The organism is Streptomyces sp. NPDC088785 (assembly GCF_044750685.1).
In the GTDB taxonomy this organism is placed as follows: domain Bacteria; phylum Actinomycetota; class Actinomycetes; order Streptomycetales; family Streptomycetaceae; genus Streptomyces.
This window is the reverse complement of the sequence record NZ_JBIVKH010000001.1, coordinates 56939-170937: the sequence shown is the minus strand read 5'-3', so window position 1 is coordinate 170937 and position 113999 is coordinate 56939. Positions and strand designations below refer to the sequence as shown.

At 71.2% G+C, this 113999-nt stretch carries 106 protein-coding genes, 1 tRNA gene and 2 pseudogenes (2 of these 109 running past the window's edge); 63 read left to right on the top strand and 46 right to left on the bottom strand.

The features are described from left to right. On the bottom strand, positions 1-42 hold the 5' end (the start) of the coding sequence (locus ACIP5K_RS00780) for a GntR family transcriptional regulator (RefSeq protein WP_401403551.1). 723 nt of this gene lie to the left of the window's left edge; the window shows 42 of its 765 coding nt (coding positions 1-42); its start codon is at positions 40-42; its stop codon lies off the left edge, out of view. A 427-nt stretch (positions 43-469) separates the two neighbouring features. Between ACIP5K_RS00780 and ACIP5K_RS00775 the strand changes: the two genes are divergently transcribed. The 4 genes from ACIP5K_RS00775 (at position 470) to ACIP5K_RS00760 (ending at position 5294) form a co-directional block, all read left to right on the top strand. Further along, entirely contained in the window at positions 470-1750 is a 1281-nt protein-coding gene (locus ACIP5K_RS00775) for an extracellular solute-binding protein (RefSeq protein ID WP_401403549.1), read from the top strand. A 137-nt stretch (positions 1751-1887) separates the two neighbouring features. Next, positions 1888-2880, top strand: a complete 993-nt coding sequence (locus ACIP5K_RS00770; RefSeq protein WP_401403546.1) for a carbohydrate ABC transporter permease — start codon at positions 1888-1890, stop codon at positions 2878-2880. Between the two features lie 68 nt (positions 2881-2948). Further along, a complete protein-coding gene (locus tag ACIP5K_RS00765; protein ID WP_401405205.1) occupies positions 2949-3791 on the top strand; it encodes a carbohydrate ABC transporter permease in 843 nt (280 codons plus the stop codon). Between the two features lie 9 nt (positions 3792-3800). Next, on the top strand, positions 3801-5294 hold the full coding sequence (locus ACIP5K_RS00760) for a glycoside hydrolase family 3 protein (protein ID WP_401403543.1): 1494 nt from the start codon (positions 3801-3803) through the stop codon (positions 5292-5294). Between the two features lie 195 nt (positions 5295-5489). Here ACIP5K_RS00760 and nagB read toward each other — a convergent pair whose 3' ends face one another. Next, complete coding sequence (gene nagB, locus ACIP5K_RS00755) at positions 5490-6275, bottom strand: glucosamine-6-phosphate deaminase (protein WP_401403541.1); 786 nt, start codon at positions 6273-6275, stop codon at positions 5490-5492. 830 nt (positions 6276-7105) lie between these two features. Here nagB and ACIP5K_RS00750 point away from each other — a divergent pair. The 3 genes from ACIP5K_RS00750 (at position 7106) to ACIP5K_RS00740 (ending at position 10898) form a co-directional block, all read left to right on the top strand. After that, on the top strand, positions 7106-8176 hold the full coding sequence (locus ACIP5K_RS00750) for an SIS domain-containing protein (protein WP_401403539.1): 1071 nt from the start codon (positions 7106-7108) through the stop codon (positions 8174-8176). A gap of 244 nt (positions 8177-8420) precedes the next feature. Then, a complete protein-coding gene (locus ACIP5K_RS00745) occupies positions 8421-9017 on the top strand; it encodes a TetR/AcrR family transcriptional regulator (protein WP_401403536.1) in 597 nt (198 codons plus the stop codon). Positions 9018-9431: 414 nt separating this feature from the next. Continuing rightward, complete coding sequence (locus ACIP5K_RS00740) at positions 9432-10898, top strand: sensor histidine kinase (RefSeq protein WP_401405203.1); 1467 nt, start codon at positions 9432-9434, stop codon at positions 10896-10898. Positions 10899-11108: 210 nt separating this feature from the next. On the opposite strand, the gene ACIP5K_RS00735 is transcribed toward ACIP5K_RS00740, so the two are convergent. Beyond that, the gene (locus ACIP5K_RS00735; protein ID WP_016639615.1) at positions 11109-11366 is read right to left on the bottom strand and encodes a WhiB family transcriptional regulator; all 258 of its coding nucleotides are present in this window, start codon (positions 11364-11366) and stop codon (positions 11109-11111) included. A gap of 319 nt (positions 11367-11685) precedes the next feature. Further along, complete coding sequence (locus tag ACIP5K_RS00730; RefSeq protein ID WP_401403534.1) at positions 11686-12654, bottom strand: diacylglycerol/lipid kinase family protein; 969 nt, start codon at positions 12652-12654, stop codon at positions 11686-11688. A 92-nt stretch (positions 12655-12746) separates the two neighbouring features. Here ACIP5K_RS00730 and ACIP5K_RS00725 point away from each other — a divergent pair, with 92 nt between their 5' ends. Beyond that, positions 12747-13199: a hypothetical protein gene (locus ACIP5K_RS00725; protein ID WP_401403531.1), complete on the top strand. Its 453-nt coding sequence runs from the start codon at positions 12747-12749 to the stop codon at positions 13197-13199. Between the two features lie 89 nt (positions 13200-13288). On the opposite strand, the gene ACIP5K_RS00720 is transcribed toward ACIP5K_RS00725, so the two are convergent. The 3 genes from ACIP5K_RS00720 to ACIP5K_RS00710 all read right to left on the bottom strand — a co-directional run bounded on the left by ACIP5K_RS00720 (position 13289) and on the right by ACIP5K_RS00710 (position 15250). After that, positions 13289-14323 (bottom strand): RNA polymerase sigma factor SigF, encoded by a 1035-nt coding sequence (locus ACIP5K_RS00720; protein WP_401403529.1) that lies wholly within the window; start codon positions 14321-14323, stop codon positions 13289-13291. Beyond that, positions 14320-14733 (bottom strand): anti-sigma regulatory factor, encoded by a 414-nt coding sequence (locus ACIP5K_RS00715; protein WP_207827272.1) that lies wholly within the window; start codon positions 14731-14733, stop codon positions 14320-14322. The genes ACIP5K_RS00720 and ACIP5K_RS00715 overlap by 4 nt, the downstream gene beginning before the upstream one ends. A gap of 256 nt (positions 14734-14989) precedes the next feature. Further along, the gene (locus ACIP5K_RS00710) at positions 14990-15250 is read right to left on the bottom strand and encodes a UBP-type zinc finger domain-containing protein (RefSeq protein WP_401403526.1); all 261 of its coding nucleotides are present in this window, start codon (positions 15248-15250) and stop codon (positions 14990-14992) included. 51 nt (positions 15251-15301) lie between these two features. On the opposite strand from ACIP5K_RS00710, the gene ACIP5K_RS00705 reads away from it, so the two are divergent. Further along, positions 15302-16900 carry a Na+/H+ antiporter gene (locus ACIP5K_RS00705; protein ID WP_401403524.1) on the top strand — a complete coding sequence of 533 codons (1599 nt, stop codon included), beginning with the start codon at positions 15302-15304 and terminating at the stop codon, positions 16898-16900. Positions 16901-16906: 6 nt separating this feature from the next. Here the strand turns inward: ACIP5K_RS00705 and ACIP5K_RS00700 are convergent, their stop codons facing one another. From ACIP5K_RS00700 to ACIP5K_RS00690, 3 genes are all read right to left on the bottom strand, one after another. Next, positions 16907-17824, bottom strand: coding sequence for a 1-aminocyclopropane-1-carboxylate deaminase/D-cysteine desulfhydrase (locus tag ACIP5K_RS00700; protein WP_401403521.1), 918 nt, complete (start codon positions 17822-17824; stop codon positions 16907-16909). A gap of 24 nt (positions 17825-17848) precedes the next feature. Further along, on the bottom strand, positions 17849-18439 hold the full coding sequence (locus ACIP5K_RS00695; protein ID WP_401403518.1) for an N-acetylmuramoyl-L-alanine amidase: 591 nt from the start codon (positions 18437-18439) through the stop codon (positions 17849-17851). Between the two features lie 144 nt (positions 18440-18583). Continuing rightward, the gene (locus ACIP5K_RS00690; protein ID WP_401403515.1) at positions 18584-18817 is read right to left on the bottom strand and encodes a hypothetical protein; all 234 of its coding nucleotides are present in this window, start codon (positions 18815-18817) and stop codon (positions 18584-18586) included. A 230-nt stretch (positions 18818-19047) separates the two neighbouring features. Here ACIP5K_RS00690 and ACIP5K_RS00685 point away from each other — a divergent pair, with 230 nt between their 5' ends. The 3 genes from ACIP5K_RS00685 (at position 19048) to ACIP5K_RS00675 (ending at position 22782) form a co-directional block, all read left to right on the top strand. Next, positions 19048-20460 carry a family 2B encapsulin nanocompartment shell protein gene (locus tag ACIP5K_RS00685; protein WP_401403512.1) on the top strand — a complete coding sequence of 471 codons (1413 nt, stop codon included), beginning with the start codon at positions 19048-19050 and terminating at the stop codon, positions 20458-20460. Between the two features lie 82 nt (positions 20461-20542). Then, entirely contained in the window at positions 20543-21613 is a 1071-nt protein-coding gene (locus ACIP5K_RS00680) for a family 2 encapsulin nanocompartment cargo protein polyprenyl transferase (protein WP_401403509.1), read from the top strand. Between the two features lie 560 nt (positions 21614-22173). Next, positions 22174-22782 (top strand): GNAT family N-acetyltransferase, encoded by a 609-nt coding sequence (locus ACIP5K_RS00675; RefSeq protein WP_401403507.1) that lies wholly within the window; start codon positions 22174-22176, stop codon positions 22780-22782. 25 nt (positions 22783-22807) lie between these two features. Here the strand turns inward: ACIP5K_RS00675 and ACIP5K_RS00670 are convergent, their stop codons facing one another. Then, positions 22808-23398 carry a TetR/AcrR family transcriptional regulator gene (locus ACIP5K_RS00670; protein WP_401403504.1) on the bottom strand — a complete coding sequence of 197 codons (591 nt, stop codon included), beginning with the start codon at positions 23396-23398 and terminating at the stop codon, positions 22808-22810. A gap of 203 nt (positions 23399-23601) precedes the next feature. Here ACIP5K_RS00670 and ACIP5K_RS00665 point away from each other — a divergent pair, with 203 nt between their 5' ends. The 3 genes and pseudogenes from ACIP5K_RS00665 to ACIP5K_RS00655 all read left to right on the top strand — a co-directional run bounded on the left by ACIP5K_RS00665 (position 23602) and on the right by ACIP5K_RS00655 (position 25112). Then, entirely contained in the window at positions 23602-24189 is a 588-nt protein-coding gene (locus ACIP5K_RS00665; RefSeq protein ID WP_401403502.1) for a dihydrofolate reductase family protein, read from the top strand. Between the two features lie 26 nt (positions 24190-24215). After that, positions 24216-24536, top strand: a pseudogene (locus tag ACIP5K_RS00660) (DUF952 domain-containing protein); the annotation flags it as partial. A 33-nt stretch (positions 24537-24569) separates the two neighbouring features. Further along, positions 24570-25112 (top strand): sugar O-acetyltransferase, encoded by a 543-nt coding sequence (locus ACIP5K_RS00655; RefSeq protein ID WP_401405201.1) that lies wholly within the window; start codon positions 24570-24572, stop codon positions 25110-25112. 126 nt (positions 25113-25238) lie between these two features. On the opposite strand, the gene sodN is transcribed toward ACIP5K_RS00655, so the two are convergent. Further along, a complete protein-coding gene (gene sodN / locus ACIP5K_RS00650; protein ID WP_324772391.1) occupies positions 25239-25634 on the bottom strand; it encodes a superoxide dismutase, Ni in 396 nt (131 codons plus the stop codon). Positions 25635-25788: 154 nt separating this feature from the next. On the opposite strand from sodN, the gene sodX reads away from it, so the two are divergent. After that, the gene (gene sodX / locus ACIP5K_RS00645) at positions 25789-26256 is read left to right on the top strand and encodes a nickel-type superoxide dismutase maturation protease (RefSeq protein WP_401403499.1); all 468 of its coding nucleotides are present in this window, start codon (positions 25789-25791) and stop codon (positions 26254-26256) included. Here sodX and ACIP5K_RS00640 read toward each other — a convergent pair. Continuing rightward, on the bottom strand, positions 26139-26789 hold the full coding sequence (locus ACIP5K_RS00640; RefSeq protein WP_401403496.1) for a CGNR zinc finger domain-containing protein: 651 nt from the start codon (positions 26787-26789) through the stop codon (positions 26139-26141). The genes sodX and ACIP5K_RS00640 overlap by 118 nt on opposite strands. Before the next feature lie 111 nt (positions 26790-26900). Between ACIP5K_RS00640 and ACIP5K_RS00635 the strand changes: the two genes are divergently transcribed. Continuing rightward, complete coding sequence (locus ACIP5K_RS00635; RefSeq protein ID WP_401403493.1) at positions 26901-27659, top strand: class I SAM-dependent methyltransferase; 759 nt, start codon at positions 26901-26903, stop codon at positions 27657-27659. A gap of 139 nt (positions 27660-27798) precedes the next feature. Here ACIP5K_RS00635 and ACIP5K_RS00630 read toward each other — a convergent pair whose 3' ends face one another. The 3 genes from ACIP5K_RS00630 to ACIP5K_RS00620 are packed head-to-tail and all read right to left on the bottom strand — an operon-like array spanning position 27799 to position 30516. Further along, the gene (locus tag ACIP5K_RS00630) at positions 27799-28560 is read right to left on the bottom strand and encodes an amino acid ABC transporter ATP-binding protein (RefSeq protein WP_401403490.1); all 762 of its coding nucleotides are present in this window, start codon (positions 28558-28560) and stop codon (positions 27799-27801) included. 3 nt (positions 28561-28563) lie between these two features. Then, complete coding sequence (locus ACIP5K_RS00625; RefSeq protein WP_401403487.1) at positions 28564-29499, bottom strand: amino acid ABC transporter permease; 936 nt, start codon at positions 29497-29499, stop codon at positions 28564-28566. 42 nt (positions 29500-29541) lie between these two features. After that, on the bottom strand, positions 29542-30516 hold the full coding sequence (locus tag ACIP5K_RS00620; protein WP_401403484.1) for an ABC transporter substrate-binding protein: 975 nt from the start codon (positions 30514-30516) through the stop codon (positions 29542-29544). A 567-nt stretch (positions 30517-31083) separates the two neighbouring features. Between ACIP5K_RS00620 and ACIP5K_RS00615 the strand changes: the two genes are divergently transcribed. The 4 genes from ACIP5K_RS00615 (at position 31084) to ACIP5K_RS00600 (ending at position 34308) form a co-directional block, all read left to right on the top strand. After that, entirely contained in the window at positions 31084-32298 is a 1215-nt protein-coding gene (locus tag ACIP5K_RS00615) for an NADP-dependent malic enzyme (protein WP_401403481.1), read from the top strand. 155 nt (positions 32299-32453) lie between these two features. Continuing rightward, complete coding sequence (locus tag ACIP5K_RS00610) at positions 32454-33416, top strand: zinc-binding dehydrogenase (protein WP_401403479.1); 963 nt, start codon at positions 32454-32456, stop codon at positions 33414-33416. Between the two features lie 125 nt (positions 33417-33541). Continuing rightward, entirely contained in the window at positions 33542-33751 is a 210-nt protein-coding gene (locus ACIP5K_RS00605) for a helix-turn-helix domain-containing protein (RefSeq protein WP_111666484.1), read from the top strand. After that, on the top strand, positions 33751-34308 hold the full coding sequence (locus ACIP5K_RS00600) for a Clp protease N-terminal domain-containing protein (protein WP_401405199.1): 558 nt from the start codon (positions 33751-33753) through the stop codon (positions 34306-34308). The genes ACIP5K_RS00605 and ACIP5K_RS00600 overlap by 1 nt, the downstream gene beginning before the upstream one ends. A gap of 223 nt (positions 34309-34531) precedes the next feature. Here the strand turns inward: ACIP5K_RS00600 and ACIP5K_RS00595 are convergent, their stop codons facing one another. After that, positions 34532-35575, bottom strand: coding sequence for a helix-turn-helix transcriptional regulator (locus tag ACIP5K_RS00595; RefSeq protein WP_401403476.1), 1044 nt, complete (start codon positions 35573-35575; stop codon positions 34532-34534). A 1-nt stretch (position 35576) separates the two neighbouring features. After that, complete coding sequence (locus ACIP5K_RS00590; protein ID WP_401403473.1) at positions 35577-36452, bottom strand: DUF4097 family beta strand repeat-containing protein; 876 nt, start codon at positions 36450-36452, stop codon at positions 35577-35579. 215 nt (positions 36453-36667) lie between these two features. On the opposite strand from ACIP5K_RS00590, the gene ACIP5K_RS00585 reads away from it, so the two are divergent. Beyond that, on the top strand, positions 36668-37483 hold the full coding sequence (locus ACIP5K_RS00585) for a hypothetical protein (RefSeq protein WP_401403470.1): 816 nt from the start codon (positions 36668-36670) through the stop codon (positions 37481-37483). A gap of 16 nt (positions 37484-37499) precedes the next feature. On the opposite strand, the gene ACIP5K_RS00580 is transcribed toward ACIP5K_RS00585, so the two are convergent. The 5 genes from ACIP5K_RS00580 to ACIP5K_RS00560 all read right to left on the bottom strand — a co-directional run bounded on the left by ACIP5K_RS00580 (position 37500) and on the right by ACIP5K_RS00560 (position 44517). Further along, positions 37500-37685 carry a DUF6104 family protein gene (locus ACIP5K_RS00580; RefSeq protein ID WP_010061466.1) on the bottom strand — a complete coding sequence of 62 codons (186 nt, stop codon included), beginning with the start codon at positions 37683-37685 and terminating at the stop codon, positions 37500-37502. A gap of 126 nt (positions 37686-37811) precedes the next feature. Then, positions 37812-41615, bottom strand: a complete 3804-nt coding sequence (locus ACIP5K_RS00575; protein ID WP_401403466.1) for a multifunctional oxoglutarate decarboxylase/oxoglutarate dehydrogenase thiamine pyrophosphate-binding subunit/dihydrolipoyllysine-residue succinyltransferase subunit — start codon at positions 41613-41615, stop codon at positions 37812-37814. Positions 41616-41854: 239 nt separating this feature from the next. Beyond that, the gene (locus ACIP5K_RS00570) at positions 41855-43003 is read right to left on the bottom strand and encodes an ATP-binding protein (protein WP_401403463.1); all 1149 of its coding nucleotides are present in this window, start codon (positions 43001-43003) and stop codon (positions 41855-41857) included. After that, positions 43000-43737: a response regulator transcription factor gene (locus ACIP5K_RS00565; RefSeq protein WP_361539866.1), complete on the bottom strand. Its 738-nt coding sequence runs from the start codon at positions 43735-43737 to the stop codon at positions 43000-43002. Before ACIP5K_RS00565 ends, ACIP5K_RS00570 begins: the two co-directional genes overlap by 4 nt. Before the next feature lie 93 nt (positions 43738-43830). After that, positions 43831-44517 (bottom strand): spermidine synthase, encoded by a 687-nt coding sequence (locus ACIP5K_RS00560; RefSeq protein ID WP_401403460.1) that lies wholly within the window; start codon positions 44515-44517, stop codon positions 43831-43833. A 165-nt stretch (positions 44518-44682) separates the two neighbouring features. Between ACIP5K_RS00560 and ACIP5K_RS00555 the strand changes: the two genes are divergently transcribed. Then, positions 44683-45471 (top strand): rhomboid-like protein, encoded by a 789-nt coding sequence (locus ACIP5K_RS00555; RefSeq protein ID WP_401403458.1) that lies wholly within the window; start codon positions 44683-44685, stop codon positions 45469-45471. Here the strand turns inward: ACIP5K_RS00555 and ACIP5K_RS00550 are convergent. Next, positions 45413-46093 carry a GNAT family N-acetyltransferase gene (locus tag ACIP5K_RS00550; RefSeq protein WP_401403455.1) on the bottom strand — a complete coding sequence of 227 codons (681 nt, stop codon included), beginning with the start codon at positions 46091-46093 and terminating at the stop codon, positions 45413-45415. The two genes, ACIP5K_RS00555 and ACIP5K_RS00550, sit on opposite strands and share 59 nt — an antisense overlap. A 163-nt stretch (positions 46094-46256) precedes the next feature. On the opposite strand from ACIP5K_RS00550, the gene lon reads away from it, so the two are divergent. After that, positions 46257-48659: an endopeptidase La gene (gene lon / locus ACIP5K_RS00545; protein ID WP_401403452.1), complete on the top strand. Its 2403-nt coding sequence runs from the start codon at positions 46257-46259 to the stop codon at positions 48657-48659. A 72-nt stretch (positions 48660-48731) separates the two neighbouring features. Here lon and ACIP5K_RS00540 read toward each other — a convergent pair whose 3' ends face one another. Further along, entirely contained in the window at positions 48732-49556 is an 825-nt protein-coding gene (locus ACIP5K_RS00540) for a lysozyme (RefSeq protein WP_401403451.1), read from the bottom strand. Positions 49557-49830: 274 nt separating this feature from the next. Between ACIP5K_RS00540 and ACIP5K_RS00535 the strand changes: the two genes are divergently transcribed. Beyond that, a complete protein-coding gene (locus ACIP5K_RS00535; protein ID WP_401405197.1) occupies positions 49831-50337 on the top strand; it encodes a MarR family winged helix-turn-helix transcriptional regulator in 507 nt (168 codons plus the stop codon). Positions 50338-50432: 95 nt separating this feature from the next. Here ACIP5K_RS00535 and ACIP5K_RS00530 read toward each other — a convergent pair. After that, positions 50433-51218 (bottom strand): annotated as a pseudogene (locus ACIP5K_RS00530) (protein phosphatase 2C domain-containing protein); the annotation flags it as partial. 730 nt (positions 51219-51948) lie between these two features. On the opposite strand from ACIP5K_RS00530, the gene ACIP5K_RS00525 reads away from it, so the two are divergent. From ACIP5K_RS00525 to ACIP5K_RS00505, 5 genes are read left to right on the top strand one after another with little or no spacing between them, the layout of a single operon-like run. Further along, positions 51949-54738, top strand: a complete 2790-nt coding sequence (locus tag ACIP5K_RS00525; RefSeq protein ID WP_401403448.1) for a nitrate- and nitrite sensing domain-containing protein — start codon at positions 51949-51951, stop codon at positions 54736-54738. Next, on the top strand, positions 54735-55226 hold the full coding sequence (locus tag ACIP5K_RS00520; protein ID WP_401403445.1) for a roadblock/LC7 domain-containing protein: 492 nt from the start codon (positions 54735-54737) through the stop codon (positions 55224-55226). The genes ACIP5K_RS00525 and ACIP5K_RS00520 overlap by 4 nt, the downstream gene beginning before the upstream one ends. Further along, complete coding sequence (locus tag ACIP5K_RS00515; RefSeq protein WP_401403443.1) at positions 55223-55639, top strand: DUF742 domain-containing protein; 417 nt, start codon at positions 55223-55225, stop codon at positions 55637-55639. Before ACIP5K_RS00520 ends, ACIP5K_RS00515 begins: the two co-directional genes overlap by 4 nt. After that, complete coding sequence (locus ACIP5K_RS00510; protein WP_401403441.1) at positions 55620-56237, top strand: GTP-binding protein; 618 nt, start codon at positions 55620-55622, stop codon at positions 56235-56237. Before ACIP5K_RS00515 ends, ACIP5K_RS00510 begins: the two co-directional genes overlap by 20 nt. A gap of 29 nt (positions 56238-56266) precedes the next feature. Then, positions 56267-57523, top strand: coding sequence for a styrene monooxygenase/indole monooxygenase family protein (locus ACIP5K_RS00505; RefSeq protein WP_401403438.1), 1257 nt, complete (start codon positions 56267-56269; stop codon positions 57521-57523). Positions 57524-57593: 70 nt separating this feature from the next. On the opposite strand, the gene ACIP5K_RS00500 is transcribed toward ACIP5K_RS00505, so the two are convergent. The 4 genes from ACIP5K_RS00500 to ACIP5K_RS00485 all read right to left on the bottom strand — a co-directional run bounded on the left by ACIP5K_RS00500 (position 57594) and on the right by ACIP5K_RS00485 (position 60914). Continuing rightward, positions 57594-58733, bottom strand: a complete 1140-nt coding sequence (locus ACIP5K_RS00500) for an NlpC/P60 family protein (protein WP_401403435.1) — start codon at positions 58731-58733, stop codon at positions 57594-57596. Between the two features lie 138 nt (positions 58734-58871). After that, the gene (locus ACIP5K_RS00495) at positions 58872-59168 is read right to left on the bottom strand and encodes a hypothetical protein (RefSeq protein ID WP_401403433.1); all 297 of its coding nucleotides are present in this window, start codon (positions 59166-59168) and stop codon (positions 58872-58874) included. A 28-nt stretch (positions 59169-59196) separates the two neighbouring features. Then, positions 59197-59922 (bottom strand): TetR/AcrR family transcriptional regulator, encoded by a 726-nt coding sequence (locus ACIP5K_RS00490; RefSeq protein WP_401403430.1) that lies wholly within the window; start codon positions 59920-59922, stop codon positions 59197-59199. A 53-nt stretch (positions 59923-59975) separates the two neighbouring features. Then, the gene (locus ACIP5K_RS00485) at positions 59976-60914 is read right to left on the bottom strand and encodes a diiron oxygenase (protein WP_401403428.1); all 939 of its coding nucleotides are present in this window, start codon (positions 60912-60914) and stop codon (positions 59976-59978) included. Between the two features lie 164 nt (positions 60915-61078). Here ACIP5K_RS00485 and ACIP5K_RS00480 point away from each other — a divergent pair, with 164 nt between their 5' ends. After that, positions 61079-62185 carry a ferritin-like domain-containing protein gene (locus tag ACIP5K_RS00480; protein WP_401403425.1) on the top strand — a complete coding sequence of 369 codons (1107 nt, stop codon included), beginning with the start codon at positions 61079-61081 and terminating at the stop codon, positions 62183-62185. Positions 62186-62300: 115 nt separating this feature from the next. Then, the gene (locus tag ACIP5K_RS00475; protein WP_401403422.1) at positions 62301-63140 is read left to right on the top strand and encodes a hypothetical protein; all 840 of its coding nucleotides are present in this window, start codon (positions 62301-62303) and stop codon (positions 63138-63140) included. Between the two features lie 10 nt (positions 63141-63150). On the opposite strand, the gene ACIP5K_RS00470 is transcribed toward ACIP5K_RS00475, so the two are convergent. The 5 genes from ACIP5K_RS00470 to ACIP5K_RS00450 form a co-directional block, all read right to left on the bottom strand. Continuing rightward, positions 63151-64623: a peptidoglycan D,D-transpeptidase FtsI family protein gene (locus ACIP5K_RS00470; protein ID WP_401403419.1), complete on the bottom strand. Its 1473-nt coding sequence runs from the start codon at positions 64621-64623 to the stop codon at positions 63151-63153. After that, positions 64620-66005: an FtsW/RodA/SpoVE family cell cycle protein gene (locus ACIP5K_RS00465; RefSeq protein ID WP_401403416.1), complete on the bottom strand. Its 1386-nt coding sequence runs from the start codon at positions 66003-66005 to the stop codon at positions 64620-64622. Before ACIP5K_RS00465 ends, ACIP5K_RS00470 begins: the two co-directional genes overlap by 4 nt. Positions 66006-66045: 40 nt before the next feature. Continuing rightward, positions 66046-66405, bottom strand: a complete 360-nt coding sequence (locus ACIP5K_RS00460; RefSeq protein ID WP_401403413.1) for an SH3 domain-containing protein — start codon at positions 66403-66405, stop codon at positions 66046-66048. Positions 66406-66544: 139 nt separating this feature from the next. Beyond that, positions 66545-67960: an ATP-binding protein gene (locus ACIP5K_RS00455; protein ID WP_401403411.1), complete on the bottom strand. Its 1416-nt coding sequence runs from the start codon at positions 67958-67960 to the stop codon at positions 66545-66547. Next, complete coding sequence (locus ACIP5K_RS00450) at positions 67957-68718, bottom strand: hypothetical protein (RefSeq protein ID WP_401403408.1); 762 nt, start codon at positions 68716-68718, stop codon at positions 67957-67959. Before ACIP5K_RS00450 ends, ACIP5K_RS00455 begins: the two co-directional genes overlap by 4 nt. 344 nt (positions 68719-69062) lie before the next feature. Between ACIP5K_RS00450 and ACIP5K_RS00445 the strand changes: the two genes are divergently transcribed. Further along, entirely contained in the window at positions 69063-69842 is a 780-nt protein-coding gene (locus tag ACIP5K_RS00445; protein WP_401403406.1) for a nuclease-related domain-containing protein, read from the top strand. 472 nt (positions 69843-70314) lie between these two features. Here the strand turns inward: ACIP5K_RS00445 and ACIP5K_RS00440 are convergent, their stop codons facing one another. Beyond that, on the bottom strand, positions 70315-71220 hold the full coding sequence (locus tag ACIP5K_RS00440) for an ATP-dependent DNA ligase (RefSeq protein ID WP_401403403.1): 906 nt from the start codon (positions 71218-71220) through the stop codon (positions 70315-70317). After that, positions 71217-72104: a non-homologous end-joining DNA ligase gene (gene ligD / locus ACIP5K_RS00435; RefSeq protein WP_401403400.1), complete on the bottom strand. Its 888-nt coding sequence runs from the start codon at positions 72102-72104 to the stop codon at positions 71217-71219. Before ligD ends, ACIP5K_RS00440 begins: the two co-directional genes overlap by 4 nt. A 69-nt stretch (positions 72105-72173) precedes the next feature. On the opposite strand from ligD, the gene ACIP5K_RS00430 reads away from it, so the two are divergent. Then, on the top strand, positions 72174-73262 hold the full coding sequence (locus ACIP5K_RS00430; RefSeq protein ID WP_401403397.1) for a Ku protein: 1089 nt from the start codon (positions 72174-72176) through the stop codon (positions 73260-73262). A gap of 186 nt (positions 73263-73448) precedes the next feature. Here ACIP5K_RS00430 and ACIP5K_RS00425 read toward each other — a convergent pair whose 3' ends face one another. Together ACIP5K_RS00425 and ACIP5K_RS00420 are read right to left on the bottom strand one after the other, a co-directional pair. Continuing rightward, a complete protein-coding gene (locus ACIP5K_RS00425; protein WP_401403394.1) occupies positions 73449-74624 on the bottom strand; it encodes an acyltransferase family protein in 1176 nt (391 codons plus the stop codon). 140 nt (positions 74625-74764) lie between these two features. Further along, positions 74765-75232, bottom strand: a complete 468-nt coding sequence (locus ACIP5K_RS00420) for a helix-turn-helix domain-containing protein (protein ID WP_401403391.1) — start codon at positions 75230-75232, stop codon at positions 74765-74767. A gap of 208 nt (positions 75233-75440) precedes the next feature. Between ACIP5K_RS00420 and ACIP5K_RS00415 the strand changes: the two genes are divergently transcribed. Both ACIP5K_RS00415 and ACIP5K_RS00410 read left to right on the top strand, forming a co-directional pair. Further along, complete coding sequence (locus ACIP5K_RS00415; RefSeq protein WP_401403388.1) at positions 75441-76838, top strand: pentapeptide repeat-containing protein; 1398 nt, start codon at positions 75441-75443, stop codon at positions 76836-76838. Between the two features lie 225 nt (positions 76839-77063). Beyond that, positions 77064-79217, top strand: a complete 2154-nt coding sequence (locus tag ACIP5K_RS00410; RefSeq protein ID WP_401403386.1) for an ATP-binding protein — start codon at positions 77064-77066, stop codon at positions 79215-79217. Positions 79218-79397: 180 nt separating this feature from the next. Here ACIP5K_RS00410 and ACIP5K_RS00405 read toward each other — a convergent pair whose 3' ends face one another. The 3 genes from ACIP5K_RS00405 to ACIP5K_RS00395 form a co-directional block, all read right to left on the bottom strand. Beyond that, the gene (locus ACIP5K_RS00405; RefSeq protein WP_401403383.1) at positions 79398-80048 is read right to left on the bottom strand and encodes an MAE_28990/MAE_18760 family HEPN-like nuclease; all 651 of its coding nucleotides are present in this window, start codon (positions 80046-80048) and stop codon (positions 79398-79400) included. Beyond that, a complete protein-coding gene (locus ACIP5K_RS00400) occupies positions 80049-81215 on the bottom strand; it encodes a DUF262 domain-containing protein (RefSeq protein WP_401403380.1) in 1167 nt (388 codons plus the stop codon). It lies immediately after the preceding gene. Positions 81216-81840: 625 nt separating this feature from the next. After that, positions 81841-81912 (bottom strand) — tRNA-Arg (locus ACIP5K_RS00395). A 172-nt stretch (positions 81913-82084) separates the two neighbouring features. Between ACIP5K_RS00395 and ACIP5K_RS00390 the strand changes: the two genes are divergently transcribed. From ACIP5K_RS00390 to ACIP5K_RS00270, 25 genes are all read left to right on the top strand, one after another. Continuing rightward, positions 82085-82600: a response regulator gene (locus ACIP5K_RS00390; RefSeq protein WP_401403377.1), complete on the top strand. Its 516-nt coding sequence runs from the start codon at positions 82085-82087 to the stop codon at positions 82598-82600. 191 nt (positions 82601-82791) lie between these two features. Next, a complete protein-coding gene (gene nrtL / locus ACIP5K_RS00385; RefSeq protein ID WP_401403374.1) occupies positions 82792-84012 on the top strand; it encodes an ArgS-related anticodon-binding protein NrtL in 1221 nt (406 codons plus the stop codon). A 28-nt stretch (positions 84013-84040) separates the two neighbouring features. Further along, positions 84041-85432, top strand: coding sequence for a diaminopimelate decarboxylase (gene lysA / locus ACIP5K_RS00380; protein ID WP_401403371.1), 1392 nt, complete (start codon positions 84041-84043; stop codon positions 85430-85432). A 123-nt stretch (positions 85433-85555) separates the two neighbouring features. Then, a complete protein-coding gene (locus tag ACIP5K_RS00375) occupies positions 85556-86848 on the top strand; it encodes a homoserine dehydrogenase (protein WP_401403369.1) in 1293 nt (430 codons plus the stop codon). Between the two features lie 14 nt (positions 86849-86862). After that, complete coding sequence (gene thrC / locus ACIP5K_RS00370; protein ID WP_401405195.1) at positions 86863-87921, top strand: threonine synthase; 1059 nt, start codon at positions 86863-86865, stop codon at positions 87919-87921. Between the two features lie 282 nt (positions 87922-88203). Continuing rightward, entirely contained in the window at positions 88204-89121 is a 918-nt protein-coding gene (thrB, locus tag ACIP5K_RS00365) for a homoserine kinase (RefSeq protein WP_401403366.1), read from the top strand. A gap of 397 nt (positions 89122-89518) precedes the next feature. Further along, positions 89519-91591, top strand: coding sequence for a transcription termination factor Rho (gene rho / locus ACIP5K_RS00360; protein WP_401403363.1), 2073 nt, complete (start codon positions 89519-89521; stop codon positions 91589-91591). 294 nt (positions 91592-91885) lie between these two features. After that, on the top strand, positions 91886-92986 hold the full coding sequence (locus tag ACIP5K_RS00355) for an LCP family protein (RefSeq protein WP_401403360.1): 1101 nt from the start codon (positions 91886-91888) through the stop codon (positions 92984-92986). A 143-nt stretch (positions 92987-93129) separates the two neighbouring features. Further along, positions 93130-93351 carry a 50S ribosomal protein L31 gene (rpmE, locus tag ACIP5K_RS00350; RefSeq protein ID WP_401403358.1) on the top strand — a complete coding sequence of 74 codons (222 nt, stop codon included), beginning with the start codon at positions 93130-93132 and terminating at the stop codon, positions 93349-93351. Positions 93352-93459: 108 nt separating this feature from the next. Next, a complete protein-coding gene (gene prfA / locus ACIP5K_RS00345) occupies positions 93460-94536 on the top strand; it encodes a peptide chain release factor 1 (protein WP_401403355.1) in 1077 nt (358 codons plus the stop codon). 75 nt (positions 94537-94611) lie between these two features. Next, a complete protein-coding gene (gene prmC, locus ACIP5K_RS00340; protein WP_401403353.1) occupies positions 94612-95451 on the top strand; it encodes a peptide chain release factor N(5)-glutamine methyltransferase in 840 nt (279 codons plus the stop codon). Positions 95452-95489: 38 nt separating this feature from the next. Continuing rightward, positions 95490-96137, top strand: coding sequence for an L-threonylcarbamoyladenylate synthase (locus tag ACIP5K_RS00335; protein ID WP_401403350.1), 648 nt, complete (start codon positions 95490-95492; stop codon positions 96135-96137). Continuing rightward, positions 96134-96805, top strand: coding sequence for a protein-tyrosine-phosphatase (locus ACIP5K_RS00330; RefSeq protein ID WP_401403347.1), 672 nt, complete (start codon positions 96134-96136; stop codon positions 96803-96805). Before ACIP5K_RS00335 ends, ACIP5K_RS00330 begins: the two co-directional genes overlap by 4 nt. 92 nt (positions 96806-96897) lie before the next feature. Continuing rightward, positions 96898-98133, top strand: coding sequence for a serine hydroxymethyltransferase (glyA, locus tag ACIP5K_RS00325; protein ID WP_401403345.1), 1236 nt, complete (start codon positions 96898-96900; stop codon positions 98131-98133). A gap of 147 nt (positions 98134-98280) precedes the next feature. Next, positions 98281-99654: an MraY family glycosyltransferase gene (locus tag ACIP5K_RS00320; RefSeq protein ID WP_401403343.1), complete on the top strand. Its 1374-nt coding sequence runs from the start codon at positions 98281-98283 to the stop codon at positions 99652-99654. A 261-nt stretch (positions 99655-99915) separates the two neighbouring features. Further along, positions 99916-100359 (top strand): hypothetical protein, encoded by a 444-nt coding sequence (locus ACIP5K_RS00315; RefSeq protein ID WP_401403340.1) that lies wholly within the window; start codon positions 99916-99918, stop codon positions 100357-100359. Positions 100360-100584: 225 nt separating this feature from the next. Then, entirely contained in the window at positions 100585-101406 is an 822-nt protein-coding gene (atpB, locus tag ACIP5K_RS00310) for a F0F1 ATP synthase subunit A (protein ID WP_401403339.1), read from the top strand. Between the two features lie 78 nt (positions 101407-101484). Beyond that, complete coding sequence (locus ACIP5K_RS00305; protein ID WP_401403336.1) at positions 101485-101736, top strand: F0F1 ATP synthase subunit C; 252 nt, start codon at positions 101485-101487, stop codon at positions 101734-101736. A gap of 40 nt (positions 101737-101776) precedes the next feature. Next, positions 101777-102322 carry a F0F1 ATP synthase subunit B gene (locus ACIP5K_RS00300; protein WP_401403333.1) on the top strand — a complete coding sequence of 182 codons (546 nt, stop codon included), beginning with the start codon at positions 101777-101779 and terminating at the stop codon, positions 102320-102322. Further along, a complete protein-coding gene (locus tag ACIP5K_RS00295; protein ID WP_401403330.1) occupies positions 102319-103140 on the top strand; it encodes a F0F1 ATP synthase subunit delta in 822 nt (273 codons plus the stop codon). The genes ACIP5K_RS00300 and ACIP5K_RS00295 overlap by 4 nt, the downstream gene beginning before the upstream one ends. A gap of 113 nt (positions 103141-103253) precedes the next feature. Beyond that, positions 103254-104846, top strand: a complete 1593-nt coding sequence (gene atpA / locus ACIP5K_RS00290; RefSeq protein ID WP_401403327.1) for a F0F1 ATP synthase subunit alpha — start codon at positions 103254-103256, stop codon at positions 104844-104846. Positions 104847-104866: 20 nt separating this feature from the next. Further along, positions 104867-105784 carry a F0F1 ATP synthase subunit gamma gene (locus ACIP5K_RS00285; protein ID WP_401403324.1) on the top strand — a complete coding sequence of 306 codons (918 nt, stop codon included), beginning with the start codon at positions 104867-104869 and terminating at the stop codon, positions 105782-105784. Then, positions 105784-107220, top strand: a complete 1437-nt coding sequence (gene atpD, locus ACIP5K_RS00280; protein ID WP_401403321.1) for a F0F1 ATP synthase subunit beta — start codon at positions 105784-105786, stop codon at positions 107218-107220. The genes ACIP5K_RS00285 and atpD overlap by 1 nt, the downstream gene beginning before the upstream one ends. A gap of 115 nt (positions 107221-107335) precedes the next feature. Then, positions 107336-107710, top strand: a complete 375-nt coding sequence (locus tag ACIP5K_RS00275) for a F0F1 ATP synthase subunit epsilon (protein WP_401403318.1) — start codon at positions 107336-107338, stop codon at positions 107708-107710. A 158-nt stretch (positions 107711-107868) separates the two neighbouring features. Next, positions 107869-108324: a DUF2550 domain-containing protein gene (locus ACIP5K_RS00270; protein WP_401403315.1), complete on the top strand. Its 456-nt coding sequence runs from the start codon at positions 107869-107871 to the stop codon at positions 108322-108324. Between the two features lie 73 nt (positions 108325-108397). On the opposite strand, the gene ACIP5K_RS00265 is transcribed toward ACIP5K_RS00270, so the two are convergent. The 3 genes from ACIP5K_RS00265 to ACIP5K_RS00255 all read right to left on the bottom strand — a co-directional run bounded on the left by ACIP5K_RS00265 (position 108398) and on the right by ACIP5K_RS00255 (position 112262). Further along, positions 108398-110272, bottom strand: coding sequence for a glycosyl hydrolase family 18 protein (locus tag ACIP5K_RS00265; RefSeq protein WP_401403312.1), 1875 nt, complete (start codon positions 110270-110272; stop codon positions 108398-108400). Positions 110273-110442: 170 nt separating this feature from the next. Continuing rightward, positions 110443-111078 carry a response regulator gene (locus tag ACIP5K_RS00260; protein WP_401403309.1) on the bottom strand — a complete coding sequence of 212 codons (636 nt, stop codon included), beginning with the start codon at positions 111076-111078 and terminating at the stop codon, positions 110443-110445. Further along, the gene (locus ACIP5K_RS00255) at positions 111075-112262 is read right to left on the bottom strand and encodes a sensor histidine kinase (RefSeq protein WP_401403306.1); all 1188 of its coding nucleotides are present in this window, start codon (positions 112260-112262) and stop codon (positions 111075-111077) included. Before ACIP5K_RS00255 ends, ACIP5K_RS00260 begins: the two co-directional genes overlap by 4 nt. Before the next feature lie 163 nt (positions 112263-112425). On the opposite strand from ACIP5K_RS00255, the gene ACIP5K_RS00250 reads away from it, so the two are divergent. Next, positions 112426-112986 (top strand): hypothetical protein, encoded by a 561-nt coding sequence (locus ACIP5K_RS00250; protein ID WP_401403304.1) that lies wholly within the window; start codon positions 112426-112428, stop codon positions 112984-112986. On the opposite strand, the gene ACIP5K_RS00245 is transcribed toward ACIP5K_RS00250, so the two are convergent. Continuing rightward, positions 112983-113555 carry a cob(I)yrinic acid a,c-diamide adenosyltransferase gene (locus ACIP5K_RS00245; RefSeq protein WP_401403301.1) on the bottom strand — a complete coding sequence of 191 codons (573 nt, stop codon included), beginning with the start codon at positions 113553-113555 and terminating at the stop codon, positions 112983-112985. The genes ACIP5K_RS00250 and ACIP5K_RS00245 overlap by 4 nt on opposite strands. Before the next feature lie 353 nt (positions 113556-113908). Between ACIP5K_RS00245 and ACIP5K_RS00240 the strand changes: the two genes are divergently transcribed. Then, positions 113909-113999, top strand: partial view of a 3-hydroxyacyl-CoA dehydrogenase family protein gene (locus tag ACIP5K_RS00240; protein ID WP_401403298.1) — the start only. Its footprint extends 761 nt past the window's final position; only the first 91 of its 852 coding nucleotides appear in the window; it begins with the start codon at positions 113909-113911; its stop codon lies beyond the right edge, outside the window.

Here is a 113999-nt window from a genome sequence, read left to right as displayed (position 1 = left end):
CGCCCCGCTCTCGTTCTCCGCACTGCTGACGTCGGTGCTCATGCTCCGCTGCTCCGCCTTCCCGGCTCCGGTGCCGATGCGACCGACGTCCACGCGCATCGGCCACGGCCCCACGATTCTCATCGTGGCACGGCTCGCGGGGTGGGACCCCCCGTGAGGCCCCGCACGCTCCGTGATCCCTCCTTATACCGTTCGCTGACCGCCTGGTCTAGTCCACATCGCCGATTGGTGGGAGCGTTCCCGGGCAAGTGGTGCGCCGCGGGCTCAACCCCCCTGCCATGTCGGGTCGGTGTCGTTCCGATAACGGACGCACGGACCTTTCTCGGCCACCCTTGACACGCCTATTGGTCTGGGCCAAGCTCCGCTTACTGGTCTACACCATTAACGACCAGGTCCCAGTCCCACGAGCACTACTCGTCGTATGCGTCGCTGTGGGTGGGGGGTTGCTGGCATCCCTGAGGAGGGTGGCGTGAAGCGCAAGCTGATAGCGGCGATCGGTATCGCGGGCATCATGGTCTCGGTCGCTGCGTGTGGCGACAGTGACAAGAAGTCCGACAACGCGGGGGGCGACGCCAAGGAGCTGACCGTCTGGCTGACGGTCGACGCCCAGAACAACTGGCCGGACCTGGTCAAGGCCGCCGACGCGGCGATCAAGAAGAAGCACCCCGGCATCAAGATCAACCACGAGTACTACGGCTGGCCGGACAAGCCCGCCAAGCTCGACGCCGTCCTCGCCACCGACAAGGTGCCGGACGTGGTCGAGATGGGCAACACCGAGATGCTCAGCTACATGGTCAAGGGCGCGCTCGCCCCGGTCGACCCCACCAAGTTCGAGAACTCGGACCAGTGGCTCGACGGACTCAAGGCCTCGGTCACCTACGACGGCAAGACCTACGGTGTCCCCTACTACGCCGGTGGCCGCGTGGCGACCTGGCGCAAGGACATCGCCAAGGCGTCGGGCATCAAGACCGCCCCGAAGACGTACGACGAGCTGACCGCCGCCCTGGACAAGGTCCAGAAGAAGCAGGGCGACAAGTTCAACGCCTGGTACCAGCCGACCCGTGACTGGTACGCGGCCATGTCCTTCGTCTACGACGCCGGCGGCTCCATCGCCAAGGAGGACGGCGGCAAGTGGGTCGCCAACCTGTCCTCGGCCGAGTCCCAGAAGGGCCTCACCGAGTTCAAGAACGTCATCGACAAGTACATGCACGGTGACAAGACCAAGGACGAGTCCGACCGCTACATCGTGTACGGGCAGGGCAAGTCGGACCTGATCTTCGGTGCGGCCTGGGAGGGCGCGACCTCCGCCGACCCGAAGAACGACAAGACCGGCAAGCTCAAGGACAACCTCGAGAACTTCGTGATGCCGGGACCGTCCGGCAAGGCGATGCCCGTCTTCCTCGGCGGTTCGGACCTCGCCGTCCCGGTGAAGTCCGACGCGCAGGCCGTGGCCGGCGAGTGGATCAACGCCTTCACCGGCGCCAAGGGCCAGGCCGGCCTGATGGCCAAGGGCAACCTGCCCAACAACAAGAAGGACCTGGCCACCATGAAGGCCGATCCGAAGACCGAGGTCCCGGCCACCGCGGCCGAGGCCAACTGGTTCGTCCCGATGGCCCCGGGCTGGGGTGCGGTCGAGAAGGCCCAGGTCCTGCAGACGATGCTGCAGGAGATCGGCACCGGCAAGAAGTCCGTCGCGCAGGCCGCGAAGGACGCCGACGCCAAGATCGACAAGGTCATCAACACCAAGTGACCTGACGCGGGGCCCCGTCGACTGCCAGTCGGCGACGGGGCCCCGCCGCTCGTACCCCTGTACGCCCGCACGCCGGGCGTACCCACGGCTGAGCCCGACCTATCGCACCGCCTGAGGGACCGCTGAGGAGCGCGCGGATGAGTGCCGCAGACACGACCACTGCCAAGATGCCGCCGCCGCGGCAATCGCCGCCGCCGGGCGGGGGAGGCGCGTCCCCGCAGGGGCCACGCAGAAAGCGCTCGGGCGGCGCGGCCACCCCGTGGGCGCTGCTCGCCCCCTGTCTGCTGATCCTCGTCCTGGTCCTCGGCTACCCGCTGGTCCGGCTGGTCACACTCTCCTTCCAGAAGTTCGGCCAGGCCCAGCTCTGGGGCTTCCAGGACGCCGAGTCGGTCGGCTTCGACAACTTCACCGCGATCCTCGGCGACAGCCAGTTCTGGCAGGTCGTCGTCCGCACCATCGTCTTCGCCGGCGGATCCGTCATCTTCACGATGGTCATCGGCATGCTGATCGCCCTGCTCCAGCAGCGCGTCTCCGGCTGGGTGAAGACCCTCATCAACATCGCGCTCGTGGCGAGCTGGGGCATGCCCATCATCGTCGCCACCACCGTCTTCAAGTGGCTCTTCGACTCCGACTACGGCATCTTCAACGCGCTGCTGAGCAAGCTGCCGGGCGTCGACATGGTCGGCCACAACTGGTTCGCCAGCGGCCCGCAGGGCCTCGCCGTCATCATGCTCCTGGTCGTCTGGGGCGCCGTGCCCTTCGTGGTCATCACGCTCAGCGCGGGCCTCACCCAGGTGCCCAAGGAGATGGAGGAGGCCGCGCGCCTCGACGGGGCCGGCGCCTGGGGCGTCTTCCGCTTCGTCACCCTGCCGATCCTCAAGCCGATCATCGTGATGCTCACGACCCTCTCGGTGATCTGGGACATGGGCGTCTTCCCGCAGGTCTTCGTGATGCGCAACGGCCACCCCGAGGACGAGTTCCAGCTGCTCACCACCTACTCCTACGACCGGGCGTTCCAGGTCAACGACTACGCCCAGGGCTCCGCGATCGCCCTCATCACGGTGATCCTGCTGCTCGGCGTCGTCGCCGTCTACATGCGCCAGATGCTCAAGATCGGAGAGGTCGAGTGAGCACCACCACCGCCCCTGTGAAGCCGGGGAAGCCGGACAGGCCGGGCAAGCCCGGGAAGGCAGCCCCGGTGACGATCACCGCCGACAGCGGCCGCCGCAAGTCCAAGGCCGGCTGGAACGTCGTCGGCCTGCTCGTCTTCCTCGTCGCCGGCTTCCCGGTCTACTGGATGCTCAACACGGCGTTCAAGCCCGCCAAGGACGCCATCGACCCGGACCCGAGCCTGTTCCCGACCGGGTTCACCCTCGACAACTTCAAGCGCGCGCTCGACATCGCGGACTTCTGGGGCCCGGTCGGCCGCAGCCTCGTCGTCTCGCTCGTCGTGGTCGTCATCGGCATCGTCATCGGCATGCTGGCGGCGCTCGCCATCTCCCGGTTCGCCTTCCGCGGCCGCAAGATCGTGATCGTCGGCATCCTCGCGGTGCAGATGGTGCCGCTCGTCGCCATGATCATCCCGGTCTTCCTGCTCCTGAACGACCTCGACCAGTACGACAAGCTCTCCGGTCTGGTCATCACCTACCTGACGTTCGTACTGCCGTTCACGGTCTGGACCCTGCGCGGCTTCATCGTCAACATCCCCAAGGAGCTGGAGGAGGCCGCCCAGGTCGACGGGTGCACCCGCACCGGCGCCTTCGTCCGCGTCGTCTTCCCGCTGCTCGCCCCCGGCATGGTCGCCACCTCGGTCTACGCCTTCATCCAGGCGTGGAACGAGTACCTGTACGCCCTGATGCTGATGAGCCAGAAGCACCAGACGGCCACGGTCTGGCTCGGCAACTTCACCACCAAGCACGGTACGGAGTACGCCCCGATGATGGCCGGATCCACGATGATGGCCGTGCCGATCGTGGTTCTGTTCCTCTTCGTCCAGCGCAAGATGGCCGCGGGTCTCACCGCCGGCGCCGTGAAGGGATAACGCCACCTGATGACGACACTCGCACACGGTACGGACACCCTGACGCGGGACGCTCTGACGGTCCTGCAACCCGGCTTCCCCGGCACCACCGCGCCCGACTGGCTGCTGCGCCGGGTCGGCGAGGGGCTGGCGTCGGTGGGCCTGTTCGGCCGCAACATCGACTCTCCCGAACAGCTGGCCGCCCTGACCGCGCAACTGCGGTCCGAGCGGGACGACATCCTCGTCGCCATCGACGAGGAGGGCGGCGACGTCACCCGCCTTGAGGTGCACACCGGCTCGTCCTTCCCCGGCAACCACGCCCTCGGCGCGGTCGACGACGTCGAGCTGACCCGGGCCGTCGCCCTCGAACTCGGCCGCCGGCTCGCCGAATGCGGCGTCAACCTCAACTGGGCGCCGTCCGCCGACGTCAACGCCAACGCGGGCAACCCGGTCATCGGCGTCCGCTCCTTCGGCGCCGGCACCGACCTCGTCGCCCGGCACACCGCCGCGTACGTGGCGGGCCTCCAGTCCGCGGGCGTCGCCGCCTGCACCAAGCACTTCCCCGGCCACGGCGACACGGCGGTGGACTCGCACCACGACCTGCCGCGCATCGACGTCGGCCTCGACGTGCTGCACGCCCGCGACCTCGCCCCGTTCCGCGCGGCGATCGCGGCGGGCTCGCGCGCCGTGATGAGCGCCCACATCCTGGTCCCGGCGCTCGACCCCGAGCGTCCGGCAACGTTGTCCCGCCGCATCCTCACCGGCCTGCTCCGCGAGGAACTCGGCTACGACGGCCTCATCGTCACCGACGGCATGGAGATGCAGGCCATCTCCGCCACCTACGGCATCGAGCGCGGCAGCGTCCTCGCCATCGCCGCGGGCGCCGACGCGATCTGCGTGGGCGGCGGGCTCGCCGACGAGGAGACGGTGGTGCAGCTCAGCGACGCGCTGGTCGCGGCCGTGCGCTCCGGCGAGCTGCCCGAGGAGCGGCTCGCCGACGCCGCCGCCCGGGTCCGCGCCCTCGCCTCCTGGACCTCGGGCGCCGGGCGCACCGCGCGGGACGCGGCAGGCGACCCCGAGATCGGCCTGGTCGCGGCCCGGCGCGCCCTCACGGTGACCCGGTCCGAGCGGTACGTGCCGCCGGTCGCCGGGGCCCCCGTCCACGTCGCGGCGTTCTCCCCGGTCGCCAACATCGCCGTCGGCGACGAGACCCCCTGGGGCGTCGCCGCCGACCTCGAACGGCTGCTGCCCGGCACCACCACCGGCTCCTACACCGGCGCCGACGCGGGCGCCGAGGCGCTCGCCGAGGCGGGAGAACGGCGCGTCGTCGCCGTCGTCCGCGACGAGCACCGGCACGACTGGATGGCCGCCGCCGTCGACGCGCTGCTCGCGGCGCGGCCCGACACGGTCGTCGTCGAGATGGGCGTGCCCCAGGCCACCCCGCGCGGCGCCCTGCACATCGCCACGCACGGCGCGGCCCGCGTCTGCGGGACGGCTGCCGCCGAGGCGATCGTGAGCAATTAGCCCAGCCGTCGCGCTGAGCGTTGAACGCTGGGTGCTGGGTGCTGGGTGCTGGGTGCTGGGTGCTGGGTGCTGGGTGCTGGGCGGGGGGCGCCGGGTACTCAGCGCCCCGGCGGTCACTCGACCACGAGACGAAACGCGAGAACGGTGCCGGCCCCCGCCAGGGGACCGGCACCGTTCTCCTGTTCCAGGCGGAACCTAGATGCCCTGCCACTGCGGCTTGTTGGCGTAGGTGTGCCGGAAGTAGTCCGCGAGCTTCAGCTTGGACGCGGCGGCCTCGTCCACGACGACGGTCGCGTGCGGGTGCAGCTGGAGCGCCGAGGCGGGCACCACCGAGGCGACCGGGCCCTCGACGGTGGCGGCGACCGCGTCGGCCTTGCCCTCACCGGTCGCGAGCAGCACCAGGTGACGGGCCTCCAGGATGGTCCCGATGCCCTGCGTGATGACGTGCCTCGGCACCTGCGCGAGGTCGCCGTCGAAGAACCGCGCGTTGTCCGCGATGGTCTGCTCGGTCAGCGTCTTGATCCGGGTCCGCGACGCGATCGACGAACACGGCTCGTTGAACCCGATGTGCCCGTCGGTCCCGATCCCCAGCAGTTGCAGATCGACACCCCCGGCCTCGGCCAGCGCCTTGTCGTACGCCTCGCAGGCCGCCTGCACGTCGTCGGCGCTGCCGTCGGGCCCGATGAAGGAGCTCTCGCCGAGTCCGAGCGGCTGCACGACCTCGCGCAGCACCGTCGCCCGGTAGGACTCGGGGTGCCCGGTCGGCAGCCCCACGTACTCGTCGAGCTGGGCGATGCGCGCCCGGGACGCGTCGACCTCGCCGCCGCTCACCTTCGCCGTCAGCGCCTGATAGATGGGCAGCGGGGTCGAGCCGGTGGCCACACCGAGCAACGCGTCGGGCTTGCGCCGCAGCAGCTGGGCCATGGCCTCGGCGATCAGCTCGCCACCTGCCTTGGCGTCCGGAACGATCACAACTTCCACGAAGGGCCTGCCGTTCTGGTCAGAGGAGACTGGGAGAACCGGAGTTCATGTGGTATAGACCAATCTAGCAGAGTGGAGCCCCGCTGGTCAGGCCCTCCACGGACCCACTGCCCATGCTCGGCGCTGCGCCGGGGCTCGGCACCTCGAAGAGGTCCGTCCCGCCCGCCCGGGGCCCTCGCCGACCGGCACTACCCGGCAGGTCCCGCCTTCACTTTCGGCCTTTTCGGCCTTTTCGGCCTGGCGGTATTGGGGGAGTCTCGGCGGCACGGGGGTTGGCTGGGTGCTGGGGTCGGCGGGGCACTGAGGGCGGCTGGGTGCTGGGGTCGGCTGGGTGTCCCGGGTTCAGAGGGGGCTCTCTGGGGTCGGCTGGGTATTGGGGGCGGCGGGGCACTGAGGGTGGCTGGGTGCTGGGGTCGGCCGGGTACTGGGGTCGGCTGGGTGTCCCGGGTTCAGCGGGGGCTCTCTGGGGTCAGTGGGGGGCGTCGGGTTCGGCGAGGGCTCATGGGTCCAGCGCCAGGTTCAGCGGGGCCTCACCGGGTCCAGTGGGGCGTCCCACGTAGCCGGGCGGGGTCGGGAGCCGGGGCTCGGCCGAGCGGCGCCTGCCGCGGGCTCAGCCGGGCGGCACCGGCCGCGGGGCTCAGCGGGGCGGCGCCGGTCGCGGGGCTCAGCGGGGCGGCGCCGGTCGCGGGGCCTCAGTCAGGGCGCACCGGGGGCCCGGGAGCCGGGCATGGCGCGGCGGCACCCGTCGCGGGGCTCGACTGGGCGTCACCGGTCGCGGGCGGCCACAGTGGAAGGGTCCGGCCGCGTCGACCCCACCGGAGGTGACCCGCATGACCGCCACATCTGAGCCCGAGCAGGAACGGCCCGGCCGGATCATGGACCGGGAGATCCGCGAGCAGCCCGACGTCCTGCGCCGCCTCCTCGACACCGGAGCCGCGCGCATCCGGGACGTGGCCGGCCAGGTCGCCGCCCGCGCTCCCCGCTTCGTCCTCCTCACGGCCCGCGGCTCGTCGGACAACGCCGCTCTCTACGCCAAATACCTCCTGGAGATCCGTCTCGGCCTGCCCTGCGGTCTCGCCTCCATGTCCACCACGACGGCCTACGGCGCCCGGCCCGATCTGCGCGACGTCCTCGTCATCACGGTCAGCCAGTCCGGCGGCTCACCCGACCTCGTGGCCTCGACGAAGGCGGCCCGCGAGGCCGGTGCGATCACCCTGGCCGTGACCAACAACCCGGACTCCGCGCTCGCCGCCGTCTCCGAGCACCACATCGACGTCATGGCCGGTCCCGAGAAGGCGCTGCCGGCGACGAAGACGTACACCGCGTCCCTGCTGGCGCTCTACCTCTTCGTGGAGGGGCTGCGCGGCGCCGACGGCTCGGCGGAGGCGGCCGTCCTGCCCGACCTCGCCGCCGAGCTGCTCACCCGGCAGGAGGAGGTCCGCACCCTCGCCTCCCGCTACCGCTTCGCCGAGCGCATGGTGATCACCTCGCGTGGCTACGGCTATCCGACGGCCAAGGAAGCGGCCCTCAAGCTGATGGAGACCAGTTACATCCCCGCCCTCTCCTACTCCGGGGCCGATCTCCTGCACGGCCCGCTCGCCATGGTCGACAACATCTCCCCGGTCATCGCCGTGGTCACCGACGGCAGGGGCGGGCTCGCCCTCCAGCCCGTCCTCGACCGGCTGCGCGGCCGCGGCGCCGATCTGATGGTCGTCGGCCCCGAGGCCCAGGTCGCCCAGGCGTCCGCCGGTTTCGTGCTGCCCACCTCCGGGGTGGCGGAGGAGGTGCAGCCGGTCCTGGAGATCCTGCCGCTGCAACTGCTCGCGTACGAGGTGACGATCGCCCGTGGCCAGGACCCGGACGCCCCGCGCGCCCTCGCCAAGGTCACCGAGACCCGATAGCCGGCTCCGGCCCCGTCCGGCCCGACGGTCCCCACCCGAGCCTCCGCCCCCACCCGCACCTCCATACCCACCGACAGCTCAGCCCCCACCCACATCTCAGCCCCCATCAACACCACCGGCCTCCCCCGTCTGTCGTCCGCCTCGGTCATCGGTCGCCTGCCGCGATTCTGTATCGATCGCTCGTGAAATGACCGTAGCGCAGCCCCTGGTCCCTTTTCTAGTGGGCGCTATAGAATTCACCCTCATGGCGACCAAGCAGCGCGGGCGGCCCCGTTCCTTCGACCGGGAGACCGCTCTGGAGAAGGCCGTGCACGCCTTCTGGGAGCACGGCTACGAGGCGACCTCCGTCTCCGACCTGACCCGGGAGATGGGGATCGGAGCCCCGAGCCTCTATGCCGCGTTCGGCGACAAGCGCACCTTGTTCGAGGAGGTCGTGCGGGTCTACGGCACCACGCACGGGGCCGGCCCCGGCCGCGCCCTCGCCGAGGAGCCGACCGCCCGCGGCGCGGTCGAGCGGCTGCTGCGCGAGGCGGCCGGGGCGTTCACCGACCCCGCGCTCCCGCCCGGCTGCCTGCTCGTCCACGCCGCGACGAACTGCACCACCCCCGAGGTGGAGCACGCCCTGCGCGCACGGCGGGAGGCCGGTGTCGGCGCGCTCGCCGACCGGCTGCGCCAGGGCGTGGCCGCGGGGGAGCTGCCCGGGGACACGGACACCACCGCCCTCGCCCGCTGCGTCGCCGCCGTCTTCCAGGGCATGTCCCAGCAGGCCCGCGACGGTGCGAGCCGGACCGAGCTGGAGGCCGTCGCCGCGCTGGCGATGGCCGTCTGGCCCGGGAATTGAACCCAAGCGTTCCGGCACCCGTGGTGAAGGACGTACGTTGGAGTCATCGGGGACGCGCGGACCGCAGACGGGCCGGGCGGGCCCGGGGTGGGCCGCCGGAGAAGTCGTAGGAAGAGACGACAACAATCCTCCGCCGATGCATGGACATCGGAGAATGGTCTAGTCCACAATGCGTACGGAGACTTCCGCCCTCCCCGCACAGGAGGACGGACAGAGGACCCGCCGCTCTCTGCCCTGACTGCGTCGGCTCCTCGATCGGCACCGGGAACCGCACACCCGGAAGCCGATGCACCTGAAGGGCTGCGGTGCCAGGGAAAGGGTTGAGGGTCCCGACCCCCGGCGCCGCGGCCCGTCGGTCTTTCCGGGCCGTTCGGGGCCCCTGCGGTCGGCGGGTACGCTCGCCTGGTGCCCTCCATGAACGATCTCGTACGCCAGCACACCGCCCTCGGTGACTCCGACCTCGAGTGGCTGCACCTGCTGGTCTCGGAGTGGCAGCTGCTCTCCGACCTCTCCTTCGCCGACCTCGTGCTGTGGGTGCCCACCCACGACGGCACCCGGTACGTCTCCGTCGCGCAGATGCGCCCCAACACCGGCCCCACGTCCTATCAGGACGACATGGTCGGCCACCTGGTGCCGCGCGGCCGCCGGCCGATGCTGGACGCCGCGCTCGACGAGGGCCGCATCGTGCGCGAGGGCGATCCCGAGTGGCGCGAGGAGGTCCCGGTCCGGGTCGAGTCCATCCCGGTGCGCCGGGAGGGGCGGGTGCTCGGGGTCATCGCCCGCAACACCAACCTGCTGACGGTGCGCACCCCCTCCCGGCTGGAGCTGACCTATCTCCAGTCGGCGTCCGACCTCGCCCAGATGATCGCTGCCGGATCGTTTCCGTTCCCGGGGCAGCAGGTCGACATGGACGCGTCCCCGCGCGTCGGGGACGGCCTGATCCGGCTCGACGCCGACGGTGTCGTCCAGTACGCCTCGCCCAACGCCCTCTCCGCGTACCACCGGTTGGGCTTCCAGGCCGATCTGGTCGGCCACCACCTCGGCAGCACGACCGCCGAACTCGCCCCGTCCCGCGGCCCGGTGGACGAGGCGCTGGCCAAGGTCGCCAGCGGCTGGGCGCCCCGCGAGTTCGAGATCGAGGGGGAGGAGGGCTCGATCCAGCTGCGGGCGATCCCGCTCAAGCCCAAGGGCACCCGCATCGGCTCGCTGGTCCTCCTGCGCGACGTCACCGAACTGCGCCGCCGCGAACGCGAGTTGATCACCAAGGACGCCACCATCCGGGAGATCCACCACCGGGTGAAGAACAATCTCCAGACGGTCGCCGCGCTGCTGCGCCTCCAGGCCCGGCGCATCGAGTCGGACCGGGGGCGCGAGGCGCTCGAAGAGGCGGTCCGGCGCGTGGGCTCCATCGCGATCGTGCACGAGACGCTGTCCCAGAACCTGGACGAGCGTGTGGAGTTCGACGAGATCGCCGACCGGGTGCTCGCGATGGTCGCGGAGATCTCGCCGGGGCAGGTGACCGGCCGGCGCACCGGCCGGTTCGGCATCCTCGACGCGGAGGTCGCGACGCCGCTGTCCATGGTCCTGACCGAGATCCTCCAGAACGCGCTGGAGCACGGCTACCGCCAGGGCGACACCGGCACCGTCGAGGTCTCGGCGGTGCGCGGCGGCACCAGCAAGGACAGCCGGCTCCTGATCACCGTCCAGGACGACGGCGTCGGCCTGCCCGAGAACTTCGACCCGAAGCGGGCCGGCAACCTGGGTCTCCAGATCGTGCGCACCCTGGTGGAGGGCGAGTTGGGCGGGACGTTCGACATGGTGCCCGCGCCCGAGCGCGGCACCCAGGTCATCCTCGACATCCCGGTCCGCTCGCACAAATAACTCGCACAAAATAACCGGCACGCACCACGGTCGCACACAGCAGAGAGCCCCGGACCGGGATACGGTCCGGGGCTCCATACTCGCGTGCTCGGGTCATGTCCCGGGCTGAGCCTGGGGGAGCATCGGGGGTACTGCGCGCTGCGGCTCGGGGGCGGGAGATGCGTACTCGCTGTACGCGCCGCCGGGCTCAGGCTCGTGAGGGGTGGGGAATCAGGCGGATGCCTGACGGGCCCGGTTGCGAGCGGCGCGGCGCTTCATCGCGCGGCGCTCGTCCTCGCTGAGGCCACCCCAGACGCCGGAGTCCTGGCCGGACTCGAGCGCCCACTGCAGGCACTGCTCCATGACGGGGCAGCGACGGCAGACGGCCTTGGCTTCCTCGATCTGCAGCAGCGCAGGACCGGTGTTGCCGATGGGGAAGAAGAGCTCGGGGTCTTCCTCGCGGCAAACGGCGTTGTGACGCCAGTCCATGGCTGCTACCTCTCCTTGGTATTACGTGCAGGTTGCTTGTGAATGTGAACGCTTTCACGAATCCCTCAACAAGTGAAGGGCCGAACGTCACATACGCGACGGTGGTCCGTTGTTTTGAGGAGGGGATTCGGGCTCTCTGTGGGGCCGATGTTGCGGGCCGTCCCGAGCGCCATGTAGAGATTCGCAAACCTCGGCGGCGGATACAACCCCTTCAGGAAAGTTTTTTTTGATTCCTCGGTGTCGGCTAGGTCACAGCCGTACTTCCATGGGGTGGATCCCAGCCCAAACGTTCGAGATAAAGGACTTTGGGCCCTTCCACTCACACAATCACACGCAGTGCACGGCGTACGCCTGTGAACGCCACGCTCGTCCGCAGCCCCAGGTGGTCGCCGTCCATCTGAAGGGGCAGAGGCACCTTCGAATGCAAGGTGAAGTCCGTGAGGTCGTGAAGCGTGACCGCGTTCTTCCCGTGGGGGCCGCGTTCGGGCGTCGACATCAGCAGCTGGGTGCCGTAGCGGGTCACCGCCGGGGTCGACAGCTTCTTGAGTCCGAGCACGTCAAGGCCGGTGTCGAAGGACGCCTTGGGCGTCGGATAGAGCGGCCGGTTGCCGAGGAACGACCATGGCGAGGTGTTGCTGACTATGGAGACGACGAGATCGGTGACCGGGTCCTCGCCCGGCTGTTCGAGCGTGATGGTGCCGTGTCGCCGGTCCTGTTCGCCGAGGAACTGACGCACCACCTGTCGCACATACAGGGCGTGTGTCGAACGCTTGCCCCGTTCTCGCTGCTGCTCGACCCGGCCGACCACGCCCGCGTCGAAACCGAGGCCCGCGCTGAAGGTGAACCAGCGCGACGGCACGGCTTCGTCCTCCGTGCCGGGCGTGCCCTCGGCGAGCCCCAGGCCCACCGTGCGCCGCCGGCCCTCCCGCAGGGCGTCCAGGAGCTGCCCGGTGGCCTCCACGGGTTCGTTCGGCAGTCCCAGGGCGCGGGCGAAGACGTTCGTGGAGCCGCCGGGCACCACCGCGAGGCCCGGCAGCCGGTCGAGGTCGGGGCCCTCGTGCAGCAGCCCGTTCACCACCTCGTTGACCGTGCCGTCGCCGCCGAGGGCGACGACCAGCTCGATGTCCTTGCTCTCCGCGGCCTGTCGGGCGAGGTCGCGGGCGTGGCCGCGGTACTCGGTGGTGACGGCCTCCAGCTTCATCTCGCTCGCCAAGGCGTGGATCAGCACATCGCGCGTGCGCGCGCTGGTGGTGGTTGCCGCCGGGTTGACCACGAGAAGTGCACGCATGCAAGGCAGGGTACCTAGCGCCCTTGATCGGGCCCAGACCGAGGTGGGAGTCGGGTAAGAACGCCGTCGTGGGCGGGGGCTACTCTGCAAAGGTGACCTCAGAGCAGAATCCCGCCCCCGAGACCTCCGCGGACGAAGGCCCCCGCCCCGGCCGGCTGACCGTCGCCGCCGCCCTGGCCGGACTCGAAGGAGCCGCGCTCGTCGCGGGCGGTGGCTACCTGCTGGTCGCCGGGCTCGCCGGCCATCCCGACAACCCCGAGCAGGCGGTCACCGCCGGTATCACGCTGCTCGTGCTCGCGCTGCTCCCGCTGCTCGCCGCGCGCGGTCTGCTGGCCCGCAAGAGCTGGAGCCGCGGGCCCGCGATCATCACGCAGATCATGGCCCTGCCCGTCGCCTACACGCTGCTCCAGGCCGACAGTGCGGCGATCCCCGGCGGCATCGTCCTCGGCGTCGTCGCCGTCGTGGCCCTGGTGATGCTCGTCCACCGCGACACCACCCGCGCGCTCGGCATCCGCACGCCGGGCAGCACCCGGGAATCCGAGTAGTTCTTTTGCTCCACACAGAGAGGCGCCCGGTGCGGACATCGCACCGGGCGCCTCTCTCTGTGTTCAGAGCAATGCGGAGCGAAACGCGCTCACTCCTCCACGAGGAGCTTCTCCCGCAGTTGTGCGAGCGTTCGCGCGAGGAGACGCGATACGTGCATCTGAGAGATGCCGACCTCCTGGGCGATCTGCGACTGCGTCATGTTCCCGAAGAAACGCAGCAGCAGAATGCGCTTCTCCCGCGGCGGCAGGTCCTCCAGAAGAGGCTTGAGGGATTCGCGGTATTCGACGCCCTCCAGCGCCTCGTCCTCGGCGCCCAGGGTGTCGGCGACGGCCGGCGACTCGTCGTCCGTGTCGGGGACGTCCAGGGACAGCGTGGAGTACGCGTTCGCCGACTCCAGGCCCTCCAGGACCTCCTCCTCGGAGATGGCCAGCTTCTCCGCCAGCTCATGGACCGTGGGGGAGCGGCCGTGCAGCTGGGACAGCTCGGCCGTCGCCGTCGTCAGGGACAGCCGCAGCTCCTGGAGGCGGCGCGGGACGCGCACCGCCCAGCCCTTGTCACGGAAGTGCCGCTTGATCTCGCCGACGACGGTCGGGGTCGCGTACGTGGAGAACTCCACGCCGCGCTCCGGGTCGAAGCGGTCCACCGACTTGATCAGGCCGATCGTCGCGACCTGCGTGAGGTCGTCCAGCGGCTCCCCGCGGTTGCGGAAACGGCGCGCCAGGTGCTCGACCAGCGGCAGATGCATGCGCACGAGCTGATTGCGCAGCTCGGCGTATTCCGAACTGCTGTCCTTCAGGGTGCGCAACTCGATGAACATCGCGCGTGCACCACTGCGGTCCTGCGGATCGCGCCGGCCGTGCTGCTGGCCGTGTCGCTCGTGGTCGCTCATCAATCCCGCCCGTCGCGCGTCCGATCCCCCTGGGCCCCCGCGAACGTCGGCCCCGGTGGTCGGTGCTGCCTGCTGTGGCGCCTTCGTCGCCGGGTCCGCTCGGTCTTCCGGATGTGGCCTGGCCTGCTGTTCGGGAATGGCGGTGGTCAGCCGTCCCGTCCCGCCCGAGCCGCCGGCCGGGAGATCCCGTGTGCCGCGTTTGTCGTCCCGCACCGGACCTTCCCCGTTCATCACGCCGGGCCGGGGCCCGCGCCACGCTTCTTGTAGAGGCTGATCGACACGGTGTTGTCCTCGGCCACCGAGGAGTCGACCTGGCCGGCGAGGGCCGAGAGCACCGTCCAGGCGAAAGTGTCGCGCTCAGGGGCCCGGCCGTCGGTGGTCGGCGCGGAGACCGTCACCTCCAGGGAGTCGTCGACGAGGCGGAACACACAGCTCAGAACGGAACCGGCGACGGCCTGCTGAAGCAGGATCGCGCAGGCCTCGTCGACCGCGATGCGCAGGTCCTCGATCTCGTCCAGAGTGAAGTCCAGACGCGCCGCGAGGCCGGCCGTGGCCGTCCGCAGCACCGACAGGTAGGCACCCGCAGCCGGCAGCCGGACTTCCACGAAGTCCTGATTCCCGGGCTCACCTGCAAACTGGGACACCCTCACCTCCAAGGTGGTACAAGCACTTTCGGGCTCCGGAGGTGTCGTCCCCCGGGTGACACGCCACATATATCTGCGGTGACGCTACCGCGCGCCCGACTTTCCTGTCCCGGGGACCCCCGGCCCATTGCTGTCACTCATAGTAAGCACACGAGTACGGACAGTGGCTAGAGGGTGTGCGGGCCCAATTGGAAAGAGGGGGCGCCGGTTTGACGTACCCAGGTGCCCGCCGATCGAATCCCGATGGCGCCGGGGATCAGACGAGAGCGGTGTCCACGAAGCACCAGCGCCAGCTCTCACCAGGCTCGAAGGTGCGCATCACCGGGTGACCGGTCTCCTTGAAGTGCTCCGTGCCGTGCTTGTAGGGCGAGGAGTCGCAGCAGCCGACATGGCCGCAGACCAGACACAGCCGCAGTTGCACAGGGTGACTGCCGACGGCCAGACACTCCAGGCAGGTGTCGCTCAGAGGAGCCGGCTCGGGGTGCGGCAGCGTGTCGACATGCGAGCACTCGTTCATGATGGCCAGGTTACGACGGGTGGCGTGATCACGTGCGGCGAAAGGCGGGGCATGGACGTATTGCCGCTGGTAGGACTGGTCGCGGTGAGCGCCGCGGTCGCGGGGGCGGCGCGCAGGACACCGGTTCCGGCGCCCCTCCTGCTGGTCGCCGTCGGACTGGCGGCCTCCTACGTGCCGGGGGTCCCCGCCTACGCGCTCGACCCGCACATCGTGCTGCCGCTGATCCTGCCGCCGCTGCTGCACACCGCGGCCCTGGAGAGCTCGTACCTCGACCTGCGGGCCAACATCAGGCCCGTGGCGCTGCTGTCCGTGGGGTACGTCCTGTTCGCCACGGTGGCCGTCGGCTGGCTCGCGTACGAGCTGATCCCCGACCTGCCGCTGACCGCCGCGCTCGTCCTGGGAGCGGTGATCGCACCGCCCGACGCCGTGGCGGCCACGGCCATCGCCCGGCGGGTGGGGCTGCCCGCGCGGATCACCACGATCCTCCAGGGCGAGTCCCTGGTGAACGACGCGACCGCGATCACCGCCTACAAGGTGGCGCTCGCCGCCGCCGTCGGCGAGGGGGCCAGCTGGGCGGGCGGCATCCGGGAGTTCCTGGTGGCGGCCGTCGGCGGTGTGGGCGTGGGGCTGCTGCTCATGGTGCCGCTGCACTGGCTGCGCACGCACCTGAAGGAAGCCGTGTTGCAGAACACGCTCTCCCTGCTCATCCCCTTCGTGGCGTACGCCGCCGCCGAGCAGGTCGGGGCGTCCGGGGTGCTCGCCGTCGTGACCGTCGCGCTCTATCTGGGGCACCGCTCCTGGCAGGTCGACTTCGAGACGCGGCTCCAGGAGGCGGCCGTGTGGAAGGTCGTCGCCTTCATCCTGGAGTCGTCGGTCTTCGCGCTCATCGGCCTGCAACTGCGCGTGGTCCTCGGCGGCCTCGGCGAGTACAGCGTCGCGCAGGCCGTCTGGTACGCGATCGGGGTGTTCCTCCTCGTGGTCGTGGTGCGCTTCGTGTGGTCGTACCCCGCGACCTACCTGCCGTGGTGGCTCTTCCCGCGCGCGCGGGAGCGCGAGGGCGACGTGGACTGGCGCAAACCGCTGATCGTGAGCTGGGCCGGGATGCGCGGCGTGGTGTCGCTGGCCATCGCGTTCTCGATCCCGCTCGTGACGGAGAGCGGGGAGGCGTTCCCCGCGCGCAACCTGGTGCTCTTCCTGACGTTCACGACGGTCATCGGCACCCTGGTCGTACAGGGGCTCTCGCTGCCCCCGCTCATCAAGGCGCTGAAACTGCCCGGGCGGGACGTGCAGGCCGAGACGCTGGTCGAGGCGCAGGCGCAGAACACCGCCTCGACGGCCGCGGAGGAGCGGGTGGACGACCTGATGCGCGACGAGCGCAACCGGCTCCCACAGGCCCTCCAGGACCGTCTGCGCACCGTCCTGGAGCGGCGCCGCAACTCCGTCTGGGAGCGGCTCGGCCATTCCGACCCGGTGACCGGGGAGTCCGCCGACGACACCTACCGGCGGATCGCGCGGGAGGCGATCGCGGCCGAGCGAGAGGTGTTCGTACGGCTGCGCGACGAGCGGCGCATCGACGACGAGATGATGCGGACGCTGCTGCGCAGGCTCGACCTAGAGGAAGCCGCCGCCTACCGGGAGGTCGACGAGTGAAGCGGGCTAGGGCTCGGGCGTGCCGGTGACGACCGCCGCGACCGTCGTGCCCGGGGCGAACGCGCCCCGGCGGGTGAGCGTGACGAGCGCGTGCAGCATCTTGGCGACGTACAGATGCTCCACGGGGAGCCCGTGCCGCTGGCCGAAGTCCTCGGCGAACACCCGCAAGGTGTCGGGCACGCGCGCGTAGCCGCCGCAATGGAAGTCGTCCACCACCTGCCAGTCACCGCGCACACCGCCGAACGCGGCCTCTTGCAGCGCGCGGACCTCGGCGGTCAGGAAGCCGCCCTTGAGGACCGCGACACCGAGGGCGCGCTGGCCGGGGGCGAGGCCGGCGGCCAGGCCCGCCAGGGTGCCGCCGGTGCCGCAGGGGAGCGCGACGACGTCCGCGAGGCCGCGCAGTTCACGGCCCAGGTCCGCGCAGCCCCGGACGGCGAGGGTGTTGCTGCCGCCCTCGGGGACCACATGGGCGTCCCGCGCGTCGGCCGCGCCGAGGAGCGCGGCGAGCGTGTCCGGCTCGGCCTTGCACCGGTATGTCGACCTGTCGACGAAATGCAGTCGCATGCCGTCCGCGGCGCAGCGGGCCAGCGACGGGTTGAGGGGGCGGCCGGCCAGCTCGTCGCCGCGGACGATGCCGGTCGTCCGGACGCCGAGGAGGCGCCCCGCCGCGGCCGTGGCCCGCAGGTGGTTCGAGTAGGCGCCGCCGAACGTGACCAGGGGGCGGCCGGCCGCCGCCGCCAGGTTCGGATCGAGTTTGCGCCACTTGTTGCCGATCAGATCCGGGTGGATCAGGTCGTCGCGCTTGAGGAGGACGCGCACGCCGTGAGCGGTGAAACGGTCGTCGTCGATCTCCGTCAGCGGTGACGGCAGACGGGGACTCGGATCGACCGGGAGCGGGCGGGGCACCCGGCCATTGTCGGACATGTGTCCGGGTGCCTGCCGCCGCGGCTATTTCAGTCGGTCCCGGACACGCCCGCGCAGCCAGGACATGGTGAAGCCCTTCGGGTCGATCTTCCCGGGCTGCCACTCCAGGTGGCCGATGACGGACCGCTCCGTCCAGCCGTGGTGCCGGCAGACGGCCGCGGCCGCCTTCTCGATGGCCGCCAGCTGGGCCGCCGGCCACGGGTCCTCGCCGTCGCCGAGGTTCTCGCACTCGAAACCGTAGAAGCGGCTGTTGCCGTCGGTGTTCGCCTCGTTGTCGTGCGGCAGGGCCTTCTCCGCGATCACCGCGCGCAGCACGTCGTCGTCACCGAGCCCCGCGTGGTTCGCCCGGCCGTAGCCGACCAGGTGGACGTGGCCGTCCTTGGTGATCACGCCGTGGCACAGCGGGCCCGGCAGGTCCGGATGCCCGTCGCGGCAGATCCGGACCGTCGCCGCGCTGCCCCGGGTGACGGTGTGGTGGATCATCACCCCGTTCACCGGGCCCCAGGCACCCTTGTGGTTGCGGTTGTGATGCCGCCAGTCGCCGACTTCGACCACGGTCAGGCCTTCGCCCTTCAGCGCGGCCAGGAAACTGGCCGCCGACATGGGTGGGGACATGGCCGACTCCTTCGCGGGGACGACGGCCGCCTCCCGCGAGCCGTCTCGTACCGCTGCTTGTACCCGCAACAACCGCACGCGGCCTACTCGTTCGTATCGCGTGCGAGCCGATCCGGACAGCGGCACCCCGCTCGGGGCACGCGGTCAGCCGTGCAGGAACCCGTCCCCGTTCGTCGCGATGTGCGCCTCCAGCGCACGCAGCGCCGCCTGCGTGGACTCGGGGGAGCCGGTGCCCGAGCGCTCCGCGTAGTACGCCGCACCCAGCTTCTTCAGCAGATCGCCGCCCGCTCGCTGTGCCTGCACCTCGTCCAGCTTCTGCTTGCCCTGCGTCAGCCCGCGCTGCGCCTGCTCCTTGGCCTTGTCCAGGAAGCCCGCCATGGTGGTCACCTCTTCTGTCGGAGTTCTTTGGGTAGCCGTTCCCCGCACAACGCGCGCCGGGATCTTCGAGTTCCGGAAATCGGCGGTACGGAGCAACGCGGCGTGCGAAAAACACCGCCCATGCCCCGTGTCGGGCCGGTCCATTCCCCCTCATTCGTGTAATGGCGCCGCCACTCACCGTGATGGAAGGCTCTCCCTCGCAGGTCGGTTCTTGATCGGGAGGCATAGCGATGTCGGTAGGCGAAGAGGTCCGTGCGGACCAGGCGGGCTCGGGGGGACAGAAGAGCCTCGGCACATCCGCCGCGCGGAATCTGGCCACCACCACCAAGTCCGCCCCGCAGATGCAGGAGATCAGCTCCCGCTGGCTGCTGAGGACACTGCCGTGGGTGGACGTCCAGGGCGGTACGTACCGGGTCAACCGCAGGTTGAGCTATTCGGTGGGTGACGGGCGGATCACCTTCGTGAAGACGGGGGACGACGTCCGGGTCATTCCCGCCGAGCTGGGAGAGCTGCCCGCGCTGCGCGACTTCGAGGACGCCGACGTCCTCGGTGAGCTGGCCCAGCGCTGCGCACAGCGGGAGTTCGCGGCCGGCGACGTGCTCGCCTCGTTCGGCAGCCAGGCGGACGAGGTGTTCCTGCTCGCGCACGGGCGGGTGGAGAAGATCGGCACGGGGCCGTACGGGGACGACGCGGTGCTCGGCGTCCTCGCCGACGGCGCCTACTTCGGCGAGCAGGCCCTGCTCGACGACGAGGGCATCTGGGAGTACACGGCACGCGCGGCCACCGCGTGCACCGTCCTCGTCCTGCCGCGCCGCGACCTGGAGCAGGTCGCCGAGCGGTCGGACACCCTGCGCGACCATCTCCAGCAACTGCGCTCCCTTCCGGAGCAGCGGGCCAACACCTACGGAGAGAAGGAGATCGACCTCTCAGCCGGCCACGTCGGCGAAGCCGTCCTGCCGGGCACGTTCGTCGACTACGAGTCGGCGCCGCGCGAGTACGAACTGAGCGTCGCCCAGACCGTTCTGCGCATCCACACGCGCGTGGCCGATCTCTACAACCAGCCCATGAACCAGACGGAGCACCAGCTCCGCCTGACCGTCGAGGCACTGAAGGAGCGCCAGGAGTACGAGCTGGTCAACAACCGGGAGTTCGGCCTCCTCAACAACTGCGAGTACGACCAGCGGCTCCAGCCGCACGACGGCGCGCCCACCCCGGACGACATGGACGAGCTGCTCAGCAGGCGCCGCGGCTCCAAGGTCCTCCTGGCGCATCCCAAGGCGATCGCCGCGTTCGGCCGGGAGTGCAACAGGCGGGGGCTGGTCCCGGAGAGCATCGACGTCGGCGGGCACCGCATCCCGACCTGGCGCGGGGTGCCGATCTACCCGTGCGGAAAGATCCCGATCAGTGACGCGCGGACCACGTCCATCATCTGTATGCGTACCGGAGTGGAGGAGCAGGGAGTCATCGGGCTGCGGCAGTCCGGCATCCCCGACGAGATCGAGCCGAGCCTGTCCGTGCGGTTCATGGGCATCAGCGAGCAGGCGATCATCTCCTACCTGGTGACCACGTACTACTCGGCGGCGGTCCTGGTGCCCGACGCGCTGGGGGTCCTGGAGAACGTCGAGATCGGCCGGTGGCGGTGACGAGCCGCATCCGGTACGCCGTGTCCCCGCCCCTCCGGGCGGGTGCACCGCGGGACCTCGCGACCGGCCTCCGGGGGTGCCCGTGACCCAGACGACGGAGGCGACGAACACGGTGCAGCCGCCCGAGGGCCAGGAAGCGGCGACGATCCTCGCGCAGGCCAGGGCGGCGGTCGACCCCGCGCTGCGGCGGGCCGTCGAGGCCCTGCCGGGGTCCATACGCCGGGTCGCCCGCTACCACTTCGGGTGGGAGCACGCCGACGGCACCCCGGCGGTGGGGCACGCGGGCAAGGCGGTGCGCCCGGCCCTGGTGCTCGCCGCGGCGCGGGCCCTCGGCGGGCGCACCGAGCAGGTGGTGCCGGCCGCGGCCGCCGTGGAGCTGACGCACAACTTCTCGCTGCTGCACGACGACGTTATGGACCGCGACGCCACCCGAAGACATCGGCCCACCGCGTGGGCGGTGTTCGGCGACGCGGACGCGATCCTCACGGGTGACGCGTTGCAGGCCCAGGCGCAGCTGCTGCTCGTCGAGGGCGGGCATCCGGTGGCGACCGCCGCGATGGGCCGGCTCGCCTCGTGCGTGGTGGAGCTGTGCGCGGGGCAGGCCGCCGATGTCGCCCTGGAGCGGCGGGACCCGGCGGAGACCAGCCTGCCGGAGACCCTGGCCATGGCGGAGGCCAAGACCGGGGCGCTGCTCGGCTGCGCCTGTGCGCTCGGTGGGCTGTACGCGGGAGCGGGGGAGGAGGAGGTCGCGGCGCTGGACGCGTTCGGGCGGGCGGCCGGACTCGCCTTCCAGTTGATCGACGACGTCATCGGGATCTGGGGCGACCCGGCCCGTACCGGGAAGCCCGCCGGTGCCGATCTGGTCGTCCGCAAGAAGTCCCTGCCGGTCGTCGCGGCGCTGGCCTCCGGTGGGCCCGCCGCGGAGGAGCTGGCCGCGCGGTACGGGCCGCCGGGGCCCGGGCCGGAGAGTCCGGCCGACATCGAGGCGATCGCGCTCGCCGTCGAGCGGGCCGGCGGGCGGGACTGGGCGCAGGCCCAGGCCGCCGATCAGATGGCACGGGCCGTGGCCGAGTTGCAGCGGGCGGTTCCGGCGCCGGAGGTGGCGGGAGGGTTGTTGTCGCTGGCTGAGTTCGTCACGCGGCGCGAACGGTAGCGCTCCGCTGGGAGGGGGAGGGGGTGAGATTTCGGCGGCCTGCCGTGGGGTGGGCCGCCGTTCGCCGTGGTGCGGGAGGCTTCGGCTAGGGGGTGCCGGTCGCCTGTGGCGCGGAGTGCGCAGTTCCCCGCGTTTCCGGTGGGGCCCCGCGCCTCTGGTTGGCCCCGTGCCCCGGTGGGGCGGGGGGAGTGGGGTGTCTTGTGTGGTGGGGCGGGTGGCGGTGCGTGGTGGCTGGGCGCGCAGTTCCCCGCGCCCCTGCGGGGCTCGTGGTGGGCGGTGTGCAGTTCCCCTGCGGCCCTGCGGGGCCGTGGTGGGCAGTGCGCAGCCCTCCCCCCGCGCCCCTGCGGGGCCGTAGTAGGCGGTGCGCAGTTCCCCGCGCCTCCGGTGGGCCCCGTGCCCCAGTGGGGCCCCGCGCCTCCGTTGTCGCCCCGCGCCCCGGTGGACCCCGCGCCCCGATGGGCCCCGCCTCCCGATGGGGGCTCGCTCTCGGTGGTCGGTGGGGGCCATTTAAGGTGTCAACAGACAATAGTGGGGCCTGAGTTGGAGTGGGGGCGGTTGGTGTGGGTGTGGGGATTCGGCGGGCCGGGGAGCGGGATCGGGACTACATCGTGGGGCTGCTCGATCGCGCGTTCATGGACGATCCGGTGAGCAGCTGGGTGTTTCCCGGTGCCGAGTACCGGCGGGTGCGGCATGCCGGGCTCATGGGGGCGTTCACCGATGCGACGCTCGCCGAGGGGGGCGGCGGGTATGTCGATCTGCTGGAGGACGGTTCGGCCGTCGCGCTGTGGATGGACGTGCCGGACCAGCCGCACGACGAGGATGACGAGGACGGTCCCACCCAGGTGCGGGAGGCCGTCGACCCGGACAACGCGCGGATCGAGACGATCGCCCGTCTCACCGGCGAGGCGCACCCGCGGGGGCGCGCACACACGTACCTCTGGATGATCGGCGTCGCGCCCGGGCGGCAGGGCGAGGGGCTCGGCACCGCGCTGATGACGCCGGTGCTCGACCGGTGCGACCGTGCGGGGCGTCCGGCGTACCTGGAGGCCAGCAGCGTGCGCAGCCGCGCCCTCTACGAGCGGCTCGGGTTCGCCGTCATGGACCGCCCGATCGAACTCCCGGACGGTCCGACGATGTGGCCCATGTGGCGCGAGCCGCAGGCCGGCTGACCGTGCGTCCGGTCCGGCGGCCGGGTCACTCCGGGGGCAGGATCCGCTCGACCAGGCGCGCCACCACGCCGTCCGGCACGCTGGCGCCCGGGATCGCCCCGTCGAGCATGCCCGGCATCGTCAGCTCCTCCAGGATGAGGCCGAGCATGCCCAGGTAGAGCAGGGTGACCTCCTCCGCGCCGCCCGGCAGATCCGACCCGGTGTGGAAGGCGATGCCCGCGTCCAGGTCGCCGCGGAGCGAGCTCTTCAGCGAGGCCCGCAGGTCCGGGCGGCGACTCGCCTCAAGGCGCATCTCCAGCAGCGCGAGGAACCCGGTGCGATCCCCCTGCACCCGCCCCATCAGGTCAAGCATGAACGCGGTGACCAGCGCCCGGTCCCGGGGGCGGGTCAGCAGCTCCCCGACCGTCTCCGGATCGGCGGCGAGCCGGCGGTGCAGCCGGGCGTCGATCTGGTGGAGCAGGTCGTCGCGGTGGGCGAAGTAGTTCGACGACGTGCCCGTCGGCACGCCCGCCGCCGCGTCCACCGCGCGGAACGTCAGCCCGCGCGCCCCCTCGGCCGCCAGCACCTCGACCGCCGCGTCGACCAGCGCCGCCCTGCGTTCGGGATTCCTCACCATCGACCTCGCCTCACCATCGACCTCTCCTCACCTGCCCGTGTGCCGGACCCGCCGGACACCGGATTCACCGGACACCGGATTCACCGGACACCGGATTCACCGGACACCGGACCCTTGCAACCACTACACATGAAGCACTATAACTGTCGTGGTTGAAGCGGTCGGCGCCTCAACTCCCCTGTCCCCCAAGGAAAGAGACCGGTTTGCGCAAGCTCACGTACTTCGTGGCCGTGTCCGTCGACGGCTTCATCGGAGACGAGACCGGCGACGGCGCCATGTTCATGGAGTTCGTCGACGAGGAGTTCCTCGCCTACCTGACCGGCACCTGGCCGGAGACGATCGCGGCGCCCGGCCGGCAGGCCCTCGGGCTCGACGGGGTCGCGAACAAGAAGTTCGACACCGTGATCCAGGGCCGCCGGAGCTACCAGGTGGGTCTGGACGCCGGACTCACCAGCCCGTACGGGCACCTGCGCGAGTACGTCCTCACGCGCAGCCTCGGCGAGTCCCCGCACCCGAACGTGCGGCTGATCCACGACGACGTGGCCGGCGCGGTCCGCGCGCTGAAGGCCGAGGACGGCGACCTGGACATCTGGCTGTGCGGCGGCGCACAGCTCGCCGGGCTGCTCGCGGACGAGATCGACGAACTCGTCCTGAAGACCTACCCGGTGGTGCTCGGCGCCGGCCTGCCGATGTTCGGCGGGCGCCGCTCCTCGCTCGACCGGTTCGACCTGACGGAGAACCGCACGTTCGGCAACGGCGTGATCGTGCGCTGGTACATCAGGACCCGGTGACCGCGCGGGCCCCGTACGTTGGGGGCATGATCGAGCTGCTGCACATCACCGAGCGCCGCCTGTGGGAGAGCGCCCGGGCCGCGGGGACGTACGAGATGTCGACCCGTGGCCGGACGCTCACCGAGGTCGGCTTCATCCACTTCTCGTTCCCGCACCAGGTGCGCCAGGTCGCGGAACTGCTGTACGGGAGCGACCCGGCCCCGGGCGAGCTGGTGGTCCTCGTCGTGGACCCGGCCCGCCTCGACGGGGTCCCGGTGCGGGTGGAGGAGGCCGCGCCGGGCGGGGAGCGGTTCCCGCACCTGTACGGGCCGTTGCCGGTGGCGGCGGTGACCGAGGTGCGTGACTGGCCGCGCCCCCAGGACCGCGGCCAGAAGGAACGCATGCTCGCCGGCGACCTCTATCTCGCCGACGACCCCGAGCTGGAGGCGGACGCCCTGCGCGCCGCCGAACTCGGCGAGCGGTACAACGCGAGCAGCGTCACCGACCTGCCCGCCCGCCAGGCCCTGCTGCGCGACCTGGTCGGCGAGCTGGGCGAGGGCGTCGTGGTCCGGCCGCCGCTCGCCGTCGACTACGGGACGTACATCAGTATCGGCGCGCGGACCTTCATCAACTCCGGGGCGGTGCTGCTCGACGTCGCGCCCATCCGGATCGGTGAGGACGTGCAGATCGGCCCGAACGTCCAACTGCTCACGCCCACGCACCCCATCGAGGCGGAGCCGCGCCGCGCCAAGTGGGAGGCGGCCCGTCCGATCACCATCGGGGACAACGTCTGGCTGGGCGGCGGCGTCATCGTCTGCCCCGGCGTCACCATCGGCGCGAACACGGTCGTCGGCGCGGGGTCCGTCGTCACCCGCGACCTGCCCGCGGACGTGGTCGCGGTGGGCAACCCGGCGCGCGTCGTGCGCGGCCTCCCGGAGAGCTGACCGGCGCCGAAAAAAGAAGACCGCACCTGGTCCATCGGGGTGCCGCGAGCGGCAGACCGAAGGACCAGGTGCGGACCGGAAGACCATGCGACAAGGAAAACGCAGGTCAAACGGCATGATCGGGGATCAAGCCTTCTTGGTCTCCCAGAAGATCTTGTCGATCTGGGCGATGTAGTCGAGCGCCTTCTGGCCCGTGGCCGGGTCGGTCGAGCCCTTGGCGGCCGAGAGGGCCTTCAGGGTGTCGTTGACCAGCTGGTGCAGCTCCGGGTACTTCTCGAAGTGCGGGGGCTTGAAGTAGTCGCTCCACAGCACCGAGACGTGGTGCTTGGCGAGCTCTGCTCGCTGCTCCTTGATGACCGTGGCGCGCGCCTGGAAGTGCGCGTCGTCGTTGCCGGCCATCTTCTCCTGGACGGCCTTGACCGACTCGGCCTCGATGCGGGCCTGGGCCGGGTCGTACACGCCGCAGGGGAGGTCGCAGTGGGCACTGGCCTTCACCTTGGGGGCGAACAGGCGGGAAAGCATGTAGCTGTCCTTCCTCGTGATCGTCTTCTCAGGTGGGACATTACTCCGTGCAGGACGGGTTTTCTCGGGTGCCCCCGGGGGCTTAGGACAAAAGTCCAGGGTGAGACTGGGACTGGTGGAGGATGGGACCGCAAGGGACCGGGGAGGTTGTCTGATGCCCGAGACGGTGGCGGAGGAAGCGCGGGAGAGCAGGGTGCCGTTCCAGCTCATCGAGGTCGAGGGGCCCTCCATGGTGCCCACCCTGTATCCGGGGGACTGGATGCTGGTGCAGCACGGCGCGCGGGTGGGACCCGGCGACGTCATCGTCCTGCGCCACCCGTTCCAGCAGGACCTGCTGGTCGTGAAGCGGATCGCCGAGCGGCGCGGGGGCGGCTGGTGGGTGCTCGGCGACAACGCCGGCGCGGGCGGCGACAGCACCGTCTACGGCGTGGTCCCCGATGAGCTGGTGCTCGCCCGGGTGCGCGGACGGCTGCGGCGCCGCAGGCCGTGGGCGGAGGGGGAGGGTCAGCGCTCGGTCGGCGCCGTGCTGTCCTGGGCGCTCTCCGCCGTGCGTCCGGTGCGCGCGCCGCGGTCCGTGCGCTCCGTGCGCTCCTCGGCCTCCAGGCGCTTGCGGGCGCGGTAGGCGGCGACGTTGGCGCGGGTCGCACAGCGGTCCGAGCAGTAACGGCGCGAGCGGTTGGTGGACGTGTCCAGGTAGGCGTTGCGGCACGGGGCCGCCTCGCACAGGCCGAGCCGGTCCACGCCGTACTCGGTCAGGTGGAAGGCCAGGCCCATCGCGGCGATCGCCGCGTAGCCCGCCGTCGCGTTCGACGGGTGATCGGCGAGGTGCAGGTGCCACAGCGGGCGCCCGTCGTCGTCCCGGTGGTTGTGCCCGGAGACCTGCGGGCTCACCGGGAACTCCAGGAGCAGCGAGTTCAGCAGGTTCACCGCGAGTTCCTCGTCGCCGCCGTCGGCCGCCTCGAACACCGCGCGCAGCCGTGCCCGGACGCCGCGGAAGCGGGTGAGGTCGGCGTCCGTGGCGCGGCGGCCCGCGTCCTGGTTGGTGCCGAACAGGTCGCGCACCGCGCCGACCGTGGTCAGGGAGTCCTTGCCGCGGCCCGGCTCCTCGGTGTTGACGAGGCGCACAGCGTAATCCGAGTAATAGGCCAGTTCCACTTGTAGTCCTTACCGGGGCGGGCTAACGTCGTCCAGCGTGAGCGTAATGCTCACTTCTGCTTTCAGGGTATTACGCACCGCGGGGAGCGGTGCCCGTACAGGAGGCCTTCCATGACGACCCGTACCCCCACCGACTGGCGCTCCTGGCAGGAGAGCTGGGACCGGCAGCAGGAGTGGTACATGCCCGACCGCGAGGAGCGGTTCCGGGTCATGCTCGACATGGTCGAGGCGTGCGTGGGGACGGCGCCCCGGGTGCTCGACCTCGCGTGCGGTACCGGAAGTATCACGGACCGGCTGCTCGCGCGGTTCCCGTCCGCCACGAGTGTGGGCGTCGACCTCGATCCGGCGCTGCTCGCCATCGCGCGCGGCACCTTCGAGGGGGACGAGCGGGTCTCCTTCGTCACCGCGGATCTCAAGGACCCGGCGTGGACCCGGGCGCTGCCGCACGGCTCCTACGACGCCGTGCTCACCGCGACCGCGCTGCACTGGCTGCACACCGGCCCGCTCGGCGTCCTCTACGGGCAGGTCGGGGAGCTGGTGCGGGACGGGGGCGTGTTCATGAACGCGGACCACATGGTCGACGGGTCGACCCCGCGGATCAACGACGCCGAGCGGGCCCTCCGGCACGCCCGGATGGCGGGGGCCAGGGCGGGCGGGGCCGTGGACTGGGCGGACTGGTGGGCGCTGGCCGCCGCCGATCCGGTGCTCGGCGAGGCCACCGCGCGGCGGTTCGAGATCTACGCGGAGCATGCCGAGGGGGACACTCCGTCGGTCGCCTGGCACGTGGAGGCGTTGCGGGGGGCCGGGTTCGGCGAGGCCCGCGCCGTGTGGCGGTCGCCCGGGGACGCGCTGGTGCTGGCCCTGAAGTGACGGGGCCCGTCGCCGGGGGCGGTGTGCCGTGGCGGGCCGTGCGGTTCCCCGCGCCCCGGGACGTCGGCTGGGCACAGCCGCCCGCGCCCCCGGGCGGGCGGGGCTCGCCTTCAGGGGCGCGGGGGACGTGCGCGACCTGCTAGAGGACCTTCGACAGGAACGACTGGGTGCGTTCGTGGCGCGGGTTGGTCAGGACGTCACGGGGATGGCCCGACTCCACGACCACGCCCTCGTCCATGAAGACCAGGCTGTCGCCGACCTCGCGCGCGAAGCCCATCTCGTGGGTCACGACGACCATCGTCATGCCGGACTCGGCGAGGTCGCGCATGACGTCGAGGACGTCGCCGACCAGCTCCGGGTCGAGTGCCGACGTGGGCTCGTCGAACAGCATCAGCTTCGGGTCCATCGCGAGCGCGCGGGCGATCGCCACGCGCTGCTGCTGACCGCCGGAGAGCTGCGAGGGGTAGTTTGCCGCCTTGTCGGCGAGGCCCACCCGGTCGAGGAGTTCCTGCGCCCGGGTGCGGGCCTGCGCCTTGGACTGGCGCTTGACCTGGACCGGCGCCTCCATGACGTTCTCCAGCGCCGTCAGGTGCGGGAACAGGTTGAAGCGCTGGAAGACCATGCCGATGTCGCGGCGCTTGAGCGCCACCTCGCGGTCACGGAGTTCGTAGAGCTTGTCGCCCTGCTGCCGGTAGCCGACCAGGTCGCCGTCGACGTAGAGCCGGCCGGCGTTGACCTTCTCCAGGTGGTTGATGCAGCGCAGGAACGTCGACTTGCCGGAGCCCGACGGGCCGATCAGGCAGAAGACCTCGCCCTGCCGGACCTCCAGGTCGATGCCCTTGAGGACCTCGACGCTGCCGAAGGACTTGTGCACGCCCTCGGCCTTGACCATCGCGTTCATGGGTCACCGCCTCCAAGCGGAGAGCGAGAGCATGTTGGCCTTGACCTTCTGCCACGGCGTGTCCGCCAGCTGCCGCGTCGTGCCGCGCGCGTAGTAGCGCTCGATGTAGAACTGGCCCACGCTGAGGATCGACGTCATGACCAGGTACCAGGCCGCGGCGGTGAAGTACATCTCCACCGGGGCGCCGGACTGCTGGCCGATGTCCTGGGCGTAGCGGAAGAGCTCGTTGAACTGGACCGCCGCGACGAGCGAGGTGGTCTTCAGCATGTTGATGAACTCGTTGCCGGTCGGCGGCACGATGACCCGCATCGCCTGCGGGATCACGATGCGGCGCAGCGTCTTGGAGTGGCTCATGCCGAGCGCGTGGGACGCCTCGGTCTGGCCCTCGTCGACGGACATGAGGCCCGCGCGGCAGATCTCCGCCATGTACGCCGCCTCGTTCAGCCCCAGGCCCAGCAGGGCCGTGAGCAGCGGCGTCATGAAGGACGACCAGTAGTCCTTGTAGATCGGCCCGAGGTTGATGTACTCGAAGACCAGGCCCAGGTTGAACCAGATGAACAGCTGGACCAGGACCGGGGTGCCGCGGAAGAACCAGATGTAGAACCAGGCGATCGAGCTGGTCACGGGGTTCTTCGACAGGCGCATCACGGCGAGCGTGATACCGCCGACGACACCGATCAGCATCGACAGGACGGTCAGCAGCAGGGTCTTGCCGACGCCCGTGAGGATGCGGTCGTCGAAGAAGTACTCCGGGACCGTGCCCCACCGGATCTTGCCCTGGCCGAACGCGTAGACGATCGAGCCGAGGACGGCGAGGGCGACGACGGCGGCGACGTACCGCCCGTAGTGCCGGACCGGGACCGCCCGGATGGCTTCCGGCGCGGCCGCGGGCGGCGGTGTGTCCTCGCCGCCGCCCGTCTTGGCTATGTCAACAGACACGGATCTTGCCTTTCAACGACATCAACTGAACGCGCTGTGCGGTCACTTGCCGCCGTTGACGGTGGCTTCCTTGACGGCGCCCTGCTCGACCTTCCACTTGGCGAGAATCTTGTGGTACTCGCCGTTCTTGATGACGGCGTCGAGCGCGGCCTTGAGCGCGTCGCGCAGCTGCGTCTGGTCCTTGGCGACCGCGATGCCGTACGGGGCGGCCTCGACCTGGTCGCCGACGATCTCGAAGTCCTTGCCGCCGCCCGAGGTCTGCACCGCGTACGCGGCGACCGGGTAGTCGGAGGAGCCGGCGTCCGCGCCGCCCGAGCGCAGCCGGGTCTGTGCCTGCTGGTCGTCGTCGAACGCCTGGATGCCGAGCTTCTTGCCGCCCTTGCACTTCTTGGCCTGCGCCTTGGCGAGGTCGTGCGAGACGGTGCCGCGCTGGACGACGATCTTCTTGCCGCACAGGTCGTCCCAGGTGGAGATCCCCTGGGTCTTGCCCTTCGGCGTGTAGATCGAGACACCGGCGCTGAAGTAGTCGACGAAGTCGACGCCCTCGCCGACCTTCTTGCCGGTGTCGGAGTCGACGCCCTCCTGACGGTCCTTGGTGTCCGTCATGGCCGACATGGCGATGTCGTAGCGGTTCGAGCGCAGGCCCGTGACCAGCGTGTCGAAGGTGCCGTTCTGGAATTCGAACGTCACGCCGAGCTGCTTGCCCAGGGCGGCGGCGAGGTCGGGGTCGATGCCGACCGCCTTGCCGGACTTGTCCTTGAACTCGACCGGCGCGTACGCGATGTCCGAGCCGACGCGGACGACGCCCTTGTCGCGGATGCTCGCGGGGAGCTTGGCGGCCAGCGGCGCGGACTTGGCGGAGGACGCGTCGGAGCCCGCGTCGTCCTTCTTGGTCTGGTCGCCGCAGCCGGTGAGCAGCAGCGTGCCGGCGACCGCGATCGCGCCGGCCGCGGCTATCCGGGTCTTCACGGACTTCCCGGCCTTCGCGGTCGAGCGACGGGTGGTGCGTGCGGTCATGGTGGGGTCCTCCGGCAGGAATGGGGGAGTGGCCTTCAGGGTCGCTGTGGCACACGCCTTCGAGTGTCGCGACCTGCGTGATGACGCATCTTGCCATTCGGACCAGGTCGTTCAGGGGCGCGCCGATGTCAAAATCGGATAACAGGTGACTCAAGATGGTCAACAGGGCCGCACATCACGGTGCATGGGGCCCGCATCATCTGCGGACGTATCGCCCGTCGGCCGGAGAATCTCCGGCGAACCGGCCGCTGTCTCATTATTCGGTCACAAGGTCGGGTCCCACTGGGGTGCGGCTCCATGACGTGTCCACACATGTGGCTATGAGTCATGTCACCGCCACGTGATCGATCACGAATGGGGTCGTCCGCGGCACGGTCCGTCAGGTAAGAAGGTTCTTTACACCCCTCATCCGGGGCTCAGGGCGCGCGTGCGGCGCGCCCGTCGTGTACGTACCCGCGCAGCCGGCCACAAACGGGTCCGGCTGGGACGTACGCGGTGCCCGCCCGCTCCTCAACCAGGGGCGGACCCACCCTCAACTGAAGCAATAAGACTTAAGGGGTCAGACAAGTGGCAGCGGAGATCGTCAATCCTCGCAGCGACGCGAATTTCGGCAACGAGGGCGCTGACGAGCCCTTCGATCCGGCGTTCGCACTGCACCGTGGCGGCAAGATGGCCGTGCAGGCCACCGTGCCGATCCGCGACAAGGACGACCTGTCCCTGGCGTACACGCCCGGCGTCGCGAAGGTGTGCAGCGCGATCGCCGAGCAGCCGGAGCTCGTCCACGACTACACGTGGAAGTCGAGCGTCGTGGCCGTCGTGACGGACGGTACGGCCGTGCTCGGACTCGGGGACATCGGTCCCGAGGCGTCCCTCCCGGTGATGGAGGGCAAGGCCATTCTCTTCAAGCAGTTCGGCGGTGTGGACGCCGTGCCGATCGCGCTCGCGACGACCGACGTCGACGAGATCGTGGACACCGTGGTGCGCCTCGCGCCCTCCTTCGGCGGGGTGAACCTGGAGGACATCTCGGCCCCGCGGTGCTTCGAGATCGAGCGCAAGCTCCAGGAGCGGCTCGACATCCCGGTCTTCCACGACGACCAGCACGGCACCGCCGTGGTGACGCTGGCCGCGCTGAAGAACGCGGCCCGGCTCAGCGGGCGCACGCTCGGCGAGCTGCGCGCGGTGATCAGCGGCGCCGGTGCGGCGGGTGTCGCCATCGCGAAGTTCCTCCTCGAAGCGGGACTCGGCGACGTCGCGGTGACCGACCGCAAGGGCATCGTCAGCCGGGACCGCGAGGACCTCACGCCGGTCAAGCGTGAGCTGGCCGAGATCACCAACAAGGCGGGCCTGTCCGGTTCGCTGGAGGACGCCCTCGCGGGCGCCGACGTCTACATCGGCGTCTCCGGCGGTACGGTCCCCGAGCCCGCGGTCGCCTCCATGGCGCCGGGTGCCTTCGTCTTCGCGATGGCCAACCCCACCCCCGAGGTGCACCCCGACATCGCCCACAAGTACGCGGCCGTGGTCGCGACGGGCCGCTCGGACTTCCCGAACCAGATCAACAACGTCCTGGCGTTCCCCGGCATCTTCGCGGGCGCGCTCCAGGTCCGGGCCTCCCGGATCACCGAGACGATGAAGATCGCCGCCGCGGAGGCGCTGGCCGCCGTGGTCGGGGACGAGCTGTCGGCCGAGTACGTGATCCCGTCGCCGTTCGACGAGCGGGTGGCGCCGGCCGTCACCGCCGCCGTCGCCGCCGCGGCGCGTGCCGAGGGTGTCGCCCGGCGCTGAGTGCCGCGTCGTCCGTCCGGTCGAGGCCCCGCTCCGGCGGGGCCTTCTCCGTCGCGCGGGCCCGCCGATGGGCCGTCCGGGCCCGTTGGCCAGAGGACGTGTGTCACAGGCCGGGGTGGTTCCCCGGGCGGGACGGCGGGCCTATCGTCAAGGTCATGTTCGCCGCCTACGCAGCTCGCATCGACCGTGATCAGCCGTTGAACGGCCTGGAGTTGGGGGAGCGGCCCGCCCCCGAGAACCGGCCCGGCTGGACCACCGTGAACGTCAGGGCCGCCTCCCTCAACCACCACGACCTGTGGTCCCTGCGCGGGGTCGGACTCGGCGAGGAGGCGCTGCCGATGATCCTCGGCTGCGACGCCGCCGGGATCGACCAGGACGGCAACGAGGTCGTCCTGCACTCCGTCATCGGCGAGACCGGTCACGGGGTCGGGCCGCGCGAGCGCCGCTCGATCCTCACGGAGAAGTACCAGGGCACGTTCGCCGAGCGGGTCACGGTGCCCGAGTGGAACGTCCTGCCCAAGCCCCCGGAGCTCTCCTTCGAGGAGGCCGCCTGCCTGCCCACCGCGTGGCTGACCGCCTACCGGATGCTGTTCACCAACGCCGGGGTGCGTCCGGGTGACTCGGTGCTGGTGCAGGGCGCGGGCGGCGGCGTCGCGACCGCCGCGATCGCCCTCGGCAAGGCCGCCGGTCTGCGGGTCTTCGCCACCAGCCGGGACGAGGCCAAGCGCAAGCGGGCGCTGGAACTGGGCGCCGTCGAGGCCGTGGAGTCCGGGGCGCGGCTGCCGCAGCGGGTGGACGCCGTGATCGAGACGGTGGGCGCCGCGACCTGGTCGCACTCCGTCAAGTCCCTGAAGCCGGGCGGCACCCTGGTGATCTCCGGCGCCACCAGCGGCCCCAACCCGCCGGCCGCCGAGCTGAACCGCATCTTCTTCCTGGAACTCAAGGTCGTCGGCTCGACGATGGGGTCCAAGGACGAGCTGGAGGACCTGCTCTCCTTCTGCGCGGCCACCGGGGTGCGGCCCGTCGTCGACGAGGTGCTGCCGCTGGACCGGGCCCGCGAGGGGTTCGCCAGGATGGACGGCGGCGAGCTGTTCGGGAAGGTCGTGCTCAGCGTCTGATCCGAGCGGAGACGGCTGGTCGTACGAGGTCGAAGGGCGTTCCCGGGGTCGGGGGCGCCCTTTCTTCTCGGCGACTGTGTCAATCGAGGTTGACATCGGTCGGCACGTCAACTTACATTGACAGCATGACGGAGGCAACGGATCTCGCCGAGCAGGCGGGTGCCCGCGACCCGCGCGTCGGGTTGCGGGCGGTCGCCGCGCTGCGGCGCCTGCTCGAACAACTGGAAGCGGTACAGGTGCGCAGTGCGCGCAATCAGGGCTGGTCGTGGCAGGACATCGCGGCCGAGCTGGGAGTCAGCCGACAGGCCGTGCACAAGAAGTACGGGAGGCGATGATGTTCGAACGGTTCACCGAGGCGGCCAGGGCCGTCGTCAAGCAGGCGGTCCTGCACGCGGAGCGCGAGCGCGCCGAGCAGGTCGACGAGGGGCATCTGCTGCTCGCCCTCCTGGAGCGGCGCGGCAGCCGGGGCGCCTTCGCGCTCGACGCGCTCGGGCTCGCCGACGAGGGGCGGCGGGCCGAGATCGGGCGGGCCGTCGCGGTCGCCCGGCGCCGGGCCGGACTCTCCCGCGCCGACGCCGAAGCCCTCGCCGGGTTCGGGATCGACGTGGACGAGATCGTCGCCCGCGTCGAGGAGGTCCACGGGGTCGGGGCGCTGGCCGGCGGCCGGCGCCTCGGTGGGCGCCGGCCCTTCGCCCGCGAGGCCAAGAAGGTGCTGGAAGGCTCCCTGCGGGTGGCACTGTCGCACGGGGAGCGGTCCATCGGGGACGAGCACCTGCTGCTCGCGATGGTCTCCCGGGACGGTATCTCCGCCGAGGTGCTGGAGGAGCGCGGGGTGACGGCCGGGGCGGTGGAGCGGGTGCTGTACGGGGACGCGGGGCGGGCTGCCGGGTAGGGGGGCGGGGTCTGGGTGGCGCTGGGTGCCCTGTGCTGTGGTCCGGGGCCGGTGGGTGGGATGCCCTGCGCCGGGATCCGGGCCCGCTGTAGCGCCCTGCGCATGGTCCGGGCCCGCCGTCTGGTGGGCCCGGTGTCAGGGCGTGGGGCTGCGGCTCGGAGTCCGCTCCTCACGTGCCGGAGGGGCTGTTTGGCGCGGAACTCCCGGGGGGGGGGGGCGTCGTTCAGTCGGCGGGCGGCGAGTCCTCGGTGGGCGGGGTCGCCGAGCGCAGGGTCGTCCTGATGTGGGCCGCCGCCTGTGCCAGGTGCTGGCGGGACCGGCGGAGCTGGTCCTCCGTGACGCCGTGGTCGCGGGCCGTGTCGCGGATGTCGTCGCGGAAGCGGTCCAGGAGACGGTCCAGGTCGCGGGACGGGTCGCCGGTGAAGTCCTCCGCGGCCCAGGACGGGACGTACTCGGCCGGGACCGCGTCCGTCGCCGGGCGGAACTCGGGCTCGGGTGCCCGCGCCGGGGGCGGGGTGTCCTTGCCGAAGTTCTTGCCGAACTCGCCGAACTCCTTCGCCAGCTCGGCCAGGCCCTCGCGGACCCCCGTCGGCCAGTCGCCCCGCGCGAAGTGGTCCTGCACCTGGTCCTGGACACGCCGGGCCATGTCCTGGAACTCCTCCTGCGTCTCCTTGGCCTGGCGGCGCGCCCGCTGCGCCTCCTCGCGGGCCCGGCGGCTCTCGTCCTTCGCGCGCCGCGCCTGCTCCTTCCACTCCTGCTTGGCCCGCCGCATCTCCTCCTTGGCGACCCGCCACGAGTCCTTGTCCGTGAGATCGCCGAAGTCCTTGAGGCCGCCGAGGTCGCCCAGGCCGCCGAAGGGGCCGCTCCGGGGTCCCTTGGCGCGGGTGCCGGCCGCGGCGGCCCGCACCTCGCGGCGCAGGTCGCCCGCCGCGCCCCGCACGTCGTCGCGGATCTCGGCCGCCAGCTCGGCGACCGACTCGCGGATCTCCAGCTCCAGATCGGCCAGCTCGCCGCTGCGGTCCGCCAGCTCGGCGCGGCCCGCGTCCGTGATCGCGTACACCTTGCGGCCGCCCTCGGTGGTGTGGGTGACCAGGCCCTCGCTCTCCAGCTTCGCCAGGCGCGGATAGACCGTGCCCGCCGACGGTGCGTACAGCCCCTGGAAGCGCTCCTCCAGCAGCCGGATCACCTCATAGCCGTGGCGCGGGGCCTCGTCGAGCAGCTTCAGGAGGTAGAGCCGCAGGCGTCCGTGGGCGAAGACGGGAGACATGTCAGAGCACCTTCTTGTCGGCGGGGCGGTCCTGCGGGGCGGCCTGCGGCTGCGGGTCCGACGGGTCGTCCTCGCCCGGCGGCCTGCGCAGCAGCGCGATCGAACCGGACACGGTCGTCGCCCGGAGCCTGCCCGAGCCCGCCCCGAGCCGGCCGGTGATCTTGTGCGCGCCCCACTGGCCGGAGACCCGGAGGCCGTCGAAGGCGTTCGACACCGCGCCGCTCGCCGTGTTCGCCTCGACCTCGGTGTCCGCCGGGTGCGGGATGCGGATGGCGATCTCGCCGGAGACGCTGGTCAGCGCCACGTCCGTGGGGCCCGCCGGATCGAGGTCCACGATCATCGAACCGCTCACGGTGTCCGCCTTCACGAAGGACCCCGAGCCCTCGACGACGGTGAGGTCACCCGACACCGAGTTGAACCGGAGGTCGCCGGTGACCGCCTGCGCCTCGACGCTGCCGGACACCGAGCTGGTGCGCACCGGGCCCGTGACGCCCACCAGGGTCGTGTCGCCGGTGACGCCCTTCACCTCGGTGCGTCCCGTCATGCCGGAGACGACCGCGGACGCGCCCACCACGCCGACCTCGACCCGGGTCCCCGTGGGAACCGCGAGCGTGACGACCGCGCTGCGCCGGAAGCCCTTGCGGTCCAGCCACTTGAGGAAGCCCTTCCAGGGCAGGTCGTCGTACACGACCGAGAGCACGCCGTCCGACTGGCTCACGCGCAGCGGCGGCCCCTCCAGGTCCGAGACCTCCAGGCGGGCGGCACCCTCGTCGGTGCCCACGACGTTCACCGTGCCGTCGACCACACGGACGTGCAGGGTCGTGACCGGATCGTCGAAGACGAGCTTCTGCGGTTCCGCGACGGACCACTCGGACATGGTGCGACCTCCCTCGGGACGGGCGGGACGGGTGGGACGAGCGGGGCGGGTGCGGACCGCTGCCGGTGTGACACGCCATATCGCGTTCCCTCGTAAACACGATATATCGCGGATGTGGAAAGTCAAGACTGTCGGGAACGCCCGACCCGGTGAGGGTCTGCCCCCAAGGTGCTCATTTGTGGTCCAAGGCGGGCAAATTGCCCTAGCGTGGGGTCATGTCGTCCCCCGAACCCGCCGGTGCCCTGCTTCTGTGCCGCGCCGAGCCCGCCGTCGTCGGACCCGCCGCGCAGCTCCTGCGCGAGCGGATGCTGCTGGCCCGGGCCGGGCGCGAGTGGAGCGTCCTGGTGCCGGAGACGAAGCCCTGGCTGACCGGCGGGGAGTCCGTCGAGCGCGTGCTCGGCGGCTGGGCCGGTGCGCTCGCCGTCGGCGCCCCCTGGCCGGTGCTGGCGCTGTGGTGGGACGCCGACCGCGGCGGCTTCACGCTCGCCGCCGGCTTCCGGCGCCCGGTCGGCTACGTCTGGCTGGCCAACGGCACCCCGGTCGGTGAGCACGAGGCCCTGCGCACGTTCGCGGCCCGGCTCGGCCTGGACCCCGTACTCGACATGCAGTCGCTGGAGGCCCTCACCGTGCCCGACTCCGGGGCGGACGCCCGGGCCCGGCTGCGCGGTCTGCTCGCGGTCCTCACCCGCGCCGGCCTCACCCTGCCCGCCGGGCTGAGCCCCGGGGAGCCCGCCGACCGGCTGCGCGAGGTCGCCCGCGTCCAGCCGGACGCCGAAGGGGTCGACTGGCCGGGCTGGCGCGACGCCGTGCACGCGGAACTCGACGTCGTGGAGAACAACACCAGCATCGGACCCTGGCTGCGCGGCCCCAGGGCCCGCTGCCTCGCCGCGGTCCAGCTCGCCGCCGGAGCGCCGCTCGCCCTGCACGGGCTGCGCCGCCGCAGCGCCGGCTGGATCACCGCCGGGGCGGTGCTGCTCGCCCACGGCGCGCTGGGCTTCGCGTACGACAGGGTGCGCGCCTCCCGCACCTGACTGACGGACGTACGGCCTACTCGTCCTCGTCGTCCTCGTCGTCCAGCCGCGCGAGCCAGGTGGCCAGGCGCTCCACCGGGACCTCGAAGTCCGGATTCAGGTCGACGAACGTCCGCAGCTGTTCGGCGAGCCACTCGAAGGTGACCTCCTCCTCGCCGCGCCGCTTCTCCAGCTCTTCGATGCCACGGTCGGTGAAGTACAAGGGGTGCTCCGTGCGGATGACGAGACGACTGCCTGACGGTGATTCCCGGCCAGGATAGGCCGACCGCACGCGGAAGGGCCCGGCACCCTCGGGGTGCCGGGCCCTTCCGTGCGGGATGCCGGGGCCCTACGCCTCGAACACCTCACGCACCAGCTGCTCCTGCTCGGCCTGGTGACGCTTGGCCGAGCCGACCGCCGGCGACGAGGAGTGCGGCCGCGAGATGCGGCGCAGGCGCTCGCCGTGCGGGATGTCGGCGCCGACCGCCAGGTCCAGGTGGTCGATCAGGTTGAGCGCGATGAACGGCCACGCGCCCTGGTTCGCCGGCTCCTCCTGCGCCCAGATGTACTTCTCGGCGTTCGGGAACTTGCTGATCTCCGCCTGGAGCTCGGCGCCCGGCAGCGGGTACAGCCGCTCGACGCGGATGATCGCGGTGTCGGTGTTCCCGCTCTTCTTCCGCTCGGCCTCCAGGTCGTAGTACAGCTTGCCCGCGACGAAGACGACCTTGCGGACCGCGTTCGCGTCCACCGTCTCGTCGCCGATGACCGGGCGGAAGCCGCCCGTCGTGAACTCCTCCGCCTTCGACGCGGCGGCCTTGAGGCGCAGCATCGACTTCGGCGTGAAGACCACCAGCGGCTTGTGGTGCGGGTTGTGCACCTGCCACCGCAGGAGGTGGAAGTAGTTCGACGGGAGGGTCGGCATCGCGACCGTCATGTTGTTCTGCGCGCAGAGCTGGAGGAAGCGCTCGACACGGGCCGAGGAGTGGTCCGGGCCCTGGCCCTCGTAGCCGTGCGGCAGCAGCAGGGTGACGCCGGACGTCTGGCCCCACTTCTGCTCGGCGGCCGAGATGTACTCGTCGACGATGGTCTGCGCACCGTTGACGAAGTCGCCGAACTGGGCCTCCCACAGCACGAGCGACTCGGGACGCGCCAGCGAGTAGCCGTACTCGAAGCCCATGACCGCGTACTCGGAGAGCAGCGAGTCGTAGACGTTGTAGCGGGCCTGCTCGGGCGACAGGTAGAGCAGCGGGGTGTAGTCCTCGCCGGTCTCCCGGTCGATCAGCACCGCGTGGCGCTGGCCGAAGGTGCCGCGGCGCGAGTCCTGGCCGGACAGCCGGACCGGGGTGCCCTCCAGGAGGAGGGAGCCGAGGGCGAGGGTCTCGCCCATGCCCCAGTCGATCGTCCCGTCCTCGATCATCGCCGCGCGGCGCTGGAGCTGCGGCAGCAGACGCGGGTGGACCGTGATGTTGTCCGGGATGTTGACCTGGGACTCGGCGATGCGCTTGACGACCTCCTGGGAGATCGCGGTCTGCACCGGCACCGGGAACTCGGCCTGCGGCTGCGGGGAGGTCTCCTCGCTCCCGCTCGCGACGGCCTCGCGGACCTCGGTGAAGACCTTCTCCAGCTGTCCCTGGAAGTCCTGGAGCGCCTGCTCCGCCTCTTCGAGGGTGATGTCGCCGCGACCGATGAGGGACTCGGTGTACAGCTTGCGCACCGAGCGCTTCTTGTCGATCAGGTCATACATCAGCGGCTGGGTGAACGCCGGGTTGTCCGACTCGTTGTGACCGCGGCGGCGGTAGCAGATGAGGTCGATCACGACGTCCTTGTTGAACGCCTGACGGAACTCGAACGCGAGCCGCGCGACGCGGACGACGGCCTCGGGGTCGTCGCCGTTCACGTGGAAGATCGGCGCCTCGATCATGCGGGCCACGTCGGTGGCGTACATGGAGGAGCGCGACGACTCCGGGGCGGCGGTGAAGCCGACCTGGTTGTTGATGACGATGTGGACCGTGCCGCCGGTGCGGTAGCCGCGCAGCTGCGACATGTTCAGCGTCTCGGCCACGACGCCCTGGCCCGCGAAGGCCGCGTCGCCGTGCAGGGCGACGGGCAGGACGGTGAAGTCCGTGCCGCCCTTGTTGATGATGTCCTGCTTGGCGCGGACGATGCCCTCGATGACCGGGTCGACCGTCTCCAGGTGGGACGGGTTGGCGGCCAGCGAGACCTTGATCTGCTCGCCGTCCAGGCCGGTGAAGGTGCCCTCGGCGCCCAGGTGGTACTTGACGTCGCCGGAGCCGTGCATCGACTTCGGGTCGAGGTTGCCCTCGAACTCGCGGAAGATCTGCGCGTAGGACTTGCCGACGATGTTCGCCAGCACGTTCAGCCGGCCGCGGTGGGCCATGCCGATGACGACCTCGTCGAGGCGGGCCTCGGCGGCGGAGTCGATGACGGCGTCGAGCAGCGGGACGACGGACTCGCCGCCCTCCAGGGAGAAGCGCTTCTGGCCGACGAACTTCGTCTGGAGGAACGTCTCGAACGCCTCGGCGGAGTTCAGGCGGCGCAGGATGCGCAGCTGCTCCTCGCGCTCCGGCTTGGAGTGCGGGCGCTCGATGCGGTCCTGGATCCACTTGCGCTGCTTCGGGTCCTGGATGTGCATGAACTCGATGCCGGTGGTGCGGCAGTACGAGTCGCGCAGCACGCCGAGGATGTCGCGGAGCTTCATCATCGACTTGCCGGCGAAGCCGCCGACGGCGAACTCGCGCTCCAGGTCCCACAGCGTCAGCCCGTGCTCGGTGACGTCGAGGTCGGGGTGCTTGCGCTGCTGGTACTCCAGCGGGTCGGTGTCGGCCATGACGTGGCCGCGCACCCGGTAGGAGTGGATCAGCTCGAAGACGCGGGCGGCCTTGGTGACGTCGTCGTCGTGGCTGGCGTCGATGTCCTTGAGCCAGCGGACCGGCTCGTAGGGGATGCGCAGGGCCTTGAAGATCTCGTCGTAGAAGCCGCTCCCCCCGAGGAGGAGGTTCGCGACGACGCGCAGGAACTCGCCGGAGGCGGCGCCCTGGATGACCCGGTGGTCGTAGGTCGACGTGAGCGTCATGACCTTCGAGATGCCGAGCTTGTTCAGGGTGTCCTGGGAGGTGCCCTGGAACTCCGCCGGGTAGTCCATCGAGCCGACGCCCATGATGACCGACTGCCCGGGCATCAGGCGCGGCACGGAGTGCACGGTGCCGAGGCCGCCGGGGTTGGTCAGGGAGACCGTGACACCGGTGAAGTCGTCCATGCCGAGCTTGCCGTCGCGGGCGCGGCGGACGATGTCCTCGTAGGCCTGCCAGAACTCGAAGAAGTTCAGCGTCTCGGCCTTCTTGATGCCCGCGACGACCAGCTGGCGGTCGCCGTTGGGCTTCACGAGGTCGATCGCGAGGCCGAAGTTGATGTGCTCCGGCTTGACCAGGGTCGGCTTGCCGTCCTTGACCGTGAAGGAGTGGTTCATCGACGGCATGGCCTTGATGGCCTGCACCATCGCGTACCCGATGAGGTGCGTGAAGGAGATCTTCCCGCCGCGGGCGCGCTTGAGGTGGTTGTTGATGACGATGCGGTTGTCGAACAGCAGCTTCACCGGGACGGCGCGCACGGACGTGGCCGTGGGGACCTCGACGGAAGCGTTCATGTTCTTCGCGACGGCGGCGGCGGGACCGCGCAGCGTCACGAACTCGGGGCCGGCAGGGGCCTCGGTCGTCACTGGTTCAGCCTTCTTCGGTGCGGGAGCAGGTGCGGGCGTTGCGGCGGGCGCTGCCGGGGCGGCCTTCGCGGGCGCGGCGGCAGACTGTGCGGGAGCTGCGGCTGCGGGCTTCGCGGCGGGCGCGGCGGGAGCCTGCGCAGCGGGCGCCTCGGCGGCGGGCGCCGGGGCGCTGACCGGAGGCTGCTGGGCCGGCTGCGCGGCCGGCTCGGTCGGCGCGGCCCCCGCGGCCGCGGCACCGGGCTTGTAGTCGGCGAAGAAGTCCCACCAGGCTCGGTCAACCGAATTCGGGTCCTGGAGGTACTGCTGATAGATCTCGTCGACGAGCCACTCATTGGGACCGAAGGCAGCCGCAGGGTTTCTTCCCTGCCCGGCTTGGTCGGTCTCGGTGGTCGAGTTACTGGGGGACTGTGGCGACACGGCGTGAACCGCCCTCTTCCGCTTCTCACAAGGTGATGGACAGCGGGAATAAAGGCTACGCCTCCATCGGCGGAACGTGCAGGCCGGGCCGGGATCCGTCGCGTAAGTCACACTGGAAGTCGGGTTTCGGGCCGTGAAATGGCGGGAAACAACCGGGGTTCCGCATGCGCGGATCGCGCGCCCGGCACATCCGGGTACGTCAGGGCGCGGCTTGACCGCTGCCTGACCGAAACCCTACGTCAACTTTGCGGTCGGGGCTCTCCCGGAAGAGTGACCTTGATCCGGCAGCCCCGCTCGGATTCGGCCACCCCGATCCGGCCGCCGTGCAGGTCCACCGCCCAGCGCGCGATGGCCAGGCCGAGGCCCGTGCCGCCGTCGCCCTTGCCGCTCGACCCCTGGTCCTTCGTCCCGCGGTTGAAGCGCTCGAAGACCCGGTGCCACTCGGACTTCGGGATGCCGGGACCCTCGTCCTGCACCTCGATCTCCAGCGACTCCGGATACAGCCCGCGCCGGGCCCGCACCGTGACCCGGCCGTGCGGCGGGGAGTGCTTGACGGCGTTGTCGATGAGATTCGCCACTACCTGGTGGATGCGCTCGGGATCGGCGTGCGCGGTCAGCTCCGGCGGCGAGACGTCGAGGTGGAGATGGACGTCCGTCCGCGTGTGGGTGCCGGACCCGGAGGCGATGCCGGCGCGCTGCGAGACGGCCATGTTGGCCTCCTTGAGCACGCCCGACAGATAGGGCCAGACCTCGAAGCGGCGGGCCTTGAGCGGCACGACACCGTTGTCCAGCCGCGACAGGTCGAGCAGCGTCTCCACGAGCCGGCCCAGCCGCTCCGTCTGCTTCAGCGCGGTGCGCATGGTCTCGGGGTCGGCGGACATGACGCCGTCCACGACGTTCTCCAGCACCGCGCGCAGGCCCGCGATGGGGGTGCGCAGCTCGTGCGAGACGTTCGCCACGAGTTCCTTGCGCTGGTGGTCCTGGGCGGCCAGCTCGTCGGCCATGCGGTTGATGGTGACGGCCAGGTCGCCCAGCTCGTCGCGGCGGTCCGCGCCGCGCACGCGCCGCGTGTAGTCGCCGTTGGAGATCGAGCGGGCCACGGTGTTCATCTCGTCCAGCGGCGCGGTCAGGGAGTGCGCGACGAACTGCGTGATCAGCAGCGTGGCGATGATCGAGAACACCGTGATGAAGCGCAGCTCCGTCGCCGTGTACATCGCGACCATGAGCAGGCCCGTGGTGATGAACACCGAGATGACGACGAGGGTGCCGAGCTTCGCCTTGATGGAGAAGGGGCGCAGCCCGCCGGTCGCCCAGTAGGGGTTCAGCGGGGGCTTGAGCGTCCTGGGCCGGTCCGGCCGGCTGTGCTGTGCCCGGTCCCCGACGCTCATGGGGTCGGCGTCTCCAGCGCGTAGCCGACACCGTGCACGGTGCGGATCCGCTCGGCGCCGATCTTCCGTCGCAGGGCCTTGATGTGGCTGTCGACGGTGCGGGTGCCCGAGGCGTCCGCCCAGTCCCACACCTCGGCGAGCAGCTGCTCGCGCGAGAGGACCGCGCGCGGGGTGTTCGCCAGGCACACCAGGAGGTCGAACTCGGTCGGCGTGAGGTGCACGTCGTCGTTCCTGACCCGCACCCGGCGCTGCGCGTGGTCGATCTCCAGTTCGCCGAGCCGGAGGATGCCGCTGCGCGGAGTCGAGGCGGCGACGGCCGCGCGCTCCACCCGGCGCAGCAGCACGTGCACCCGGGCCGCCAGCTCCCGCATCGAGAACGGCTTGGTCATGTAGTCGTCCGCGCCCACGCCGAGGCCGACGAGCATGTCCGTCTCGTCGTCGCGCGCGGTCAGCATCAGCACCGGCACCGGCCGCTGGGCCTGCACCCGGCGGCACACTTCGAGGCCGTCGAAGCCCGGCAGCATGATGTCGAGGATCAGCAGGTCGGGCTGCCAGGCCTCGGCCGTGTCCACGGCGGCCGGGCCGTCCTGTGCGGTTTGCACCAGGAATCCCTCCGCGCGCAGCCGGGCGGCGATGGCGTCCACGATCGTGGGGTCGTCCTCGACGACGAGGACCCGTCGTTGAGCCCCCGTCGTCGCCGTGCTGCCGTTGTGGGAGGTGTGTGTCTGCTCCATCGCCCCGCCCCTGAATGCACGCCTACGTGGCGCGCTTGACGCTTGAATGATCGGGTTTCGGCCCTCAGCGTACGGGGAGTTACCGCCGGTCGGCTACGCGCCCCGTACTGCGAGGTGCACCACGTCGGGTACGCCCCGGACAACCGGGATCTCTTCGGTGCGGACCCGTCGGAATCCGGCATTCCGCAAGGTTCCTTCGAAATTTGCGGACGGCTGCGCGGACCAGACGGCGAGCACGCCGCCGGGGTGCAGGCGGGCGGCGCAGGCGGCGAGGCCGGCCGGCCCGTAGAGGCTGTCGTTGTCCTCGGTGACGGTCCAGTCCGGCCCGTTGTCGATGTCGAGGCAGAGGGCGTCGTAGCGGGCGCCGCCGGCGCGCAGGTGGTCGAGGAGGCCGGCCTCGACGATCCGCGTGCGGGGGTCCGCGAGCGCGGCGGCGGACAGCCGGGACAGCGGGCCGCGCAGGTGCCAGTCGATGACGGCCGGCTCGCGCTCGACGACGGTGATCCGGCCCCAGCGCGGCTCCGCGGCGGCGTGTGCGAGCGAGAAGCCGACACCGAGGCCGCCGATGAGCACGGCGGGCCGGGCCCGCGCGGGGTCCAGCGCGCCGAGCGCGGCGTCGACCAGCAGCCGCTCCGAGCGGCCGTCGGAGGTGTCCATGAGGAAGGTGCCGTTGGCGATGATCTGGAGCAGGGTCCCGTGCCGGCGCAGCACGACCTCGCCGTACGGGCCCTCGCGGCGGTCCAGGACGACCGGGGGTTCTTCCGGGTGCGCGACGCTCATGCGGGCCATCTTGGCCGATACGGGTTTGCCGCGTCGCCGTTCGGTTGCGGACGCGGCCGGGGCCTGTGAGGTTGCTGTGCATCGCGTCCCGTGTGGCGTCGGTCATGGACAGGACCGGCCGCCGGGGCGAAGGCTGGGGCGGATGCGCGCGAAAGGGGTGCCCTCGTGGAACCAGGCGGCGTGATCACCGGTGCCGGACGGCCGGCGGGCCCCGACGGCCGGCCGCTCGACGGCATTCCCGCGCAGGCCGGGGCCCCGGCCTGCGAGACCGCGCCCCGCACCGGCCCCCGCCGGCCGCGCCCGTGGCTGCTGCTGCCCACCCCGACCGGGACCCCGTTCACCTTCGGCTACTCGGCCGTGCTCGTCGCCACCTCGCTGTTCATGGAGTTCGCGGCGCCCGACGTGGTGTCCGCCGCCCTGCGCGCGTCCAGCACGGACGTCACCCATCTGGCCCAGTCGCCGGCGCTCGTCCTGGTGGCGAGCGCGCTGTGGATCGCGGGCGGCCTCACGTCACCGTTCGGCCTCGCCTTCGTGATCGTGCTGACCGCGCTGGAGCGGCGGATAGGGGGACTGCGCACGGCCGCCGTCTTCCTGCTCGGCCATGTCCTGGCGACGCTGGCCACCGAGGTGCCGGTGGGTCTCTCGGTGGCGGCGGGCCGGCTGCCGGACAGCTCGCTGCACCGCCTCGACTACGGCATCAGCTTCGGTGTCGCCGCGAGCATCGGCGCGCTCGCCGGGCTGCTCACGCGCTGGCCGCGCCGGCTGATCCTCGCCGTGTTCGCGGCGAGCCTGATCGAGGACCTGATCGGGTCCACCGACCCGATGACGAGCTGGGGCCACCTGCTGGCGCTGGCGATCGGCGTGGCCACCTGGCCCCTGGTGCGCCGCTCGCGGATCACCGCGCGCCGCGCTCCGGCCGCGGGGCCGGGCTCCCCGCGTACGTCGCGTTGGTGAGCGGGGCCACCACCTCCCAGCCCAGCGACTCGTAGAGCAGCCGCCCCGCGGGCGTGCACGCCAGGACGCCCCGCACGGCCCCCTGCTCGTGGGCCGCCGCGTGCAGGGTGCGCATCACCACGCTCCCGAGCCCCCTGCGGCGGTGCTCGGCCGCCGTCTCGATCTGGTCCACGGCGGCGCTCGCGCCGGTCGGCGCCACCTGCCCCCGCGCGGCGAACGCCCCGGCGCGGTCGGTCACGAGAACCCGGGTGACGCCCCCGCGGGTCCAGCTGCGCAGCCGGTACCCGGCCGGGACCGCGGGGGCGGGCGCGCCGCTCAGGGCGGTCGTCATCAGGTAGTCGTCCGCGCCGTAGGGCTCCCAGCCCTCGCCGAGCCAGGGCAGCACCCGCTCCCGCTCGGCGAAGACCTTCAGGTGGGTGCCGCGCCCGGTGACCGACCCGGCGACCTCGCGGACGTCGGCCTCGCGCACGCCGTCGTTCGCGGCGCCGAGCACGTGCCGCCCGACGTGTTCCGCCAGGCCGACATAAATCGTGTAGCCCCATGGTTCGACCAGAGGGGGAGCGGCTCCCCGGGAGGCGGCCCAGCCGTCGACCCAGTCGCGTACATGGCGCTCGCCGGTCATGCGCACCCCCGGTGTAATGGTTGCTTTCGGTGCGTGAACCTTACGCACCGTCCGCCCGCCCCGGGCAGAGGTGATCGCTCAGAGCGAACGGGCGGCGGGGAACATTCGCGGGCTCCCGTGCATTGAGTCGACATAGCTCAACTTGACTGCCAAAGGGGAGATCATGGCTTCGACGTCCACATCGCTCACCTTGCCTGTGCTGCCGCTCGACGACGAGGTCGTGCTGCCCGGCATGGTGGTGCCCCTGGACCTGAACGACACCGACGTGCGGGCCGCGGTGGAGGCCGCGCAGGCCGCCGCGCGCGGTGAGACCGGCAAGCCCCGGGTGCTGCTCGTGCCGCGGATCGACGGCGCGTACGCGAACATCGGCGTGCTCGGCACCGTCGAGCAGGTGGGACGCCTGGCCGACGGCGACCCGGGCGCGCTGGTCCGGGGCCGCGGCCGGGTGCGCATCGGCGCGGGCACGACCGGTCCCGGCGCCGCCCTGTGGGTGGAGGGCCTGACCGTCGAGGAGACGGTCCCCGACCCGCTGCCCGGCGCCGTCGCCGAACTCGTCAAGGAGTACAAGGCGCTCGCCACCGACTGGCTGAAGAAGCGCGGCGCCTGGCAGGTCGTGGACCGCGTCCAGCAGATCGAGGGCGTCTCCGCCCTCGCCGACAACGCCGGCTACTCGCCCTTCCTGACCACGACGCAGAAGGTCGAGCTCCTGGAGACCGCCGACCCGGTGGAGCGGCTGCGGCTCGCGACCGGCCAGCTGCGCGAGCACCTCGCCGAGCAGGACGTCGCCGAGACCATCGCCAAGGACGTCCAGGAAGGCGTCGACAAGCAGCAGCGCGAGTTCCTGCTGCGCCGCCAGCTGGAGGCCGTCCGCAAGGAACTGCGCGACCTCAACGGCGAGCAGGAGGGCGAGGAGTCCGACGACTACCGCGCCCGCGTCGAGGCCGCCGACCTGCCCGGGAACGTCCGCGAGGCCGCTCTCAAGGAGGTCGACAAGCTGGAGCGCTCCAGCGACCAGTCGCCCGAGGGCTCCTGGATCCGCACCTGGCTCGACACCGTCCTCGAACTCCCGTGGAACGAGCGGACGGAGGACGCCTACGACATCAAGGGCGCCCGGGACGTCCTGGACGCCGAGCACTTCGGCCTGGACGACGTCAAGGAGCGCATCACCGAGTACCTGGCCGTGCGCAAGCGGCGGTCCGACCGCGGCCTCGGCGTCGTCGGCGGACGGCGCGGCGGCGCGGTGCTCGCCCTCGTCGGCCCGCCCGGCGTCGGCAAGACCTCGCTCGGCGAGTCCGTCGCGCACGCCATGGGCCGCAAGTTCGTCCGGGTCGCGCTCGGCGGCGTGCGGGACGAGGCGGAGATCCGCGGCCACCGGCGCACCTACGTCGGCGCGCTGCCCGGCCGCATCGTCCGCGCCGTCAAGGAGGCCGGGTCGATGAACCCGGTGGTGCTCCTCGACGAGATCGACAAGGTCGGCTCCGACTTCCGCGGCGACCCGGCCGCGGCCCTGCTCGAAGTCCTCGACCCGGCGCAGAACCACACCTTCCGCGACCACTACCTGGAGGTCGAACTCGACCTGAGCGACGTCGTCTTCCTGGCCACGGCCAATGTGCTCGAAGCCATCCCGGAGGCGCTGCTCGACCGCATGGAGCTGGTCCGGCTCGACGGCTACACGGAGGACGAGAAGGTCGTCATCGCCCGCGACCACCTGCTCCCGCGCCAGCTGGAGCGGGCCGGACTGGCCGACGGCGAGGTCGTCATCGGCGAGGACGCGCTGCGCAGGCTGGCCGGCGAGTACACCCGCGAGGCCGGCGTGCGCAACCTGGAGCGGGCCGTCACCCGCGTCCTGCGCAAGGTCGCGGCCCAGCACGAACTCGGCGACCGCGAGCTGCCGTTCACCGTCGGCGAGGACGATCTGCGCGCGCTGATCGGACGGCCGCACCACGTGCCCGAGTCGGCGCAGGACCCGGCCGAGCGGCGCACGGCGGTGCCGGGCGTCGCGACCGGGCTCGCGGTGACCGGCGCGGGCGGTGACGTCCTCTACGTCGAGGCGTCGCTGGCCGACCCGGAGACCGGCGCGGCGGGCCTGACCCTCACCGGCCAGCTCGGTGACGTCATGAAGGAGTCCGCGCAGATCGCGCTCTCCTTCCTGCGCTCGCACGGCGCCGAGCTGGAGCTGCCCGTCGCCGACCTCAAGGAGCGCGGCGTGCACATCCACTTCCCGGCGGGCGCGGTCCCCAAGGACGGCCCGAGCGCGGGCGTGACGATGACGACGGCGCTGGCGTCGCTGCTCAGCGGGCGCCTGGTCCGTACGGACGTGGCGATGACCGGTGAGGTGTCGCTGACCGGCCGGGTGCTGCCCATCGGCGGGGTGAAGCAGAAGCTGCTCGCCGCGCACCGGGCGGGCGTCACCACCGTCATCATCCCCAAGCGCAACGAGGCGGACCTGGACGACGTCCCGGCCGAGGTCCTGGAGAAGCTGGACGTCCACCCGGTGACGGACGTCCGCCAGGTCCTCGAACTGGCCCTGGCCCCGGCCGGGTTGGAGGTTCCGGTCGCGGCGTGACGGGCGCGGCCGGACGAGCGGGCCCGGACCCCTGTACGGGGGTCCGGGCCCGCTGTCCGCCGCGGGGCGGGCTCAGCCGTTGGCGAGCGCCTGGACGCGGTCGAGCGCGCCGTTGAACTTGTCGTGGTCGCCGACCGTCGGGCCGGACGAGGTGTACTGCCACATGGTGTAGAAGCCCCAGCCGGCCGGGAGCGTGCCCACGGAGGCCGCGTAGCGGGCGATCCACAGCGGGGTGCTGGCCGCGAAGCCCCCGTAGTTGCCGGTGCACTCGGTCCACCAGCTCGTCGCCGTGTAGATGACGGCGTCCCGGCCGGTGCGCGCCCGGTACTGGTTCAGGAAGCTCGCGATCCAGTTCACCATCGCGCTCTGCGACAGGCCGTAGCAGGACGCGCCGTAGGGATTCCACTCGATGTCGAGCACGCCCGGCAGGGTCTTGCCGTCCCTGGACCAGCCGCCTCCGTGGTCCACGAAGTAGTTGGCCTGGGTGGCGCCGCTCGTCGTGTCGGGCGTCGCGAAGTGGTACGCGCCGCGGATCATGCCGACGTTGTAGGCGCCGTTGTACTGCTGGGCGAAGTACGGGTTGGTGTAGTACGTGCCCTCGGTGGCCTTGGTGTAGGCCCACTTCACGCCGGAGCCCCAGAGCGTGGCCCAGGCGACGTTGCCCTGGTGGCCGGAGACGTCGACGCCCTCCGTCTGGGTGGCGCTGCCGGACGGGGCGGAGCCGGTGTCGCCGTCGTGCGCCGCGACGCCCATGCCCAGGTGGGCCTGGCCGCGGACGGGGACGTCGGCGGCCTGCGCCGCACTCGGCAGGGTGAAGAACAGGGAGAGTGCCGCGAGGAGCGTCCCGGCCACGCCGAAGCGGGTGCGGCGGGTCGTTCCGGGTCTGTGCACGGGCATGGGTGTGCCTCCGTAGGCCTCGTGGGGGATCAGTGGTGCTGATCAGGGACCTGTGCTGGACGTGCTGACGACCTGTCGGCATGCCACCGTGCGGGTACTGGAATGGACATGCCATGCAGGACGCTACGCAGGTGGACCCGGGGGTGGGAAGAGGGTCCGGGTGCTGCCGTTGGTCTACTCCTGCGAAATACTGGCGGAGCTGCGGCAATGGCGGCGATTGGCGAAAACTTTCAGAATCTCGAAACCCGGGGACACTGTGGCCATGGGCGCTGACGTGCACGAAGGCGGGAACGGCAGGCGGCGAAGTACGGAACATGCCGCGAATTCCGATATCGCGCCAACTGGTGTGGACCACGAATTCCTGGCGCTGGAGCGGGAGTTGACCGTCTTCCTGCGGCGCGCCCGGGCCTCGTCCGGGGAGATGGCCCGCGAGGTCCACCCCGACCTGGAGCCGGCCGCGTACGGGTTGCTGGTGCGCCTGGAGGAGTCCGGGGCGCAGCGGGCCACCGAACTCGCCGGGTACATCGGGGTCGGCAAGGCCACCATGAGCCGTCAGCTGCGGGCCCTGGAGGAGCTGGGGTTCGTCTCCCGCGAGCCCGATCCGGCGGACGGCCGGGCCTGGCTCGTCTCGCTCACCGCGCTCGGCCGGGAGAACTTCCGGCAGGTGCGCGATGCCCGGCGGGCGCGCTATGTGCGGCAGCTCGCGGGGTGGGACCGGGTGGAGGTCGCCGAACTGGCGCGGCTGCTGCACCAGTTGAACGCGGGGGCCGAGCACGAGTAGGGGCGGCGAGCGGTGGGGCCAGGCGTTGGGGCCGGGCGTTCCGGTCCGGGTTCGTCGCGGGCCGCCGGCCGCCTCTCGCGCAGTGCCCGCGGGTGGAGTTCCGCGTAGACCAGGGTCGCGTCGTCGTGGGTCTTGCTGCGGCCGAGGTGGGTGCGGGTCCGGGCGTCCGCGTGTTCCAGGGAGCGGACCCGGGCGACCGTCCCCTCGGCGCCCTCCTTGCGGACGAGGGTGAACAGGTCGGCCCAGTCGCCCTCGCGGAACTTCTCGGTCCAGCGCGTGACCCCGTCGGTCATCGCGGCCAGGGCCCGGACGCCGTCGCGCGCGAGGGTGCCGGTCACCGCGCGGTCCGCCACTGCCGGATCGGCCGCCGCCGTGAAGAAGCCGCCCTCCTTGTTCCGGGCCTCCGCGTCCGTCACCGCGTGCGAGACCAGCAGGGCGCGCGGCACCCGGTCCAGCCGGTCGTCGACCAGTGCCGTGACCGCCCCGTCCCGCCCCCCGACGAGCAACACCGCGTCCGACAGCACCAGATACTCGACCCGCTCCGCGTCCCAACGCGCCAGGACGACGGTTGCCTGAGGCGTCCTTGGGTGAGAAAGGTCACAGGTCGTACGGTGCGCTGCGGCGGTCCGGGCGATCGCGGTCGCGAGGATGTCACGCAACGTCATATCCCGCCGCGAACCGGACAGTTCATGCAGGGCGCCGCCGAGCCGGGCGGTGAACCAGGGGACGGAATGCAGACAGCCGTCGTCGGTGGCCGGGGGAGTGACGCCGTCCAGGACGACGAGAGATCCGCCCTGTCCGGAGGCCGGAAGCCCCACCGCGGCGTAGTCCTCGTTCGGTCGGGCCGGGTCGCCGGGCTCGCTGGCCAGTTCGATGCGCATCCGGTCAGTCTGCACGACCTCTTCACCAGGCCTTCGAACCGCGCCCGCCGGGCTTGTCGTAGCAGGTCAGCTGCCTGTTTTGGGCCGGATTCAGCAAGTCCGCGGGCCATCGGCGGGGCATCTTGCCAAAGCCCGTGAAGGACGTCCAACCGGCCCGCTGTGAAAAGGTGGTGACTGTGCCGGAGGAACTTGCTCGCCAACTTCCGTTCGGGGTTCACTCCTTCGGGTGGCGGGCAAGGTGATGTGCGCCCCTTGCCCACCGGCGCTGGAATGGTCGGGAGCCATGCCAGAAGGGTCCAAGTGGTGACGAATCGTCACCCGGGCCCACGGGTCGGACGAGTCAGGAATGCGAGCATCAGTGCGGAACACCTCCGGCGGTATCGGGTCCCAGGGGCCGGCGCAGCCGGACGGTACGGGAGTGTCCGGAAGCGGACCGTCCCCCCGGACGTCCCCGACGGCACCGACGCCCCCCGAGGCCCCCGGAGCCCCTGCCGGCCCCGAGGCCACCGCGACTCCCGGACCGTCCACCGCGCCCGGATCTAGCGCGGCCCCCGGGTCTTCCGCCGCCCCCAGGTCCTCCGCGGCTCCCGGATCCTCCGCCGCCGCAAGCCCGGCCGCGGCCCCCGCTTCGGCCCCCGCGCCGAACCCCGCGTCGGCCCCCGCACCGCACTCCGCGACCCCCGCACCCGGGCCCGCGCACCCCGTGCCCGCGGCGGGCGGCACGCCGCCCGTGGGCCCCACCGGCAAGCGCAAGCGGGTGCGCAATCGGCTGATCATCGCGGTCGCCGTCGTCGCCGCGGCCGTCGTCGGAGCGGGCGCGCCCGCCGTGCTCGCCGCCTCCTCCCAGGTCGGACAGACCCAGGAACTCGTCGACGACGCCGCGCGCACCCAGCGCGCCCTCGCCCTGTCGCACGCCCTGGCCGACGAGCGCGACGAGGTCACCGCCTACATCGCCGCCGGCCGCCCCAAGGGCAAGGGCCTCAGCGAAGGCCGCAGCGCCCGCGTCGACCGCCAGGCCGAGGAGCTGCGCGCCGACGACGCCCCCGGCTCCCTGCGGGCCGCGCTCGGCGACGTCGCCGCCGTCCGCCGCGCCGCGCTCACCGGCAAGGACACCGCGCTCCAGGCCCACACCGCGTACTCCGACGCCATCATGGAACTGCACCGGCAGGCCGAGGAGCTGGCCGAGCGGATCCCGGTGCGGGCCGGCCACGGCGCCCGCGCCCTCGCCGACCTGGACCGCGCCGTCGAGCAGGCGTCCGCCGCCCGCGGGCTGCTCCTCGCCGCGTACTCCGTGCCGAGCACCCCCACCACGTCGACGACCATCGACCCCGTCACCGGGGTGCCGAAGACCGTCGTCGGCCAGGTGTCCTCCGACAGCAAGCAGCGCGACGCCCTCACCGCCGCCGCGATGCAGGCCCGGGTCGCCGAGCAGGCCGCCCTCGACGCCTTCCGCGAGTCCGCGCCGGGCGCCACCGTGGACGCGTACGACTCCACGGTCACCGGGCCCGACGCGAGCCGCGCCGAGAAGTACCTGGAGCAGCTGACCGACGCCCCGACGCTGTCCGACAGCGAGGCCGGCTACAACAGGAAGAACGTCGACGCCGCGCTCACCTCCCGCGTCGACCTGATGCGCGGCGCCGAGTCCGCCCTCGGCGACCAGCGGCTCAAGCGCCTGGAGCAGCTGCGCGACGACGACGTGACCGCCCTCGAGGTGCGGATCGCCGTGGTCGGCGTCCTGCTGCTGGTGGCCGTCGGCGTCGGCATGGGCACGGCCCGCTCGCTCACCCGGCCGCTCGCCGCGCTGCGCATCGGCTCCGGCCGGGTCGCCGGGGCGCCCGCGACCGAGGAGCCCGTGAAGTTCACCGGGCGCAACGACGAGTTCGCCCAGGTCGTCCGCTCGGTCAACGCGCTGCACGCCCACGCCGTCGCCCTCCACGAGCGGCTCACCACCCTGGAGTCCGACCGTCGGCACCTGATCGGCGAGCGGCAGCGGATGGCCGACGACCGGGACGCGCTGCGCGCCCGGCTCTCCGACGCCGCCGTGCAGGTGGAGCGCGCCAAGGGCGCCATCCACGGCACGTTCGTCAACCTCGCCCTGCGCACCCTCGGCCTGGTGGAGCGCCAGCTCGGGGTCATCGAGGGCCTGGAGGAGCGCGAGCAGGACCCCGAGCGGCTCGGCACCCTGTTCAAGCTGGACCACTTCGCCACGGTCATGCGCCGGCACAGCGAGAACCTGCTGGTCCTGGCCGGCGCCGACCACGGCCAGAGCCACGCGGGCAGCGTGCCCCTCGTCGACGTCGCCCGCGCCGCCGTCTCCGAGATCGAGCGCTACGAGCGCGTCCGCATCGCCGCGCTGCCCCCGCACGCGCACATCGCCGGGTTCGCCGCCGACGACCTCAGCCACCTACTCGCCGAACTCCTGGAGAACGCGACGTCGTTCTCGCCGCCCGACGCCTCCGTCGAGGTCTCCGGCTGGCTCCTGGAGAACGGCGAGGTCATGCTCTCCGTCCAGGACGAGGGCATCGGCATGGCCGAGGAGCGGATGACCGAGCTGAACGCCCGCCTCTCCGCCTTCACGCCCGAGCAGGGCCACGACCCGGAGGACACCGACGGCCTCGGCCTCGGCCTGTACGTCGTCGCGCGGCTCGCCGCGCGGCACGGGGTGCGGGTCCGGCTGCGCGAGCAGAAGCAGGGCGGCATCGCGGCGGTCGCCGTCCTGCCCACCACGCTGCTCGCCGCCGCCCCCGCCGTGTCGGCGCCGCCGCCCGCGCTGGTGCCCGGCGGCGCGCCCGCTGTGCACCTGCCGGGATCCGAGGCGGAGGCCAACTCCAACGTCCTGTCCGGCCGTTCGCTCGCCGCGACCGACGCCGACGGCGCCGCCACGGCCGGCGGCGACCCGCTGATCGAGGCCGCCGAGGAGGCGGTACGGGTGGCGGAGACCGGGCAGCCCCCGGCCGAGTCCGTCGCCGAGACCACGATGGAGCTGATCGCGCCGGTCCCGCCGGCCGACGAGGAGCCCACGCCGCACCCGGAGCCCGGGCCCGCCGCCGGACCCGCGCCGCACCCGGAGCCAGAGCCGGACCCGCGCCCCGCACGGCCCGCCGCCGAACCCGCACCGCCCGCCGCCGAACCCGCACCGGGCGCCGCCGACCCCGCGCCGCCCGCCGCCGAACCCGCCCTGCCCGTGCGTTCGCGTACGGTGCCCGCGCCGGAGCCCGACGCCCACGAGCGCACGCCCGACGCGGGCGCCCGGGGCGAGGAGATCCCCGCGCAGCGCACCGAGACCCGTGAGCGCCTCACGGACAAGGGCCTGCCCAAGCGGACGCCGAAGATCGCCGCCCCCGCCGCCGCTCCGAAGCCGCGCACCGGCTCCGTCGACGCGGCCGCGCTGCGCCGCAGGCTGGGCGGCTTCCACCGGGGCGCCGAGGAAGGCCGGCGCGACGTGGCGGTGGAGATGGGCGACGCCCCAGAACGTATTGGAGAAGCCAAGGGGGACACAGCCGAGGAGGCAAGCAGTTGACTGCGCCCACCCCTGCACTCAACAACCCTGCACTGAGTACCGAAGCCCGCAATCTGCACTGGCTCCTGACGAACCTGGTCGAGGAGGTGCCAGGGCTGCTCTCCGTCGCGGTGGTCTCGTCCGACGGACTGCTCCTGCTCTCGTCCGACCCGGGGAGGAGCGCCGAGACGCCCAGCGACCACAGCGGCGGCCCCAAGGGCTCCAGCGCCGACCTGGCCACCATCGTGTCCGGCGTCGGCAGCCTCACCATCGGCGCCGCCAAGCTGATGGACGGCGGAGGCGTCAAGCAGACCATGGTCGCCATGGAGGAGGGCAGCCTCTTCGTCATGTCCATCAGCGACGGTTCGCTGCTGGGCGTGCACGCCACCCCGGACTGCGACATGAGCGTCATCGCGTACCACATGGCGCTCTTCGTCGGACGTGCCGGGCACGTCCTGACGCCCGAACTCCGCAGCGAGCTGCGCCAGTCGATGGAGAGCACCCGATGACCCCCGGCAGTACCGGCTCCACCCCGAACAGGCTCCCCCGGCGCGGCGGCGACCGCAGACCCGCCCGCGTCCGGCCCTACTCGCTCACCGGCGGCCGCACCCGCTTCGGTCACGTCCTCCTCGTGGAGACCTTCGTGGCCGCGCTGGAGGCCCCCGACGAGCGGCTCGAACTGGGCAAGGGCACGCTCGCGGGAGTGATGCCGGAGATGCGCGCCATCGTCGAACTGTGCCGCCGCATGCGCACGGTCGCCGAGATCGCCGCGCTCCTCAAGATGCCCCTCGGCGTGGTCCGCGTCCTGCTGAGCGACCTCGCCGACCAGGGAAAGATCCGTGTGTACGGAACAGGTCACGGCCCGGGACAGCCGGACCGTGCGCTGCTCGAAAGGGTGCTGAGTGGACTCCGCCGTCTCTGAACTCCTCGACGACGAGGAGCAGGTGCAGGCTTGGCAGACGGACCGGACCCGGGCCCCCATCGCCACGAAGATCGTGGTCGCGGGCGGCTTCGGGGTCGGCAAGACGACGATGGTGACCGCCGTCTCGGAGATCCAGCCCCTCCAGACGGAGGCGCTGATGACCCAGGCGAGCGAGGAGACCGACGACCTCACCGCGACGCCCGACAAGACGACCACCACCGTCGCGATGGACTTCGGCCGCATCACGCTCGACGACGACCTGGTGCTGTACCTGTTCGGCACACCGGGCCAGCAGCGGTTCTGGTTCATGTGGGACGACCTGGTGCGCGGCGCGATCGGCGCGGTCGTCCTGGCCGACACCCGCCGGCTGTCGGACTGCTTCCCGGCCCTCGACTACTTCGAGAGCTGCGGCCTGCCGTACGTCGTCGCCGTCAACCACTTCGAGGGGTCGGAGGAGTTCGAGGAGGCCGACGTCCGTGAGGCGCTGTCCGTGCCGCCGCACGTACCCGTCCGGATCATGGACGCGCGCCGCCGGATCTCGGTGATCGAGACGCTGCTGTCCCTGGTCGGCCACGCCCTCGACGCCACCCCCGCGTAACCCCTCATCCGATCAGTTAGAGGCACCACATGTCACGGAAGATACTCGTCGTCGGAGCCGGCCAGTCCGGTCTCCAGCTCGCCCTCGGCCTCCAGACCAAGGGCTACGAGGTCACGCTGATGTCCAACCGCACCGCCGACGAGATCCGCTCCGGCCGGGTCATGTCGACGCAGTGCATGTTCCACACCGCGCTCCAGCACGAGCGCGACCTCCAGCTCAACTTCTGGGAGTCCCAGGCCCCGCGGATCGAGGGCCTCGGCGTCTCCGTCGCCGCCCCCGGCTCGCACGACCCCGGCCCCACCCAGCGCGCCATCGACTGGGTCGGCAGGCTCGACGGCCACGCCCAGTCCGTCGACCAGCGCGTGAAGATGGCGGGCTGGATGGAGACGTTCGCCCAGCGCGGCGGCCAGCTCGTCATCCACGGCGCGGCCGTCTCCGACCTGGACTACTTCTCCCGCACCTACGACCTGGTGCTGGTCTCGGCCGGCAAGGGCGAGCTGGTCTCCATGTTCGGCCGCGACGCCGCGCGCTCCCCGTACACCGAGCCGCAGCGCGCGCTCGCCGTCGCCTACGTCCACGGCATGGGCCCGCGCCCCGAGCACCCGGACTTCGACGCGGTCCGCTGCAACCTGGTCCCCGGCGTCGGCGAGCTGTTCGTCATGCCGACGCTCACCACGTCGGGCCGCGCCGACATCCTCTTCTGGGAGGGCGTCCCCGGCGGCCCGCTCGACGTGTTCAAGGGCGTCAAGGACCCCTCCGAGCACCTGGCGCTCACCCTGGAGCTGATGGAGAAGTTCACGCCCTGGGAGTACGCGCGCGCCACCAAGGTCGAACTGACCGACGCCAACGGCACGCTGGCCGGCCGCTACGCCCCGACCGTGCGCAACCCGATCGGCCGCCTCCCCTCCGGCGGCGCGGTCCTCGGCGTCGCCGACGTGGTCGTCGCCAACGACCCGATCACCGGCCAGGGCTCCAACTCGGCGTCCAAGTGCGCGGCCGCCTACCTCGACTCCATCGTCGAGCACGGCGACAAGCCGTTCGACGAGGAGTGGATGCAGGCCACCTTCGACCGCTACTGGGACACCGCCCAGCACGTCACCAAGTGGACGAACACCATGCTCCAGGCCCCGCCGGAGCACGTCCTCGACCTGATCGGCGCGGCCGGCGCGCTCCCGCCCGTCGCCGACCGCTTCGCGAACGGCTTCGACAACCCGGCGGACTTCGAGAACTTCTTCTACGAGCCCGACAGGACCGCCGCCTACCTGGCGTCGGTCACCGGAGCCTGACCGGCGCACCGGACCGCCCGCGCCGGACGTCGACCGACGTCCGGCGCGGGCGGTCGCGCGTCCGGGACCGTCAGCGGCCCGCCGCGGGGGCGCCCGCGGCGGCGTACCCCGCGTCGCCGCCGGTCATCGCGTCCGGCGGCAGCTCGGGCGCCCGGTATCCGGTCATCGCGCCGGCCCCCGGGTCCGGGCGCACCGCGCCCAGCAGGGGGTTCGCGGCGATGGGGGAGACCTTGACGCGGGCGCCGGGCCGCGGCGCCTGCACCACCATCCCGTCGCCGAGGTACATCGCCACGTGCGTCGCCCTGGGGAAGTACACGACGAGGTCCCCGGGGCGCAGCCGCGACAGCGGCACCTTCGGCAGCGTCGCCCACTGTTCCTGCGAGGTGCGGGGGACCGGCCGGCCCGCGTGCGCCCACGCCTGCGAGGTGAGCCCCGAGCAGTCGTAGGCGGCCGGGCCCTCGGCGCCCCACACGTACGGCTTGCCGATCTGCCGGACCGCGTACGCGAGCGCCGTGTCCCCGGCCCGCGACGGCGGGCCGCCCGTCGAGCTGAGCGCACCCGACGCCATGAACGTCCGCTGCGCGTCCGCCATCCCGGCGTCCTCCAGCCGGGCCAGCTCGCCGAGCTGGTCGGCGGTCAGCGACGCCAGCAGCTCCTCGACCTCCTTGAGCCGGGCCCGCACCGCGTCCTGTTCCTTCTTCTGCCGGGCGGCGAGCCCCAACTGCTCATCGAGCGCGGCCCGCGCCCTCGTCGCCACCTCGTCGGCCTTCCTCTCGCTGCCGACGAGCCGGTCGACGGTCGCCTCCTGCTCGCGCGCGGCCCGCCGCAGCACGTGTCCCTGGTCGACGGCGTGCTGCGGATCGCGGGCCAGCAGCAGCCGTACGTAGGGGGAGATCTCGCTGCTGCCCTGGTACTGCTGGCGGGCCAGGCGCCCGGCCGCGACCCGGCTGCTGTACAGCTCCCCGCGCGCCGACGCCAGCTTCCCGGACAGCTCCTCGGCGGTCGCGCGGCGCTCCTTGAGCTTCTCGGCCGTCGCGTTGTACGTCTCGGTGGCCTCCTCGGCCTGCTGGTACAGGCCCTGGAGGTCGGTCAGGAGGTCCGCCACCGAGCGGCCCCCGTCGGGGGCGGGCGCCGCGCCCGCCGCCGTGGGGGACAGCAGCGCCCCCGTCACGGCCGCCGTGCACACCCACCGCATCACACTGCCTGACACCACGTCACCTCCGGAGCGGGCCGCCCCGGCGCGGGCCCGCACCGTGAACATCAACAGACGACCGGCCCGGCCGCCCGGAGGGCTGCGCGGTTCGGCCCAACCTCGCCATCCCTTGAGGGGGTGCGCGGCGCGGCGCCTTTACCCGCGGGGGCCGCCGTCCGGCCCGCCCGGCGACTTCTTCGACCAGGGCCACTTCACCGAGCGCTCCACCTTGCCGTCCGGCGCGAACGCGTAGCGCCACTTCTGCACCAGCCGCACCGCCCGCCCGTCGGGCACGGGCTCGCGCACGTAGACCAGGACGGTGTCGGGCCCGCCGTCCGGGTCGGGCACCGGCACCCGGTACACCTTCGGCGGATTGCCGGTGGCGGTGACCAGCACCGGCAGGGTGCGCCCGTCGAGGGGGCCGCCGGCAAAGGGGATGTCTTCGCTCTTCACGCCTACCAGTAACGCACGCCCCGGCCGGTCACAGCAGGTGGCCCGCGTCACGGACCACCGACAGCACCCGCCGGGCCAGCGTGCCGACCGGCCCGGCCGGGGTCTCCAGCGCCAGGGCGCGGCGGACCACGTCGGCGGTCTGCGGGTCGCGGCCCGCGGTCGCCGTGAGGACCGCGAGGAACTGGTCGACGAGCCCGTCGCGCAGCTCGTCCAGCGGCGGCTGCTTCTCCTCGTCGAGCCAGATCAGGGAGGCCGCCTCGACCGCCGTGATCCACATGCGGACCGTCATCCGCAGCCGGGTGCCGGGCACGGTCACCGCGAGGTGGCTGAGGATGTTCTCGGCGGCGGCGCGCCGCACCCCGTCGACGATCGCCGTGGTCCGGGAGGTCTCCACGACGCTGCCGCCCTGGAGCAGCGCCGCGAACCCCGTGTCGTGCAGGTCGACGAAGGCGAGATAGCGGTCGAGCGCCCGCGCGAGCCGGGTCGTGAGCGGCCCCTCGGCCGGCTCCGCGAAGCACTGCTTCAGCTCGTCCGCCGCGGAGCGCAGCGCGGCCTCGTAGAGCTGCTGCTTGCCGCCCGGGAAGTAGCGGTAGACCAGCGGACGGGAGACGCCGGCGGCCTCCGCCACGTCGTCGAGGGAGACCTCCTCGGGGGCCCGGTGCGCGAACAACGACAGGGCGGCTTCGAGGAGTTGGGCCCGTCGCTCCTCGACGCTGAGCCGTCGGTAGGCGGGCGTGCCGGTGGCCGAGGTCATGTCCGGCAGCGTAACCGCGCGGGGCCGCCGGCGGGGACGGTGCGCACCGGGGTTCAGGCCAGCAGTCCGGAGGCGCGCCACAGCCGGCGGCCGGGGCCGCGCAGGACGCCGATGTCGTCCAGGAAGTCGGTGAGCCGCCTCGCGCCGGTCTGCATGATCTCGCGGCGGTGGCCCGACGCCTTGACCTGCGCCATGGCCTCCTTCTTGTCGAGTCCCACGTTCGCGTACACGTCGGGGTTGACGAAGGCGACCGAGAAGACGCGCGCGAACTCGCCGGACGTGAGCCGGGTGAACTCCTGCGACCACTTCGGCGCGGTCACCATCTGGCGCCGCAGCTCCTCGCGCGCGTACCGCACGTGCCGTGCCTCCTCGACGACGTGGATCCGGGTCACCCCGCGCACCAGCGGCTGCACCCGCTCGTCCGGGAACGTGAGCCGCTGCATCCAGTCGAGGATCTCCTCGCCGAGCAGCGTCGCCGTGAACGATCCCGGCGTCGTCGAGATGGTCTTGAACAGCCGGCCGAGGTTGTGGTGGACGCGGGCCACCGGATAGTGCGGGGTCCCGCCGCGCGTGATGAGCCGCGCGAACATCTTCGAGTGCCGGCACTCGTCCTCGATCTCGGTGAGCGCGTACCGGACGTGGGCGCTCGTCGCCGCCTTGTCGTAGACGTGCCGCACCAGCAGCTGCATCAGGATCAGCTCGAACCAGATGCCCAGCGAGGCGAGCGCCGCCGCCTCGTGCCGGGACAGGTCGATCCGCTGCTCCTCGCTCATCCGCTCCCACAGCGGGGTGCCGTAGAGGGAGACCAGCTCCGGCGGCCAGAACCACTTGCCGTCCTCGAACGGCGCGTCCCAGTCCAGCTCCTTGTCCGGGTCGAAGGAGTGCTTGGCGGAGGAGTCGAGCAGTCGCTCGGCCACCTGCTCCCGGTCCTTGAGCAGACCGAGCGCGTCCCGCAGCCCCTCGACCGCGTCGGCGTCCGTCATGGTGGTCATCGCTGACTCCCCATCGCTGTAAGTGGGTTGACGGGTCCGGGGTACCCGTGGGGCCGGCGGGCGCATCGGTCCGCCCCTCTTATGAGACTGCTTGTCAGCAAGGCCGTCAATCCCTCGCGCACGACTTGTTGACCCCGCGTCTACCACCGTGTGAGCCTGCCGGTATGTCGACCCACGAGCTGTACACCGAGACCGTGGGCGAGCCCAACTGGCAGGTTCCATCGGCCAGTTCGGCCCGTCTCAGCTGGGAATACGACGATGGACGCGACCGTCTGCTCGCCCTGTACCAGAAGGGCAAGGACAAGCAGTGGGACGGCGCCCGCCGCATCGACTGGAGCCTGGAGGTCGATCCCTGCGATCCGCTGGGCACCCCCGACGAGTCGATGTCCCTCTACGGCACGCCCTACTGGGCGAAGATGACCGACAAGGACAAGGGCGAACTGCGCAAGCACTACACCGCGTGGCAGTTCAGCCAGTTCCTGCACGGCGAGCAGGGCGCGATGGTGTGCGCGGCGCGCATCGTCGAGTCCGTCCCCGACCTCGACGCCAAGTTCTACTCGGCGACGCAGACCATGGACGAGGCCCGGCACGCCGAGATCTACGGCCGCTTCCTGCACGAGAAGATCGGGATGCTCTACCCGATCAACGACAACCTCCAGGCGCTGCTCGGCGACACCCTGCGCGACTCCCGCTGGGACATGCCCTACCTCGGCATGCAGGTCCTCATCGAGGGTCTCGCGCTGGCCGCCTTCGGCATGATCCGCGACACCACGGACAAGCCGCTGCCCAAGCAGATCCTCGCCTACGTGATGCAGGACGAGGCCCGGCACGTCGCCTTCGGACGGATGGCGCTGCGCGACTACTACCGCCAGCTCACCGACGCCGAACTGCGCGAGCGCGAGGAGTTCGTCATCGAGGGCTGCTACCTGATGCGCGACCGGCTGCGCGGGGTGGAGGTCCTGGAGAACTTCGGCATCCCCAAGGCGCAGGCCGAACAGTACAGCGAGGAGTCCGAGTTCCTCGCCCTGTTCCGCCGGCTGCTGTTCTCCCGGATCGTGCCGTGCGTCAAGGACATCGGCCTGTGGGGCAAGCGCCTCCAGCAGGCGTACGTGGACATGGGCGTCTTCGAGATGGGCGACTCCAACCTGGATCTGCTGATGGCCCAGGACGAGGAGATCGCGGAGGAACTCGACGCGGAACGCTTCGCGGCGGAGGAGCAGGCCCGGGTGACGGAGGTCCAGGAGGCCATCCGCGCGGGCACCGCCGACTGACCCCGGACGTGACCCCCGACTGACCCCCGACTGACCCCCGACCGCCCCGGACCGACCCGGGACGCCGCCCGGCTCCCTGCTCCGGCCCTGACCCGGATGGAGTAGCGTCTCGGTCGTGTCCACGCCACCACCGCCCCAGCCCCCGCAGCCGAACCAGAACCCGTACGGCCAGCAGCCCGGCCCCTACGGCCCGCCGCAGCCCGCGTACCCCGGGCAGCCGCAGCAGCCCTACGGCCAGCCCCCCGCCCACCCGGGCTTCCCGCAGCAGCAGTACCCGGGCGCGGGCCCCCAGTGGGGCGCGCCCCCGCCGCCCCCGAAGCGCCGGGTCGGGCTGATCGTCGGCATCGTCGCCGGTGTCGTCGTCGTGGTCGCGCTCGGCCTGGGCGCGCTGGCCTACGTCGGGCTGAAGTCCGACAGCGGCTTCCCCGAGGCGAAATACCGGCTGACGCTGCCCCAGAAGGTCCTCGACGGGAAGTACGAGCTGGCCCAGGACCTGTCCGCGTCCAAGGGGCAGGCGCTGGAGGGCGAGGCCGACGGCGCGTGGGACGCCCGCGACACCAAGGCCGCCATCGGCCAGTACGCGCTCGGCGGCGACCAGACCAAGGGCGTGCTCGTCATCTCCGGCATGTACGGCCGGTTCAAGAACACCGACTCGGCGCGCGGCAACATGATGAAGGGCGCCGCCGAGTCCGACAACGCCTCGGTCGCCGTGCCCCCGAAGGACTTCCACCCCGCCGGCACCGACGTCACCATCACCTGCGAGGTGCTGACCCAGAGCAGCGGCGTCACCAAGATCACCATGCCGATGTGCGCCTGGGTCGACGGCAACACGGGCGCCTCCGTCGGTGAGTTCACCGCGGCGTCCGCCGCCCGGGACCCGCAGGACATCGACCTGGCCGCCGCCGCCGCGTCGGCCGCGCGGATCCGCGACGAGATCCGCACCCCGCTGGGCTGACCGGCCGCGCTCAGCCGCCGGACGTGTCGAGCACGGCCTCCATCACCGACCGGGCGATGGGGGCCGCGCTGCCGCCGCCGCTGATGTCCGCCCGGTCCGCCGCCGCGTCCTCGACGACGACGGCGACCGCCACCTGCGGCGTGGAGGCGTCCGGCCCCTGCGCGTAGGAGATGAACCAGGCGTACGGCACGCCCTCGTTGTTCACGCCGTTCTGCGCGGTGCCCGTCTTGCCGCCCACCGTCACCCCCGGGATCCGCGCGTTGGCGCCGGTGCCCTTGGTGACGACGTCGACCATGAGCTGCTGGAGCTGGGTCGCCGTGTAGGCCGACATGACCTGCGCGTAGCTCTTGTCGTCGGTGGTCGACACCGTCGTGCCGTTCTTCCGCGTCGTGCTGTCCACCAGGTGCGGCTGCATCAGTGTCCCGCCGTTGGCGACGGCCGCCGAGACCATCGCCATCTGCAACGGGGTGGCCGACGTGTCGAACTGGCCGATGGAGGAGAGCGCGAGCTGCGCCTTGTCCATGTCGGTGTCGAAGTTCGACGCGGCGGCTGTCATCGGGATCCGCATGCGGGCGTCGTTGAACCCGAAGTTCCGCGCCATCTTCACCATGCCGTCGAGCCCGACCTTCACCCCGAGGTTGGCGAACACGGTGTTGCAGGAGGCGGCCATCGCGTACTCCAGCGTGGCGTTCTCGCAGGCGTCGGACGAGGACTCGTTGGTCAGCTGCGTGGTCGTGCCCGGCAGGGTGTACGGGGACGGGGTGTCGGTCGCCGTGCCGGTCCCGGCGACGATGTTGTTCTCCAGCACCGCCGCGGCCGTGACCACCTTGAACGTCGAGCCCGGGGGATAGGTCTCGCGGATCGCCCGGTTGAGCATCGGCCGGCTGGGCGCGCTGTTCAGCCGGTTCCAGTTGTCGACGTCGGACCTGCTGGTCCCGGCGATGTTCCCCGGGTCGTACGACGGCGTGGAGACCAGCGCGAGGATCTTCCCGGTCGACGGGTCGAGCGCCGCGACGGCGCCCTTCTTGCCGCCGAGCCCTTCGTAGGCGGCCCGCTGCGCGGCCGCGTTGATCGTCGTCCGCACGTCGCCGCCGGGGTTCTGGAACCGCGAGATCTCGTTCCAGAAGGGGACCGTCGACAGCATCGCGTCGGTGCCGGACAGGACGTCGTCCTCGGCGCTCTCCACGAACGTGGTGCCGTACGTCTGCGAGGCGTACCCGGTGACGGGCGCGTACAGCGGGCCGTCGCGGTACGTCCGCTGGTACCTGTACGTCTCACCCGTGTTCCGCGAGCCGGTGACCGGCCTGCCCCCCACCAGGATGTCGCCGCGCGGCTGGTCGTAGCGCTGGATGGTCTCGCGCCGGTTCGCCGGATTGGCGTCCAGCGACGGGGACTCGAAGACCTGGACGCGGGCCGCGTTCACCAGCAGCGCGACCAGCAGCACGAAACAGAAGACGGACGCGCGGCGGATGTACTTCGTCACGGGGCGGCCTCCGGGGCGCTCTCGGGGAGCAGCGAGCCACGCGCCGAGTCACTGATCCGTACGAGGATCGCGACGATGACCCAGTTGGTGACGAGCGACGAGCCGCCCTGCGCCAGGAACGGCATGGCCATGCCGGTCAGCGGGATCAGTCCCATCACGCCGCCCGCGATGACGAACACCTGGAGCGCGACGATCGAGGCGAGACCGATCGCGAGGAGTCGGCCGAACGGGTCGCGCAGCGCGAGCCCGGCCCGGTAGCCCCGCTCCACCAGCAGCGCGTACAGCAGGAAGATGGCGGTCAGCCCGGCCAGGCCCAGCTCCTCGCCCGCCGTCGCCAGGATGAAGTCCGACTTGGCGGCGAAGCCGATGAGGATGGAGTGGCCCATGCCGAGCCCGGTGCCGAGCATCCCGCCCCAGGCGAACGCGAACAGCGACTGGGCGAGCTGGCCGGCGCCCCGGCCCGCGTCGATGGAGGCGAAGGGGCTCAGCCAGTCCTGGACGCGGGTGTGCACGTGCGGCTCGAAGGACCCGACGAGGACCGCGCCGACGGCGGCGAGCACCAGCCCGATGGCGATCCAGCTCCCGCGGCCGGTCGCCACGTAGAGCATCACGACGAACAGCCCGAAGAAGAGCAGGGACGTACCGAGGTCGGTCTCCAGGACCAGCACGCCGACGCTCAGCAGCCAGATCACGAGGATCGGCGCGAACACCCGCATGGTCGGGAACTGGAAGCGCCACACCTTCTTGCCGGTGTAGCGCAGGGCGTTGCGGTTGGCCGCGAGGTAGCTGGCGAAGAACACCGCCAGCAGGATCTTGGCGAACTCGCCGGGCTGGATGGAGAAGCCGCCGATCTGGATCCAGATCCGGGCGCCGTTCACGGCCGGGAAGAAGATCGGCAGGATCATCAGGACCAGCGCGGCGACCACCGACAGGTACGCGTACCGCTGGAGGACGCGGTGGTCGCGCAGGAAGACCACGAAGACGATGAACAGGGCGACGCCGAGCGTCGACCAGACCAGCTGGGTGGGGGCCGCGTCCGAGTCCGGGGTCTCCAGGTCGAGCCGGTAGATGAGGACCAGGCCCAGCCCGTTGAGGAGCACGGCGATCGGCAGCAGCAGCGGATCGGCGTACGGGGCACGGAAGCGGACCGCGCCGTGCGCGAGGAGCGCGAGCACCCCGAGCCCGGCGCCGTAACCGGCGGCGCCGGGCGGCACCGTGCCGTTCTTCGCGAGCCCCACGTCGCAGTAGCCGTAGACGCTGAGCAGCACGGCGAGCAGGATCAGGACGAGTTCGGTGCCCCGGCGCCGCGGGACGCGCACGGCCGGCACCGCGGCGGAGGCCGTGGCGGCCACCGGTCCCGATGAACCCGTTGATCCGGTCATGCCCGGAACCTAGCAAGTTCACCGGTGATATCTGGATATGTCAGCACCAACGGGGCGCCGCGCCGATGTTGGCGATGTACTTCGCCGACCCCCAGGCCCAGGTGCCGTCGGTCAGCAGGTACCAGAGGTTGTTGCCCTCGACCCGGTCGCCGCCCGTCTTGCAGAAGATCGGGACGATCTTGTTGTACGGCTCGGTGCGCACGATGCGGCTGCCGCGGGTGGGCGAGTCGCGCAGGTTCAGACCGCTCTTGGCCGTGACCCGGCCCTTGTAGACGGGCGGCCTGCCGCTCCCGGCGGAGTCGGCGGCGACGGCGGGCGACACCGTGGCCGTCAGGCCGGCGAGGGCCGTGACGGCGGCGACGGCTATGCCCAGGCGGGTGGCTGCGGTCCGAGTGCTCATGGAGCCTCCTTGGGGAGGAAGGGCGGCGGGTACCCGGGAAATGGGTGTAAAGCCGCGCTTCACAGTAAAAGCGTCACGGAACGGGCGCAAAAGGTCACCGGGTGTACTGCGCCGCCCGGGTTGCGTCCGGGGCGCGCCCCTACGGCCGCTCGGGCTCGTCGTACGGCAGCGTCAGCGTGGCCAGCGCGCCGCCGTCCACCGCGTTCGTGAACTCCAGCCGCGCGCCCAGGACTTCGGCCTGGCCGAACGCGATGGTCAGCCCGAGCCCGTGCCCGCGCGCCCCGCCCTCGGTGCGGAACCGCTGCGGCCCGTGCTCCACCAGGTAGTCCGGGTAGCCCTCGCCGTGGTCCCGCACGGTGATCACCGGCCCGTCGACGGTCAGCACCACCGGCGGGGCGCCGTGCCGGTGCGCGTTGCCGACGAGGTTGCCGAGCACCCGCTCCAGGCGCCGCCGGTCGGTCTCCACGCACACGTCCCGTACCACGACGACCTCGGCCGGCGCCCCCGGCGAGGCACGCACCACCCGCTCGGCGACCGGCCCCAGCCAGGCCGCGTCCAGCTCCACCCGCTCGCTGCGCGCGTCCAGCCGGGAGATCTCCAGCAGGTCCTCGGTGAGCGTGCGCAGCGCGGCGACCCGGTCGCGGACCAGCTCGGTGGGGCGGCCCGGCGGCAGCAGCTCGGCCGCCGCGTGCAGCCCGGTCAGCGGGGTGCGCAGCTCGTGGGCGACGTCGGCGGTGAAGCGCTGCTCCGTGAGGATGCGGGCCTGGAGCGAGGACGCCATCGAGTCGAGCGCGCCGGCGACGGCGGCGACCTCGTCCTGGTGGCGCTGCGGGTCCTTGGTGCGCGGGTCGTTGACCCGCGCGTCCAGGTCGCCCGCACTGATCTTGCGGGCCACCCGGGCCGTGGTGTGCAGCCGCCGGGTCACCCGGGTCACCGCGAACGCCCCGACGAGCAGGGTCGCGCCGATGGCCAGCACCGAGGAGCCGAAGATGGCGTTGTCGAGGCCGTCGATGGTGCGGGCGCTCTGCTCGTAGTCGACCTGCACGGCGAGGGCACGACCGCCGCGGGACGCTGCGCCGGGCGCGGCTCCGGGAGCCGTTCGGGGAGCTGTTCCGGGCGCCGCCCCGGGCGCCGCCCCGGGCGTTCCGTCGGACCGGCAGCACCCCGGGCCCGGGGTGCTGCCGAATGAGGTGCCGGCGCTGCCGGAGGCCGGGCCCGCCGCCCACATCACCGGCCGCGTGCCCGACCGGCCGAGCATCGTCCCGTGCTCACCGCGCGCCGCGAGGTCGCGCAGCGGCGCGGGCAGTCCGGGCGGGTCGACCGCGGCGTCCGGCCCGAGCCGGTCCCCGGCCGCGAGCGCCCCCGCCGCCTCCTCCAGCCGCGACAGCGCCCGGTCCCGGGCCTCGCCCACCGTCTGCCGGGTCACCGAGACGTGCACGAGCACCCCGAGCAGCGCGGTCAGCGCGCAACACATCACCGTGATGAACGCCGCCGCCTTCCAGGTGAGCGACGCGGCCCGCGCGGGCAGCCACGGCCGGTGCGCGGGGAACCTCATGACGCGCTCGGCGAGGGACCGGCCGACGGGGTCCGCGACGGGCTCCCGGACGGGGTGGCGGGCGGTGTCACGGACGGGCTCGCCGACGGCGTCCGCGGCGGCCCGGTCCGCACGATCTCGTCACGCGTCGGCAGCATCGCCTTCTGATGGACGTCGTACGACCACGAGGTCCGGTACTCGTACCCCGACAGGTCCGCGACGGCCCGCACGACGACGGTGTCACCGGCCAGCTCGACGCTGATCACGGCGTCCTCGTCGTTCATGATCTGCGTCAGCGTGCCGCCCCCGTACGTGTACACGCGCACCACGAGCTGCTGCTTCGGCGCCTCGACCCCGACGACCATGTCGTCCTCGCCGTCACCGGTCAGATCGGCGAAGTAGGCGTGCAGGACGGGGCAGTCGGGCCCGCGCCTGCCCGGATCGCCGCAGTCGGCGAGGCCCGCCGCAATGTCCTTGTACGTCTCCGGGTCCGCGGCCTGCTGGGCCCGCAGCACCCGGACCGGATCCACCCGGCGCAGGTCGCCGCCCGGCACCGCGACCCCCTCGACCACGTCGGTCTCGCCCGAGCCGTAGTCGTCGACCGCCGCCGAGGCGGGCGTCAGCGACGGCCACAGCTCGCGCGGGCCGACCGCCGTCGGGGTGGGCCCCGCGCTCTCCAGGCCGCCCGAACCGCCGCACGCCGAGAGCAGCAGCGCGGCGGCGGGCACGGCGAGCGCGCACACCGCCGCCGGACGACGGCCGGCGCGCCAGGGCTTCACTGCGCTCCACGCTCCTGTCTCCGACGGCACCCGCCCGGTCACGGTCCTCGTGCGCCCCTGCGGCGCCGCGTACACCCTATGGGCGGGGAAGTTCTTTTTCTCCGGGAGATCCTTTCTATGGGCCCGCGGAGCCGCGCGCACCCGGTGGGGTGGCGCGGGGTGGTACTCCGGCCGGTCCGGCGCGCTGAGCAGGAGAAGCCCGCCGCACACCCCGCCCGGCGGCCGTACGCGCCCGGCCCGCGGCCCCCGCCGCACCCGCGCCCCGCACCGCCGGGAGGGGCCCGCGGACTCCTTGCCTGCGGCCGTTCTTGCTGCTCCCATGGTCGGAGGGGTGGTGATGGGGCATGAGCGGACTGCGTGTCATTCCGGCCTGGCGGCACGGTCAGGAGCGGCTCTACGTCTACGGGGAGGACGGCACGAACATCGCCTGGTACGACCGTGAGGCGAGCCGGGTGAATCTGCTCAGGGAGTCGAGCAGGGAGGCCGTGCTCGCGGCGCTCGGCCCGTTCGTCACCGGCGAGTTCACCGTCGGCCCGCCGCCGGTGCCCACGCCGGTGGAGCTGGCCCGGCTGAGTCTCCACCCGGACGACGACCTCGCGCCGAACCGGCCGGGGGAGGCCCTGCTGATCGCCCTCGACCGGGAACCCGCGGCCCCGCGCAGGCTGCGCACCGACCCGCGCCGCAAGGACCTCGCCGCGCAGCAGCGGGTCGGCGAGGCGCTCGACGCCCTCGAACCGGCGGGCTGGCGGGTCCTGCACTCGGTGCCGCTGCCCGGCGGCGACCGCATCCACCACCTGCTGATCGGGCCCGGGGGCCTGTTCGCCGTCCACGTCCTGCCGGCCCGCAGGCAGCGCGTCCGGCTCAGCGACCCCGACCCGCTGCTGCGCCGCGCCCGCACGGACGCGTCCCGCGCCTCCTTCGCGCTGACGGCCGAGGTCCGGGCCGCCCTGATCCTGATGGACCCGGCCTCCCTCGAACTGCCGCCACCGCCGCCCCGGCACGTCCGCGTCCTCCCGTTCACGGACCTCCCGGCCCTGACCCACCCGGCCGCCCTCCTCAAACCGGCCGACGTGGAGGCCCTCCACGCCATGTCCCGAGACCGATCCACCTGGTCCCACGTCTGACCCCACCCCTCGCGCCCCGCCCGGCCGCGTGCTGGCGGGCAGGGCTTGCCGGTGGGGCGCGAGAAGCGGCGACGGCCGGGCCGGGGCGGCGCGCAGCGCCCACTGGAGGGGCGCGGGGAACGGCGCGAGAAGCGGCCACCGTCGGGTCACGTGGCGATGGGCCGGGGTGGCGCGCAGCGCCCACTGGAGGGGCGCGGGGAACGGCGCGAGAAGCGGCCACCGTCCGGTCACGTGTCGACGGGCCGGGGTGGCGCGCAGCGCCCACTGGAGGGGCGCGGGGAACGGCGCGAGAACCCCCACGGACGCGCCACCCGACGACGAGGCCGGCGAGGCGCGCAGCGCCCGCCAAAGAACCCGCACACCAGCTCCGGCACCATCCCCAGCTCGAGCACGAGCCCCAACACCGACACCGACACCAACACCGACACCGACACCGACACCGGCACCGGCACCAACACCGGCACCGACACCGTCAAGCACCCCGAACCCGAACCACCTCGGCCGAGAACGCCCCATGCCGAGTACTCCGCTGCCGAACCTCCACCACCACCTCCGGCACCCTCTCCACCCCCTGATAGACCACCTCCCCGACCCCCACCCCCACCACAACCCCCACCACCCCCGGCGCGGCGACCAACACGGCCCCCACCTCCCGCCGCACCCCACCCCCCAACGGCACCGACAACACCGGCTCCCCGTCCCCGGCGACCGCCACCACCAGCGCCCGCGGAGCCCCCACGACCCCGGTGAACCCCACCACCACGGCATCCTTGGTGTCGCTGTGCCGCAGCTTCAGCCACGACCGCCGCCCCCCGCGGTACGGCCCGTCGACCCGCTTGGCGACCAGCCCCTCCACCCCGGTGGCGACCAACGCCTCGTACCAGTCGAGCGCCGTCGCCCGGTCCGTCGTCGCCGGCACCGCCTGGAGCGGCGGCCCCAACGGCCCCAGCACCCCGACCAGCCGCGACCGCCGCTCCCGGTAGGGCAGCCCGCGCAGATCCCCGCCGGCGTCCCCCAGCAGGTCGAACGCGGCGTACGACGCGGGAAACTCCCGCGCGAGCCCCCGCGCCCGCCCGGCACTCGCGGCGGCGGCCCGCCGCTGCACGGCGGCGAAGTCGGTCCGCCCGTCCCGCCACACGACGACCTCCCCGTCGAGCACGGTCCCGGCCGGCAGCGCCGTCGCGGCGGCGACGAGATCGGGGAAGGCCCGCGTCACCGACCGCCCGGAACGCGCCTGGAGCACCACCCCGTCCGCGTCCCGGAACACCACCATCCGATGCCCGTCGAACTTCGGCTCGAACGACCAGGCCGCCCCCGTACCGTCCACCGGCAGATCGTCGACCGGCTCCGCCAGCGCCACCTCCACCGGCCGCCTCATCCCGGGATCCGTCCGGCCCGGGCGGGGTTGATCAGCGGCCCGAGCAGATCCCCGTACCGGCGCAGCCGAGGCGCGATGTCGTCGGCGCGGAACACCAGCTCGTCGGCGCGCGCACAGCCCGCGACCTCGTCCCAGGTCACCGGCGCGGACACGGTCGGTTCGGGCCGGGCGCGCAGGGTGTACGGCGCCGCCGTCGTCTTCGCGGCGGAGTTCTGGCTGTGGTCGACGAACACCTTCCCGGGCCGCAGGCTGCGCGCCATCCGGTGCACGACGAGATGCGCCAGCGCGCCCTCGGCCTCCTGCGCGAGCGCCTTCGCGTAGGCGCTGACCCGCTCGGACGGCGTCGGCACCAGCGGCACCAGCAGGTGCAGCCCCTTGGAGCCCGATGTCTTCGCGTACGCGAGCAGCCCGTCCGCGGCGAGCCGCTCCCGCAGCCACAGCGCCACCTCGCAGCACTGCACGACATCGGCCGGCGCCCCCGGATCGAGGTCGAGGACCAGCCGGTCGGCGACCCCCGGCGCGTCCGCCCGCCACTGCGGGGTGTGGAACTCGGTGACGAGGTTCGCCGCCCACATCAGCGTCGCCAGGTCCTGGACGAGGATCTGCCGCGCGCCGTCCCCCTCCGAACGCGGCACGGAGGCCGTCTTCACCCATGCGGGTGTGCCCGGCGGCACGTTCTTGGCGAAGAAGCGCTGGCCCCCGGGACCGTCCGGGAAGCGCAGGAAGGAGACCGGACGGTCGTACAGGTGCGGCAGCAGCGCACCGGCGGTGGTCGCGTAGTAGTGCAGCAGCTCGCCCTTGGTGAACCCGGACGCCGGATACAGCACCTTGTCCAGATTGCTGAGCGCGAGCCGCCGCCCGTCCACTTCGGTGAGGGGCGTCATACGCTCATACTGTGACAATCTGACTATCCGCACTCTTCTTGGACGTCTGGGCGAAACGGGAGGTACACCGTGCGCTCCATATGGAACGGCGCGATCTCGTTCGGCCTGGTCAGCATCCCCATCAAGCTGGTCAACGCCACCGAGAACCATTCGATCTCCTTCCGCCAGATCCACCTGGAGGACGGCGGTCGCATCCGCTACCGCAAGGTGTGCGAGCTGGAGGAGAAGGAGGTCACCGCCGCCGAGATCGGCAAGGGCTACGAGGACGCCGACGGGTCGATCATCCCGATCACCGAGGACGACCTGGCGTCCCTCCCCATCCCGACGGCCAGGACGATCGAGATCGTCGCCTTCGTCCCGGCCGACCGCATCGACCCCCTCCAGATGGACACGGCCTACTACCTCTCAGCGAACGGCGTCCCCGCCGCCAAGCCGTACACGCTGCTCCGCGAGGCCCTGAAGCGCAGCCAGAAGGTCGCCATCGCCAAGTTCGCGCTGCGCGGCCGGGAGCGGCTGGGCATGCTGCGCGTCGTCGACGACGTCATCGCCATGCACGGCCTGCTCTGGCCGGACGAGATCCGCACCCCCGACGACGTCGCGCCGGACACCCAGGTCACGGTGCGCGACGCCGAACTCGACCTGGCCGACGCCCTGATGGACACCCTCGGCGAGGTCGACCTCGCCGACCTCCACGACGACTACCGGGAAGCCGTCGAGAACATGATCGAGGCGAAGGCGTCCGGCGACGAGCACCAGGAGACCCCCGCGGCGTCCGGCGACGGCGGCGGCCGGGTGATCGACCTGATGGCCGCGCTGGAGGGCAGCGTGAAGGCCGCGAAGGAGGCACGCGCCTCGGGTGCATCGGACGACGAGGTGGCCGAGGTGACCCACCTGGCGGACCGCGCGCGGGGAAAGAAGACCACGCCGGCGAAGAAGACCGAGGCCGACAAGGCGACGAAGGCGACGAAGGCTACGAAGGCTACGAAGGCGACGAAGACCACGCAGCCGACGAGGGCGGCGAAGACGTCGAAGTCGACGCCTGCGGCCAAGCCCGCCGCCAGGAAGAGGACGACGGCCGCGGCGAAGAAGAAGACGACCGCGGCGAAGAAGACCACGGCGGGAAAGAAGACGGCCGCGACCAAGAAGGCGTCCGCCTGACGCACACCCCGCCGAACACCACCCCCACCTCCCCCCACCACCCCCACCTGGAGGAGCACGCGAAGGGGCGCCGGGAGCGGTGCTCCGTCCGACGAACCGACGAACCGGACGGGCCACCGCTCCCGGCGCCCCACGCCTCAAACCGACACGCGGCGGAGCGCGCTCGCGCCCGCGCCCGCGCTCCCGCTACCTCCGCCTGGCCACCTCACCGGCGTCCTTCTTGAAGGCCCACTCCATCTTCGGCTCCATGACGAACCGGAAGGCGCGTTGCACGGGTGGTGTGCACAGCACGGTGATGAGGGAGGCGGCGAACAGGGTGGCGACGACCTCGCCCCCCGGCGTGTGCACCCAGTCGGCGTCGTACCAGTCCCAGAAGCGGGAGCCCTTGGCGATGAACCCGTGCAGCAGATACCCGTACAGCGTCCCGGCGCCGAGCGCGGTGAACCAGAGCCTGCGCCCCGGCACCCAGGCGAAGAAGCAGGCGGCGAGGACCACCGAGCAGCCGAACATGGCGAGCGTCATGACCGCGCCGGACCAGCCCGGCGCCGCCAGCTCCTGGGCGCTGTCCCGGCGGTAGAACCAGGCGGCGTTCATCCGCGGCGCCGCCCAGTAGGCGAAGAGCAGCGCACCGGCGAACACCGGCACGGCCAGGAGCCGCGCCTCCTTGCGCCGCACGAGCTGGAAGTGCTCGGGCTTCAGGCACAGGCCGAGGACGAAGAACGGCAGGAACTGGAGGACGCGCTGGAGGTCCAGGTCGTCACCGATGTCGGGGGAGACCGAGGCGAGGACCGCGATCGCGAGCGACAGCGGCAGCGGCCACCGGACGACCTTCCAGAACGGCGTGGACAGCCGCCACACGAACAGCGCGATCAGGAACCAGGTCAGGTACCAGGGGTCGAGCAGACTGATCGGGTAGTCGGGGTCGCCGCCGGCGGTCCGCTTGAAGAACGTGTACGCCACCTCGAAGACGACGTACGGCACGGCCACCCCGGTGATCAGCCGCTTCAGCCGGCCCGGGCTCGCGTCGAAGGACCGCGAGAAGTAGCCGGAGATCACGATGAACGCCGGCATGTGGAACGAGTAGACCGTCATGTACAGCGCGGACGCGGCCCGGCTGTCACCGCGCAGCGGCTCCCAGGAGTGCCCCATCGCGACCAGCACGATCGCCAGATACTTCGCGTTGTCGAAGAACGCGTCCCGCGCCTTGCCGGGCTTCTTCCCGGCCGTGGTCCCGGCCGCGGTCCCGGCCGCGGCGGCGGACGCCGGAGCCGTGGCGCCGGAGGCGGGGGAGGAGGTGGGGGCGGCGGTGCGCTGGTCCGGCAGTGGGGCCCGCTGCGCCGCGAGCTGAATCGGTTCGCTCATGATCCCTCCCAGATGGAACCTCGACCCTCGTCAACGCGTCTTCTCTGGTTTACGGGATTCATGTGGCGGCGAGACATCTCAGGCACCGTAGTCACCGATTGCGGCGCACGTAAACCTGTGTCGTACACGGGTGGTGTCCGTCACACGGCGCTGGAAGGCCCCTGCCGCCCCTTCACGGGCCGGGTGTGGATCCGGGACAGACAGGCCGGCAGATCGCCCCCCTCGACCCGTCCCCTGGCCCGGTACGCACTGGGCGTTTCCCCCACCAGCTCGGTGAATCGCGAGCTGAAGGACCCCAGCGACGTACACCCCACTTCGAAGCACACCTCGGTCACCGAAAGGTCCCCCCGGCGCAGCAGCATCTTGGCCCGCTCGATCCGCCGGGTCATGAGATAGCTGTACGGAGTCTCCCCGAAAGCGGCACGGAAGCTCCGCGAGAAATGGCCCGGCGACATCAACGCCGTCCGGGCCAGAGCGGTGACGTCCAGGGGCTCGGCATACTCCCGGTCCATCCGGTCGCGGGCCCGCCGCAACCGCACAAGATCATCCAAATTGCCCACACCCGAATGATCCCACGCAGACGCGAAACGGCCGATGGTGCCCGTCATGAGACGTGCCCCGCTCCGTGCAGGAGCTAGGCGGGCGCAACCATCGGCCAGTCACCCGGGGTTGCCGGCACCCGAGGACCCTCACACTGAACCGCCACAGGATCCCGCTGTCAAAGGATTTCCGCCCTGCGGCTCCCCACCGCCGCCCCCTCACCCCACCGCTGCCGCCCTCCGCAACCATCCGCGTGCGGGAGCTGTCCTGACGGATGTGACGACGCGTATGTCCGGGCGCCGCGGTGAGCAGCGCGGCCTGAAACTGATACCGGTCGGCCTTGCTCTCGGCGTGACGTTCGCCGTCGCGGTGGCGGTCGCCGGCTTCGTCTTCTTCACCGGCTGGGACCTGCTGGACGTCCAGGGGCTCAAGCCGGAACGCCGCATCGACGCCAAGACCCTCTTCGACCTCGTCAAACTGGCGTTCGGTGTCGTGGCCGGCGCCGGGGCGCTGGTCGCGCTGGTCGTCGCCTACCGGCGCCAGCGCGTCGACGAGGACGCCGCGCTGCGCGAGGCCACCCGGCTCCACACGGAACGCTTCACGGCCGCCGTGTCCCAGGTCGGCCAGGAGTCCGCCGCGGTCCGGCTCGGCGGCGTGCACGCCCTGGCCGGCCTGGCCGACGACGCCCCCACCACCGCGCTGCGTCAGACCTGCATCGACGTGCTCTGCGCCTACCTCCGGCTGCCCTACATCGCCGAGAGCGCGCTGCCCGCCGGTGACGTGCGGGCCGAGCACGAGTACCGGGGCCTGCGCGAGGTCCGGCACACCGTCATCCGACTGGTCCGGGACCATTTGCGGCTGGAGGAGGGGCACCGGCACGCGTGGCGCGGGCACGACTTCGACTTCACCGGCGTGGTCTTCGACGGCGGCGACTTCTCCGGCGCGGTCTTCGGCGGGGGCACGGCCAGGTTCACCGGCGCGGTGTTCGCGGGGACGGCGATGTCCTTCGCCGGTGTGCAGGTACTGCCCGACGCCACGTTGGACTTCACGCGCGCCGTCTTCGCGGGCGCGCGGGTCGACTTCGCGCGATGCGCGTTCAAGGGCGGCTCGGCGGACTTCACCGAGGCGCTGTTCCGGAGCGGGACCGTCGACTTCAGGGGCTGCGGGTTCAGCGCGGGCCGCGTCCTCTTCCGCGGTGCCCGGTTCACGGGCGGCACGGTGTCCTTCAGCGGAGACCGTCCCCTCCCGGCCGCGACGGGCGTGCACTTCTCCGGGGGCACGGTCGACTTCGACCGGGCCGTGTTCGCCGGTGGACGGGTCACGTTCGGCGGGGCGAGATTCTCGAAGGGAAGCGTCTCGTTCCGGCGCGCGGAGTTCTCCGGCGCCGACGTGAGCTTCGAGCACGCCCGCTTCGAGGGCAGCGGCGTCGATCTCGCCGAAGGCGTGTTCTCGGCCGGCGCGGTCCGCTTCACCGCGGCGGAGTTCTCGGCGGGCGCGGTGACGTTCCGCGACGCGGTGTTCGTCGGAGCCGCGGTGGACTTCGCCCAGCGGTCCCTCGTCGGCGGCACCCTCGACTTCACCGGCGCGCGCGGCGCGCCGCCAGGAGCACTGATGCCGTCGGGCTCCGCGCGCGGCACCGCGCCGGCGGGCCTCATCGTCCCGCCGACGTGGTGACACCCGACTCCCGCACCAGGACTGCGAACCAGGCCCGGGGCCCCCGCTGACGTACACGGGCGCGGAACCGTTTCACGGACGGCCAGAGGGCTATATCCGTAGGGACGCAACGGAGTTGGGGCGGGACGGGGCGTGGACAGGGGGAGAAGCGCGATGACCGGCGCACACGGGGTGACCCCGGAAGACGAAAAGGCGGAAGAGGGCCGGACGGAGCCCGAACCGACGGTGGACGAGCCACCGGAGATCGACCACGGGTCGAACGGGTCGGACGGGTCAATCGAGACGGACGAGTCGATCGAGACGGGCGGGTCAATCGAGTCGGGCGGGTCGAGGGAGAACGACACGGAAGCCTCGCCGGTGGCGGAAGCGCGTGCCGACGGGGCGGGGGTGCCCCTGGGGCCCGTGGACATCCCCCGCCAGCTGCCTCGCGCGGCGACGCACTTCACGGACCGGGTCGCGGAGCTGGCCCTGCTGGACGAGGCGGCCGGCAGGGCCGACGGTCTCGTCGTGGTGTCGGGACCGGCAGGGGTCGGAAAGAGCGCTCTGGCGGTGCAGTGGGCGCGACAGGCGGCGGACCGCTTCCCCGACGGCCAGCTCTACACCGATCTGCGCGGGTACCACAGCCTCCCGGCGCAGCGGCCCGAGGAGGCACTGCACTCCTTCCTGCTCGCGTTCAACGCGCCGATGGAGAACCTGAGCGGACACCTCGAGGCGATGGAGTCCAGATTCCGCACCGTGCTGCACGGCCGGCGCGTGCTGATGGTGATCGACAACGTGCGCAACGCCGAGCAGGTGATCCCCCTGCTGCCGGGATCGTCCGGATGCTGTGTCGTGGTGACCAGCCGCAGCGAACTGAGTTCGCTCGCGGCGACCCACGGAGCGGACCGCGTACCGGTGCGCCCGCTGCCGCAGGACGACGCGGTGCACCTGTTCTCCCTGGTCTCCCGGCAGGGCCGCACGCAGCAGATGGCCCGCCTGGCCGAACAGTGCGGCCGCCTTCCGCTGGCCGTGCGGATCGTGGCCGAACGCAGCCAGACCGCCGCCGACATCACGGATCTCATCCAAACGCTGGAAGACCCCGCCCAACGCATGGACGTCTTTGTCAGCGACGACGAGGAGACGGGAGTCCCCATGGCTCTGTCCTGGTCCTACGAGGGCCTGAGCGACCCCAAGGCCCGCGCGTTCCGGCTGCTCGCCCTGCACGCGGGACCCGACTTCTCGCCCGCGTCGGCCGCGGCGCTGCTGAACGAGACACTGGAGTCGGCGCAGCGGCTGCTGCGCTCCCTGAAGTCGGACAACCTGCTCGAGGAGATGTCGGACCGCCGCTACCGGTTCCACGACCTCGTACGGGACTACGCCAGGACACGGGTCCTCGAAAAAGAGTCGGAGGCGGAGCGCGTCGCCGCGGTCCGCCGCGAGCTGGAGTACTACCTGCGCTGCTGCGACGCCGTGGACCGCCTCATCGCCCCGCAGCGCCGGCACGTACCCGTGGACGAGAACAGCTTCGCCCTCCCGCTGCCCGACCTCTCCCACCCGGCGGGCGCCCTCGCCTGGTGCGACGCGGAGGTTGTCAGCATCGCCGCCGCCGTGGACCAGGCACGGCGGGGCGGCATGAACGACCTGGCGTGGAAGATCCCCATCTCGCTCATCTACTACTTCGTGGTCCGCCACCACCACACCTACCGCCACGACCTCTCCGTGGTCGCGCTGCGGGCCGCGCGGCTCTGTCACGACACGTCGGCCGAGATCTGGGCCAACATCTGCCTGGGCGGCGCGACCGGCGAGGTCGGCAGGCACACCGAGGCGGCCGAATACTTCTCAGCGGCACTGGACCTGAGCCGGCAGACCCGCGAACGCGAGTGGGAGGACATCGCGCAGGACAACCTCAACTGGACGCTGCGCCTGGCGGGCCGCCACGAAGAGGCCTACGCCCGGCGGAAAGAAGCACTGGACCGGCACACCGGCGAGCAGGACCAGCGCAGCCAGGCCATCAGTCTGAACGAGCTGGCCACCCTGAGCCTCATCCTCGATCAGCCCGAACGCGCCCTCGAACACCTGCTGGCCGCCCTCCCGCTGTCCCTGGCGGCCGACGACACACTCCAACGCGCGGCGATCCTGCACCAGTTGGGCACGACGACCCTCCGCCTGGGAGACCGCGAGGCGGCCACCGACTGGTTCGCCCAGGCGGTCTCCCTCCGCCGCGAGAGCGACGACCTCCCCGGCCTCGCGGACTCCCTCGTCGAACTGGGCCAACTCTGCGTGGACACGAACCCGGACACGGCCCGCGAGGCCCTGACCGAGGCCCTGAGAGTCATGGGACCCCTGGGGCACTCGCGCACGGAGGAGATCCGCAGCATGCTGGAATCCCTGTCGTCCTGACGGCAAACCCCACGGTTTAGTCACTCGACCCTGCGAAGGCGATAGGCCATCTGACCGCGTAGTGGGGTTGCGTGGGGGATGCTCGCTTAGTGGATCGCGTGCACACCTCGCCATACTGCGACGCCAACTGTTCCCGCGTCGAAGATGGCCAGCCCAGGAAATGCCGTCTGTAATTATCGATTAGATTAGCTTAGACCTCCGGTAGGTCTGGTTTTCTGCCGCCGCACTCACTGTATTGCGCACGAAATCCATGATTCCTAGAACTTCTATATAGAGTTCTTCATAGGAGTCGGCATCGACGCTCAGGTATTGACCGTGAGCTATTTCGTTACGCACTCTTAGGAGTTCGTAATCGATCAATCTCGTCTTGGTTTGGATGGGAGAAGCGTCGAGGCCGAGGGATTCGAAGAGGTCGAAGCACCTGGCACTGTTCAAGTTGGACTGAGTGTCCACCCCGCGGCGCCAGGGGATTTGTGCTCGTGTGGCATCTCCTGACAGCAGAGCGTGAGCCCTCCGAGTGATTCGGCGAGTCGCGGACAGCCCCTCTTGGGAATCAAGCGCCGACTCGTGTCCAAGTGCCACCAACGCAGGGTGGAGTTCACCATAGGTCAGACGACGACGCCCGATGTACTGGAGGTAAATCGAGAGGCAATGCTTCGCGTAACCCTCCCAGTGCGCATAGAGAAGAGGCACGCCGGCACGGCAAAGAGCGCGTTGAGCCGGGCTTTCAGTTTTCGCTCTGCGAATTGAGCTGAGATAGCTATGAAGCTCGCTGCGACGCCAAGCCAAATCCTCATCCAGCGCGTCCTGGAGTTCAGAGAGTGTCCGCACCTATTCCCCCAGGGAAAAAACCTTTTGACCAACCTCGAACATATACGGGATACGCAGGTCTGCGGACTTTCCTGCACCTGTCCGACTCTGGAATGTTGCGTCCTTCCAGACAGCTTGCACTCGCTGGCGGAGAATCTTAGGTCGAACGCCGTCTTCGAGCTGCTTCCACTGATCGTAGTTGAGCCCCAGGCCAGTTGTCACCGCTTCGAAGGCGGAAACTGTAAATCGACCACTGTACCTAGATTTTGCGGAATCGTAGCGCTTGAAGGACGATTCTCCCAATGCTGCGTCGAGCCACGAGAAAATATCCGTGAAGCGCTCGTACTCGAAATCTCGATCGAAGGCTGGGGAGTCGATGAAATCGCGCATCCGGGAGGTCAGGAATTCGCCTACGTCAGCAAGGCCGGAGAGGTCGGATCGCTGAGCGGTGACAATGGAAAGATACCGGAGTGCGAGTTCGACACCGTAGGCCTCCTCCTCCTGCCGCTCGCTTAGGCTGACGGTCTGCGTGAAGGCCGGAGCTTTCGCCAGCTGTTGGAGCCATCTAAAGAATGTTGGATCCAACATCACGGCGAGACAGTTGCGCGCCTCTTGTTCGGAAAGATGAGCCCCGCTATTAAGACGCTGGAACAGGTCGAACTTCGCTTGCTCGTCGCTTGTGTGCTCTACGATTTGAAAGTCAAGTCGAGCCCGCTTGAAGAATCGTTGTTGGGCTTCCGAGAGTGCCGTGGAGAGGCCTCCTTCAGGTGCGACTGATTCACTCCACACAACACCCTCAAGACTCTTCAGATAGTCTCCAGATGTCAGTGGTTCGGGAGCATCAAGTTTCCCGTCGTCCTTTCGTAGGGAGCCCATGAAGCGGAAAAGAGTTGACAGGCGTTGGACCCCGTCTACAACATCCCACACACCATCTTTCCGTGCGGCCACAAAAATAGGTGGGATCGGGATTCCGAGAAATACGCTCTCGATGAGTCGAGACTGTTGTTGAATTCCCCAGCGAAAGATTCTTTGAAACTCTGGGTGAATTTCGAGATCAGAGTTTTCGTACATGGAAAGCGCTTCATTGATCGCCATGCTGTAACGGTCGGTATGAATCTCCCGAGAGCGTTGGACGATTTCTTCCTGTAGCCCCACTTGCTCCTCCTTGAATGCCAGCTGTTTTGACATGCGGGCCCCCTCCCCTATCGCCCTGTACTGCATCAGTATGGACCGCGCTGCGGCCGGTTGGGTCCCTGATCGCTGAAGCGCTGTACCGAAATGTGGGGTTGGAGAGGCGTGAGCCCGACTGTCCAAGTCCCGGCGGACCCCTGGGAGCTTGAGACTGGGCTCGCAGAGGGGGCTAGGCGGGTGGACGGAGTGGTGCGAAGTAGCACGCAGCACCTGTTGTCGACGGGGCGCCCTGCATCTCCCGCACCCCCCCATCCGGCTGTTCCGTGATCACCTGACGGGCTCGATACGGCGCGGCCCACCACATGCATCACGGACCGGCTCAGCTCCGGTCTCCCCGCGCAGGCACGTCCCCGGAGGTCATCGACCGGCACACCACGGGCTGCATCGACAAGGGCGAAGTGAAGGACTACAAGGAGATCGAAAGAACCATGAGGTGGTCAGAAGACGACGCCGGCACAGTCTAGAAACTGCGTCGGAGGTGTGTCGCGAACACGGGGAGACAAAGAGGTCGCGAACACGGGGAGACAAAGAGAGAGGGCGGGAGTCAGTGAAACTGACTCCCGCCCTCTTCGATCAGGCATCCGCGCTGACCACCCAGGAACGTTCCTAGGTGATAGGCGAGTGCCCCCGGCAGGATTCGAACCTGCGCACACGGCTCCGGAGGCCGTTGCTCTATCCCCTGAGCTACGGGGGCGTGCGCCGCGCTGTGCGGGGCGACGGGTAGAACAGTACCAGCTTGGTCGGGGTCCTCATGAACAGGTATTCCGAGGTGGCGGGGAGGGGGCGGAGCGGGGTCGGGTCCCCTGTACGGGGCGGAAGTGGGGAAAACCCGGACGCGGTGGCCGGTGCGGACCTACTCTCGAGTTGTGCCAGGCGCGTCGGGCCGGGTCCTTGTCGTGGACGACAACAAGGTCATCCGGCAGTTGATCAGGGTCAATCTCGAGCTGGAGGGCTTCGAGGTCGTGACCGCGGCTGATGGTGCCGAATGTCTGGAAGTCGTGCACCAGGTGCAGCCCGACATCGTCACCCTCGACGTGGTCATGCCGCGCCTCGACGGCCTGCGGACCGCCGCCCGGCTCCGCGCCGACGACCGGACCAGTGACCTGCCCATCGTCATCGTCAGCGCCTGCACCCAGTACGAGGTGGAGAGCGGGCTCGACGTCGGGGTCGACGCCTTCCTCGCCAAGCCCTTCGAGCCCGGTGAACTCGTGCGCGTCGTCGGCCAGTTGAGGGAGCGCGGGCGTGCCCGTCGGAGCGGCGCCGCGGAGCGTGGCGGCGCGGGCGACGACGGCGGGGCACGCGACGGCGGCCCTGACAGTGCCGCCCCGGACGGCGAGGGCGACGGGACCGCAGGGCGGGCCACCCGCACCGCCGACGCCTGAGGCCGACGGCACCCCGGACGGCGCCCCCGACAACACCCCGGACGGCGAGGGGGACGGCACCCCGGAGGGCCGGCACGGGCCGGCACGGGCGCCGAGGCGATCCCGGTCCCACCGCTCCGACCCGTCCGCATCGCGGACCATCCGCGTAACCGACTCGCCTCCCCACCCCCCTCCTCCCCTACGCTTGCCCTGTGACGCCCGCCGACCTCTCCCGCACCGTCCTGCGCGCCGTCCGCCGCGCGGTCGACGACGGTGAGTTCGGTGTGGTTGCCGCGGGGGACGTGGAGCGGGCCGTCGCGCGCGTCGTCGTCGAGCGGCCCCGGCCCGGCGGACACGGGGACTACGCCACGAACGCCGCGCTCCAGATCGCCCGGCCCACCGGCCGCCCCCCGCGCCAGATCGCCGAGGTGCTCTCCCGGCGGCTCGCCGGCAGCCCGGGGATCGCGGCCGTCGAGATCAGCGGGCCGGGGTTCCTCAACCTCACCCTCGTTGCCGCCGACCCCGGCCGCGAGCTCGTCGGCGACATCCTCCGGCAGGGGAGCGGCTACGGGCACGGGGACGCCCTGCGCGGGCACCGCCTCGACCTGCGCGTCGCCCCCGAGCTGCGCGCCGAGGTCGTCGCCGACGCCCTCACCCGGATCGCCCGCAGCCAGGGCGCCGAGGTGCGCGACATAAAGGCCCCCGTCCCGGCCGACGGCGGTGACCACAGCGGCACCGGCGCCCCCGCCACCGTCCGGCCCGTCACCGTCCAGCCCGGCGCCATCCAGCCCGGCGCCATCCAGCCCGTCACCGACCGGCCCGCCACCATCCGGCCCGCCACCATCCGGCCCGCCACCATCCGGCCCGGCGCCATCCAACCCGGCGCCCCCCAGCCCGCCACCATCCAACCCGTCTCCGTCCGACCGGTCCCCGTCACCGACCCCGACCGGCTGTACGCCCGCCTCGGCCGCGACGCCGCCCGCTGGGCCCTGCTCCACCCCGCCGCGCACGACCACCCGCGCACCGCCACCGCCGAGGACCGCGCCGTCCTGCTCGCCCAGCGCGAGACGAACCCCCTCTTCCGCGTCCGGTACGCGCACGCCCGCACCCGCGCCCTCACCCGCAACGCCGCGGACCTCGGCTACGCCGGCGAGCCCGGGCCCACCCCGGGCCACGACCGGCTCGTCGCCGCGCTCGGCGAGCACCCGCGCCTGCTGCTCTCCGCCGCCACGCACCACGCCCCCGACCGGCTCGCCCGGCACCTCGTCGGCGTCGCCGACGCGCTGCTGCCCGCCCTCGGCGACGTCCTGCCCCTGGGCGGAGAGAAACCCTCGGCCGCCCACCGCGCCCGGCTCGCGCTCGCCGAAGCCGCCGGGACGGTGCTGGCCGGCGGCCTGACCCTGCTCGGCATCGACGCCCCCGTACACGTATGAGCATCACGAAGAGAGCGCAACCGCAGCCATGAGCCGTTCCGCACACCCCGCAGGCCCCCGGCACGCCGACGTCCTGCCCGAGGGGCACTACGCCGCCCCGCCGACCGACCTCAACGTCCTCGACCCCAAGGTCTGGTCGCGGACCGTCGCCCGTACCGAGGACGGCGGCACCACGGTCGGCGGCATCGAGGTCGCCCGGCTCGCCGAGGAGTTCGGCACCCCGGCCTACTTCCTCGACGAGTCCGACTTCCGCGCCCGGTGCGCCGCCTGGCGCGACGCCTTCGGGCCGGACGCCGACGTGTTCTACGCCGGCAAGGCGTTCCTGAGCCGCGCCGTCGTGCGCTGGCTGCATGAGGAGGGGCTCAACCTCGACGTCTGCTCCGGCGGCGAACTCGCCACCGCGCTCGCCGCCGGCATGCCCGCCGAGCGCATCGCCTTCCACGGCAACAACAAGACGGAGGAGGAGATCGAGCGCGCCGTCGCCGCGGGCGTCGGGCGCATCGTCCTCGACTCCTTCCAGGAGATCGTCCGCGTCGCCCACATCGCCGACGGACTCGGCAGGCGCCAGCGCGTGCAGATCCGGGTGACCGTCGGCGTCGAGGCGCACACGCACGAGTTCATCGCCACCGCGCACGAGGACCAGAAGTTCGGCATCGCGCTCGCCGGGGGACAGGCCGCCGAGGCCGTGCGGCGCGCCCTCAAGCTCGACGGGCTCGAACTCATCGGCATCCACAGCCACATCGGCTCGCAGATCTTCGACATGGCCGGCTTCGAGGTCGCCGCCCGCCGCGTCGTCGGACTGCTCGCCGAGGTGCGCGACGAGCACGGCGTCGAACTGCCCGAGATCGACCTCGGCGGCGGCCTCGGCATCGCGTACACCAGCGACGACGACCCCCGCGAGCCGCACGAGATCGCCAGGGCGCTGCACGAGATCGTCACCCGCGAGTGCGAGGCCGCCGCCCTGCGCACGCCCCGGATCTCCGTCGAGCCCGGCCGGGCCATCGTCGGGCCGACCGCCTTCACCCTCTACACCGTCGGCACCGTCAAGCCGCTGGACGGCCTGCGGACGTACGTGTCCGTCGACGGCGGGATGTCCGACAACATCCGCACCGCGCTCTACGACGCCGAGTACACCGTCGCCCTCGTCTCGCGCCGCTCCGACGCCGAGCCGCTGCTGGTGCGCGTCGTCGGCAAGCACTGCGAGAGCGGCGACATCGTCGTGAAGGACGCTTTCCTGCCGGCCGACATCGCCCCCGGCGACCTCATCGCGGTGCCCGCCACGGGCGCGTACTGCCGCTCCATGGCCAGCAACTACAACCACGCGCTCCGCCCGCCCGTCGTCGCCGTGCGCGACGGTGAGGCCCGGGTGATCGTGCGGCGCGAGACGGAGGAAGATCTCCTGCGTCTCGACGTCGGATAAATGAAATATCTGTCTCATTATCCGGACCGGGGGCAGAATCCCCGGTCCGGTAAGTGAGACTGGACCCACCGTAGGGATGTGGTGCGTAGTGCCATGTCGCAGTAGGAGAGGAAACGAGGTCGGATGATGCGTACGCGTCCGCTGAAGGTGGCGCTGCTGGGCTGTGGGGTCGTCGGCTCAGAGGTGGCGCGCATCATGACGACGCACGCCGACGACCTCGCCGCCCGCATCGGCGCCCCCGTCGAGCTCGCCGGCGTCGCCGTCCGCCGCCCCTCCAAGGTGCGCGAGGGGATCGACCCGGCCCTCGTGACCACGGACGCCACCGCGCTCGTCAAACGCGGCGACATCGACGTGGTCGTCGAAGTCATCGGAGGGATCGAGCCCGCCCGCACCCTCATCACCACCGCCTTCGAGCACGGCGCGTCGGTCGTCTCGGCCAACAAGGCGCTGCTCGCCCAGGACGGCGAGGCCCTGCACGCGGCCGCCGCCGCACAGGGGCGCGACCTGTACTACGAAGCCGCCGTCGCGGGCGCCATCCCGCTGATCCGGCCGCTGCGCGAGTCCCTCGCGGGCGACAAGGTCAACCGCGTGCTGGGGATCGTCAACGGCACCACGAACTTCATCCTCGACAAGATGGACTCCACGGGCGCCGGCTACCAGGAGGCCCTGGACGAGGCCACCGCCCTGGGCTACGCCGAGGCCGACCCGACCGCCGACGTCGAGGGCTTCGACGCCGCCGCGAAGGCCGCCATCCTCGCCGGGATCGCCTTCCACACGCGCGTACGCCTCGACGACGTGTACCGCGAGGGAATGACCGAGGTGACCGCCGCCGACTTCGCGTCCGCGAAGGAGATGGGCTGCACCATCAAGCTGCTCGCCATCTGCGAGCGGGCCGCCGACGGCCGGTCCGTCACCGCCCGCGTGCACCCCGCGATGATCCCGCTGACCCACCCGCTGGCCTCCGTGCGCGGCGCGTACAACGCCGTGTTCGTCGAGGCCGACGCCGCGGGCCAGCTGATGTTCTACGGGCCCGGCGCCGGCGGCTCGCCGACCGCGTCCGCCGTCCTGGGCGACCTCGTCGCCGTCTGCCGCAACCGGCTGGGCGGCGCGACCGGGCCCGGCGACTCCGCGTACACGCAGCTGCCCGTCTCCCCGATGGGCGACGTCGTGACGCGGTACCACATCAGCCTCGACGTGGCCGACAAGCCCGGCGTCCTCGCGCAGGTGGCGACGGTCTTCGCCGAGCACGGCGTCTCCATCGACACCGTGCGCCAGTCGGGGAAGGACGGCGAGGCCTCCCTCGTCGTCGTCACCCATCGCGCGGCGGACGCGGCCCTCACCGGGGTCGTGGACGCGCTGCGCCAGCTCGACACCGTGCGCGGTGTCGCCAGCATCATGCGTGTTGAAGGGGAGTAGCAGGGATGACCGGAATGACCCACCAGTGGCGCGGCATCATCGAGGAGTACCGGGACCGGCTCCCGGTGACCGGCACCACGCCGGTCGTGACGCTGCGCGAGGGCGGCACGCCGCTCGTGCCCGCGCAGGTCCTCTCCGAGCGCCTCGGCTGCGAGGTCCACCTGAAGGTCGAGGGCGCCAACCCCACCGGCTCCTTCAAGGACCGCGGCATGACCATGGCGATCACCAAGGCGAAGGAGGAGGGCGCGCAGGCCGTCATCTGCGCCTCCACCGGCAACACCTCGGCGAGCGCCGCCGCGTACGCCGTGCGGGCCGGGATGGTCTGCGCCGTGCTCGTGCCCCGCGGCAAGATCGCGCTCGGCAAGATGGGCCAGGCGCTGGTCTACGGCTCGAAGATCCTCCAGGTCGACGGCAACTTCGACGACTGCCTGAACCTCGCGCGCAGCCTCTCCGAGAACTACCCGGTGGCGCTGGTCAACTCCGTCAACCCGTTCCGCATCGAGGGCCAGAAGACCGCCTCGTTCGAGATCGTGGACGCGCTCGGCGACGCGCCCGACCTCCACGTCCTGCCGGTGGGCAACGCGGGCAACATCACGGCCTACTGGAAGGGCTACAAGGAGTACGCCGCCGACGGCGTCTCCTCGCGCACCCCGCGCATGTGGGGCTTCCAGGCCTCCGGCTCCGCGCCGATCGTGCGCGGCGAGATCGTCAAGGACCCCTCGACGATCGCGACCGCAATCCGCATCGGGAACCCGGCGTCGTGGCAGCACGCGCTCGCCGCGCGCGACGAGTCGGGCGGCCTCATCGACGAGGTGACGGACCGTGAGATCCTGCGCGCCTACAAGCTGTTGGCGTCCCAGGAGGGGGTCTTCGTCGAGCCGGCGTCCGCCGCGTCCGTCGCCGGTCTGCTGAAGGCCGCCGAGCAGGGCAAGGTCGACAAGGGCCAGAAGATCGTCTGCACCGTGACGGGCAACGGCCTCAAGGACCCGGACTGGGCCGTCGCGGGCGCTCCGCAGCCGGTCACCGTGCCGGTCGACGCGGCCGCCGCGGCCGAGCGGCTCGGCCTCGCCTGACCCCCCGGCCCGCGCTGACACCCCGTCAACCGGGCCCGTCCGCACCCCGGGTGCACAGGGGGCTTACGACACGCATCGTGCGCCTCCTGTGCGCCCTATGTCGCCACAGAACCTTCCTTCGATAGTCTGTACCGAACCCGCCCACCGCCTGTGCAGCGGTGCCGCCGTCGTTCCGTCGTTTTCTCTTCTGATTCCGTCGTTCGCGGCCCGGGTGCCTCATCAGACATCGGAAGTCTCGGAAGTTCTCGAAACATCCCGCAGTTCAAGGAGAGTCATCGAGCGATGGCCGGTCCCGCGTTCCGCGCCGCCGCCGTCAGGGTGCGCGTCCCCGCCACCAGCGCCAATCTCGGCCCGGGCTTCGACAGCCTCGGCCTGTCGCTGGGGCTCTACGACGACGTGGTCGTCAGGGTCGCCGACTCCGGGCTGAACATCGACATCGCGGGCGAGGGCTCCGAGACCCTGCCGCGCGACGAGTCCCACCTCCTCGTACGGGCCCTGCGCACCGCCTTCGACGCGCTCGGCGGGCAGCCGCGCGGCCTGGAGATCGTCTGCGCCAACCGCATCCCGCACGGCCGCGGCCTCGGCTCCTCCTCCGCCGCCATCGTCGCGGCCGTCGTCGCCTCGCGCGCCGTGACGATAGGCGGCGACGCCCGGCTCGACGACGCCGCGCTGCTCGAACTCGCCACCGAGATCGAGGGCCACCCGGACAACGTGGCACCGTGCCTGCTCGGCGGCTTCACCATCGCCTGGATGGAGAGCGGCGCGGGCCGGGCCGTCCGCCTGGCCGCCGCGGATTCCATCGTTCCGGTGGTTTTCGTCCCCGGAAAGCCCGTCCTCACCGAGATGGCGCGAGGACTCCTGCCGCGCAGCGTCCCCCATGTGGACGCGGCGGCCAACGCGGGCCGTGCGGCCCTGCTCGTCGAGGCCCTCACCCGGCGCCCCGAGCTGCTGCTGCCGGCCACGGAAGACCGCCTCCACCAGGAATACCGCGCCCCGGCCATGCCGGAGAGCGCGGCCCTCGTGGAGCGGCTGCGGGCCGACGGCGTCCCCGCAATGATCTCCGGGGCGGGCCCGACGGTCCTCGCCCTCGTGGAGGACGGCGCGGCCGACAAGGTCGCCCGGCTGGCCGGAGAGGGATGGGCGGCCAATCGCCTCGCCCTCGACGTCGAGGGAGCGAGCGTGCTGCCGCTTGGCTCCTGACACACGGTTGCCGGATGAGAGAGGGGGAATGTTTGTTGGATCCGGTAGTGTTAACCTCAAACCTGCACCCGACCCCACCATGGCGAGGTGCAGTGTGTCCCCGTCCGGGACAACCATTCTTCCGGGAGCCTCCCCAGCAATTCATCGCGATGCCGTCGCCCGTCGACAGCTCGCGCTGAATGTTGTCGAGCTTGCTCCGGAACCGGCGTGACCCGTTCCGCGTGACACGGAAATTCAGTGCACCCGCGGAATCCGGAATCGCTGCCACCAATGAATTCTTCCGCCTCTTCGGCGGACAACCGCCCCGGCACGGTCCGTACCGAGAGGACCACCGCCGGACAGCACGACCGGTCGCCGAGCCAGACAGGCCGACGTCCGCTCCAGGGAAGGACCCTTCGTGAGCGACACCACCGATCTGATGGGCGTGACTGCCGACAGCTCCGCTGCCGCGCCCGCAGCGTCCGCAGGGGATGCCTCTGCTGCGCCTGCCCGGCGGCGCCGCGGTACCGGCCTCGACGGCATGGTGCTGGCCGAGCTGCAGCAGGTCGCATCGGGCCTCGGTATCAGGGGGACTGCGCGGATGCGCAAGAGCCAGCTGATCGAGGTCATCAAGGAGGCGCAGGCCGGTGGCGGTGCCCCGGCGAAGAGCGCCGACACCGCCGAGGCCAAGCCGAAGCGCCGGGCCACCTCGAAGGCCCGTACCGACGACGAGTCCGCGGCCGACGTCAAGGCCGACCGGACCGACTCCGGGGCCGGCAAGGCCGAGAAGGCCGAGGCCGGCGCCGTGAAGGCGAAGAAGGCCGTCGCGCAGCAGCAGATCGACATCCCGGGCCAGGGCGCCGGGGACGAGCAGCCCGCCGGTGAGCGCCGGCGCCGGCGCGCGACCGCCGAGGCGGGCGCCCCGGAGACCGTCACCGCCGAGGCCAAGGGCGAGTCCAAGCAGGACGCCCAGGGCCAGGGCCAGGGCGACGGCGGCCAGGACAACGGCGGCAACGAGGGCCGGCGCGAGCGCCGCGACCGTCGGGACCGCGGTGGCCGCGACCGTGACCGCCGCGGCGGCAAGGGCGAGGGCGGCCAGGACGGCGGCGGCAACAAGGACCAGGGCCAGGGCCAGGGCGGCCGTCAGGACCGCCAGGACCGTCAGCAGCAGGGCGGCCGTCAGGACCGGCAGGACCGCCAGGACCGGCAGGACCGGAACAACGGCCCGCAGGACGACTTCGACGACGAGGCGGGCGGCCGTCGCGGCCGGCGCGGGCGCTACCGCGACCGCCGTGGCCGCCGCGGCCGCGACGAGGGCTTCGGCAACGAGCCGCAGGTGTCCGACGACGACGTGCTGATCCCGGTCGCCGGCATCCTCGACATCCTCGACAACTACGCCTTCATCCGTACGTCGGGCTACCTCCCCGGTCCCAACGACGTCTACGTCTCCCTCGCCCAGGTCCGCAAGAACGGCCTGCGCAAGGGCGACCACGTCACCGGTGCCGTGCGCCAGCCCAAGGAGGGCGAGCGCCGCGAGAAGTTCAACGCGCTGGTCCGCCTCGACTCGGCGAACGGCATGGCCGCCGACTCCGGCCGCGGACGCCCGGAGTTCAACAAGCTCACGCCGCTCTACCCGCAGGACCGGCTCCGCCTGGAGACCGACCCGGGCGTGCTGACGACCCGGATCATCGACCTCGTCGCGCCGATCGGCAAGGGCCAGCGCGGTCTGATCGTGGCCCCGCCGAAGACCGGCAAGACCATGATCATGCAGGCGATCGCCAACGCGATCACGCACAACAACCCCGAGTGCCACCTGATGGTCGTCCTGGTCGACGAGCGTCCGGAAGAGGTCACCGACATGCAGCGGTCGGTCAAGGGCGAGGTCATCTCCTCGACCTTCGACCGGCCGGCCGAGGACCACACGACCGTCGCCGAGCTGGCCATCGAGCGCGCCAAGCGTCTCGTGGAGCTGGGTCACGACGTCGTCGTGCTGCTCGACTCGATCACCCGTCTGGGCCGCGCCTACAACCTGGCGGCGCCGGCCTCCGGCCGCATCCTGTCCGGTGGTGTCGACTCGACCGCGCTGTACCCGCCCAAGCGCTTCTTCGGTGCCGCGCGCAACATCGAGGACGGCGGCTCGCTGACCATCCTCGCCACCGCGCTCGTCGACACCGGCTCCCGCATGGACGAGGTGATCTTCGAGGAGTTCAAGGGCACCGGCAACGCCGAGCTCAAGCTCGACCGCAAGCTCGCCGACAAGCGCATCTTCCCGGCGGTGGACGTCGACGCGTCCGGCACCCGCAAGGAAGAGATCCTGCTCGGCAGCGACGAGCTCGCCATCACCTGGAAGCTGCGCCGCGTGCTGCACGCGCTCGACCAGCAGCAGGCGATCGAGCTGCTCCTCGACAAGATGAAGCAGACGAAGTCCAACGCGGAGTTCCTGCTCCAGATCCAGAAGACGACGCCGACGCCGGGCAACGGCAACGACTGACCGTCGTACGTCCTTCAGGGCTGAGCCCCGCCGCACCCGCGGCGGGGCTCAGCCCTTTTCGCGCCCGGGCACCCGGAGACCTTCACCACATGCATAAGAATTCGGGCCCTTTGTGAAGCATGGCGGACACCTCTACAAAAGCGCAGGTGAGAGCGGTAAGGGACCTTGGTCCCGTGACACTGCGTGAGGGGTGGTGCCCGCTGCGGAAACGATTCGCTGTGCAACCCTTCATGGCGATTCGCCGTCACACCAGGTGAGGGCCACAGTGGAGCTGACAGACCCAGCGAGGGACACATGCCGGACCGTGACAGCCAGCCCGGGCGCCGACGCGCCAAGGGCCGCCGCCGCAAGCCGCGCAGCGGGCGCAGTAGGGCGCTGCGCATCGCGGCGTGGAGCGCGGCGGGCGTCGTCGTCCTCGGCGGTACCGGGATCGGGTACGTCTATTTCAAGCTCGACGGCAACATCAAGAGCGTCGACATCAACGCGGCGCTGGGCACCGACCGCCCGGACGACGTGGACAACGGCTCGCAGGACATCCTGGTCCTCGGCTCCGACAGCCGCGCCGGGGCCAACAAGAAGGCCGGCGGCGGCACGGACGACGGCTCGGCCCGCTCCGACACCGCGATGATCGTCCACATCTACAAGGGCCACAAGAAGGCCAGTGTCGTCTCCATACCCCGGGACACCCTCATAGACCGGCCGGAGTGCACGGACGGCGACGGCACCGAGCACCCGGCCTCCCGGGGCGTCATGTTCAACTCCGCCTACTCCACGGGCGGGGCGGCCTGCGCGGTGAAGACCGCCGAGTCCGTGACCGGCATCCGCATGGACCACTACGTCGAGGTCGACTTCAGCGGCTTCGAGCAGCTCATCGACGACCTCGGCGGCGTCGACGTCACCACCACCAAGGCGATCGACGACCCCGACAGCCACCTCGAACTCGACGCGGGCACCCACACCCTGAGCGGCAAGCAGGCCCTCGGTCTCGTCCGCACCCGGCACGGCGTCGGCGACGGCAGCGACCTGGGCCGCATCCAGCTCCAGCAGGCGTTCATGAAGGCCCTGATGGACCAGCTGAAGGACGTCGGCGTCTTCACCAGCCCCTCCAAGCTCTACGCCCTCGCGAACACCGCCACCAAGTCCGTGACCACCGACTCGGAGCTGGCCTCCGTGAAGGACCTGGCCTCGTTCGCGAACGGGCTCAAGGGCATCGGCTCCGGAGACATGGACATGGTGACGCTGCCGGTGCAGTACGACTCCGCCGACGCCAACCGCGTCCTCGTCGACCGGACCAAGGCCGACCAGGTCTGGAAGGCCCTCAAGGCCGACCGGGCCATCCCGGCCGCCGCCAAGAAGGGCACCGCCACCGGCCAGGCCGACGGCGTGGTCGAGTAGGACCGGCGGGCCCGGGAATAGTTCCGCACCCACCCCGGTTTTGGGAGATGCGGCCGGTCCTGGCAGACTGGTCCGTCGGCTCCGGTTCACGCTCCCGCAATCCGCGGCTGCGACCCGGCGCCCTCCCGAACCTAGGAGACACCTTGAAGCGCGACATCCACCCCGAGTACGTCGAGACGCAGGTCAGCTGCACCTGTGGCGCGTCGTTCACCACTCGCAGCACCATCGACTCCGGCACCATCCGTGCCGAGGTCTGCTCCGAGTGCCACCCGTTCTACACGGGCAAGCAGAAGATCCTCGACACCGGTGGCCGCGTGGCCCGCTTCGAGGCCCGCTTCGGCAAGGCTGCCGCTGCTCAGAAGTAGCGAGGCTCCAGCGCCGGTCTCCGGTGCCCCTGTCTACCGCGGGGGCACCGGGACCGGCGCTTTGCGGTGCAGCCCCCTTTTGACCCCCCGTACCAGCAGGAGCCGGAGATGTTCGAGGCCGTCGAGGACCTGATCGGTGAGCACGCCGATCTGGAGAAGAAGCTCGCTGACCCGTCGGTCCACGCCGACCAGGCCAACGCGCGCAAGCTGAACAAGCGCTACGCAGAGCTGACCCCGATCGTCACGACGTACCGCTCCTGGAAGCAGACCGGGGACGACATCGAGACGGCCAAGGAGTTCGCCGCCGACGACCCGGACTTCGCCGCCGAGGTCAAGGAGCTGGAGAAGTCGCGCGAGGAGATCACCGAGAAGCTGCGGCTCCTGCTGGTGCCCCGCGACCCCTCCGACGACAAGGACGTCATCCTGGAGGTCAAGGCGGGCGCGGGCGGCGACGAGTCCGCCCTGTTCGCCGGCGACCTGCTGCGCATGTACCTGCGCTACGCCGAGCGCGTCGGCTGGAAGACCGAGATCATCGACGCCACCGAGTCCGAGCTGGGCGGCTACAAGGACGTCCAGGTCGCCGTGAAGACCAAGGGCGGCAACGGCGCGACCGAGCCCGGCCAGGGCGTGTGGGCCCGCCTCAAGTACGAGGGCGGCGTGCACCGCGTGCAGCGCGTGCCCTCCACCGAGTCGCAGGGCCGCATCCACACCTCCGCCGCCGGCGTGCTCGTCACGCCCGAGGCCGAGGAGGTCGACGTCGAGATCCACGCCAACGACCTGCGCATCGACGTCTACCGCTCCTCGGGCCCCGGCGGCCAGTCCGTCAACACGACCGACTCCGCCGTGCGCATCACGCACCTGCCCACCGGCGTCGTCGCGTCCTGCCAGAACGAGAAGAGCCAGCTCCAGAACAAGGAGCAGGCGATGCGTATCCTGCGCTCCAGGCTCCTCGCCGCGGCACAGGAGAAGGCCGAGGCCGAGGCCGCCGACGCCCGCCGCAGCCAGGTCCGCACCGTCGACCGCTCCGAGAAGATCCGCACCTACAACTTCCCGGAGAACCGCATCTCCGACCACCGCGTCGGCTTCAAGGCCTACAACCTGGACCAGGTGCTCGACGGCGACCTCGACGCCGTCATCCAGGCGTGCGTCGACGCGGACTCGGCCGCCAAGCTCGCCGCGGCGTAATCCCGTACAACAGCTCAGTCCCGGAGGACCAGCGTGCAGCCACATCTTGGGGGGCGGCCCCCGAACCCCCGCAGCGTGCTGCTCGCGGAAGTGGCCCAGGCCACCCAGCGCCTCGCCGACGCCGGCGTGCCCTCGCCGCGCAACGACGCCGAGGAGCTCGCCGCGTGGGTGCACGGCGTGAAGCGGGGCGAGCTGCACACCGTCAAGGACCGTGACTTCGACGCCCGCTACTGGGAGGCCATCTCCCGCCGCGAGGCGCGCGAACCGCTCCAGCACATCACCGGGCTCGCCTACTTCCGCTACCTGGAGCTCCAGGTCGGCCCCGGCGTCTTCGTGCCGCGCCCGGAGACCGAGTCCGTCGTCGGGTGGGCCATAGACGCCGTGCGCGCCATGGACGTCGTCGAGCCGCTGATCGTCGATCTGTGCACCGGCTCCGGCGCCATCGCCCTCGCGCTCGCCCAGGAGGTGCCGCGCTCGCGCGTGCACGCCGTGGAGCTGTCCGAGGACGCCCTCAAATGGACGCGGAAGAACGTCGAGGGGTCCAGGGTCGACCTGCGCCAAGGAGACGCTCTGGCGGCCTTCCCCGACCTCGACGGCCAGGTCGACCTCGTCGTCTCCAACCCGCCCTACATCCCGCTCACCGAGTGGGAGTACGTGGCGCCCGAGGCCCGCGACTACGACCCCGACCTCGCCCTGTTCTCCGGCGAGGACGGCCTCGACCTGATCCGCGGCATCGAGCGCACCGCCCACCGGCTGCTGCGCCCCGGCGGCGTCGTCGTCATCGAGCACGCGGACACCCAGGGCGGCCAGGTGCCGTGGATCTTCACCGAGGAGCGGGGCTGGGCGGATGCCGCCGACCACCCGGACCTCAACAACCGGCCCCGGTTCGCGACCGCACGCAAGGCGATGCCGTGACCGTTCCCCGTTTCGTACCTGAGCAGGAGGCCCGCTAGATGGCACGGCGCTACGACACCAACGACGCGACCGACCGCATCACCGGTCTGCGCGAAGCCGCGTCCGCCGTCCGCCGCGGCGAGCTGGTCGTACTCCCCACCGACACCGTCTACGGCATCGGTGCCGACGCGTTCGTCCCCGAGGCCGTCGGCGACCTGCTGGAGGCCAAGGGCCGCGGCCGCAACATGCCGACCCCGGTCGTCATCCCGTCGCCGAACACGCTGCACGGGCTCGTCACGGACTTCTCCGAGCTGGCCTGGGAACTGGTCGACGCCTTCTGGCCGGGCGGCCTCACCCTCGTCGCCAAGCACCAGCCGTCGCTCCAGTGGGACCTCGGCGAGACCGGCGGCACCGTCGCGGTGCGCATGCCCCTGCACCCCGTCGCCATCGAGCTGCTCACCGAGGTCGGCCCGCTGGCCCTGTCGTCGGCCAACCTGACCGGACACCCCTCGCCCGAGACCTGCGACGCCGCGCAGGAGATGCTCGGCGACTCCGTCTCCGTCTACCTCGACGGCGGCCCCACCCCCGGCAACATCCCCTCCTCCATCGTCGACGTGACCGGTCCCGTCCCGGTCCTGCTGCGCGCGGGCGCGCTCAGCGCCGACGAGCTGCGCAAGGTGGTACCCGACCTCGAGGTGGCGAATTGACAGCCCCTGAGACGGGGCGTGGCATAGGCACCGAGTCCATCCCGTACGGGGAGCCCCTGGTGCTCCCCGGCGACTCCTTCCGCATCCTCCACGTCAGCACCGGCAACGTCTGCCGCTCGCCCATCACCGAGCGGCTGACCCGGCACGCCCTCGCCGACCGGCTCGGCGCGCGGGTGGCCGGCGGCCTCATCGTGGAGAGCGCGGGCACCTGGGGCCACGAGGGCGCCCCCATGGAGGCCAACGCCGAGACGGTCCTGGCGGACTTCGGCGCGGACGCCTCCGGCTTCGTCGGGCGCGAGCTGCTGGACGACCACGTCATAAGGGCCGACCTGGTGCTGACCGCGACCCGCGACCACCGCGCCCAGGTCATCTCCATGGGGCACAGCGCGGGCCTGCGCACGTTCACCCTCAAGGAGTTCACCCGGCTCGTGCGCGCCATAGACCCGGCGACCCTGCCCGATCCGGTGGAGGCCGGCGTGGTCGAGCGCGCGCGGTCCCTGGTGCGGGCCGCGGCCGCGCTGCGCGGGTGGCTCCTCGCGCCCAGCGTCGAGGCCGACGAGGTGTACGACCCGTACGGCGCCCCGCTGCCGTTCTTCCGGTCGGTGGGCTCCGAGATCAGCGAGGCGCTGGACCCGGTGGTGTCGGCGCTGACGGGCGTGCCCAAGTAGGCCGCGCCGTTCCCCGCGCCGCCGACGGGCCCCGGATCTAGGCTGGAGAGCACCCAGCCCCTCCGCGAGGCCCGGAGCCGAACATGCCGGTGATGAGCGAACCCGTCGCACTCGAAGCGCTGCGCCGGCAGGACCCCGAGCTGGCCGAGGTCGTCCTCGGCGAGAGCGCCCGGCAGGCCGACGGCCTCCAGCTGATCGCCGCCGAGAACTTCAGCTCGCCCGCGGTGCTCGCCGCGCTCGGCTCCCCGCTGGCCAACAAGTACGCGGAGGGCTATCCCGGCGCCCGCCACCACGGCGGCTGCGAGATCGTCGACGTCGCCGAGCGGATCGCCGTGGAGCGCGCCCAGGCCCTCTTCGGGGCCGCCCACGTCAACGTGCAGGCGCACTCCGGCTCCTCCGCCGTGCTGGCCGCCTACGCGGTCCTGCTGCGCCCCGGGGACACCGTCCTGGCCATGGGGCTGCCCTCGGGCGGCCACCTCACCCACGGCTCACCGGCGAACTTCTCGGGCCGCTGGTTCGACTTCGTGCCCTACGGCGTCGATCCCGCGACCGGGCTGGTCGACCTCGACGAGGTCCGCGCGCTGGCCCGTGCGCACCGCCCCAAGGCGCTCGTCTGCGGCTCGATCTCCTACCCCCGGCACCTCGACTACGCGGCCTTCCGGGAGATCGCCGACGACGTCGGCGCCCACCTCGTCGTGGACGCCGCGCACCCCATCGGGCTCGTCGCCGGGGGAGCGGCCCCGAACCCGGTGCCGTATGCCGACATCGTCTGCGCGACCACCCACAAGGTGCTGCGCGGCCCGCGCGGCGGCATGCTGCTGTGCGGCGCCGAGCTGGCGGACCGGGTGGACCGGGCGGTCTTCCCGTTCACGCAGGGCGGCGCCCAGATGCACACCATCGCCGCCAAGGCCGTCGCGTTCGGCGAGGCCTCGACGCCGGCCTTCACGGGGTACGCGCACCAGGTCGTCGCCAACGCCCGGGTGCTGGCCGGGGCGCTGGCGGCGGAGGGCTTCGCCGTCACCACGGGCGGCACCGACACCCATCTGGTCACCGTGGACCCCGCCCCGCTCGGCGCCGACGGCCGGGCGGCCCGCGGCCGGCTGGCCTCGGCGGGCATGGTCCTGGACACCTGCGCCCTGCCGTACGGGGACGGCCGCGGGCTGCGGCTGGGCACCGCCGCCGTGACCACCCAGGGCATGGGCGAGGTGGAGATGGCCCGCATCGCGGTGCTCCTCTCGGGTGTCGTGCGCGACGCCTTCGACGTGCGGGAGGTGCGCGAGGAGGTCCGTGAACTGGCCGGGAGATTTCCCCCGTATCCGGGCGGATGAGGGACGGACCCACCGTGCGGAGCAGCGGCGGTGCGGACCGGAACCGTCACTCGTGCAACCATCGTCGCTACCCGTAAGTCCTCGACCCCAAGCACTCGAAGCTAGGGTGTGGGGCTGAGATGGCCAGCGATACCTGTGGGGAAGCCCGTGCGTGAATACCTGCTGACGCTCTGCATCACGGCCGCGGTGACGTACCTGCTGACCGGCCCGGTGCGGAAGTTCGCGATCGTGGCCGGCGCCATGCCGGAAATCCGGGCACGCGACGTGCACCGGGAGCCCACGCCGCGGCTCGGTGGGATCGCCATGTTCTTCGGCCTGTGCGCGGGCCTGCTGGTCGCCGACCACCTGACCAACCTGGACCAGGTCTTCGAGTCCTCGAACGAGCCGAGAGCCCTGCTGTCGGGCGCCGCGCTGATCTGGCTGATCGGCGTCCTGGACGACAAGTTCGAGATCGACGCCCTGATCAAGCTGGGCGGCCAGATGATCGCCGCGGGCGTCATGGTCATGCAGGGTCTGACGATCCTGTGGCTGCCGATCCCCGGCGTCGGCACGGTCTCCCTGACCCAGTGGCAGGGCACGCTGCTGACCGTCGCGCTCGTGGTCATCACGATCAACGCGGTGAACTTCGTCGACGGCCTGGACGGGCTCGCGGCCGGCATGGTGTGCATCGCGGCGGCGGCGTTCTTCCTGTACGCGTACCGGATCTGGTACGGCTACGGCATCGAGTCGGCGGCTCCGGCCACGCTGTTCGCGGCGATCCTGATGGGCATGTGCCTGGGCTTCCTGCCGCACAACATGCATCCGGCGCGGATCTTCATGGGCGACTCGGGGTCGATGCTGATCGGGCTCGTGCTGGCCGCGGGCGCCATCTCCATCACCGGGCAGGTCGACCCGGACGCCCTGAAGCTCAACCTCGGCGGCTCCACCCGGGACACCACGCACGCGATGCTCCCGGTCTTCATCCCGCTGCTGATGCCGCTGACGATCATCGCGATCCCGTTCGCGGACCTGGTCCTCGCGATCGTGCGCCGGACCTGGAACGGGCAGTCGCCGTTCGCCGCCGACCGCGGCCACCTGCACCACCGGCTCCTGGAGATCGGCCACTCGCACTCCCGCGCGGTGCTGATCATGTACTTCTGGTCGGCGCTCATCGCCTTCGGCGCGGTCGCCTACTCGGTGCACTCCGCGTCCGGGACGTGGGTGATGCTCAGCGTCGTGGCCCTGAGCTTCGTCGGGCTGCTGCTGCTGTTGCTGCCGCGCTTCACGCCGCACACCCCGCGCTGGGCCGAGCACCTGGTGCCTCCGCGCTACCGGCGCCGCCGGGCCGCCGGGCGGACGCCGGACGGTGAGCCGGCGGATGCCGCCACTGCGGACACGCGTGCGGAAAAGGGCGAAGAAGGCGAAAGCGACGAAGGCGACGAAGGCGAACGAACGCCGATTCCCGCAGGAGTCAACGGAGCGACGGCAATTGGCGCCCGTTCGCGCTTCACCGATCGGCGGAAGGCCGGTTCGTCGCGCTGACGCGGGGTGGCAAAAGGCCCCAATAGCAGACAAGTTGCTGAAGTAGGCGCGCAGACGCGCACTGTCACTCTCATGTGTGACAGCAAGCACACCATCTAGGTAAAGACCGCATCAAATAGTTTGTGATACCGTTCACGAAACCCGGGGATAGAGCCGAAAGACCGGAGTGCGACGGTCCCTTGGCCCGAAATTCACTCTCGGCCCCGGACTACGCTCGTCCATGACGACACCCTGCCCCCATCACTAAGCGGAGCTGCCGCCATGCCGTCCAACGACGCACGGACCCTTCTCAAAATCGCCGTACCCACAGCGGCAGTTGGCGCGATCACGATCGCGATCAGCGCCGCCGTCGCGGGCGGCAAGGGGGCTCTCGGTGCGCTCGTGGGCACGGTCGTGGCGATGTTCTTCATGGGGCTCGGCCTGCTGGTCCTGGAGCGCACTGCCAAATCGCTTCCGCACCTGTTCCAGATGATGGGCCTGATGCTCTACGCGGTGCAGCTGCTGCTGATGGTCGTCTTCATGGCTCTCTTCAAGGACACGACGCTCTTCAACCCGCGGTCCTTCGCGATCGCACTGGTCGTCTCGACCCTCGCGTGGATCGCCGCGCAGACGCGCGCCCACATGAAGGCGAAGATCCTTTACGTCGATCCGGACTCCGCCTCCCAGAAGGGCGAGAAGGCCGAGAAGACGGGGCCGACGTCGTGAAGCGTAGGGGCGGGATAAGCGGAGCTACGGGACCCTGCTATCGTCCGGTGCCAACTGCGGCATCGCGGGCGCGGGCATCTGAGCTGACGCCTGCTGTAGCGCGAGGCTTGATGCCCACCTGCCGCCCCCACATCCGTAACACCAGTCCCGTGCCGAACCGCGGCTGCTCGCCGCGCCGACACAACGAGGTTGCCGTACCTATGCGCCACGCTGAAGGAGCCCGCGGTGAGTGCTGACCCGACGCAGGTGCTCGCCTTCGAGACCGACTGCCACCTTTTTGATGGGTGTGGCTTCCCGGCCCCCGGCCTGCACTCGTTCCTGTTCGAGCCCCTCTGGGGCGACGCGGACAGCAACCTGTACTTCAACAAGACGATGCTCCTGGCGCTGCTCGGGTCGGTTGTCATCATCGGCTTCTTCTGGGCCGCCTTCGCCAAGCCGAAGATGGTTCCCGGCAAGTTGCAGATGGTCGCCGAGGCCGGTTACGACTTCGTCCGGCGCGGCATCGTCTACGAGACGATCGGCAAGCGCGAGGGCGAGAAGTACGTGCCCTTCATGGTCTCGCTGTTCTTCTTCGTGTGGATGATGAACCTCTGGTCGATCATCCCGATCGCCCAGTTCCCGGTGACGGCGATCATTTCCTACCCGGCGGCCATCGCGGCCATCGTGTACGTGATGTGGGTCGCGCTCACCTTCAAGCGCCACGGCTTCGTCGGCGCCTTCAAGAACTTCACGGGCTACGACAAGTCGCTCGGCGCGGTGCTGCCGCTGTCGATGACGATCGAGTTCTTCTCGAACCTGATCGTCCGGCCGTTCACGCACACCGTCCGGCTCTTCGCGAACATGTTCGCCGGCCACACCCTGCTGCTGCTCTTCACGATCGCCAGCTGGTACATGCTCAACGGCATCGGCATCGCGTACTCGGCCGTCTCGTTCGTGATGGTCCTCGTCATGACCGCGTTCGAGCTCTTCATCCAGGCCGTGCAGGCCTACGTGTTCGTGCTCCTCGCGTGCAGCTTCCTCCAGGGCGCAATGGCCGAAAGCCACTGAGTCCGACTTCTGCACCACATTCCATAGACATCCGGTGGCCAACCCCCACCGGTACTTGAAAGAGAAGGAAGAACCGGCATGTCCGCTCTCGCGCAGACCCTCGCCGCTGGCGTCGAAATCAAGGGCAACCTCGGCTCGATCGGTTACGGCCTCGCGGCCATCGGCCCGGGCGTCGGCGTCGGCATCATCTTCGGTAACGGTACCCAGGCTCTCGCCCGTCAGCCCGAGGCTGCCGGCCTGATCCGCGCCAACCAGATCCTCGGCTTCGCCTTCTGTGAGGCGCTGGCTCTGATCGGTCTGGTCATGCCGTTCGTTTACCCGAGCGCCTGATCCGTCCGTCGGACCGTTCCTTTCGACGAAAGGCATTGAAATGAGCTTCCTGGTTCAGCTGGCGGCTGAGGAGGCAGAGAACCCCCTCATCCCGCCGATCCCCGAGCTCGTGATCGGCTTTATCGCCTTCGTCATCGTCTTCGGCTTCCTCGCCAAGAAGCTGCTCCCGAACATCAACAAGGTTCTGGAGGAGCGCCGCGAGGCCATCGAAGGCGGTATCGAGAAGGCCGAGGCCGCTCAGACCGAGGCACAGAGCGTTCTTGAGCAGTACAAGGCTCAGCTCGCCGAAGCCCGGCACGAGGCCGCGCGGCTGCGCCAGGAGGCGCAGGAGCAGGGCGCCACGCTCATCGCCGAGATGCGTGCGGAAGGCCAGCGGCAGCGTGAGGAGATCATCGCCGCCGGTCACGCCCAGATCGAGGCCGACCGCAAGGCCGCCGCTCAGTCGCTGCGTCAGGACGTCGGCCAGCTGGCCACCGACCTGGCCGGCAAGCTGGTCGGCGAGTCGCTCGACGACTACGCCCGGCAGTCGCGCACGATCGACCGTTTCCTCGGCGAGCTCGAGGAGAAGGCAGAGGCTGCTCGATGACCGTCCACGGAGCGAGCCGCGAGGCCCTCGTCGACGCGCGTGGGCGCCTGGACGCGCTGACCGACTCCACGTCGGTCGACGCCGAGGCGCTCGCCGGTGACCTGGCCGCGGTGACGGCGCTGCTGGACCGCGAGGTCTCGCTGCGCCGCGTCCTCACCGACCCGGCCCAGGCCGCCGAGGCCAAGGCCGAGCTCGCGGGCCGGCTGCTCGGCGGCCAGGTCAGCGGCGCGGCCGTCGACCTGGTGTCCGGTCTGGTCCGCTCCCGGTGGTCGGCGTCGCGCGATCTGGTCGACTCCCTGGAGGAGCTGGCCACGACCGCGGACCTCACCGCGGCGCAGCAGAGCGGCCGGCTCGACGACGTCGAGGACGAGCTGTTCCGGTTCGGCCGGATCGTCGCGTCCAACACGCAGCTGCGAGCCGCCCTGACCGACAAGGGCGCCTCGGGCGCACTGCGCGGCAGCCTCGTCAAGGAGCTGCTCGGCGGCCGGGCCAAGCCCACCACCGAGCGTCTCGTCGAGCGTCTTGTGACCGCGCCGCGTGGACGTAGCCTTGAAGGGGGACTCGAGTCCCTCTCCAAGCTCGCCGCAGAGCGCCGGGAGCGCATGGTGGCCGTCGTCACGACGGCGGTGCCGCTGACCGACCAGCAGAAGCAGCGCCTGGGTCAGGCCCTCGCGAAGCTCTACGGCCGTCAGATGCACCTGAACCTGGACGTGGACCCCGGGGTCCTCGGCGGGATCAAGGTGCAGGTCGGCGACGAGGTCATCAACGGCTCCATCGCGGACCGCATCGAGGACGCCAGCCGCCGCATGGCCGGCTGACACCTCACCCACGTACGAACTACGGCCCTAGTTGGGCCGTGCAGAGGATTCCTGGGGGCTGACCCCAGACCCCAAGAACACTTCGGGCCCAACAAGGAGAGCAGGGAACCCAGATGGCGGAGCTCACGATCCGGCCGGAGGAGATCCGGGACGCGCTGGAGAACTTTGTCCAGGCGTACAAGCCGGACGCGGCCTCGCGCGAGGAGGTCGGTACGGTCACCCTTGCCGGCGACGGCATCGCGAAGGTCGAGGGTCTCCCCTCGGCCATGGCCAACGAACTGCTGAAGTTCGAGGACGGCACCCTCGGCCTCGCGCTCAACCTGGAAGAGCGCGAGATCGGCGCCATCGTCCTCGGTGAGTTCAGCGGCATCGAGGAGGGTCAGCCGGTCACGCGTACCGGCGAGGTCCTGTCCGTCGGCGTCGGCGAGGGCTACCTGGGTCGCGTCGTCGACCCGCTCGGCAACCCGATCGACGGCCTCGGCGACATCGACACCGTCGGCCGCCGCGCCCTTGAGTTGCAGGCCCCCACGGTCATGCAGCGCAAGTCGGTGCACGAGCCGATGGAGACCGGCTACAAGGCCGTCGACGCCATGACCCCGATCGGCCGTGGCCAGCGACAGCTGATCATCGGTGACCGCCAGACCGGCAAGACCGCCCTGGCCGTCGACACGATCATCAACCAGCGTGACAACTGGCGCACCGGCGACCCGTCGAAGCAGGTCCGCTGCGTCTACGTCGCCATCGGTCAGAAGGGTTCCACCATCGCCTCCGTGCGGGGTGCCCTGGAAGAGGCCGGCGCGCTGGAGTACACGACCATCGTCGCCGCCCCGGCGTCCGACCCGGCCGGCTTCAAGTACCTGGCGCCGTACACCGGTTCGGCCATCGGCCAGCAGTGGATGTACGAGGGCAAGCACGTCCTCATCATCTTCGACGACCTCTCGAAGCAGGCCGACGCCTACCGCGCCGTGTCCCTGCTGCTGCGCCGCCCGCCGGGGCGCGAGGCCTACCCGGGTGACGTCTTCTACCTGCACTCGCGTCTGCTCGAGCGCTGCGCGAAGCTCTCGGACGACCTCGGTGCCGGTTCGATGACGGGTCTGCCGATCGTCGAGACGAAGGCCAACGACGTCTCGGCGTTCATCCCGACCAACGTCATCTCCATCACCGACGGCCAGTGCTTCCTGGAGTCGGACCTCTTCAACGCCGGTCAGCGCCCCGCGCTGAACGTCGGTATCTCCGTCTCCCGCGTCGGTGGTTCCGCGCAGCACAAGGCGATGAAGCAGGTCTCCGGCCGACTGCGCCTCGACCTGGCCCAGTACCGCGAGCTGGAGGCGTTCGCCGCCTTCGGTTCCGACCTGGACGCCGCGTCGAAGTCGCAGCTGGAGCGCGGCCAGCGTCTGGTCGAGCTGCTCAAGCAGGCTCAGTACCAGCCGATGCCGACCGAGGACCAGGTCGTCTCCGTCTGGGCCGGTACCACCGGCAAGATGGACGACGTCCCCGTCGCCGACATCCGCCGCTTCGAGAAGGAGCTCCTGGAGCACCTGCACCGCAAGGAGCAGGGCCTCATGACCTCCATCAAGGAGGGCGGCAAGATGTCGGACGACACCCTCACCGCTGTTGCCGACGCCATCGTCGACTTCAAGAAGCAGTTCGAGACCTCGGACGGGAAGCTTCTCGGCGAGGACGCTCCGGCCGCCGCCGGTAAGTGACGACGGAAGGGACCTGACTCATGGGAGCCCAGCTCCGGGTCTACAAGCGTCGCATCCGGTCCGTCACCGCGACCAAGAAGATCACCAAGGCGATGGAGATGATCGCCGCCTCGCGCGTCGTCAAGGCGCAGCGCAAGGTGGCGGCCTCCACGCCGTACGCGACCGAGCTGACGCGCGCGGTCACGGCGGTGGGGACCGGGTCGAACACCAAGCACCCGCTGACGACGGAGGCCGAGACGCCGACCCGCTCCGCGGTCCTGCTCCTCACGAGCGACCGCGGTCTGGCCGGTGCCTTCAACTCGAACGCGATCAAGGCCGCGGAGCAGCTCACCGAGCGGCTCGTGGCCGAGGGCAAGGAGGTCGACACGTACATCGTCGGCCGCCGCGGTCTGGCCCACTACAACTTCCGCGAGCGCAAGGTCGCGGAGTCGTGGTCGGGCTTCACCGACGAGCCCACGTACGCGGACGCCAAGAAGGTCGCGGGCCCGTTGATCGAGGCCATCGAGAAGGAGACGGCGGACGGCGGCGTGGATGAACTCCACATCGTCTACACCGAGTTCGTCTCGATGATGACGCAGACGGCGGTCGACGGCCGCCTGCTGCCGCTCAGCCTCGAAGAGGTGGCGGTGGAGTCCTCGTCCAAGGACGAGATCCTTCCGCTGTACGACTTCGAGCCGTCGGCGGAGGACGTCCTCGACGCCCTGCTGCCGCGCTACGTCGAGAGCCGTATCTACAACGCGATGCTCCAGTCGGCTGCCTCCAAGCACGCCGCCACGCGCCGCGCGATGAAGTCGGCGACCGACAACGCGGGCGAGCTGATCAACACGCTCTCCCGTCTTGCCAACGCGGCCCGCCAGGCCGAAATCACCCAGGAAATCAGCGAGATCGTCGGTGGCGCCAGCGCCCTGGCCGACGCGACCGCGGGGAGTGACAAGTAATGACGACCACTGTTGAGACGGCCGCTGCCACGGGCCGCGTCGCCCGGGTCATCGGCCCGGTCGTCGACGTGGAGTTCCCCGTCGACGCGATGCCGGACATCTACAACGCGCTTCACGTCGAGGTGGCCGACCCGGCCAAGGACGGCGAGAAGAAGACCCTGACGCTCGAGGTCGCCCAGCACCTCGGTGACGGCCTGGTCCGCGCGATCTCCATGCAGCCCACCGACGGTCTGGTCCGCCAGGCCGCGGTGAGCGACACCGGTGCCTCGATCACCGTTCCCGTCGGTGACTTCACCAAGGGCAAGGTGTTCAACACCCTCGGCGAGGTCCTGAACACCGACGAGACGTACACGGGCGAGCGCTGGGGCATCCACCGCAAGGCCCCGAACTTCGACGAGCTCGAGTCGAAGACCGAGATGTTCGAGACCGGCGTCAAGGTCATCGACCTCCTCACCCCGTACGTCAAGGGTGGAAAGATCGGCCTGTTCGGCGGTGCCGGCGTCGGCAAGACGGTGCTCATCCAGGAGATGATCTACCGCGTCGCCAACAACCACGACGGTGTCTCCGTGTTCGCCGGTGTCGGTGAGCGCACCCGTGAGGGCAACGACCTCATCGAGGAGATGGCCGAGTCCGGCGTCATCGACAAGACCGCCCTGGTCTTCGGTCAGATGGACGAGCCGCCGGGCACCCGTCTGCGCGTGGCCCTCGCGGGTCTGACCATGGCGGAGTACTTCCGCGATGTGCAGAAGCAGGACGTGCTGTTCTTCATCGACAACATCTTCCGCTTCACGCAGGCCGGTTCCGAGGTCTCCACGCTGCTCGGCCGCATGCCGTCCGCCGTGGGTTACCAGCCGAACCTGGCCGACGAGATGGGTCTCCTCCAGGAGCGCATCACGTCGACCCGTGGTCACTCGATCACCTCGATGCAGGCGATCTACGTCCCCGCGGACGACCTGACCGACCCGGCCCCGGCCACCACGTTCGCCCACCTCGACGCGACGACGGTGCTCTCCCGTCCGATCTCGGAGAAGGGCATCTACCCGGCCGTGGACCCGCTGGACTCCACGTCCCGCATCCTGGACCCGCGCTACATCGCGGCGGACCACTACAACACGGCCATGCGTGTGAAGACGGTCCTCCAGAAGTACAAGGACCTCCAGGACATCATCGCGATCCTCGGTATCGACGAGCTGGGCGAGGAGGACAAGCTCACCGTCCACCGTGCCCGTCGCGTGGAGCGCTTCCTGTCGCAGAACACCCACGTCGCCAAGCAGTTCACCGGCGTCGACGGGTCGGACGTCCCGCTGGACGAGTCGATCACGGCCTTCAACGCGATCATCGACGGCGAGTACGACCACTTCCCGGAGCAGGCGTTCTTCCTCTGCGGTGGCATTGAGGACCTCAAGGCCAACGCCAAGGAGCTCGGCGTCTCCTGAGCCCCGTAGCTCATGGGAGGGCCGGGGTGTGTCCCGGCCCTCCCGCAACGCCCACTAGACTTTGACCCAACACCCGGCAGCGGATGCCGCCGGGTGGTGACCCGAGGAGCCCACCTTGGCTGCTGAGCTGCACGTCGAGCTCGTCGCCGCGGACCGCAATGTCTGGTCCGGCGAGGCCACCCTGGTCGTCGCGCGTACCGCGTCCGGCGACATCGGCGTCATGCCCGGTCACCAGCCGCTGCTCGGTGTGCTGGAGTCGGGCCCGGTGACCATCCGCACGAGCGACGGTGGAACGGTCGTGGCCGCTGTCCACGGCGGCTTCATCTCGTTCGCGGACAACAAGCTGTCGCTGCTGGCCGAGATCGTCGAGCTGTCGGACGAGATCGACGTCCAGCGGGCGGAGCGGGCGCTGGAGCGCGCGAAGTCGGACGCCGACGCGTCCGCCGAGCGTCGTGCCGACGTCCGACTGCGTGCGGTGGCGACCCGCTGATCACAGCGAGCCCATAGACGCATCTCAGCCGCGGCCCAGGCCGGAGTAGCCCTCCGGACCGGGTCGCGGCTGAGGCCATCTCCACCCGTTTTTGCTGTTCCGTTATCAGGCGTTTGATCGGTCGAGAAGTTCCTTGAGAGACGAGGAGGTCGGTGCAGATGGTCCTCGTTCTCGTGCTGTGCGTAGTCGCGGTCGTCGTACTCGTACTGCTGGGATTGTTCGTCTTCGGCCTGCGGCGCCGGCTGATCCAGCGCTCGGGCGGCACCTTCGACTGTTCGCTGCGGTGGGACGCTCCCGCGCCGGACGCCGTGGACACCTCCGGCAAGGGCTGGGGATACGGGATCGCGCGCTACAACGGCGACCGGATCGAGTGGTTCCGGGTGTTCTCGTACGCGCCGCGGCCGCGGCGGATCCTGGAGCGGGCGGCCATCGAGGTCGTCGGGCGGCGGGCCCCCGAGGGCGAGGAGGAGCTGGCGCTCCTCTCCGACGCCATCGTGCTGGCCTGCACGCATCGCGGCACCCGGCTGGAGCTGGCCCTGAGCGAGGACGCGCTGACCGGCTTCCTGGCGTGGCTGGAGGCGGCGCCCCCCGGGCAGCGGGTGAACGTGGCCTGACGGCCGGCCGACGGCATGGAGAAGCCGGGCGCACGGGGGGCGTTCCCGTGGGCCCGGCTTCGTCTTTCGGGTGTTACTTCAGGCCGTTGGCGACCGCGGTGACCAGTTCACCGTTGGTGGTGTCTCCCGAGAACTCCCAGAAGAACGCGCCGCCCAGACCCTGCGACTTGGCCCAGGTCAGCTTGGAGGCGATGGTCGCCGGGGTGTCGTAGGACCACCAGTCGGAACCGCAGTAGGCGTACGCGGTGCCGGCCACGGTGCCGTTCGCGGGGCACTTGGTCTTCAGGACCTTGTAGTCCTCGATACCCTGCTCGTAGGTGCCGGCCGCCGGGCCGGTGGCCGTGCCGCCCGGCTCCTTCTGGGTGACGCCGGTCCAGCCGCGTCCGTAGAAGCCGATGCCGAGCAGCAGCTTGGCGGCCGGGACCCCCTGCGCCTTGAGCTTGGCGATGGCGTCCGCCGAGGTGAAGCCCTGCTGCGGGATACCGGCGTACGAGGTGAGCGGGGAGTGCGGAGCCGTCGGGCCCTTGGCGTTGAACGCGCCGAAGAAGTCGTAGGTCATGACGTTGTACCAGTCGAAGGACTGGGACGCGCCCGCGTAGTCGTTCTTCTCGATCTTGCCGCCGGCCGAGCCGTCCGCGGTGATCGCGGCGGTGACCAGGTTGTTGGCGCCGAACTTGGCGCGCAGCGCCGTGGACAGCTTCTTCAGGGCGTCCTGGCCCGAGGTGTCGCAGGACAGGCCGCAGGCGTTGGGGTACTCCCAGTCGATGTCGATGCCGTCGAAGACATCGGCCCAGCGCGGGTCCTCGACCAGCTTGTAGCAGGAGTCGGCGAACGCGGCCGGGTTCTGCGCGGCCTGGCCGAAGCCGCCGGACCAGGTCCAGCCGCCGAAGGACCACAGGATCTTCAGGTTCGGGTGCTTGGCCTTGAGCTGGCGCAGCTGGTTGAAGGCGCCGCGCAGCGGCTGGTCCCAGGTGTCGGCGACACCGGAGACGGAGTTGGCCGCGGTGTAGGCCATGTCCGTGTCGGCGTAGGAGTCACCCATCGTGCACTGGCCGTTCTGCACGTTGCCGAAGGCGTAGTTGATGTGGGTGATCTTCGCGGCCGAGCCGGAGGTCTCCAGGTTCTTCGGGTAGTACTGGCGGCCGTAGACGCCCCAGTCCGTGAAGTAGCCCAGGTTGACCTTGCCGCCGGGGCCCGGGGTGCCCGGGTCGGTGCCGCCGCCGCCAGTGGTGTGGACCTTGACCGCGCCGGAGGCGGGGCCGGTCTGGTCGGCGGTGTCGCGGGCCTGGACCGTGTACGAGTAGTCCGTGCCGGCGGTCAGGCCGCTGTCGGAGTACGTGGTCCCGGTGACCGTGGCGATCTTGGCGCCGTCGCGCAGCACGTCGTAGTTCTTGACGCCCTTGTCGTCGGTGGCCGCGGCCCAGGAGAGCTTCGCCGAGGTGTCGGTGACGGCCGAGGCGGTCGGGGTGCCGGGCGCGGAGGGGGCCGCGTCGCCGGGCACGTCGCCGCCGTCACAGGAGGCGCCGTTGATCTTGCAGCCGGAGGGGGCGCCGGTGCCGGAGCCGTTGAAGCCGAAGGAGATCGAGGCGCCGGGGGCGAGCGACCCGTTCCAGGAGAGGTTCTTGCCGGTCCAGTGGTCGGCGGAGTTGGTGACGGTGGCGTCCCAGGCCGAGGTCACCTTGGTGCCGCTGGGGAAGTCCCATTCGACGGCCCACGAACTGATGGCGGTGGTACCGGAGTTCTTGATCGTCCACTTGCCCTCGAAGCCGGAGCCCCAGTCCTGGGTCTTGGCGTAGGTCGCGGTGACGGCGCTGGCCGCGGCCGCCGCCTGCGAGGGGGACGCGAGGGCCGTGACGGCGGTGAGGCCGGCGGCGGGGAGGACGAACGTGGCGAGAACGGCGGTGAATCTGTGCCGCAGTCGCTTTCTGGGTACGTCGGTCGAGCGCATGGGGTGCTCCTCGGGATTCCGGGGGTCCGTGAACGGGGTTGGATCCCTGCGTCGCCCATGAGCACCGGAAGTAAGGATGTGCTCACCGCAGTGCGGTGAATATAGAAAGGTCTGGACCAGCGGTCAAGGTCTAAACCAATCACGGCTTTCGGCCAACCTGTGACAGCGGGCTACAGACCCAACTCCTGGGCCAGCACCGCGGCTTGCACCCGGCTGCGCAGGCCGAGCTTGCCCAGCAGGCGGCTGACGTGCGTCTTCACCGTGGCCTCCGCCATGTCGAGGCGGTCCGCGATGCCCGCGTTGGACAGCCCCGCGCCGAGGCAGCCGAGGACCTCGCGCTCGCGTCGGGTGAGCGTCGCCAACTCGGGCGGTGCGCCCGCGCGTTGCGGCGCCGACGCGAACTCGGCGATCAGCCGGCGGGTCACCGCGGGCGCGATCATGCCCTCCCCGCGCGCCACCGTCCTGACCCCCTCGATCAGGTCCCTGGCGTCGGCGGTCTTGAGCAGGAAGCCGCTGGCGCCCGCCCGCAGCGCCCCGAAGACGTACGCGTCGAGGTCGAAGGTGGTCAGCACCAGCACGTCCGCGAGCGCCTCCGCGACGATCTCGCGCGTGGCCGAAACCCCGTCGAGGCGCGGCATCTGCACATCCATCAGGACCAGGTCGGGCCGCAGCTCGCGGGCCAGCGCCACCGCCCGCTCGCCGTCCTCGGCCTCGCCCGCCACCTCGATGTCCGGCGCGCTGTTCAGGATGAGGACGAGCCCGGCCCGTACGGCGGACTGGTCCTCGGCGACGACTACGCGGATCACGCGGGTTCTCCTTCGGGGGCGGGCAGTTGCAGGGGCAGGGTCGCCCGGACCCGCCAGACGGTCCGCCCGGAGCCGGGGCACGCCCCCGCCTCGAAGGTTCCGGCGAGCAGGTCGGTGCGCTCCCGCATGCCGACGAGACCGGCGCCGGAGCCGGGCGCGCGCGGCCCGTCCCGGTCACCGTACGGGCTGACCACCCGCACCTCGACCCGGTCGGGCGCGCGCGTGACCTCGACCGCGACGCGGCCGGGGGCGGCGTGCTTGAGGGCGTTGGTGAGGGACTCCTGGACGATGCGGTACGCGGCCAGGCCGACCGGGGCGGGCAGGCCCGCGGTGGCGCCGGAGACGGTCAGCCGTACGTCGAGCCCGTTCGCGCGGGCCTGCTCGACGAGGGCGCCCAGACCGTCCAGGGTCGGCGCCGCGGCCGGCTCCGCGGAGGCGCCCGCGTCGCGCAGCAGGCCGATCAGCCGCCGCATCTCGGCCAGCCCGTCGACGCTGTTCTCGCGGATGGTCTCCAACGCCGTACGGGTGGTGGCCGCGTCGTCGAGGGACAGGGCGGCCGTGGAGTGGATCGCGATGGCCGACAGGTGGTTGGCGACCATGTCGTGCAGCTCGCGGGCCATCCGGGCACGCTCCGCCGTCACCGCCTGCGCCCGGTCCATCTCGGCGAGCAGCGCGGTCTGTTCGGCCCGCAGCCGCTCGGCCGCCGCCGTGTCGCGGTGGTTGCGCACCAGGACCCCGGTGGCGGCCGGGGCGAACGCCAGCAGGCCCACGGCCACCCCGAGCAGCAGCGCCTCGGGCCGCCGCAGCAGCGCGAGGGCGCCCAGCGACACCGCGACCGTGAGCAGACCGCCGGCCACGGGGATGCGCCGGGCCGCCGCCGGACTCCCGTACAGCACGGACGCGTAGACCAGGTCGGTGTACATCAGGACGGTCGCCAGGCTGCCCGGGGTGCACTGGTCGGCGACCAGCACGAGGGTGCCCGCCGCGACCGCGCACCACGGCAGCGTGCGGCGCACCAGTTCCAGGGCGGACATCGCGACGAGCGGCAGCAGCGGCCACGCGCCGCCGAACGGCCGGTCCAGGTTCATGCGCAGGCCGATGGCCCACAGCAGCAGCCCGCCCAGCAGGCCCGCCACGGCGATGCGGACGTCGTCGCGGTGCGGGCGGGGGAGCGGCAGCTGCATGTCCCCATCCAACACGCCCGGCGGCCGCCGGGCACGGTGCCCGGGGACGAGGTCGGGCGGGCCGCCGGTACATCGAAGGATGCAGTGCGCCCTCGTCACCGGCGACGACGCCTGCGGCCCGCCGGGCGGCCAGGATGGAGGCAGGGAACGAGAGGAGCCCGCCGTGATCGTCACGCTCGTCGTCGGCTGCGAGATCGCCTTCTGGGTGCTGCTCGCCGTCGGACTCGCCCTGCGCCACTGGGCGGGGATGCCGCGCGCGGGACTCGCCGTCCTGCTGTGCGAGCCGCTCCTCGAAATGCTGCTGCTGGTCGTCACCGCCGTCGACCTGCGGAACGGCGCCGAACCGGACTGGAAGCACGGCCTGGCCGCCGTCTACATCGGGTTTTCGGTGGGGCTCGGGCGCTCCACCGTCCGGTGGGTGGACGTCCGCGTCGCCCACCGCTTCGCGGGCGGTCCGCCGCCGGCCACGCCCCGGTACGGCGCGGCGCGCGCGGCGCACGAGTGGAAGGTCGCCGCGCGGTGGGTGCTCGCCTCGGTCGTCGCGCTCGCCCTGCTGGAGGGCGCGATCCGGTACGTGGGCGACGACGGGTCCACCGGGTCCCTGGTCCAGTGGCAGCAGCGGATGCTGTTCCTCATCGGGATCAACGTGGTCATCGCGCTGAGCTACACGCTGTTCCCGAAGAAGGCGCCGGAGCGGGACGCCGTGCGGGTCCCGCGGTCCTAGCGTTCGCCGCCGGGCACCCACAGCACGTCCCCGACCTCCTTGTTGGCGGTGCGGGCGAGGATGAAGAGCAGGTCCGAGAGGCGGTTCAGGTAGGTCGCCGTCAGCGGGTTCATCGTCTCGCCGTGGGCCTCCATGGCCGCCCACGTCGAGCGCTCGGCCCGCCGCACCACGGTGCACGCCTGGTGCAGGAGGGCCGCGCCCGCGGTTCCGCCGGGCAGGATGAACGAGCGCAGCTTCTCCAGCTCCGCGTTGAACCGGTCGCAGTCCGCCTCCAGCCTGTCGATGTAGAACTGCTCGACGCGCAGCGGCGGGTACGCGGGGTTCTCCGCGACCGGCGTGGACAGGTCGGCGCCGACGTCGAACAGGTCGTTCTGGACGCGGGTGAGCACCGCCACGACCTCCTCGTGCAGGCCGCCGAGGGCGATCGCCGTGCCGAGGACGGCGTTGGCCTCGTTGGCGTCCGCGTAGGCCGAGATCCGCAGATCGGTCTTGGCGGTGCGGCTCATGTCGCCGAGGGCGGTGCTGCCCTTGTCCCCGGTGCGGGTGTAGATGCGCGTCAGATTGACCATGCGACCAGCGTAGTGAGTCCCGGCGGCGCGTCCGGTGGCGGCCGGGACCCCGTACGGCGGGTGTCGGCCAGCGGGTGTCGACGACCGCGGGGAGACCCTCGAACTCCTCGGCGACATCGAGGAACTCCTGAGCGAACTCCTGAGCGAACTCCTGAGCGGAAAGGTACTCAACTACGCCTTGCGGGACGCCCGGTGAACCCCCGGTGATCCAACTCGGTGTGATGTCCGTCATTCGAGACGTGACGCGCATCTCTTAACCGCCCCATGCCCCCTCACGGGCGCTATCGTCCGCCACAGAGCAACGTAAACAGTGGTTAAGCGGTACGCGGGTACGCGGTTAAGGGGAGTCGCACGTGGCACGGAAGCTCGCCGTCATCGGGGCCGGTCTCATGGGGTCCGGCATCGCCCAGGTCTCCGCCCAGGCGGGCTGGGACGTCGTGCTGC

Bases quoted from the DNA above. Each gene is read 5' to 3' on its own strand.
- ACIP5K_RS00605 (WP_111666484.1), top strand. From the start codon at position 33,542: ATGACGGAGGCAACGGATCTCGCCGAGCAGGCGGGTGCCCGCGACCCG.
- ligD (WP_401403400.1), bottom strand. From the start codon at position 72,104: ATGACGCCCCTCACCGAAGTGGACGGGCGGCGGCTCGCGCTCAGCAAT.
- ACIP5K_RS00635 (WP_401403493.1), top strand. From the start codon at position 26,901: ATGACGACCCGTACCCCCACCGACTGGCGCTCCTGGCAGGAGAGCTGG.
- ACIP5K_RS00710 (WP_401403526.1), bottom strand. From the start codon at position 15,250: ATGAACGAGTGCTCGCATGTCGACACGCTGCCGCACCCCGAGCCGGCT.
- ACIP5K_RS00285 (WP_401403324.1), top strand. From the start codon at position 104,867: ATGGGAGCCCAGCTCCGGGTCTACAAGCGTCGCATCCGGTCCGTCACC.
- ACIP5K_RS00655 (WP_401405201.1), top strand. From the start codon at position 24,570: ATGCTCGCCGGCGACCTCTATCTCGCCGACGACCCCGAGCTGGAGGCG.
- ACIP5K_RS00335 (WP_401403350.1), top strand. From the start codon at position 95,490: ATGGCACGGCGCTACGACACCAACGACGCGACCGACCGCATCACCGGT.
- ACIP5K_RS00425 (WP_401403394.1), bottom strand. From the start codon at position 74,624: ATGAGCGAACCGATTCAGCTCGCGGCGCAGCGGGCCCCACTGCCGGAC.
- ACIP5K_RS00400 (WP_401403380.1), bottom strand. From the start codon at position 81,215: ATGTCAAAACAGCTGGCATTCAAGGAGGAGCAAGTGGGGCTACAGGAA.
- ACIP5K_RS00600 (WP_401405199.1), top strand. From the start codon at position 33,751: ATGTTCGAACGGTTCACCGAGGCGGCCAGGGCCGTCGTCAAGCAGGCG.
- ACIP5K_RS00515 (WP_401403443.1), top strand. From the start codon at position 55,223: ATGACCCCCGGCAGTACCGGCTCCACCCCGAACAGGCTCCCCCGGCGC.
- ACIP5K_RS00460 (WP_401403413.1), bottom strand. From the start codon at position 66,405: ATGAGCACTCGGACCGCAGCCACCCGCCTGGGCATAGCCGTCGCCGCC.
- ACIP5K_RS00270 (WP_401403315.1), top strand. From the start codon at position 107,869: ATGGTCCTCGTTCTCGTGCTGTGCGTAGTCGCGGTCGTCGTACTCGTA.
- ACIP5K_RS00375 (WP_401403369.1), top strand. From the start codon at position 85,556: ATGATGCGTACGCGTCCGCTGAAGGTGGCGCTGCTGGGCTGTGGGGTC.
- ACIP5K_RS00695 (WP_401403518.1), bottom strand. From the start codon at position 18,439: ATGTCCCCACCCATGTCGGCGGCCAGTTTCCTGGCCGCGCTGAAGGGC.
- ACIP5K_RS00355 (WP_401403360.1), top strand. From the start codon at position 91,886: ATGCCGGACCGTGACAGCCAGCCCGGGCGCCGACGCGCCAAGGGCCGC.
- ACIP5K_RS00700 (WP_401403521.1), bottom strand. From the start codon at position 17,824: ATGTCCGACAATGGCCGGGTGCCCCGCCCGCTCCCGGTCGATCCGAGT.
- ACIP5K_RS00705 (WP_401403524.1), top strand. From the start codon at position 15,302: ATGGACGTATTGCCGCTGGTAGGACTGGTCGCGGTGAGCGCCGCGGTC.
- ACIP5K_RS00550 (WP_401403455.1), bottom strand. From the start codon at position 46,093: ATGACCGGCGAGCGCCATGTACGCGACTGGGTCGACGGCTGGGCCGCC.
- ACIP5K_RS00305 (WP_401403336.1), top strand. From the start codon at position 101,485: ATGTCCGCTCTCGCGCAGACCCTCGCCGCTGGCGTCGAAATCAAGGGC.
- lon (WP_401403452.1), top strand. From the start codon at position 46,257: ATGGCTTCGACGTCCACATCGCTCACCTTGCCTGTGCTGCCGCTCGAC.
- thrB (WP_401403366.1), top strand. From the start codon at position 88,204: ATGGCCGGTCCCGCGTTCCGCGCCGCCGCCGTCAGGGTGCGCGTCCCC.
- ACIP5K_RS00505 (WP_401403438.1), top strand. From the start codon at position 56,267: ATGTCACGGAAGATACTCGTCGTCGGAGCCGGCCAGTCCGGTCTCCAG.
- ACIP5K_RS00745 (WP_401403536.1), top strand. From the start codon at position 8,421: ATGGCGACCAAGCAGCGCGGGCGGCCCCGTTCCTTCGACCGGGAGACC.
- ACIP5K_RS00760 (WP_401403543.1), top strand. From the start codon at position 3,801: ATGACGACACTCGCACACGGTACGGACACCCTGACGCGGGACGCTCTG.
- atpA (WP_401403327.1), top strand. From the start codon at position 103,254: ATGGCGGAGCTCACGATCCGGCCGGAGGAGATCCGGGACGCGCTGGAG.
- ACIP5K_RS00265 (WP_401403312.1), bottom strand. From the start codon at position 110,272: ATGCGCTCGACCGACGTACCCAGAAAGCGACTGCGGCACAGATTCACC.
- thrC (WP_401405195.1), top strand. From the start codon at position 86,863: ATGACCCACCAGTGGCGCGGCATCATCGAGGAGTACCGGGACCGGCTC.
- ACIP5K_RS00565 (WP_361539866.1), bottom strand. From the start codon at position 43,737: ATGGAGCAGACACACACCTCCCACAACGGCAGCACGGCGACGACGGGG.
- ACIP5K_RS00770 (WP_401403546.1), top strand. From the start codon at position 1,888: ATGAGTGCCGCAGACACGACCACTGCCAAGATGCCGCCGCCGCGGCAA.
- ACIP5K_RS00455 (WP_401403411.1), bottom strand. From the start codon at position 67,960: ATGAGGTTCCCCGCGCACCGGCCGTGGCTGCCCGCGCGGGCCGCGTCG.
- ACIP5K_RS00630 (WP_401403490.1), bottom strand. From the start codon at position 28,560: ATGAACGCGATGGTCAAGGCCGAGGGCGTGCACAAGTCCTTCGGCAGC.
- ACIP5K_RS00590 (WP_401403473.1), bottom strand. From the start codon at position 36,452: ATGTCCGAGTGGTCCGTCGCGGAACCGCAGAAGCTCGTCTTCGACGAT.
- ACIP5K_RS00540 (WP_401403451.1), bottom strand. From the start codon at position 49,556: ATGCCCGTGCACAGACCCGGAACGACCCGCCGCACCCGCTTCGGCGTG.
- ACIP5K_RS00300 (WP_401403333.1), top strand. From the start codon at position 101,777: ATGAGCTTCCTGGTTCAGCTGGCGGCTGAGGAGGCAGAGAACCCCCTC.
- ACIP5K_RS00445 (WP_401403406.1), top strand. From the start codon at position 69,063: ATGAGCGGACTGCGTGTCATTCCGGCCTGGCGGCACGGTCAGGAGCGG.
- ACIP5K_RS00255 (WP_401403306.1), bottom strand. From the start codon at position 112,262: ATGCAGCTGCCGCTCCCCCGCCCGCACCGCGACGACGTCCGCATCGCC.
- ACIP5K_RS00595 (WP_401403476.1), bottom strand. From the start codon at position 35,575: ATGTCTCCCGTCTTCGCCCACGGACGCCTGCGGCTCTACCTCCTGAAG.
- ACIP5K_RS00735 (WP_016639615.1), bottom strand. From the start codon at position 11,366: ATGGACTGGCGTCACAACGCCGTTTGCCGCGAGGAAGACCCCGAGCTC.
- ACIP5K_RS00570 (WP_401403463.1), bottom strand. From the start codon at position 43,003: ATGAGCGTCGGGGACCGGGCACAGCACAGCCGGCCGGACCGGCCCAGG.
- ACIP5K_RS00740 (WP_401405203.1), top strand. From the start codon at position 9,432: ATGAACGATCTCGTACGCCAGCACACCGCCCTCGGTGACTCCGACCTC.
- ACIP5K_RS00480 (WP_401403425.1), top strand. From the start codon at position 61,079: ATGTCGACCCACGAGCTGTACACCGAGACCGTGGGCGAGCCCAACTGG.
- ACIP5K_RS00670 (WP_401403504.1), bottom strand. From the start codon at position 23,398: ATGGTGAGGAATCCCGAACGCAGGGCGGCGCTGGTCGACGCGGCGGTC.
- sodN (WP_324772391.1), bottom strand. From the start codon at position 25,634: ATGCTTTCCCGCCTGTTCGCCCCCAAGGTGAAGGCCAGTGCCCACTGC.
- lysA (WP_401403371.1), top strand. From the start codon at position 84,041: ATGAGCCGTTCCGCACACCCCGCAGGCCCCCGGCACGCCGACGTCCTG.
- sodX (WP_401403499.1), top strand. From the start codon at position 25,789: ATGCCCGAGACGGTGGCGGAGGAAGCGCGGGAGAGCAGGGTGCCGTTC.
- ACIP5K_RS00440 (WP_401403403.1), bottom strand. From the start codon at position 71,220: ATGAGGCGGCCGGTGGAGGTGGCGCTGGCGGAGCCGGTCGACGATCTG.
- ACIP5K_RS00730 (WP_401403534.1), bottom strand. From the start codon at position 12,654: ATGCGTGCACTTCTCGTGGTCAACCCGGCGGCAACCACCACCAGCGCG.
- ACIP5K_RS00685 (WP_401403512.1), top strand. From the start codon at position 19,048: ATGTCGGTAGGCGAAGAGGTCCGTGCGGACCAGGCGGGCTCGGGGGGA.
- ACIP5K_RS00490 (WP_401403430.1), bottom strand. From the start codon at position 59,922: ATGACCTCGGCCACCGGCACGCCCGCCTACCGACGGCTCAGCGTCGAG.
- ACIP5K_RS00245 (WP_401403301.1), bottom strand. From the start codon at position 113,555: ATGGTCAATCTGACGCGCATCTACACCCGCACCGGGGACAAGGGCAGC.
- ACIP5K_RS00690 (WP_401403515.1), bottom strand. From the start codon at position 18,817: ATGGCGGGCTTCCTGGACAAGGCCAAGGAGCAGGCGCAGCGCGGGCTG.
- ACIP5K_RS00295 (WP_401403330.1), top strand. From the start codon at position 102,319: ATGACCGTCCACGGAGCGAGCCGCGAGGCCCTCGTCGACGCGCGTGGG.
- prfA (WP_401403355.1), top strand. From the start codon at position 93,460: ATGTTCGAGGCCGTCGAGGACCTGATCGGTGAGCACGCCGATCTGGAG.
- ACIP5K_RS00610 (WP_401403479.1), top strand. From the start codon at position 32,454: ATGTTCGCCGCCTACGCAGCTCGCATCGACCGTGATCAGCCGTTGAAC.
- ACIP5K_RS00465 (WP_401403416.1), bottom strand. From the start codon at position 66,005: ATGACCGGATCAACGGGTTCATCGGGACCGGTGGCCGCCACGGCCTCC.
- ACIP5K_RS00750 (WP_401403539.1), top strand. From the start codon at position 7,106: ATGACCGCCACATCTGAGCCCGAGCAGGAACGGCCCGGCCGGATCATG.
- atpD (WP_401403321.1), top strand. From the start codon at position 105,784: ATGACGACCACTGTTGAGACGGCCGCTGCCACGGGCCGCGTCGCCCGG.
- ACIP5K_RS00420 (WP_401403391.1), bottom strand. From the start codon at position 75,232: ATGACGGGCACCATCGGCCGTTTCGCGTCTGCGTGGGATCATTCGGGT.
- glyA (WP_401403345.1), top strand. From the start codon at position 96,898: ATGAGCGAACCCGTCGCACTCGAAGCGCTGCGCCGGCAGGACCCCGAG.
- ACIP5K_RS00560 (WP_401403460.1), bottom strand. From the start codon at position 44,517: ATGAGCGTCGCGCACCCGGAAGAACCCCCGGTCGTCCTGGACCGCCGC.
- ACIP5K_RS00585 (WP_401403470.1), top strand. From the start codon at position 36,668: ATGTCGTCCCCCGAACCCGCCGGTGCCCTGCTTCTGTGCCGCGCCGAG.
- ACIP5K_RS00315 (WP_401403340.1), top strand. From the start codon at position 99,916: ATGCCGTCCAACGACGCACGGACCCTTCTCAAAATCGCCGTACCCACA.
- ACIP5K_RS00485 (WP_401403428.1), bottom strand. From the start codon at position 60,914: ATGACCACCATGACGGACGCCGACGCGGTCGAGGGGCTGCGGGACGCG.
- ACIP5K_RS00620 (WP_401403484.1), bottom strand. From the start codon at position 30,516: ATGACCGCACGCACCACCCGTCGCTCGACCGCGAAGGCCGGGAAGTCC.